This window comes from Streptococcus sp. Marseille-Q5986, assembly GCF_946902915.1.
In the GTDB taxonomy this organism is placed as follows: domain Bacteria; phylum Bacillota; class Bacilli; order Lactobacillales; family Streptococcaceae; genus Streptococcus.
Map to the genome: position 1 here is coordinate 115343 of NZ_CAMPPY010000004.1, position 97379 is coordinate 212721.

The following is a 97379-nucleotide window of genomic DNA, read 5'->3' on the forward strand; positions in this document are numbered from 1 at the left end:
CTTGGATGTTTGGTCTGTAAAACGTATTAAAGAAGAAGGTGCAGATGCAGTTAAATTCTTGCTTTACTATGATGTAGATAGCTCAGACGAACTCAACCAACAAAAACAAGCCTACATCGAACGTATCGGTTCTGAGTGTGTGGCGGAAGACATTCCATTCTTCCTTGAAATCTTAGCTTACGATGAAAAAATCGCTGACGCAGGTTCTGTAGAATGCGCTAAAGTAAAACCACACAAAGTTATCGGCGCTATGAAAGTCTTCTCAGACCCACGCTTTAACATTGATGTCTTGAAAGTAGAAGTTCCTGTTAACATTAAATATGTTGAAGGCTTCGCTGAAGGTGAAGTGGTTTACACACGTGAAGAAGCAGCAGCCTTCTTCAAAGCACAAGATGAAGCAACGAACTTGCCATACATCTACTTGAGTGCTGGTGTATCAGCTAAACTCTTCCAAGATACTCTTGTATTTGCTCATGAATCAGGTGCAAACTTTAACGGAGTTCTTTGTGGCCGTGCTACATGGGCAGGATCAGTTGAAGCTTACATCAAAGATGGTGAAGCAGCAGCTCGCGAATGGCTTCGTACAACTGGATTTGAAAACATTGATGAGCTCAATAAAGTTCTTCAAACAACAGCGACTTCATGGAAAGAACGTGTGGAAGCATAAAACAGGTATAGAAGACCCCCCTTTTGTTAAGAAGATACTTAAGGTTTTCTAACAAAGAATTCTGAAAATAGAAACTACAACCATAGATGGTGAATACACTCTCTATGGTTTGTTTACTTAAGAGAAATGGATCAAAGGAGAGAAGAATGAAAGCATACACAGAGCGTGTGTTTGGAAATCATGAGCGCAAGAATGTCTTGGCCTATCGATTTGAAACTGACGGTGGCTACCAGCTTGAGGTTATGACTTATGGTGCTACCATCTTGCGCTATGTTACACCTGACAAGGCTGGAAATTTTGCCAATGTGATCTTGGGCTTTGATGATTTTGATAGCTATGTAGGCAATAGTCCCAAGCATGGAGCAAGTGTAGGTCCTGTAGCAGGCCGTATTGCAGGTGCGACCTTTGAGCTCAATGACCAGATCTATAACCTTGAAGTCAACAATGTTAGCAACTGTAACCACAGTGGTTCAACAGGTTGGGATGCGAGCTTGTTTGAATTGGTTGAGGTGAGCGACCATGGCTTGACCCTCTACACAGAGCGTACAGACGGGACAGGAGGATTTCCTGGTAATCTCAAGATTTGGATCAGCTATCACTTGGAAGAAACTGGTGCCTACGAAATTAGCTACAAGGTAACAACTGATCGGGATACGCTGGTCAATCCAACCAACCACAGCTACTTCAACTTGTCTGGTGATTTTATGCAGACAATTGACCGCCATGTCTTCCAGCTAAATACGGAGGGCATTTACCCAATCGCTCCAGACGGTGTGCCAGCAAAAACTCCAGATGCTGATCGCGATGTGGTGAAACACATCTATAATGGTGCTTTGCTGAAGGATATCTTTGCAGAGGACGATGAGCAAATCCAGCTGGTATCTGGTTTGGATCACCCATTTGCTCTTCCCGCCGGTCATGACAATGCTGGTTTCCTTTATGACCAAAATTCAGGTCGCTTCCTACTTTTCAAGACAGAGGCTCCTTGCTTTGTGGTCTACACAGCAAACTTTGTGGATGAGAATGTCATCATAGCTGGTCAGCCAATGGTGCAACACAATGGGATTGCCCTTGAAGCGCAAGCTTTACCAGATGCCATTCATAGTGAACTCAAAGACCAAGTCATTCTTAAAGCCGGTCAAACCTTCACCAGCAAAACCCGTTACGAGCTTGTTGTTAAATAAAAAGAAGAGCTGGTCTCCAGCTCTTTTGAGTTGTCTTCGTTGACATCTATGTCAATGGTGTATAATAGATGTAATATATAAAGTTACAACAAAAGGAGGTACTCTATGGCTTATGCAGATAAAAGCCATATTTACCTAGCAGAGGCTGTTTTAAATGTCAAGGATTTGACGAGTCAAACGGCTTTTTATCATCAGATTATTGGTTTGGAGATTTTATTGTAAACGGAGACAGAAGCAATTTTGGGACTTGGTCGAAAAGCCTTGGCAGATGTCTTGAAACATCTAAGTGACTTGCGGATTCCTCTGGTCGGGGGTGCAGATCATGGATACAGTGAGGCCATTTATCTAGAGGATTTGGAAGGAAATGGCATTGAACTCTACCGTGATAAGCCAGTTTCTTCATGGGATATTCGAGAAGACGACCGCATTATCGGTGTGACCGAAGCCCTTGCGGCACAGGACATCTATGAGTTAGGGGAAAAGGTGGATCCCTTTATCCTGGCTGAAGGGACGAGAATGGGGTATATCCACCTATCGGTCAAGGATAGCCGCGCAGCGAGTCAGTTTTATCAAAAGGTGCTAGGGCTAGAGGATAAATTTAGCATTCCGAGTGCCAGTTGGATAGCGGCTGTTCAGTACTATCACCACCTGGCAGTCAACGAATGGGCTGGAAAAGGTCTGGCTCCGCGTGAGCATGGCCTACTATGTCTTTGAAGTTGAATGCAAGGAGGAACTCTTGAACATCGTTAAGCAAGCACAAGAGCTAGAGGCACCAATCAAGTGGTTAAATTTGAGTGAGTTGAATTTGGTAGATCCAGATGGGATTGTGACCCGCATTCGCTTGGCACAATGAGATGTGAAAAACACATCATAGACATAGAAAAAGGCGGACAAACTCGTATTCTGTTTTTAGAATGCGGACTTGTTCGCTTTTTTATGAAATGATAAAGAGTAAAAGAGCTATAGCTATAACCAGACTGTAAAGGTAATCACCTGTTTTTTGTAGGTGACAAATATTTTACCTCTAAATAGGCTGACGAGATGCTGAGCCATAGAGAGACCAGTTCCGTGTCCAGATATGGTTTGGTTGTTGTGAGAGATCTCTGCACGATAAAAGCGATCAAAGAAACGCTTAATATTAGCTGCTTGTCCATCCTTATAATCATTAGAAATAGTGATGCAAGTTCGTTTGCGTAGTAGGTAATGTTTGCGTTGGAGCATCAAGCGAATCGTTCCAGTGGGATCGCAGTATTTTCGGGCATTGTCAAGAAGGATGCTAAGAAGCTCATAAAATTCTTCTTGGGCTACTTTTTCTACAACGTCTGCTTCAATAGAACTTTCAAATTTTTTATCTTCTTTGGTAAAGAGAGGAGCAAAATCTGAGGCAACCTTTTCAGCGATGACGGAGATATTTTGAGGAGCTAATTTGATATCCTCTTGCTCCTCGAGCCGAGCAAGTCGGATGAGTCTTCCAATCAGGTAGTTGAGTCGTTCCGTCTGTTCTTTAGTGCTAATGCTTCACGGCAAGTAGGATTTTCATAGGTTCTCCTTAGTCTTGATCAGAGCGCTGAATCAAATCACGGATGGTCTGCATGGTCAAGTCACAAGAAGCAAGATCATCGGCACAACGTTTGAGCTCGCGCGTGATTCGTTCAGGATTTTGGATGTTTTTCTTGTATTTCATCTGGTGTTCGAGGCTAGCCCAGGAGTCCATGGCAATTGTGCGCAGTTGAATCTCGATAAAATAGGTACCTTGGTCATTTCCCAGACAGTCTGGGTAGGGAGTGGTCACCTCTAGAATCAGATGATAGGAACGGTAGCCGTTGGGTTTGACCTGACGGATATAGTCTTTCTCTTTGAAAATATGGATGCTTGACATCTGGGGAATATACTCTACGATGCGGTAGATATCATCTGTAAAGCCTGTGATAATTCGAACGCCAATAGCATCTCGTATTTCTTTAAGAGCGGATTGACTTGTGTGAGGAAGGTCCTTGCGTTGGCATTTTTCACGCATGCTTTTTTTGTTTTGATAGGCGATTGTAAGGGCATTAAAAAATTCAACTGCTAGGTGTTCTTGGTGACCGAGTACCATCTCGCTTGGGGCTGCTTCTGGGGAAAGACTCCTAATTTGATGCGGAGTCCACCTTTTTTCATCTTGAACTGATGCATACCATACATCTTGATATCAAGGCTTGGATCGGACATGAGAGTAACAGTATCACCTGCCATAGAAATTTTTGTATCGGCATCCGGAACGACTGGTTTTTCAACATCTAGGCTGATAAAGATTTTTTGATAAGTTGGTTGTTCGTACTCTCCAATCAACTCCATCACTTCCTGTTCACCGTGCACTCCAGCAAATACAAAATGTTCAGGGTGAATTTTAAAAGGAAGTGCTTGGTCACCCATCTTATTTAGTCCTTGGTTGAAGGCGAAGAAATTTCCCAAAGTCAGGTCTTAAGAAAGTTCGTAAAGCATCACAGTTTAGTAAACGTTAATTCGAGAGAGTTGCTATATTTACATGGAACATCCTTTGGGGTGTTCTTTTTTATGCTTGTAAATCAATTTAAGATAGTTTACCTAATGATTAGACGTTTCAATTTTGTTGTCGAGACCTAAGTAGATTTTTGATTGGTAATCAATAAGATGATAGTTAGCTTGATAAAAACTCTTGAGAAAATTACTCTAACGGAATTAAATAAGGAGAAAAATGATATAATAAGAAGAATAAAAAGTTAATGAGGAAATATGATGTCAGAACAGGTACAAAGGCAGGAGTTACATAGAAAGATATGGGCAATTGCGGACGATGTTCGTGGTGCAGTAGATGGTTGGGACTTCAAGCAGTATATTTTGGGAATTCTATTTTATCGCTTTATTAGTGAAAATTTCAAAACCTATATCGAAGGTGGCGATGAATCAATTAACTATGAAGAGATTTCTGAAGATTTAATTACACCTGAAGTTCGAGATGATGCCATTAAAACCAAGGGTTATTTTATTATGCCTTCGCAGTTGTTTTCCAGTGTTGTCAAAACTGCTCGCCAAAATGAGCACTTAAATACAGATTTAAAAGATATCTTTGATGATATTGAGTCTAGTGCGATTGGTTATGCGAGTGAACAGGACATTAAGGGTCTTTTTGATGATGTAGATACCAGAAGTAACAAGTTAGGTAGTACAGTTCCGGAGAGGAATCAGCGCTTGGTTCTGATTCTTGAAGGAATTGCAAGTCTTGATTTTGGGAACTTTGAAGATAACCATATTGATCTCTTTGGGGATGCTTATGAGTATCTAATCTCTAATTATGCGTCTAACGCTGGGAAATCTGGTGGAGAATTTTTTACACCGCAAAGTGTATCGAGACTCTTGGCGCGGATTGTTATGCTGGGTAAGAATGAAAAAAATAAAATCAATAAAATTTACGATCCTGCCTGTGGTTCGGGTTCGTTGCTTCTGCAAGCTAAAAAGCAGTTTAATGAGCACATAATTGAAGATGGATTTTATGGTCAGGAAATTAATATGACCACCTATAATCTAGCTCGGATGAATATGTTTTTACACAATATCAATTATGATAAGTTTAGCATTGAGCGTGGCAATACCTTGCTTGATCCTAAGCATGGAAACGATAAGCCTTTTGATGCTATTGTGTCAAATCCACCCTACTCTATCAAATGGATAGGAATTGATGATCCGACGCTCATCAACGATGACCGCTTTGCACCTTCGGGTGTATTGGCGCCTAAATCTAAGGCTGATTTTGCTTTTATTATGCATAGCTTGTCATACTTGTCAAATAAGGGACGAGCTGTAATCGTAACTTTCCCAGGTATTTTCTATCGTGGAGGTGCTGAGCAAAAGATCCGTCAATATCTAGTAGACAATAACTTTGTTGAAGCGGTTATTCAGCTACCAGACAATCTCTTTTTTGGGACCTCCATTGCGACCTGTATTCTTATTTTGGCAAAGAATAAGCCAACGACGGATATCCTCTTTGTTGATGCAAGTAAGCAGTTTAAGAAAGAAACGAATAATAACGTCTTGACAGAAGAGAATATCGAAAAAATCTTAGCCAGTGTTGAAAAGAAAGAAAATGAAGATTACTTTTCTTGTATGGTGGCACAAGAAAAAGTAGCAGAAGCAGATTATAATCTTTCAGTGTCCACTTATGTAGAAAAAGAAGATACCCGTGAGAAGATTGATATTGATGTGCTCAATAAAGAAATCGCTGAGACTGTTGCCAAAATTGACCACTTGCGTGCAGAGATAGACAAGATTGTAGAGGAGCTGAGCTATGGCAAATGATGTGATTCTCTATAGGACAGATGACGGCGAGTCCGCTATTGAACTTCACTTGGATAATGGAGCAGTCTGGCTGACCCAACAAGAACTAGCTGAGCTCTTTCAAACTTCCAAGCAAAACATTAGTAAACATATCAAGGGGATATTTGAAGATGGAGAATTATCGGAAGAGGCAACTGTCAACTATAAGTTGACAGTTCAAAATGAGGGGAATAGAAGTGTTCAGCGAAATGTTGCCTATTATAACCTCGATATGATTTTGGCGATAGGTTATCGAGTATACTATATTGAAAATAATTTCAAAAAAAGTAAAAAATCCTTGAATTATCTGTTAAAAAATGTATAATGGAATTAATAGGATTGCCTACCTCTCTTGGATGTGACAAGGCGAACAGGTATAAGGAGTGGGCTTATAGACTTCTACTATAAGCTTTTTAATTAAAGTAGAGTGAATGGAATTAAAACATTTTCAAGAATTATTGAATTGTATTAAGTTATTAGAACAGAAAACTATACAATTTCCTGATGCAGGAAAACAGCGAAAATATCGACTGTACTGTATTTCGGATAAGAATGAAAAATTTGAATTGATTATCAATCGAAAAGGTCATTTGAATCAGCAGAACCTCACTTATCAAATGATGTCGCATAGTCTAAAAGGTGTTTTGGTTCGCCTAGATTGCAATGGTGCTCCTCATGGTGATATAGAAACACCGCATATTCATATATTTGATGAAGAACATGATTATGGACGAATTGCTATTGGTTTGGGTGATTTAGAAGTAGACTTAGCAAATGAACTTTTGGATAGTTTGATTTATTTTTTGGACTATACAAATGTGAACTATGATAATGTAGCAATCCCATTTCTATAGCTTAAAAGGAGGTTACTATGGATAGTTTGAAACTGGTTGATGACTATGTGAAGTGGTATCGGGAAAAACTACTTGTAAAGGATTTTGATGGGTACTCTGAAATTGTAACCCCTTATGTAAATCATTTAAATGATCGAGTGCGGTTGTACCTAGAAGAAAAACCAAATGATTTATTAAGAATTTCAGATGATGGTGAAACTTTTAATGAATTGGCTTTGGCAGGTCTTGACATTACGAAAGAAACAAGACAGCGGATTATAACCAGTGTATTAAGGCAGTTTGGATCAAAGTTGGATGAAGATATTGTATATATCGAATGTGAAGCAAAAAATTTTCCAAAAGCGAAACATAAAATGATTGAGACAATTATACGTCTCTATGATTTGTTGAATACTCATCGTTCCAACGTTACAAGTCTCTTTACAGAGGAAGTGCAAGATTATTTTTATGAAAAAGATTTCGGTGGTATGCCAAACGTTCGATTGACAGGATATTCAGGGATTGATTATCAAGTTGATTATGTTTTAGGAGCTAGGAAAAATCGTCCTGAAATTTGGGTTCAAATTGTCAATCGGTTTGATTATAATAGTTTGGCAAGAGTTAACTATATTTACCAAGATATTGCTAGCAATCGAGATATTCAACAAATTTCGAAAAAAATTCTTATTTATAATGATTTGGAAAATAAAGTTGCATCTAAGGCGATTCAAGCATCGAAAGTAAGCGATATACAGTTATTGGCTTGGTCACAGAAAGAAGAATTTTCAGATTTATTAGCTCGGTAGCCTTAAAGTGACTGCTAGGGCTATTTTTATATCAAAGTGAGGAAAAATATGAACATCCTAGAAGAAATCCAAAACTGTCCTGTTGAATGGAAAGAATTGGGGGACAAAAATGTAGCGAAATTATCTCGTGGCAAGGTAATGTCAAAACAGTTCTTAGAAGAAAATAAAGGAGAATATCCAGTATATTCTTCTCAAACAGCTAACAATGGGGAAATTGGAAGAATTTCAAGTTTTGAATACGATGGAGAATATATAACTTGGACAACTGATGGGGCAAACGCTGGAACAGTTTTTTATCGCAAAGGAAAATTTAGTATCACCAATGTCTGTGGATTAGTAGAGATTAATAGTGCCCAACTCCTTACAAAGTTTGTTTATTATTATTTAATGATTTCAACTAAGAAATATGTTTCATCTGGGATGGGGAATCCAAAATTAATGTCAAATGTCATGGGGAAAATCAAAATTCCCATCCCACCCCTAGAAATTCAAGAAAAAATAGTGCAAATACTTGACAAAATGACTGGGTATGTTACAGAATTGACCTCAGAATTGACCTCAGAATTGACCTCGCGTAAGAAGCAATATTCTTTTTATAGAGATAAACTTTTATCATTTGAGGATGAGGTTTATCAGGTTGAGTGGAAGACGCTTGCTGCAGTTTCTGAAAAAACAACTAATATTTCTTGGAATAAAATTGGAGATGATGAAAAATTTAAATATATAGATTTATCATCAGTAGATAGAGTTTCTAATAAGATTATTGAGACTATGTCAATAACTAAATTAACTGCTCCAAGTCGAGCTCAAAAGATTGTCAAGTCAGACGATATTATCTTAGGGACGACAAGGCCAACTTTGAAACGTTTTACTAAAATTACAGATGACTACAATGACCAAATTTGTAGTACAGGATTTTATGTTTTTAGAACAAATGGTGAGGTTTTACCTAACTACGTATATCATATATTTTCATCAAGTGATTTTTATAAATACTTGGAGGAAAATCAGAGTGGGGCAAGTTATCCAGCAATTACTGATGCTTTGGTAAAGAGGTACAAAATCCCAGTCCCTTCCCTCGAAATTCAATCTCGTATTGTTCAAGTTTTAGACAACTTTGATATGGTTTGTCATGACCTCAACATCGGACTACCCAAGGAGATTGAACTACGCCAAAAACAGTATGAATATTTTAGAGAAAAACTCTTGACATTCACCGCCGAAGGCGTGTACACTGAGAGTAGAGTAGAGGAGTGGGACAACTCCGCTATTCTCAAACTTTTACAGTGGGTATTTGGTCCAATTCGAGTGGAGTTAGGGCAAATTTTCAATACCAAGAATGGCTATACCCCTACTAAAACAAATTTAGATAACTGGAGAAACGGTACCATACCGTGGTTCAGAATGGAAGATATTCGTGAAAATGGAGGGATATTATCAGATTCGATCCAACATATTACTGAAGGTGCAGTAAAGGGAGAACTTTTCCCTGAAAATTCTATTATTATTGCTACTTCAGCTACAATAGGATATCATGCATTAGTGACACGGAAATTTTTAGCAAACCAAAGATTTACTTGTTTGTTAGCAAAAGAAGGAATTTCTGGATTGTTCATCCCCAATTTTTTATACTACTACTGTTTTAAACTGGATGAATTCTGTCGTCAAAATACTTTGCAAGGAAACTTTGCTACAGTAGATATGACTAAATTTAAAAAATTTAAGTTCATTATTCCATCTATTAAGAGGCAAAGGGAGATTGTCTCCATTCTTGACAATTTTAACACCCTAACCAACTCTCTTTCTGAGGGTCTTCCAAAAGAAATTGAACTAAGACAGAAACAGTATGAATACTGGAGAGAACAATTGCTAAATTTTGATTTATAGAAAAGAATAGGAAAGGGATATGGCAAAAGCGCTAAGTGATATTGCACAAGAGTTAAAAGATTCGAAACAGAAAGTTCAGCTGATCTACGCCTTTAATGGGACAGGAAAGACCAGACTCTCTAAAGAGTTTGCTAGGTTGTTTCAAGCTGAAGAGGGCGGTCTTACGAGAGATAAGATTCTTTATTATAATGCTTTTACTGAGGACTTGTTCTATTGGGATAATGATCTTGACAGCAATCAAGATTTTAAACTGAAGATTCAGCCAAATTCCTTTATATCTTGGATTATTCAAGAGCAGGGACAGGATCAGAATATTATTTCAAATTTTCAGCATTATACAAATGATAAAATGACACCTTCATTTCTTTTGTCAGATGGTCATATTCTTTTCACTATTCAAAGTGGGGATGGTGAGGATAGACTAAACGAACAAATTAAGTTATCCAAAGGTGAAGAGAGCAATTTTATTTGGTCTATTTTTTATACATTGCTAGAACTAGTTATTAGTGAGCTTGATATACTAGAACCTGATGAACGTAGTACTAGAGAGTTTGATGATTTAGAGTATGTATTTATTGATGACCCGGTTTCATCATTAGATGAAAACCACTTGATAGAAGTTGCATCAAATTTAGGTAAGTTAATTAGAATGAGTAAGTCTGAACTTAAATTTATAATAACAACTCACAATCCTTTATTTTATAACGTCTTATATAATGAGTTAAAAAATATTAAAAGGAATGAGAGGTACAGTAAGGTAGCTATTGACGAAGAAACTGGAGAGAATAGAACCTATATTGACATTCGAAAGGTTCCTGATAGTAGTAGATTTAGATTTGAAAAATTAGAAGATGGATCATATAAGCTGATACCTCAACCGGACGACTCTCCTTTTGCTTATCATAATTTTTTAAGAAAATCATTACATAAAGCTATAGAAGACAATTTGGTTTATAAATATCATTTTAATTTTTTAAGAAATCTTTACGAGAAAACAGCAACTTTCCTGGGTTATCAAAAATGGCAGGAATTATTGCCACGTGATAATGAAGGAAGTTTTAGTAACTATGAGTCAAGGATATTAAATATTTCTAGTCATTCTAAAGTATCAACCGAGGAAGATGAACTAGTAACCCTCCCAGAAACTGCGCTTTTAAAAAACTTGTTACAGCATTTAGAGAGCACTTGCAATTATAAGGAGTAATTATGTCTGAAAGTACATTGACTACAGCTATTGTTGAGTCAGATAATTTTATCATTTTAGAAAAGTATACCAAGCTAGAACAGCCTAGTCAGTATCAGACAGAGGCGGACTTGGAGAAGGAGTTGATTGCTGACTTGTGCCAGCAAGGATACGAGTATCTTGCTGATTTGACGACCCCAGAGGCGCTTTTGGCTAATCTCAAGACCCAGATGGAAGTTCTGAATAATGTGGTTTTTACAGATGCGGAGTGGTTGCGTTTCTTGGATGAGTACCTCAATAAACCCAGTGACAGTTTGATTGATCGTACCAGAAAACTTCATGATAACTATATTTATGATTTTATCTTTGATGATGGGCATATCCAGAATATCTATCTATGGGATAAGAAAAATATTAGTCGAAACAAACTGCAAGTCATTAATCAAATGAAGCAAGTTGGTACCAGTAGCAATCGTTATGATGTAACCTTATTGGTAAATGGATTGCCTCTGGTACAAATTGAGCTTAAAAAACGCGGAGTTGCAATTCGAGAGGCCTTTAATCAGGTGCACAGATATAGTAAAGAAAGTTTCAATGAGGAGACTTCTCTCTTTAAGTACCTTCAGATTTTTATCATCTCAAACGGAACGGATACTCGGTATTTTGCTAATACGACCAAGCGAGATAAGAATTCTTATGAGTTCACCATGAACTGGGCTTTGAAAAATAATAATCCTATTAAGGACTTGAAGGACTTTACAGCAACCTTCTTGAGTCAGCAGACCTTGTTAAATGTCTTGATAAATTATTCTGTCTTTGATACTAATGATACTCTTCTTATCATGCGTCCTTATCAGATTGCGGCAACGGAGAGAATCATCTGGAAGATACGTTCAGCTATTGCTTCAAAAATCAAAAGCGGTCCTGATACAGGTGGCTATATTTGGCATACTACCGGTTCAGGGAAGACCCTGACAAGTTTTAAAGCTGCTAGACTTGCTACTGAGATGGAAGAAGTGGATAAGGTTTTCTTTGTGGTGGACCGCAAGGACTTGGATTATCAGACGATGAAGGAGTACCAGCGATTTTCACCTGAATCAGTCAACGGTTCAAATAGCACTGCAGGTCTCAAACGAAATATTGAGAAGGATGATAATAAAATTGTCGTGACGACCATTCAGAAGCTTAACAACTTTATGAGCAGTGAGAGTCAGCATGAAATTTATCAAAAGCAAGTGGTTTTCATTTTTGATGAATGTCATCGATCACAGTTTGGTGAAGCGCAAAAGCGGCTCAGACAGAAATTTAAGAAATATTGCCAGTTTGGTTTTACGGGCACACCGATTTTACCAGACAAGTATGATGCCTCTGGTAAACTAATTCGAAAGGGAAATGCATTAGGGACAGACACGACCGTATCTGTTTTCGGTCGTGAGTTACATGCCTATGTGCTTACAGATGCGATTCGAGATCAAAAAGTTCTGAAATTCATGGTGGATTATAACGACGTTCGTCCACAGTTTAAGTCAATTGAAAGCGAACAGGACTTAACCAAGTTATCTGCAGCTGAAAATAAAAAAGCGTTGCTTCATCCGATTCGTATCGCTGAAATATCTAGGTATGTCTTAGATCATTTTGAGCAAAAAACGCATCGATTAACTGGTAAAGGTTTCAATGCTATGTTTGCTGTTTCAAGTGTTGATGCAGCAAAAGCCTACTATCAAGAGTTGCAAAATCAGCAAAAAGATTCTGAAAAACCATTGAAGATTGCGACTATCTTTTCCTATGCTGCGAATGAGTCTCAGGTGGCTATTGGTGAAATTGATGATGAGAGCTTTTCACCGGCAGATTTAGCGGATATTAGTAGTAAAGAATTTTTGAGTAGTTGTATAGATGATTATAATCAGTTGTTTGGCACTAATTTTACGATTAACGGTAATGATTTTCAGAATTACTATCGTGATTTGGCTAAACGTGTCAAAAATCGGGAAGTGGATCTCTTAATTGTAGTAGGGATGTTCTTGACTGGTTTTGATGCACCGACTTTAAATACTTTATTTGTGGATAAAAATCTGAGATATCATGGTCTAATCCAAGCTTTTTCACGCACCAATCGAATTTATGATGCTACCAAGTCATTTGGGAATATTGTAACCTTCCGGGATTTAGAGAAGGCTACAACTGATGCTATTAAGCTATTTGGAAAGACTGAGACAGCAGAGGTCTTGCTCGAACGTTCTTATCAAGAGTATATGACAGGCTTTACGGAGGCCGGTGAAGAGCAAAAGGGTTATATGGACGTTGTTCAAGAGTTACAAGAAAAATTTCCGGACCCGCAAGCTATCATCAAAGAGCGTGATAAGAAAGAATTTGTCTCTTTGTTTGGTCAATTTCTTCGTTTAGATAATATCTTACAAAACTACGATGATTTCATGAGTCTACGAGCTTTACAAGAACTTGATATCTTAGATGATAAGGCTGTAGAGGCTTTCAAGGAACGTTTCCATGTGGATGATGAAACTTTGGAGGACTTATCTAGGTTAGATATCCCAAGTACTAGGGAAATTCAAGACTACCGTTCAACCTATAATGACATTAAGTCATGGTATGAGAATGAACGCCGTAATCAGGAAAATAGCGAATCTAAAGTTGATTGGGATTCGATTGTTTTTGAAGTTGAATTACTAAAATCTCAAGAAATCAATCTGGATTATATCTTAGAGCTAATTTTTGAGACTAATAAAAGGGTTTCAGATAAGGATGAACTTGTTTCGGAAATTACTCGGACCATTCGAGCAAGTCTTGGCAATCGAGCTAAGGAAGATCTGATAGTCGCTTTCATCCATGACAGTGATTTAGATAGTTTTGCTGATAAATCAGATATCATTGAACAGTTCTTTATTTTTGCGCAAGGTGAGCAGAAAAGGGAAGCGGATGAGTTGATACAGACTGAGGGATTAAATGAACAAAGTGCTAAGCGCTACATACAAGCTTCGTTGAAGCATGAGTATGCTAGTGAAAATGGGAATGATTTGAATGAAGCTCTGCCGAAAATGAGCCCACTAAATCCACAATATCGTACAAAAAAACAAACCGTTTTTCAAAAAATCAGTCGTTTTGTTGAAAAATTCAAGGGAATTGGTGGAGATATTTAAGAACCATTTGATTGAGTAACGAAATAAATCTGCCTAAACAATAAAAAGTAGCTATCAAATGTGCTTAAGGTGTACTGCACCCCAAAAATTAGACAGAAAAAATCTAACTTTTAGGGTGCGGTACACAACCGGTGGTGTTTTCTTATATATTTATTTCATCGAACTTTTAAGCAAGTCCATGGTACCATTAAAAAGAGTCTCTGTCAAAAATGTTGCGATTGTATTGTTTTTCTCCTCAGTTCATCAATCCCCTACTTGACACTTTGCCATCTTTTGATACAATAGTACAAAATTAGAGGAGGTGGGCTATGATTCAGAAACATGCGATTCCCATTTTAGAGTTTGATGATAATCCTCAGGCGGTCATCATGCCTGATCACGAGGGGTTGGATTTGCACTTGCCCAAGAAGTGTGTCTATGCGTTTTTAGGTGAGGAAATTGACCGCTATGCGAGGGAAGTAGGGGCGGACTGTGTCGGCGAATTCGTTTCTGCCACCAAGACTTATCCGGTCTATGTTGTTAACTACAAGGGCGAGGAAATTTGTCTGGCTCAGGCGCCTGTGGGTTCCGCTCCAGCAGCCCAGTTTATGGATTGGTTGATTGGCTACGGTGTGGAGCAGATGATTTCCACTGGTACCTGTGGTGTACTAGCTGATATAGAGGAGAATGCCTTTCTAGTCCCTGTTTGGGCTTTACGAGATGAAGGAGCCAGCTACCACTATGTGGCACCTTCTCGTTATATGGAAATGCAGCCAGAGGCTATTGCTGCTATTGAGCAAGTTTTGGATGATAGAGGGATTCCCTATGAAGAAGTCATGACTTGGTCCACAGACGGTTTTTACCGAGAAACCACTGAAAAGGTAGCTTATCGTAAGGAAGAAGGCTGTGCTGTTGTGGAGATGGAGTGTGCTGCACTTGCGGCAGTAGCTCAACTGCGTGGTGTTCTTTGGGGAGAATTGTTGTTTACAGCAGACTCTCTAGCAGACTTGGACCAGTACGACAGTCGTGACTGGGGTTCAGAAGCTTTCGATAAGGCCTTGGAACTGAGTTTAGCAAGTGTTCATCTCCTTTAGTTGTGTTGACAAAAGGTTTGCTTTATCATAAAATGCCTAGCTCATACTTTGCGAAAATAGTGCTAAACGAGTTCACCTTGCTCTTGTCGGACGCATGTTGAGGTTGGGAAAAATCTTTAAAATCAGAAAAGCGCATCATATCAGGTGATGAAACACCTTGATACTATGTGTTTTTATTGTGGTAATATCCAGGTAGATATGAAATAAAATCTCAACAAATCGATTAGGTAACTTACATCAATTTCTAGTAATGGTTGAGAAGTTGTAGCCTACTATGTCATTCGAAATGGTGTGTTTCATTTTTTCCTGAAAAGTATAATAGTAGCTTGTGTTAACAGCTCCTGCCTTACAGTCACATCGATCATGAACTCTTGAACGAGGCTTGTTCTTGCCTAGACTATCAATAAAAAGGTGGGTATTTTTTAGACTTGGTGTTAGTGGATTTTGCCTTATCCTATCTAAGTCATTTCGAGCTTTTTATGGTACAATGGAAACATGTTATTCAAATTATCTAAGGAAAAAATAGAGCTAGGCTTATCTCGTTTATCGCCAGCCCGTCGTATTTTTTTGAGTTTTGCCTTGGTCATTTTACTAGGCTCTCTTCTGTTGAGCTTGCCCTTTGTCCAAGTTGAAAGCTCACGAGCAACTTATTTTGATCATCTTTTCACTGCTGTCTCTGCAGTCTGTGTGACAGGTCTCTCAACCCTTCCAGTAGCTCACACCTATAATATCTGGGGCCAAATAATCTGTTTGCTCTTGATTCAGATCGGTGGTCTAGGGCTCATGACCTTTATTGGGGTTTTCTATATCCAGAGCAAGCAAAAGCTTAGTCTTCGTAGCCGTGCAACTATTCAGGATAGTTTTAGCTATGGAGAAACTCGATCTTTGAGAAAGTTTGTCTATTCTATTTTTCTCACGACCTTTTTGGTTGAGAGCTTGGGAGCTATTTTGCTTAGTTTTCGCCTTATTCCTCAACTTGGCTGGGGACGTGGTCTTTTTAGTTCCATTTTTCTAGCGATCTCAGCCTTCTGTAATGCCGGTTTTGATAATTTAGGGAGCACCAGTTTATTTGTTTTTCAGACCGATTTACTGGTCAATCTGGTGATTGCAGGCTTGATTATTACAGGCGGCCTTGGTTTTATGGTCTGGTTTGATTTGGCTGGTCATGTAGGAAGAAAGAAAAAAGGACGTCTGCACTTTCATACGAAGCTTGTACTATTATTGACTATAGGTTTGTTGTTATTTGGAACGGCAACTACTCTCTTTCTTGAGTGGAACAATGCTGGAACGATTGGCAATCTCCCTGTTGCCGATAAGGTTTTAGTTAGCTTCTTTCAAACAGTGACGATGCGAACAGCTGGCTTTTCTACGATAGATTATACTCAGGCTCATCCTGTGACTCTTTTGATTTATATCTTACAGATGTTTCTAGGTGGGGCTCCAGGAGGAACAGCTGGGGGGCTCAAGATTACGACATTTTTTGTCCTCTTGGTCTTTGCACGAAGTGAGCTTCTAGGCTTACCTCATGCCAATGTCGCTCGACGGACGATTGCGCCGCGAACCGTTCAAAAATCCTTTAGTGTCTTTATTATCTTTTTGATGACCTTCTTGCTGGGCTTGATTTTACTAGGGGTGACAGCCAAGGGAAATCCTCCCTTTATCCACCTCATATTTGAAACCATTTCTGCTCTTGGGACAGTCGGAGTGACGGCAAATTTAACTCCAGATTTAGGGAAATTAGCTCTAAGTGTGATTATGGTTCTCATGTTTATCGGACGAATTGGGCCCTTGACCCTGCTGGTCAGTCTAGCAGATTACCATCCAGAAAAGAAAGATATGATTCACTACATGAAAGCAGATATTAGTATTGGTTAAGAAAGGAAAGAGCATGTCAGATCGTACGATTGGAATTTTAGGCTTGGGAATTTTTGGGAGCAGTGTCCTAGCTGCCCTAGCCAAGCAGGATATGAATATTATCGCTATTGATGACCACGCCGAGCGCATCAATCAGTTTGAGCCAGTTTTGGCGCGTGGAGTGATTGGTGACATCACAGATGAAGAATTATTGAGATCAGCAGGGATTGATACCTGCGATACCGTTGTAGTCGCGACAGGTGAAAATCTGGAGTCGAGTGTGCTTGCGGTTATGCACTGTAAGAGTTTGGGGGTGCCGACTGTTATTGCTAAGGTCAAAAGCCAGACTGCTAAGAAAGTGCTAGAAAAGATTGGAGCTGACTCGGTTATCTCGCCAGAGTATGAAATGGGGCAGTCCCTAGCACAGACCATTCTTTTCCATAATAGTGTTGATGTCTTTCAGTTGGATAAAAATGTCTCTATCGTGGAGATGAAAATTCCTCAGTCTTGGGCAGGTCAAAGTCTGAGTGAATTAGATCTCCGTGGCAAATACAATCTGAATATTTTGGGTTTCCGAGAGCAGGAAAATTCCCCATTGGATGTTGAATTTGGACCAGATGACCTCTTGAAGGCAGATACCTATATTTTGGCGGTCATCAACAACCAGTATTTGGATACCCTAGCAGCATTGAATTCGTAAAAGAGGGAGCTTCCCTCTTTTTTGATGCCCAAGATGGTAAAGAGAGACAGAAGCCTTGTATTCTAGTAAAAGTTCTTCAGAAGCTGGACTTTATGGTAAAATAGAAAGAAGTGACAAGAGAGAGTAATACTCAATGAAAATCAAAGATCAAACTAGGAAACTAGCCGCAGGCTGCTCAAAACACTGTTTTGAGGTTGTAGATAAGACTGACGAAGTCAGCTCAAAACAGTGTTTTGAGGTTGCAGATAGAACTGACGAAGTCAGTAACATCTATACGGCAAGGCGACGTTGACGCGGTTTGAAGAGATTTTCGAAGAGTATAAGAAAAAATCAGTCCCCTAAAGGAGCAGATTATGAAGTTATTGTCTATCGCCATTCCTAGCTATAATGCCGCAGCCTATCTTCATTACTACGTGGAGTCGCTAGTGATTGGTGGTGAGCAAGTTGAGATTTTGATTATCAATGACGGGTCTCAGGACCAGACTCAGGAGATAGCTGAGCGTTTAGCCAGCAAGTATCCTAACATCGTTAGAGCCATTTATCAGGAAAATAAGGGCTGTGGCGGTACTGTTAATCGTGGTTTGGCAGAGGCTTCCGGGCGCTATTTTAAAGTAGTTGATAGTGATGATTGGGTGGTTCCTCGTGCTCACCTGAGAATTTTGGAGACCTTGCAGGAATTAGAGAGCGAGGGTCAAGAGGTGGATGCCTTTGTGACTAATTTTGTCTATGAAAAGGAAGGTCAGCCTCGTAAGAAGAGTATGAGTTACGAGTCAGTCTTGCCTGTTCGGCAGATTTTTTGGCTGGGACCAGGTCGGAAATTTCTCAAAAGGCCAGTATATCATGATGCACTCGCTGATTTATCGTACAGATTTGTTGCGAGCGAGCCAGTTCCAACTGCCTGAACATACCTTTTATGTCGATAATCTCTTTGTTTTTACCCCCCTTCAGCAGGTCAAGACCATGTACTATCTGCCTGTCGATTTCTATCGTTATTTGATTGGGCGTGAGAACCAGTTTGTCAATGAGCAAGTGATGATTAAGCGCATTGACCAGCAACTCAAGGTCAACCGACTCTTGGTAGACCAGCTTGATTTATCCCAAGTGAGCCATCCCAAAATGAGAGAATATCTACTGAATCATATTGAGATTACGACGGTGATTTCCAGTGCCCTGCTCAATCGAGCAGGAACAGCAGAGCATCTGGCCAAAAAACGGGAGCTGTGGACCTATATTCAACAGGAAAATCCAGAGGTCTTTCAGGCCATTCGCAAGACCATGTTGAGCCGTTTGACCAAACATTCAGTCTTGCCAGCTCGCAAACTTTCCAATATCGTCTATCAAATCACCAAATCTGTTTATGGATTTAATTGATATAAGTATTTTATAAGAGGGATTTAAGAAAAATTTTAACTTTTTCTTAATCCTTTTTAATTTTAGGAGATTATATTAGAGTCATCAAATAAAGAAAAACTCTAAGGAGAATCCTATGAAATTCAATCCGAATCAAAGATATACTCGTTGGTCTATTCGCCGTCTCAGTGTCGGTGTTGCCTCAGTTGTTGTGGCTAGTGGCTTCTTTGTCCTAGTTGGTCAGCCAAGTTCTGTACGTGCCGATGGGCTCAATCCAAGCCCTGCTCAAGTCTTACCTGAAGGGGAATCGGTAACGAAAGAGGGTGATTTAGCAGAAACTCAGGGAGACACCGTTTTTGCTGAAGCGAAACCTGAGGCCGTTGCTGGAAATACGAACACACTTTCTACACCTACAGAAGGAACTGAAGTGAGCGAGGAAACAAGCCCTTCTCGTCTGGATACACTTTTTGAAAAAGGTGAAGAAGCTCAAGAAAATTCAGAGCTAACAGATGTCTTAAAAGAAGCTGTAGATACAGCTGATGTGGATGGGACACAAGCAAGCCCAGAAGATATTAAAAAAGCTGTCGATGAGGATGTTAAAGACAGTATCGATGTCCCAGCGGGCTACCTAGAACAAGCCAAAGCTTCCGGTCCTTTCTTGGCTGGTGTAAACAAACCGCTTAAATATGAACTTTTCGCAGGCGATGGTATGTTGACTCGTCTCTTGCTCAAAGCATCTGACAAAGCTCCATGGTCAGATAACGGTGCAGCTCAAAACGCGAAAATTCCACCAGTGAAAAATTTACCTGATGGCAAGTATTACTATCAAGTATCTTTGAATGGTAACACCACAGGTAAGCAGGATCAGGATTTATTAGACACCCTTCGTACTAATGGTACAAATACCTATGTAGCTACCCTGACTGTCTATGAAGCAGACGGGGATAAACCAAATTTGAATAAGGTTGTCAAGGAACGTAAAGTCAATATTACCTTGAACGGTCTTGTAACAAGAAGCGATGTTGAATCTGCAGTTAAAAACAACATCAAAGACAGTATCGATGTTCCTGCTGCTTATCTTGAAAAAGCTGAAGGAAAAGGTCCTTTCACTGCCGGTGTAAACCAAGTAATTCCTTATGAACTATTCGCTGGTGATGGTATGTTGACTCGTCTATTACTAAAAGCTTCTGATAAGGCACCATGGTCTGATAATGGTGCAGCTAAAAATCCTGCTTTATCTCCATTAGGAGAAAATGTGAAAACAAAAGGGCAATACTTCTATGAAGTAGACTTAAATGGCAATACTGTTGGTAAACAAGGCCAAGCTTTAATCGATCAACTTCGTGCTAATGGTACTCAGACTTACAATGCTACTGTTAAAGTTTACGGTAATAAGGACGGTAAAGCAGATTTGAGCAACCTCATAGCGAAGAAAGAAGTCACCATTAACATAAACGGTTTAATTTCTAAAGAAACAGTTCAAAAAGTCGTTGTAGATAATGTCAAAGACAGTATTGATGTTCCAGCAGCTTACCTAGAAAAAGCTAAGGGCGAAGGTCCATTCACAGCAGGTGTCAACCATGTGATTCCATACGAACTCTTCGCAGGTGATGGTATGTTGACTCGTCTATTACTAAAAGCTTCTGACAAGGCACCGTGGTCAGATAACGGCGATGCTAAAAACCCAGCCCTATCTCCACTCGGTGAAAACGTGAAGACCAAAGGTCAATACTTCTATCAAGTAGCCTTGGACGGTAACGTAGCTGGTAAAGAAAAACAAGCGCTTATCGACCAGTTCCGAGCAAACGGCACCCAAACCTACAGCGCTACAGTCAATATCTATGGCAACAAAGACGGAAAACCAGACTTGACAAACATCGTAGCAACCAAACGAGTTACTATTAAGATAAACGTTAAAGAAACATCAGACACAGCAAATGACCAGATGGAAAAACCAGGTATGAAGCCTGAAACTCCAGCTCCAGGCACTACAAATAGCATGCCTGCTGACACCATGGCAAGTTCTACCAACACGATGGCAGGTGAAAACAGGGCTGCTTCTGCGAACAAGATGTCTGATACGATGATGTCAGAGGATAAAGCTATGCTACCAAATACTGGTGAAGCTCAAACATCAATGGCAAGTATTGGTTTCCTTGGGCTTGCACTTGCAGGTTTACTCGGTGGTCTAGGTTTGAAAAACAAAAAAGAAGAAAACTAATCAGCTAAGGAAATAAATGATGGATAGTGGGCTGACTAAGATTAGTTTAACAACTCAATCAGCAATCAGGACTTTCTTTCAGCAGCAGATTAAAATCATCGTAAAACAATAAAAATAGTGTTATACTTAAAGCAGTATAGCACTGTTTTTATCAAAGGAGAGACAGATGGGAAAGACAATTTTGCTCGTCGATGACGAGGTAGAAATCACAGATATTCATCAGAGATACTTAATTCAGGCAGGTTATCAGGTCCTGGCAGCCCATGATGGAGTGGAAGCGCTAGAGCTGTTCAAGAAAAAAACGATTGATTTGATTATCACAGATGTCATGATGCCTCGGATGGATGGTTATGATTTAATCAGTGAGGTTCAATACTTATCACCAGAGCAGCCTTTCCTATTTATTACTGCTAAGACTAGTGAACAGGACAAGATTTACGGACTTAGTTTAGGTGCAGATGATTTTATTGCCAAGCCTTTTAGCCCACGTGAGCTGGTTTTGCGGGTTCACAATATTTTGCGTCGCATTCATCGTGGGGGCGAGACAGAGCTGATTTCCCTTGGCAATCTGAAAATGAATCATAGTAGTCATGAAGTTCAAATAGGAGAAGAAATGCTGGATTTGACTGTCAAATCATTTGAATTGCTGTGGATTTTAGCTAGCAATCCAGAGCGAGTTTTCTCTAAGACAGACCTCTATGAAAAAGTCTGGCAAGAAGACTACGTGGATGACACCAATACCTTGAATGTTCATATCCATGCTTTGAGACAGGAGTTGGCTAAATATGCTAGCGCAGAAACGCCCACCATCAAAACCGTTTGGGGCTTGGGCTACAAAATTGAGAAAGCACGGGGTAGTCAATGAAACTAAAAAGTTATATTTTGGTTGGATATATTATTTCAACCCTCTTAACCATTTTGGTTGTTTTTTGGGCTGTTCAAAAAATGCTGATTGCGAAAGGCGAGATTTACTTTTTGCTTGGGATGACCATCGTTGCTAGCCTTGTTGGTGCTGGGATTAGTCTCTTTCTCCTATCGCCGGTCTTTACATCATTGGGGAAACTTAAGGAACATGCCAAGCGAGTAGCGGACAGGGATTTCCCTTCAAATCTGGAAGTTAAAGGGCCTGCAGAATTTCAGCAGTTAGGGCAAGCTTTCAATGAAATGTCCCATGATTTGCAGGCGACCTTTGATTCCTTGGAAGAAAGCGAGCGAGAAAAGGGCTTGATGATTGCCCAGCTGTCGCATGATATCAAGACCCCCATCACTTCAATCCAAGCGACGGTAGAAGGGATTTTGGATGGGGTTATCAAGGAAGGAGAACAAGTCCATTATCTAGTAACCATTGGACGCCAGACTGAAAGACTCAATAAACTAGTTGAAGAGTTGAATTTTTTGACCCTAAATACAGCTAGAAATCAGGTGGAAACGACCAGCAAAGACAGCATTTTTCTAGATCAGCTCTTGATTGAGTGCATGAGTGAATTTCAGTTCTTGATTGAGCAGGAGGAGAGAGATGTCCACTTGCAGGTAATCCCAGAGTCTGCCCGAATTGAAGGAGATTATGCCAAGCTTTCTCGCATTTTGGTTAATCTGGTCAATAACGCTTTTAAATACTCGGCTCCAGGAACCAAGCTGGAGGTGGTAGCTAAGCTGGAGAAGAAGCAGCTTTCAATCAGTGTGACCGATGAAGGACAGGGCATTGCTCCAGAGGACTTGGAGAATATTTTCAAACGCCTTTACCGTGTCGAAACTTCGCGTAATATGAAAACAGGTGGTTATGGCTTAGGCCTTGCGATTGCGCGTGAATTGGCCCATCAATTAGGTGGGGAAATCACAGTTAGCAGCCAGTACGGCATCGGAAGCACCTTTACCCTCCTTCTTAACCTTTCTGGCAGTGAAAATAAAGCCTAACCCCCCTTTACAAATCCAGCTATTCATGGTAGAATGGATTTTGTGTGAAATATCAGCAAGAAAGCATGAAGCTCGTCAACAGATGTCTTCTGATAAGTAACCTTGGCTGTTTAGGCGAAGGGCATCTGCACGAATCAGGGCTTTCTAAGTGACTATTTCCACCGAAATATTATTTATATCAGGAGGACATTTACATGTCACGTTATACAGGACCATCTTGGAAACAAGCTCGTCGCCTTGGCCTTTCACTTACAGGTACAGGTAAAGAATTGGCACGTCGTAACTACGTACCAGGACAACACGGGCCAAACAACCGTTCTAAATTGTCAGAATACGGTTTGCAATTGGCTGAAAAACAAAAACTTCGTTTCACTTACGGTGTAGGTGAAAAACAATTCCGTAACTTGTTCGTACAAGCTGCAAAAATCAAAGGCGGAATCCTAGGTTTCAACTTCATGCTTCTTTTGGAACGTCGTTTGGATAACGTTGTTTACCGTCTTGGTCTTGCGACTACTCGTCGTCAAGCTCGTCAATTCGTAAACCACGGTCACATTCTTGTTGACGGAAAACGCGTTGATATCCCATCATACCGCGTAACTCCAGGTCAAGTGATCTCAGTTCGTGAAAAATCATTGAAAGTTCCAGCTATCCTTGAAGCAGTAGAAGCTACTCTTGGACGTCCAGCATTCGTATCATTCGACGCTGAAAAATTGGAAGGTTCATTGACTCGCTTGCCAGAACGCGACGAAATCAACCCAGAAATCAACGAAGCACTTGTCGTTGAATTCTACAACAAAATGTTGTAATATTTTATTGAATAAGATAGGCTGTAAAGCCTTGAAACTAAGCACTTTAGACCTCTATCCTAGAGTGCTTTTTTTGATTTTACTACCCTTTTAGTTACCCATAACTAATTTTAGGGTCTCTTTTAACCCTTTAAGAGGGTAGCAAAAAACCCCATCGCTGGAACGGTGGGGCTTTTTTAGTTACATATGCCAGAAGCATTGTTTTCCCTTTATGTTTTCATTCTAACACATAATCCTCGATATTGCAGGCCTTTATTTTTTATATTTCCTTAGAGTGTGATTGTGGCTTGAGGCCATTTTACTGAAATTAGAACCCGTGTCCTCAAGTTCTATTTTACAGGTTAAATGATGAAAAAATTATTTTACATATTATGTATATACAGGTAAAAAAGACGATATTGATTAACTAAAGTGCAGTAGAGTCCTAAAATTACCTGAATCAAATCAGTTTGATAAAAAATATTGTAGGATAAGTAGAGTTTGAATTGAAATATAAGTAGTTAACAAAAAGAAAAAACGCTTGAAATGCGTTTTTCTTCTATATTGATTCGTATTGAATGCTTATTTCACTTCTGTAAACACAACGTGTTTGCGAAGTTTTGGTGAGTATTTCTTTAATTGAAGACGGTCTGGAGTGTTACGTTTGTTTTTAGAAGTAAGGTACAAGCGTTCACCAGATTCTTTGTGTTCAAGTGTAATATTTACGCGCATGGTATCTCCCTTCTATTATTCAGCTGATGCAGCTTTAGCGATTTTACGTCCTTTGTAGTATCCTTTAAGTGATACACGGTGAGAACGTGAGTAATCTCCAGTAGTTTCGTCAAAGTTTACAGATGGAGCTGTTACTTTGTAGTGTGTACGACGTTTGTTTTTCTTCGCTTTTGAAGTGCGACGTGCAGGTACTGCCATTTTGATTTCTCCTTTAGGTATTTATATTCGATTCAATCTACTGATTTTCATCAACCATACTAGGATAACACATTTTTTTTGTAAAGTAAAGTTACTTGACAAAAAAAGATGAAAAAATTCTCCTGTCCGACCGAGCAGACAGGAGAAGGTGTTAAATATCAATCTCAAATGGTTCGTCAATGGTTTCTGATACGTATTTTCCGTCTTTCTTCCGTTGTTTGACACATTCTGTGAGGAGATACTCGATTTGCCCATTGACTGAACGAAAGTCGTCTTCTGCCCATGATGCGAGTGCAGCGTATAACTTTGTTGAGAGTCGAAGGGGGATCTGCTTTTTTTTAGATTCAGCCATTTTTAGTAAAGACTTCCTGTGTTGACAATTGGTTGTGCATCATGATTGCCACAGAGAACGACTAGGAGATTTGAAACCATGGCAGCTTTTCGTTCTTCATCAAGCTCTACCAATTCCCCTTCATTGAGACGTTCTAGTGCCATTTCAACCATTCCTACAGCACCGTCTACAATCATCTTCCGTGCATCAATAATGGCAGATGCTTGTTGACGTTGAAGCATGACAGCAGCAATTTCTGGAGCGTAAGCTAGGTAAGTAATACGTGCTTCAAGGATTTCCAAGCCAGCATCCTCAACACGACTTTGGATTTCTTCACGAATACGGTTAGCTACAATTTCACTAGAGCCACGGAGACTCCCTTCATCTGCTTGTCCATCACCTGTAGTATCTACATTGGGAGACACATCGTAAGGGTAGATGCGGACAATATTACGGAGGGCGCTATCACATTGCAATGAAAGATATTCTTTGTAGTTATCAACGTTGAAGACTGCCTTAGCAGTATCGACAACTCTCCAAGTTACCGCGATACCGATTTCTACAGGATTTCCTAGACAATCATTGATTTTTTGGCGAGAATTGTTCAAGGTCATAACCTTGAGGGAAATCTGTTTCTTGCCAATTTCAATATTTACATCATTGCCATTTGATGATTTCATCCCTGAAAAAGGAGATTTTGTGCTAACGTCACCACTTTGTCCAAGTCGAGTGTGGTTTGCAGGGTTAACTGCTACGCTGAAGGGATTGACAAAGTAAAAACCAGGTTCTTTGATGGTACCTGTATAGTTACCAAAAAGGGTCAAAACCAGAGCTTCCTGAGGTTTGACAACTTTTAAACCAGCATGAGCTAGGCCTGCAATTAAGCTTAATAAAAGTCCGATAATAATTCCAAAAATGTTTTCCGAACCAGCACCCATTATAAATATAAAGACACCAAGTACGAGTGTCAACTCAATGAGAATCAATGCGAATACACCATTTGGTTTTGAATTGATGAGTTTTTCAGTCATAAGAATGACCTCCTATTGTTTGATATCTAAATGATATCACTTTAATTTATAAAGTCAATAGAAAGTTGAAGAATAATCACTAAAAAGTTTCAGCCCAATACTTACTTGTAGGAGGTGAGATTATATTGGGCTGAAATACTCTTTTATTCTTATAACTTTTACACTATAATTGTAGTTAGAAAGGAAGAGAAATGTTCGATTATAGAGCACTAGTTATTTTGATGACTTTGATAGATCATTGTGAGCTATCATTATATGAATTATCTGTTAAGGTGAGCTTACCTATAAAGGAAGTCAAAGAAGGAATAGATTATTTAGTGCCTTATCTAGCTAATAAAGGGATAGTGCTGGATAAAAAACAAGGTCGCTATAGTTTATCAAATCGTACGAAGCAGTCTTTGACAGATATTATTAAGTCGGATGAATTGGTTTTACCAAAGTCGACACGCTTAGCATTAATCTATCTTTATACTTTTTGCCGATTAGATTTTATATCGAATAATCATTACCAAGACTTTTTGAAAGTAAGTAAGAATACAACTTTATCTGATATTCAATCATTAAGAAAGAGTATGTTAGATAATGATTTGGAGCTAGGGTACAGTAGAGCAAAAGGTTATACTTTACATGGTTCAGAGTGGAATAAGCACCGTTTAGCTTTTCAAATGGTTAGTGAGTTGCTGGAATCCTCCATAGGGATTTGGGGTTTGGATTATGTTTTATCTAGTTGGGGCTATTCATTAACTTATGATTTGATTGATCAGGTGGTTAAAGATTATTATGAAAAGCTGCAGATAGTACCTATTGTGAATCAATTAAAAGTTTGCCTTTTCGGTTTAGTATTCATTCTGTGTAGGTATCAAAGGGATGTTGAAAGAGTATGTCTTTCAGAGACATTAGTATCTCCTGTTATTCAAGATATAACCACTATTTTATTGGATACAGTGGTTGATTTGGGAATTATAGATACGGTGTTTTCTGAGGATGATTATCGCTATATCACAGTTTTATTATCAAGTTGCTTTGAAGGTGAAGTAGATGTTGCTCCGGTTTACTTTAATCAATTAACAGAGGCTATTATAAGTAGAATGGAAGATATTTCTTTGTTACATTTTAAACAAAGGGAAGGATTGAGAGAAAATCTTCGCCGCCACCTTATACCGGCTTACTATAGATTAAAGTTCGGCCTACCTAGTTCAAATGAATATGTATTGCATGTTAAAGAACATTATCCTGATTTATTTGAATTAGTCAAAGATTCTTTGATGCCCTTGATGGACGCTATTGACAATCCCATACCTGATAGTGAAACAGCATATTTTGTTATCCATTTCGGAGGTTATTTAAAGAAAGCAGATACTTTGCCTCAAAAATGGTATAAAGCAGCAATCATTTGTCCTAATGGTGTTAGTTCTTCATTGATGTTAAAAGAGAATCTATTAGCATTATTTCCTCAAATTGAGTTTATAGGAACCTCAAAGATTGATGATTTACAGGTGAAAGCTAGTAGTGACTATGATATGGTTTTTTCTACCATAAAGGTGGAGACAGAAAAGCCAAATTATCTAGTTTCGGTTATGATGACTGAAGAGCAAGCAATACAACTAGTAGAACTAGTGTTAAAAGATTTTCCGAATTTAGAGTATGGAGATTTTGAGATTGAACAAATCCTGAATATTGTCAAAAGATATGGAATTATTACACAAGAATTGGAATTAAGATTGGCGTTAAAGAATTATCTTTATCAAAAAAATGATAGAAAGGAAATTGTACCAGTGCTAGAACAACTTATTACCAAAGAAACCTATCAGGTTAGTTCGCAAAAATTAGGATGGAAGGAGGCGATTCGTTTAGCAGCTAAACCGCTTTTGGATCAACATAAGGTAACTGAGAACTATCCTGAGGCAATGATTCGAAAAGTAGAAGAGTTTGGGCCTTTTATTAATTTAGGGAAGGGAGTAGCAATTCCTCACGCTCGGCCAGATGAAGGTGTGAATGAAATAGGAATGTCAATGTTAGTTTTGGAAGAACCGATTTATTTATTGGACAATCCAGAACAAGAGGTAAGATTGTTGATTTGTATTGCAGCCATTGATAATGAGAGTCATTTAAAGGCTTTGTCACATTTAACAACAATTTTAAGAGATAAAAATCATGTTCAAACTTTAATATCATCAAAAAACTATGATGACATTAAAATGATAATTAAACAGGAGGATTAGATAATGTTAAAAATTGGTACAGCTTGTGGTTCAGGATTAGGTTCAAGTTTTATGGTACAGATGAATATTGAATCTGTATTGAGTGATTTGAATGTTTCGGATGTAGAAGTTGAACATTATGATTTAGGTGGAGCAGATCCAAATGCAGCTGATATTTGGATTGTTGGTCGTGATCTAGCTGATTCAGCTAGTCATCTTGGAGATGTTCGTATCTTAAATAGTATTATTGATATGGACGAACTACGAGAATTAATTACTAAAATTTGTGAAGAAAAAGGACTTATATAGGAGGCTAGCGTCATGATGAAGTTCATATTGGATATTGTTAGTACACCAGCTATTTTAGTAGCTTTAATTGCAATCTTAGGATTAGTTCTTCAGAAGAAGAAATTACCTGATATTATTAAAGGTGGAATTAAGACCTTTGTTGGTTTCTTAGTTGTATCTGGTGGTGCAGGAATTGTACAAAATTCTTTGAATCCATTTGGTACCATGTTTGAACATGCTTTTCATTTATCTGGCGTTGTGCCGAATAATGAAGCAATTGTAGCTGTAGCTTTAACAACATATGGCTCAGCTACTGCAATGATTATGTTTGCAGGCATGGTGTTCAATATCTTAATCGCTCGTTTTACTCGATTTAAATATATCTTTTTAACAGGGCACCACACTCTATATATGGCGTGTATGATTGCGGTCATTTTATCAGTTGCTGGCTTTACTAGCTTGCCTCTTATCTTACTAGGAGGATTAGCACTCGGTATTATTATGAGTATTTCCCCAGCATTTGTGCAAAAATATATGGTTCAATTAACTGGAAATGACAAGGTGGCTTTAGGTCATTTCAGTTCTTTGGGATATTGGTTGAGTGGTTTTACTGGTAGCCTTATCGGTGACAAATCAAAATCAACAGAGGACATTAAATTTCCAAAGAGTTTAGCTTTTTTACGTGATAGCACTGTTAGTATTACTTTATCCATGGCAGTTATTTACATTATTGTAGCTATCTTTGCAGGGTCAGAATATATAGAAAAAGAAATCAGTAGTGGTACAAGTGGTCTAGTTTATGCTTTACAATTAGCAGGTCAATTTGCAGCAGGGGTATTTGTTATTTTAGCAGGTGTTCGCCTTATTTTGGGTGAAATTGTTCCAGCCTTTAAAGGTATTTCAGAGCGTCTTGTACCTAATTCAAAACCTGCTTTGGATTGTCCGATTGTTTATACTTATGCACCCAATGCAGTTCTAATTGGATTTATCTCTAGTTTTGTTGGTGGTTTAGTAAGTATGGCAATTATGATTGCTTCAGGAACGGTTGTTATCTTACCAGGTGTTGTGCCTCATTTCTTCTGTGGAGCGACTGCAGGTGTCATTGGGAATGCATCTGGTGGTGTTCGTGGAGCCACTATTGGAGCATTTTTACAAGGTATTTTAATCAGTTTTCTTCCAGTCTTTTTAATGCCAGTTTTGGGAGGACTTGGTTTCCAAGGATCAACTTTCTCAGATGCAGATTTTGGTCTATCAGGAATTATTTTAGGAATGTTGAATCAATTTGGCTCACAAGCAGGCATTGTTATTGGTATTGTTCTTATTCTAGCAGTTATGTTTGGAGTATCCTTTATTAAAAAGCCATCTGCAAAGGAGGAATAAGTGATGATTTTAAGTGAAAATAGAGAAGATGAGTTAAGAAAATTTGCAACAAAAATCCGATTAAATACTCTTAGAACATTGAATCATCTTGGATTCGGCCATTATGGAGGGAGTCTATCTATAGTAGAAGTTTTAGCAGTGCTTTATGGTGAAATAATGCCGATGACTCCAGAAATATTTGCATCACGAGATAGAGATTATTTTGTTTTATCCAAGGGACATGCTGGACCAGCTTTGTACAGCACACTCTATTTGAATGGTTTCTTTGACAAAGAATTCTTATATTCTTTAAATACAAATGGAACCAAATTACCGTCTCATCCTGATAGAAATCTAACGCCGGGCATAGATATGACAACTGGCTCTTTAGGACAGGGAATTAGTGTTGCAACCGGACTTGCATATGGTCAGAGAATAAGAAAAAGTCTCTTTTATACCTATGCTATTGTTGGAGATGGTGAGTTAAATGAGGGACAATGTTGGGAGGCTATACAGTTTGCTTCTCATCAACAGTTGTCTAATTTAATTGTATTTGTAGACGATAACAAAAAACAATTAGATGGTTTTACAAAGGATATTTGTAATCCAGGTGATTTTGTAGAAAAATTCTCAGCATTTGGATTTGAATCCATTAGGGTCAATGGTTCAGATATTAGAGAAATTTATGAAGGGATTATCCAATTAAAACAGTCAAATAATTCCTCCCCTAAGTGTATTGTATTAGACACTATTAAAGGTCAAGGAGTTCGAGAGCTGGAAGAAATGAAATCCAATCATCATCTTCGCCCTACTGTAGAGGAGAGACAAATGTTAACTTCAGTTGTAGAAAGATTAAGTCAGGAATTGGAGGAAACAGAATGATGAGAAGTACAAAAGAATTACGACATGTGTATAAAGATTTCCTTCTAGAGACTAACCAAAGTTATTCTGATATAGTAGTTTTAGAAGCCGATTTGTCAAGTTCGATGGTTACTAATAATCTTGAAAAGGACTTTGGAGACCGTTATGTGAATGTTGGAATTATGGAAGCAGAAATGGTCGGGCTTGCAGCAGGGTTGTCTATTCAGGGGTTTAGACCTTATCTTCATACATTTGGCCCTTTTGCCTCACGAAGGGTATTTGATCAATTATTTATTTCTCTTGGATACGCACAATTGGATGCTACTGTGATTGGCTCAGATGCAGGAGTAACGGCAGAGATGAATGGTGGAACACATATGCCATTTGAAGACATTGGATTGTTACGTTTAATTCCTAAATCGATTATTTTTGAAGCAACTGATGATATCCAATTTCGTGAAATCTTGAACCAGACATTAGAATTAAAAGGACTAAAATATATTCGAACAATTAGAAAAGCTCCAGAGGCTGTATATCAAGGTGGAGAAGATTTCTCTAAAGGCTACATTGAGTTAAGACACGGTGAAGATATTGTAATAGTTGCTTCTGGCATAATGGTTGCTCCAAGTATTCGAGTTGCGGATGAACTGTCTAAATTAGGTTATTCAGTAGGTGTGATAGATTTATTTAGAATCAAACCGATACCAGAACAGATCAAAACAATGTTAAGTGGAAAAACTATATTTACTGTAGAAAACCACAATCAGATAGGTGGAATTGGCAGTGCTTTATGTGAATTATTCTCTGATGATGGAATAACAAAAATTCATCGGATGGGTGTTCAAGAAAGATTCGGTCAAGTAGGGAAAATGGATTATCTTCTTAATGAGTATGGTTTGAGTGAATCGAATATAAAAGAGAAAGTTTTAGAGTTTTATAATGCAAGATAGATGTTAAATACACTTATCTGAAAGAATTTCTGTAAAAATTACATTACGTTATTTAAAGCAAGTGGATTAAAAAGCATATTCTGGTCATCAGAAAGTGCCCTGATCCGCTTTGTTGTTTTTAATTTTAAATGTTCATATGCATATAGAATTTTCTGAAAATTCAAGATTCTTTTGTTCTTCATGCGAAAATTGTGCTATAATAGTAAAAACTGAAATGGGAGGGATAAGATGACTGAATTAGATAAACGTCACCGCAGTAGCATTTATGATAGCATGGTTAAATCACCTAACCGTGCCATGCTTCGTGCGACTGGTATGACAGATAAGGACTTTGAAACACCGATTGTGGGAGTGATTTCGACTTGGGCGGAAAATACACCATGTAACATTCACTTGTATGATTTTGGGAAATTAGCTAAAGAGGGTGTCAAATCGGCAGGTGCTTGGCCTGTACAGTTTGGGACTATTACTGTAGCGGACGGGATTGCCATGGGAACGCCTGGTATGCGTTTTTCTTTGACATCTCGTGATATTATTGCGGACTCAATCGAGGCGGCTATGGGTGGCCACAACGTAGATGCCTTCGTTGCTATCGGTGGCTGTGACAAGAACATGCCTGGTTCTATGATTGCCATTGCCAATATGGATATTCCAGCTATTTTCGCTTATGGTGGAACCATTGCACCGGGAAATCTTGATGGCAAAGATATTGACTTGGTTTCTGTTTTTGAGGGTATCGGAAAATGGAACCACGGTGACATGACAGCTGAGGACGTAAAACGTCTTGAATGTAATGCTTGCCCTGGGCCTGGTGGTTGTGGTGGTATGTACACTGCTAATACCATGGCGACTGCTATCGAAGTTCTAGGGATGAGTTTGCCAGGGTCATCCTCTCACCCAGCTGAATCAGCTGATAAGAAAGAAGATATCGAAGCAGCAGGACGTGCTGTTGTTAAGATGCTGGAGCTTGGTCTCAAGCCATCAGATATCTTGACTCGTGAAGCCTTTGAAGATGCTATCACTGTAACTATGGCTCTCGGTGGTTCTACAAACGCCACTCTTCACTTGCTTGCCATTGCCCATGCTGCCAATGTTGACTTGTCACTTGAGGACTTCAATACGATCCAAGAGCGTGTGCCTCACTTGGCAGACTTGAAACCTTCTGGTCAGTATGTCTTCCAAGACCTCTACGAAGTTGGTGGTGTTCCTGCGGTTATGAAGTACTTGTTGGCGAATGGTTTCCTTCATGGAGACCGCATTACATGTACTGGTAAGACTGTTGCTGAGAACTTAGCTGACTTTGCAGACCTTACACCAGGTCAAAAAGTTATTATGCCACTTGAAAATCCAAAACGTGCGGACGGTCCGCTTATCATCTTGAACGGGAACCTTGCCCCTGACGGTGCGGTTGCCAAGGTATCAGGTGTGAAAGTGCGTCGTCACGTTGGTCCAGCTAAGGTCTTTGACTCAGAAGAAGATGCGATTCAGGCCGTTCTGACAGATGAAATCGTTGATGGCGATGTAGTCGTTGTTCGTTTCGTTGGGCCTAAGGGTGGTCCTGGTATGCCTGAGATGCTGTCACTTTCATCGATGATCGTTGGTAAAGGTCAAGGAGACAAGGTTGCCCTCTTGACGGATGGCCGTTTCTCTGGTGGTACTTATGGTCTGGTTGTTGGACATATCGCTCCTGAAGCTCAGGATGGTGGACCGATTGCCTACCTCCGTACAGGCGATATCGTTACGGTTGACCAAGATACCAAAGAAATTTCCATGGCAGTATCCGAAGAAGAACTTGAAAAACGCAAGGCAGAAACAACCTTGCCACCACTTTATAGCCGTGGTGTCCTCGGTAAATACGCCCACATCGTATCATCTGCTTCACGCGGAGCCGTGACAGACTTCTGGAATATGGACAAGTCAGGTAAAAAATAAACTTAAAAAGCAAGCCAATCTCGGCTTGCTTCTTTTCATCTCCAAAAGTAATTTGCCTGCTTATACTCAATAAAAATCGAAGAGCAAACTAGAAAGCTAGGCGCAGGTTGCTCAAAACACTGTTTTGAGGTTGTGGATAGAACTGACGAAGTCAGTAACCGTACTACGACAAGCCGACGCTGACGTGGTTTGAAGAGTATTAACGAGGTGGCAGTCCAAGGGCAATTCGGCCGTAGCGACTGATTCGTGTGATTTTCCAAGCAGGCGACCAGGTAACTTCAACCTTGACATCTTCGATACCCTCGATTTGTTTCAGACCTGCGACGATTTCGATAGGCAGGCTTTCGGCGCAATCACAGGCAGTATCGGTGAAGGTCATGACAATCTTGCAGAGACCCGTATCATCCAGATTGACTTCATAAATCAATCCTAGATTGTACACATCCAATTCCACATCTGTATCAAAAACCTTCGCTAGTTTTTCGATAATTTGGTCTTGTAAGGCCAAAGCACGGTCATTGATTTTGATATCGTCTCTCATAGCAGTCCCTCCACCTGATAAATATCCTCTATTTTCTCATAATTCTGACAATTTAGCAAGTTTTTGATGAATTTCTGAAAAGACTCTTTCGAGATTTTCTTCTCTTACTGTTTTAATCCCTCTATTTATGGTAAAATGAGACTATTAAGTTTAAAGAGGATTCCCTATGAAATTACAAAAACCAAAAGGAACGCAGGATATCTTGCCTGCTGAGTCTGCTAAGTGGCAGTACGTTGAGGGCTTTGCTCGTGAAATTTTCAAGCGCTATAACTACGCAGAAGTGCGCACGCCTATTTTTGAGCATTACGAGGTTATCAGTCGCTCTGTCGGGGACACAACCGATATCGTAACCAAGGAAATGTATGATTTCTATGATAAGGGTGACCGCCATATTACCCTCCGTCCAGAAGGAACTGCGCCAGTTGTTCGTTCCTATGTGGAAAATAAACTCTTTGCCCCAGAAGTGCAAAAGCCAAGTAAATTCTACTACATGGGACCTATGTTTCGTTATGAGCGTCCACAGGCAGGGCGCTTGCGCCAGTTCCACCAGATTGGTGTTGAGTGTTTTGGCTCTAGCAATCCAGCGACCGATGTGGAAACAATCGCTATGGCAGCCCATTTCTTGAAAGAAATAGGTATCCAAGGTGTCAAATTGTACCTCAACACTCTTGGAAATCCTGAGAGCCGTGCAGCCTACCGTCAGGCCTTAATTGACTATTTGACACCACTCAAGGAGACTTTGTCTAAGGATAGCCAACGTCGTTTAGAGGAAAATCCTCTTCGTGTCTTGGACTCTAAGGAAAAAGAAGATAAGGTGGCTGTAGAGAATGCACCTTCTATCTTGGACTTCCTTGATGAAGAAAGCCAAGCTCATTTTGATGCTGTGCGTCAGATGTTGGAAAATCTTGGAGTAGACTATATCATCGATACTAATATGGTGCGTGGTCTGGACTACTACAACCACACCATTTTCGAATTTATCACTGAGATTGAGGGCAATGACTTGACGGTCTGTGCAGGTGGTCGCTACGATGGACTGGTTTCTTACTTTGGTGGTCCTGAAACTGCTGGATTTGGTTTTGGACTTGGTGTAGAGCGCCTGCTTCTCATTCTTGAAAAGCAAGGTGTGGTCCTCCCTATCGAAAACACCCTGGATATCTATATCGCAGTCTTGGGTGAAGGAGCAAATGTCAAGGCCTTGGAATTGGTACAAGCCCTTCGCCAACAAGGGTTCAAAGCAGAGCGTGATTACCTCAACCGTAAACTCAAAGCTCAGTTCAAGTCAGCCGATGTCTTTGCGGCTAAGACCCTCATCACGCTAGGAGAGAGCGAAGTCGAAAGCGGACAAGTGACGGTTAAGAACAACCAAACACGAGAAGAAGTGCAAGTGTCCCTTGAGACCATCAGCCAAAACTTCTCAGAAATCTTTGAAAAATTAGGCTTTTATACTCAATGAAAATCAAAAAGCAAACTAGGAAGCTAGCTGCAGGCTGTACTTGAGTACGGCAAGGTGAAGCGGACGTGGTTTGAAGAGATTTTCGAAGAGTATTAATGATAGATAAACTGGTCAGGAATTTATTCCTGACCTTTTTCTTTTTCAAAATGACAAAAATCATAAACTTTTTGACAAATATGTTTGTCAAAAAGAAAAAGATGTGTTACAATGTAAGCAAGTTAAGAAATAGGAGGGAGCCACATGTGGGTATGGATTTTGTTTCCTTTTCTCGTCTTGATTTATATGAGTCAATCTAAGAAAATCAAGCGGTTAGAGAAGAGGTTAAAGGTAATCGAAAGAAAAGAGAAAGGAAATATAGAAATGTCAAGAATTTTAAAAGAATTGATTGGGAAAAACCAACAATCGTTGGACAATTATTTGGCACAGACAACTGGGAAGTTGTGGATGTTGATGAGGAGTGGGACAAGCTACGTCGTGTTGATAAAAAGGGCAAAGAAAAATTCAAGTTGCAATGTATTGAGGATATCCAAACCGTTGAATTTGACGGAGAGTAGGTGTGTAACATGCAACTAAAAAATCGTCTAAAAGAGCTTCGGGCTCGCGATGACCTCAATCAAACCGAACTGGCCAAGTTAGCAGGGGTTTCCAGACAGACCATCAGTCTATTAGAACGAGACGAATACACCCCGTCCATTGTGATCGCCTTGAAAATATCTCAGATTTTCAACGAAACAGTCGAATCGGTATTTCGCTTGGAGGAGGACGAGTGATGAACAAGTATAAAGTGATCTATTATGTAGTTGCCATAGCTTTATTAGTCAGCGTATTTCTACTGATTGGGATGGACTTAGGCTGGTTTAATCCTTATCAAAGTGACCAATTTATTTGGGTCTACTTTGCTCTCATCCCAGTAATTGACTGGCTTGAAAAGAAATCCAAAAACCTAGCAAGTGAAAAAGGAGAATGAATATGAAAAAGAAACGTGGATTGTTATTTTTGATGCCTGTTGTCTTGGGAGCTTTCTGGGGCATGTTTGTAGGGATGTTTAAGGCACGTGCTGAATCCCACGCAATTATTTTAGATGTAAAAGTATTGATACCATGGATATCAGCTATTTGTTTAGTGTTAGGTTTCATTAGCATTCTTTTGACATTCAATTTCTTAAAGAAAAGCAGAAAATTTCACTCTTTGTATCAAGAGGAAATGGATGATAATCTGAATGAAAGCTATTATGTGCAAATGTATCGTAATCTTGAGTTTGGAACCATTGCATTTAATATTACAGGTGTAGCGATTTTATTGTCTCTCTTCATTTCAGGAAGTGAAGTAATGATACTAAATGTAAGTCATCTAACCTTATCTCTTTCTTTTTTGACATTAGTGATGATTTTCAGTGCTCAAAAATATCTATATAAAACCATTGGAATCGTTCGTCAGTTTGATTTGGCATTTTTCTCTACACCAAAGGATGTCTTAGAGTACGTAAATTCTTATGATGAAGGGGAGCGTCAGGCTAATTTGGAACAGAGTTTTCGAATTTTATTCCAATTAAATCAGTATGTCTTGCCAGGTCTCTACTTTCTGATTGATATCTTTTCTTTATTGACAGGAGAGATTCAGTTACTAGCTTTCTTGCTTGTCGGAGCTATCCATGTTTATATCAATGTGATGCAGTTACCCATGGTAAAACGTTATTTTAAATAAAGGAGTTATCTATGAAACTACTTAAAAACCTTGGCTGGTTTTTTCTAGCTGTTCTATCCTTTTTCTTTGGCTATGGTATGGTTCAGAGTATGGCGCTGTCAGCTCTTGGACTAGGGGCTTCGATCTTTGGAGTTTTGCCACTCTATATCGCCCTGTCAGGGGTCTATGTTTATGGAGTTTACAGATGGTATCAGACAGAAAAGGTTAGCATGCAGACAACGGCTTTTAATCGTTATATTTGGTTGCCAACCCTGGTTTTGCTAGTGGCGATTACAGCCCAGTTCTTTTTACCAGATGATCCATCGGTCAATCAACAAATTGTATCTCAACTGACAATCGCTCAGCCTGTCTTTGGTTTCTTTATGGTAGTGGTCTTTGCTCCTCTGACGGAAGAATTCATCTTTAGAGGAATGCTGGCGCGTTATCTCTTTCCTAAACAGAACAACAGCAAACAGACAGCTCTATTTCTCCTCGTATCAAGTGTGCTTTTTGCCTTGATTCATTTTCCAGGGACTTTGCAACAGTTTTTAGTCTATGTTAGTCTGGGATTGAGTTTGGGTCTGGCTTATGTGAGCCGAAAAGGTCTTCTTTACAGCATTTCTCTCCACGCTTTGAATAATTTAATCGGCTTTTTGATGATACTCATGCTATAATAGAGTCAGGAGGTCACATGAAACGAGTAATTTTATTAGCAGTGATACAGGCGGTCGTTCTCTTCTTTATTATTGGGGCACTTGCCTATGCCTTTAAAGGCGATTTCTTTTACAACTATCTAGCAGTCGTTTTTGCCCCTATTGCAGGTGTCTTGCGTTTTGCTTCGGCTTATGCGACGGAGATTGTTCTACCTAAAAAGGCAGCTGAGATTGCTGAAAAGCGTAAAAAAGGTTAAAAATCATATTTAGGGAATCCGATGACGTTTTCATCGGATTTTTTGCCTGTTCGTTTTGATTTCTAAAGACAATTAAACTTTTCTGCTGATTTTCATGAAGTGCCTGCGCTTTTATGGTAAAATAGTAACAGAATAAAAGAGGAGAGAAAACATGAAACGTAGTATGTATGCTGGTCGTGTTCGTGAGAAACACATCGGACAAGAAATGACCTTGAAAGGATGGGTTGGCCGTCGTCGTGACTTGGGTGGTTTGATCTTTATTGACCTTCGTGACCGTGAAGGGATCATGCAGTTGGTTATTAACCCTGAAAAAGTCTCTGCAGAGGTTATGGTAACAGCTGAAAGCCTTCGTAGCGAATTTGTTATCGAGGTGACTGGTCAAGTCGTTGCGCGTGAGCAAGCTAATGATAAGTTGCCAACTGGCGCGGTTGAGTTGAACGTGGCAGCTTTGACGGTGCTTAATACAGCTAAAACAACGCCTTTTGAGATTAAGGATGGTATTGAGGCCAATGACGATACACGTTTGCGTTACCGTTACCTTGACCTTCGTCGTCCAGAAATGTTGGAAAATCTTAAACTTCGTGCTAAGGTGACTCACTCTATCCGTAATTACTTGGATGAGTTGGAATTTATCGACGTGGAGACGCCATTCCTTTCTAAGTCAACGCCAGAAGGGGCGCGTGACTATTTGGTGCCATCTCGTGTCAATAAGGGGCATTTCTATGCTCTTCCTCAAAGTCCACAAATCACGAAACAACTCTTGATGAATGCTGGTTTTGACCGTTATTATCAAATCGTTAAATGTTTCCGTGACGAGGACTTGCGTGGTGACCGTCAGCCTGAGTTTACCCAGGTCGATTTGGAAACATCTTTCCTTACTGAGCAAGAAATCCAAGATATCACAGAAGGCTTGATTGTGCGCGTGATGAAAGAAACCAAAGGCATCGACGTGACACTTCCATTCCCTCGTATGAAGTATGACGATGCTATGGCTCTTTACGGTTCTGATAAGCCTGATACGCGCTTTGACATGTTGCTTCAGGACTTGACAGAAGTGGTCAAGGGTGTTGATTTCAAAGTCTTCTCAGAAGCACCTGCTGTGAAAGCCATTGTGGTTAAAGGAGTTGCGGACAACTATTCACGTAAAGATATCGACAAGATGACGGAAGTAGCCAAACAATACGGTGCCAAAGGTCTTGCTTGGGTCAAGGTTGCGGATGGAGAATTAAACGGACCAGTTGCCAAGTTCTTGACTGGCATTCAAGCAGACTTGACAACAGCGCTTGCTCTTGAAGATAAGGACTTGGTTCTCTTTGTGGCGGATACGCTTGAAGTGGCGAATGCAACACTAGGCGCCCTTCGTGGACGTATTGCTAAAGAGCTTGGGCTGATTGATAACGATAAATTCAATTTCCTTTGGGTGGTTGACTGGCCGATGTTTGAATGGTCTGAAGAAGAAGGCCGCTACATGAGCGCCCACCATCCATTTACCCTTCCACAGGAAGAAACAGCTCACGAATTAGAAGGTGATTTGGCTAAGGTTCGTGCCATTGCCTACGATATCGTTTTGAACGGTTATGAGCTTGGTGGTGGTAGCCTTCGTATCAACCAAAAAGACCTTCAAGAACGCATGTTTAAGGCTCTTGGTTTCTCAGCTGAAGAAACAAATGACCAGTTTGGCTTCCTTCTTGAAGCCATGGACTATGGTTTCCCACCACACGGTGGCTTGGCTATCGGTCTTGACCGTTTTGTCATGTTGCTTGCAGGAGAAGAAAATATCCGTGAAGTCATTGCCTTTCCTAAGAACAACAAGGCAACTGACCCAATGACACAAGCTCCATCAACAGTCGCTCTCAAACAACTAGAGGAACTCAGCTTACAAGTAGAAGAAGATGAAACAAGCAAAACGAATTAAGCGGTGGCGCTATTATCTGCGCCGCTTTGCTTATCAGATAAAAATCTTACGAGTTTTACAAAGTATCTCTCGGGAAAAATATGATGAAAAGATTTCGGCCTCTCTGGTCTATGGATTTTTGTCAGCAGTAGCAGTCAATTTCTTTTTCCAACCAGGGCATGTTTATTCGAGTGGTGCGACAGGTCTGGCACAGATTATCTCTGCCTTGAGTCATCACTGGTTTGGGTTTCATATTCCGATTTCGCTGACCTTCTACGCTATTAATTTTCCTTTGATGGTCTTGGCCTGGTATCAGATTGGCCATAAGTTCACTGTCTTTACCTTTATCACGGTGTCCATGAGTTCCTTCTTTATCCAGTTTATCCCTGTGGCAACCTTGACGGAGGACCCTATTATCAATGCCCTTTTCGGTGGTGTTGTCATGGGCTTGGGGATTGGTTTTGCACTCCGTAACAATATTTCTAGCGGTGGTACAGATATCGTCAGTCTGACCATTAGAAAGAAGACAGGTAAGAATGTCGGTAGCATTTCTTTCTTGGTAAATGGGATGATTATGCTGATAGCAGGTTTGACCTTTACGCCCTCTATTCTATGATTACCATCTTTGTCTCTAGCCGTGTGACAGATGCAGTCTTTACCAAGCAAAAACGCATGCAGGCTATGATTGTGACCAATCATCCAGACAAGGTAATTGAGAAAATCCATAAAAAATTGCACCGCGGAGCAACCATGATCCACGATGCAGAAGGAACCTATAATCATGAGAGAAAAGCAGTCTTGATTACGGTTATCACACGAGCAGAGTTTAATGATTTTAAACACATCATGAAACAGGTCGATCCGGCAGCCTTTGTCTCTGTATCCGAAAATGTCCACATACTAGGACGATTCGTAGAAACAGACAATTAATAATACTCAAAAGACCAGCCTTGGGGCTGGTCTTTATTTTTCGATAATTTTGTGTCCAATCAACTGGCGGTAACAAATCTGTTTATTGTTTTTAGCATCGTTGATGATCTGGAGAATGGTTTCAAAGGAAACGCGCCCAAGTTCCAGGATATTGATATCCACATAAGCTACAAGGTCAAGTCGAGGATTGATAGAGTCGAAACTCAAGACAGGAACCTTTAGCTGATGCTTACTGATGTAGTCACAAACTCCTTCGGCTAGGAGACTATCGGTTGTGATAATGGCATCAATTTGTGGATCGTGCTTGAATAATCGCTTGCTAAATTTATAGCCCTTTTCTTCCAGAAATTCGTCTGCAAAGTAGATGCGATTGTTGTCAGTGGTAAGTTTGTAATGTTTAAGAGCCTGTTCATAGCCTGTTAAACGGTCTTTGGTCACGAAGAGCTTTTTGCTTCCTCCGATAAAGGCAATGCGTTTGCAGCCTTTTTTGATGAAATATTCAGTCGCATCAAAGCCGGCTTGAACATTATCGTTGTCGACAAGGGGGATGAAAGGTGAAGTGGATTTTCCGAGAATGAGGAAAGGGAACTGCTCATCTGCTACTAACTTAACCAAAGGGTCCTCTTCTTGGGCGTAGAGAAAAATCAAACCATCTACACGCTTACCAAAGACCATCTGGGAAATAGCCTTGAGCCGTTCTTTTGCATCTTTCCCCGTTGCAATCTGAATAGCATAGTGGTTCTCAGATGCCACTTGGGCGATCCCCCGTAGGACAGATGGGAAGAAGGGATTTTGGTAAAAGGCATCTGAGTCGTCAGGGAGCACTAGGCCGATAACTTGAGTATAGCTACTTACCAAGCTACGAGCATTGAGATTGGGATGGTAGTTGAGCTCCTTCATCGCCTTGCGAACTCGTTTTTTGGTTTCATCACTAATCGTTGATTTGTTTTGAATGACGCGGGTAACAGTTGAAGGTGAGACCCCTGCTGCCTTGGCCACGTCTTTAATCGTAACGGGCATAAAAATCTCCTATTTATGATAATTTGAATCACGGAAATGTGTCTTGTAAAAAATGGTGACCAGATAAAGAACAAAAAGAATGTTTTGTACAGTGACAAGGGTTGACATATTTTGACCAAAAAGTCCCAAAATAAGCGTGATCAGAGTTGGTAATCCTAAACAGTTCAAGATAAAATGATAGCACTCTTTAAAGGTTCTAAATGAAAAGAGGCGTGATTTTTTAGTGATATAAAGGAGAAAGCTAGCCCCAAGAGAGACAATGAAGAAATTCAATCCAAAGAGGAAGCTTGCACCAAGAACTAGAAAGAGACTGATATAGGATCGGTTTTGTTGGTACCAATCTTTAGAAATATCCTGGGTTAAACTTTCCTTACTCTGGAAACTCTTCGTTTGAATCGCGTGGTAGCGAATACGAGTCAGTTCCTTGCTTTCCTTGCTGATGACCAGTTCTTCAGTATCAAAGTGAAGTTGTAGGTCCTTTGGCAATTCCTTATTCTGGCTTGGACCGATCAGAAGAGAAGGCTGCTGATTCTTAGTACCTGGGTAGTTCAGCTTTCCATCTACGATTTGTGCATTCTCTGACAAATCCATGATCGCTTCATCTGTCAGCGGTGTGTAAACATTATCGATAAAGGCTTCTAATGGATAAGTCTCCTGTGAGCTGTTTTGAATGGCAATTGGAACCATAGACAAGCTAATGAGGAAAATGCTAGTAAAGAGAAGCTGAAACCAGTTAAGTTCGAAACGTTTTGATAGGGGCTTACGAAATCCCCAGATACTAGTAAAATACGAGAATGGATATGGGAGCATAGGCATCTTTCTAAAAGTATTTTCTATATGAGTATTATTATATAGTAAAATGTGCTTTATTTCAAGTCTAGGAGACAAATTGCTTGTCGCAAAGATGTTATTTACAGTCACAAGCTCCAAAATGAAAAAGGGTGGCGGGGATATATTATCCCTTATCGCCACCACTTGTAAGTCCTGAAACAAAGTTTTTTTGTAGGAAAAAGAAGAGAATACAGATTGGAAGGGCGATGAGGATAGCACCTGCTGAGAAGTAGGCGATCTTCATGTTTTTCACATTGCTAACGAAGGTTTGGAGACCTACGGCAACAGTAAAGTATTCTTTCTCACGAAGCAAGAAACTAGAGAGGATGTAGTCTCCAAAAGGTCCCATGAAGGCCCAGAGAGCTTGTACGGCAACCATTGGGCGAACAAGTGGAAGAACAATTTGCCAGAAGCGGCGGAAGTGTCCTGCACCGTCTAGTTTTGCAGATTCGTCTAGAGACATTGGCACTGTATCGAAGTAGCCTTTCATGAGCCAAGCATTCATTGGGATACCACCACCAACGTAGAGGAAGATGAGGAACCAGCTGTGGTTAAGGGCGTTCAACATAAGTGCCATAACGAAGAAGGCTGTCAAAGCGGCCATGGTTGGCACCATTTGGATAATCAAGAAGAAGACCAAACTTTGTTTACGAGCCAAGAAGTTGTAACGGCTGTAGGCATAACCAGCAAGTACGATGATACTTGTTTGAACAACCATGGTAATCAAGGCGATAATCAAAGTATTGAGGTACCAAGTACCGTACAAGGTTTCAGTGAAGAGGCCTTTAAAGTTATCAAAATTGAGGTCGATATTAGTATCTAGTTTAAAGGCTGAGACGTTACCTGCTTTAAAGGCTGACATGATGGTAATCAAAAGTGGATAGATAATCACGATTGATAGGCCAATTAAGTAGAGGTAAGTAAGAGTTTGAGTCAGTCTACGTTTGAGTTTAATTGAGTTATTCATCTTAGACATCCTCCATATCAAATGCGTGTAGTTTCTTGAATGCGATCATAGAGATTGAGATGACAATGATAGAGATAATCAAGGTAACAGCTGCCGCCATTGAGTATTGAGGAGATGTACCTGTTGTCAAACGGTAGATCCATGAGATCAAGATATCGGTTGAACCAGCTCCACCTCCGACACTACCAGGTCCTCCACCATTGAAGAGGTACATGATAGAGAAGTTGTTAAAGTTGAAGGTGTATTGGCTAATCAAAGTAGGTGCTGCAACAGCCAAGATCATTGGGAAAGTGATGTTGCGGAATTTTTGCCAAGCATTAGCACCGTCAATATAAGCTGCTTCGTAAAGGTCGTTAGGAATAGATTGTAAGATACCTAAAGTCAAAACGTAGATGTATGGGAATCCAAGCCAACCTTGCATCATAATCAAGGCAACCTTTGTCCAAGTAGGGTCTGTTTTCCAAGGAATAAGAGCCCCATCAAGGAAAGGAAGGAATTTAGCAAAGATCGGCAAGACTTGAGTGTTGATAGCACCGACACTATCATTAAACATGTTTGAGAATGTCAAGATAGTGATGAAGGCTGGGACAGCCCAAGGAAGAAGGAAAATAACACCAAAGATACGTTTTCCTTTGATAAATGGTTGGTTAGCAATGATAGCTGTGAAGATACCAATCACGATCTGCAAAGTTGAGGCAGATAAAGCCCAGATGATAGTCCAAGAAAGAACAGAACCAAAGGCTGAACGGAAGGTACTCAAGCTCCAAATGTTTGTAAAGTTTGTCAAACCAACCCAGTCCAACAATTTGTTTGGTGGCAAGTGTTGGAAGTCGTAGTTGGTAAAGGCAATCATCAAGGTTACGATAACTGGGAAGATAATCGCAAAAGTCATTGCAATATAAGATGGAATGATCAAGAGGTAAGGGAAGCCATTTTCATAGATTCCTTTGATCATTTCTTTAAAGGTAAGTGCTACTGGAATACCATTGTTAATGTGTTTAGCAGTTGTATGTGCATCTTTAATATTTGAGAAATAAAAGAGTACATAAACGACTACAAAGATTAAATGGAAGGCACCACGAATCAGCATAAAGAGGGAATTGTCACGACCGGTTTTCTCACCAAGTGTAATCAAATTGCTCAATTCGGGGCTTGCAAGTGTTAGAAAATACAGAACAAATAAAACGGTAACACCAAGGAGAATAAATCCTTTGGCTTTTTGTTTGTTATAAATTTGTCCTAAACCAGGAATGATTGACAGCAAGGCTGCGTTGCGAGGCTGTTGTTTTTCCATGATTCTCCTTTCATAGGATAGAGATAAAACTCGGATGCAATCGTAAGATATGTGCATATAATAGGTGTATCTATAAATAGAAAACGGTTGCAAGGTTTTTTAAAAAAATTTTAAAAATTTTTAAAGGCTTGGAAGTGGAGATGATTCCCCTTAATAGGAAGAAAATATCCTAAACGCTGATTTTCTTATTTTGTGAAAACCAAGGGAAACGATTGTGTTAATTTAGCCCGATTTTCAGAAAATATAGCAAATGTTCGGAACGAATTATCTTAAATCAAAAAATCTTTAAAAATTTTTTCGCTCATTTCATAAAATATCAGTGGGAATAAGTTTTAGTTAGACAAAAATAATTCAAAAAAATTTTAAAAACGCTTGCATTTATTCTTGAAATACGCTATACTTAATTGATTAAACGCAAACGTTTGCGTCTTAATTGCGCAACGTTTTATAACAAACACATGAGGTGCTATTATGAAAAAACGTCAAAGTGGTGTGTTGATGCACATCTCTTCTCTACCAGGAGCATACGGGATAGGATCATTTGGTCAGACTGCCTATGGTTTCGTTGATTTCTTGGTTCGTACGAAGCAACGTTACTGGCAAATCCTCCCTCTTGGGACAACAAGTTATGGAGATTCTCCATACCAATCATTCTCAGCCTTTGCTGGAAATACGCATTTTATCGACCTTGATATCTTGGTAGAGCAAGGCTTGCTCGAAGCTAGTGACCTTGAAGGTGTTGACTTTGGTAGCGATGCATCTGAAGTTGACTATGCGAAGATTTATTACGCACGTCGTCCGCTTTTAGAAAAAGCAGTTAAACGCTTCTTGGAAGCGGGTGATGTCAAAGATTTTGAGAAGTTTGCTCAAGACAACCAATCATGGCTCGAACTCTTTGCTGAGTATATGGCTATCAAAGAGCATTTTGACAATCTTGCTTGGACAGAATGGCCAGATGCAGATGCTCGTGCGCGTAAAGCTTCAGCGCTTGAAAGCTACCGTGAGAAATTGGCAGACAAGTTGGTTTACCACCGTGTGACTCAATACTTCTTCTTCCAACAATGGTTGAAATTGAAAGCCTACGCTAACGACAACTACATCGAAATCGTTGGGGACATGCCTATCTACGTTGCGGAAGATTCAAGCGACATGTGGGCAAATCCACATCTCTTCAAGACAGATGCCACTGGTAAAGCAACCTGCATCGCAGGATGCCCACCAGATGAGTTTTCTGCCACTGGTCAGCTTTGGGGGAACCCAATCTACGACTGGGAAGCAATGGACAAAGATGGCTACAAATGGTGGATTGAACGCTTGCGCGAAAGCTTCAAGATCTACGATATCGTTCGTATCGACCACTTTCGCGGTTTCGAATCTTACTGGGAAATTCCTGCTGGTTCTGATACAGCAGCACCTGGTAAATGGGTAAAAGGTCCAGGGTACAAACTCTTCGCAGCCGTTAAGGAAGAGCTTGGTGAACTAAACATCATCGCAGAAGACCTTGGTTTCATGACAGATGAAGTGATCGACTTACGTGAACGTACTGGTTTCCCAGGAATGAAGATTCTTCAATTCGCCTTCAATCCAGAAGATGAAAGTATCGATAGTCCACACTTGGCACCTGCTAACTCTGTTATGTACACAGGAACACACGATAATAACACGGTCCTTGGTTGGTACCGTAACGAGATCGATGATGCGACTCGTGAGTACATGGCTCGCTACACGAACCGTAAAGAATACGAAACAGTGCCACACGCGATGCTTCGTACAGTCTTTTCATCAGTTAGCTTCATGGCAATTGCAACTATGCAAGATTTGCTAGAATTGGATGAGACAGCTCGTATGAACTTCCCATCTACCCTTGGTGGAAACTGGTCTTGGCGTATGACTGAAGATCAATTGACACCAGCTGTCGAGGAAGGTTTGCTTGACTTGACAACAATCTATCGCCGAATCAATGAAAATTTGGTAGAATTAAAGAAATAATACAATATCAGGAGACACCTTAAACATGTTATCACTACAAGAATTTGTACAAAATCGTTACAATAAAACCATTGCAGAATGTAGCAATGAAGAGCTTTACCTTGCTCTTCTTAACTACAGCAAGCTTGCTAGCAGCCAAAAACCAGTTAACACTGGTAAGAAAAAAGTTTACTACATCTCAGCTGAGTTCTTGATCGGTAAACTCTTGTCAAACAACTTGATTAACCTCGGTCTTTATGACGATGTGAAGAAAGAACTTGCTGCTGCAGGTAAAGACTTGATCGAAGTTGAAGAAGTTGAATTGGAACCATCTCTTGGTAATGGTGGTTTGGGACGTTTGGCTGCCTGCTTTATCGACTCAATCGCTACTCTTGGTTTGAACGGTGACGGTGTTGGTCTTAACTACCACTTTGGTCTTTTCCAACAAGTTCTTAAAAACAACCAACAAGAAACAATTCCAAATGCATGGTTGACAGAGCAAAACTGGTTGGTTCGCTCAAGTCGTAGCTACCAAGTACCATTTGCAGACTTTACTTTGACATCAACTCTTTATGATATTGATGTTACTGGTTATGAGACAGCAACTAAAAACCGCTTGCGTTTGTTTGACTTGGATTCAGTTGATTCTTCTATTATTAAAGATGGTATCAACTTTGACAAGACAGATATCGCTCGCAACTTGACTCTTTTCCTTTACCCAGATGATAGTGACCGTCAAGGTGAATTGCTCCGTATCTTCCAACAATACTTCATGGTTTCAAATGGTGCGCAATTGATCATTGACGAAGCAATCGAAAAAGGAAGCAACTTGCATGACCTTGCTGACTACGCAGTTGTCCAAATCAACGATACTCACCCATCAATGGTTATCCCTGAATTGATCCGTCTTTTGACTGCACGTGGTATCGAGCTTGACGAAGCAATCTCAATCGTTCGTAGCATGACTGCCTACACTAACCATACAATCCTTGCTGAAGCCCTTGAAAAATGGCCTCTTGAATTCTTGCAAGAAGTGGTTCCTCACTTGGTACCAATCATCGAAGAATTGGACCGTCGTGTGAAAGCAGAATACAAAGATCCAGCTGTTCAAATTATCGACGAGAGTGGACGTGTTCACATGGCTCACATGGATATCCACTACGGATACAGCGTTAACGGGGTAGCGGCACTCCACACTGAAATCTTGAAGAACTCTGAATTGAAAGCCTTCTACGACCTTTACCCAGAAAAATTCAACAACAAAACAAACGGTATCACTTTCCGTCGTTGGCTTATGCATGCTAACCCAAGACTTTCTCACTACTTGGATGAGATTATTGGAGAAGGTTGGCACCATGAAGCAGATGAGCTTGAAAAACTCTTGTCTTACGAAGACAAAGCAGCTGTCAAAGAAAAATTGGAAAGTATCAAGGCTCACAACAAACGTAAATTGGCTCGTCACTTGAAAGAACACCAAGGTGTGGAAATCAATACAAACTCTATCTTTGATATCCAAATCAAACGTCTTCACGAGTACAAACGCCAACAAATGAACGCTTTGTACGTGATCCACAAATACCTTGACATCAAAGCTGGTAACATCCCTGCTCGCCCAATCACAATCTTATTTGGTGGTAAAGCAGCTCCAGCCTACACAATCGCTCAAGACATCATCCACTTGATTCTTTGCATGTCAGAAGTTATTGCTAACGATCCAGCAGTAGCTCCACACTTGCAAGTAGTTATGGTTGAAAACTACAACGTTACTGCAGCAAGCTTCCTTATCCCAGCATGTGATATCTCAGAACAAATCTCACTTGCTTCTAAAGAAGCTTCAGGTACTGGTAACATGAAATTCATGTTGAACGGAGCTTTGACTCTTGGTACTATGGACGGAGCTAACGTGGAGATCGCTGAGTTGGTTGGTGATGAAAACATCTACATCTTTGGTGAAGATTCAGAAACTGTTATCGACCTTTACGCAAAAGCAGCTTACAAATCAAGCGAATTCTACGCTCGTGAAGCTATCAAACCATTGGTTGACTTCATCGTTAGCGATGCAGTTCTTGCAGTAGGTAAGAAAGAACGCTTGGAACGTCTTTACAACGAATTGATCAACAAAGACTGGTTCATGACTCTCCTTGACTTGGAAGACTACATCAAAGTCAAAGAGCAAATGCTTGCTGACTACGAAGACCGTGACGCATGGTTGGATAAAGTCATCGTTAACATTTCTAAAGCAGGATTCTTCTCATCTGACCGTACAATCGCTCAGTACAACGAAGATATCTGGCGCTTGAACTAAGATATAAATTTATACTAATACATTTTGTAAAAAAGCGAGTTTCGATTGAAATTCGCTTTTTTAAATGCTGTGGATTTGGATCAATCTTGTCTAAAAATAGGGAAATCCTAGATATAGTGAAGGCATAACACTTTCTTTCTGTCTCATGCTTCTTCTTAATAGATTACCTCATCTTTATTGTATTCGCTTACATAAAGTATTATAATATGATTGTAGGGAAGAAGGTGTTTTTATGTGGAAAAAATATTTTTCAAAATATAGATGGACTGATTTATGTTGGACACTATTTGTGATTTTGGCATCCCTCTTGACGGGTAACCGTACTCTTTTTTCACTTACCCATCAAGAGATCTCTTATCATGGGTGCTATTTGGGGATTACATTTGCCTCATTTCACTTATTATTCATTGATAAATTTGTCATTTCGAATCGAAAATAAATGGAGAGGTTAAAATTTTTTCCACTTTTCGGATAGACAGTTGAAAAATCGCGATTTAAACCTACACCTCAAGAAGAGGTGCGGGTTTTGTAGTATCTGAAAGATTTGTTTACCGTACTTTCCCAACCAGAATCTCTGCTTCAATGGTAATCTCTGTCAGTTGATTCCAATCAATCTTGGTTTGATCAACGTGAAAGAGTAAGGGTGTCATGGCAAGTAAAGCTAGGCGTTGATCTGCTGTGATAGGTTTTGTTAAGGAAACAATCTGACTAGATTGGATGCTGAAATGTTCCTGGAAATGTTCTTTGATATCTTGATTAGAATAGTCCTTCTTTGTCAGTTGGTCTTGCACCATTTGACGGATTTCTTTGAGATGATTTTCAGTCGGGATGACCTTAATCAAGATACCATCTTTGGATAAAACGCGACGGAATTCCCCATAGTTGGCAGGCGAGAAGATATCAAGCAGGCTATCCATGCTGGCGTCTTTTATAGGAAGGCGAGCTAAGTCACCAACAAACCAGTTGACCGCCCAGTTGGGTTCGCTCTTGGCAGCGATTTGAACGGAATCTTTGGAAATATCAAAGGCGTAAAAGGTTTTGTCAGAGTGACTTTCTTGGAGTTTGCGAGAGTAGAAACCTTCGCCGCAACCGACATCCAAGATAGTTTTGGCAGTTTCTAGTCTTGCAAGCAGGTCTGAGATGGTTTCTAAGATAGTCTGATAAAAGCCAGCCTCTAGGATTTGTTGGCGGTTTTGAAAGTTTTCTTTGTCGTAGTTGGCAGATTGCTTAATTTGAGGTGCCAGATTGGCATAGCCAAATTTAGCCAAGTCAAAAGAATGGTGATTATTGCATTTGAGACTGCTCTCTACCAGAGTCAGATTTTCTTGGCAGATAGGACAGGCAAAGGCAGTCGCAGAAGCGAAGCGCTGAAGTTTGGGTTTGAGATTTGTATTCATAGTTTAAGTGTATCAAAAGAGGCAAATGAAAGCAACTTTAGGAATAAGTAGATGGGAGATTCAGTAGAAATAAAACTAATTCTCCAATTTATAGAATGAAATTGCTTTTATATCTAAATTGCTATATTTTGACTTGGGCATCATTCCACACTTCAATATAACGCCTAAACCCTTGATATTACTGAGTTTTTAAAAAATCACATTTGAATAGATATCATTAAAAGTTCTTAAAAAGTCTTAAAAAGTCCACAAAAAAAGCCCCACAAAAGGGCAATAAATGACGAGTTCAGCAGGCAAGAAACTAGCACGGTCAAACGTGCTTTTTTTATTGTTGGCTGCTGATAGGTATATTATACCATGAAGTACGTACTTTATGACGTTATACCTGTAATTCTTCTCTGATTGCTTTCTGTAATAGCTGACTGAAATTGATTTTATTTTCTTTACCAACTTCAACCAACCAACTAGGGAGGGTTACAGTCTTGTTAACAATCTTAGAACGTTCGCGCTCTCTGACCAGTTCTGTATCTACTGAGATAGCTTGCAGAATATCCTTATCACTGCCAAGCTGACTAGCCAAAGCCTTGAAACTTGAAGGTTCTGGAAACTCTTTGCCTTCATCTTCAAACATGATTGTATAGATTTCTAGCACCTCACGGGCCTTATAAATTGCCTCGTTCAAGGTCTCTGCTTCACTTATTGCCCCTTGAAAATCAGGGAATGTGATTGTATAACCGCCGTTTTCTTTATCCACTTCAAATAGTGCCAAGTAAGTGTATTTCATAATTTGATAATAACCAATGACCGCCCCAATATAGGGGAGGGAGTTTTTTACTCCCCTTCCAATACTTTCAAAATCTTGCCAAGTGTTCCAGGTCTATAATCGTTTTCTTTTGGTTTAGGTATCGTTACCGTTCTTCCGTCTGGATGTTTCCAAACTTCATGCGAACCTTTACCAAAAGCTGTTTTGATAAAACCTTTTTTCTTAGCAAGTTTTTTTAGTTCTCTTTCGGTCATCGGTTTCTCCTTTCCGTATCTTTAATTATATTATACACTTGTTTAAAACATTCGTCAATACATAACGCGTATTTTTCACACTTGTTTTCACAACCTCACAAAAGCCCCTAGTTTGCTCTCTAAGGGTTTGTAGTTTATCCGTGGTGTTTTAGTTGTCCAGTACGAAACAAAGCAAAATAGGGGGCGAATATGAAGCCAACGCCTACTTATATGCTTCTAGCTCTCCGTTCTGGTGGATTCTCGCAAAGTTTAAGACGGCTATCTGTTTATATCGGTGGTAACTAGTAAAACTAGTACCTGCCATCTCTACGCATTCACTCATTGTTTTCTTTCTCATGTAACAATAATGGATAATAAAGTATTTTCTGGCTCGCTTGTTCTCTATCTTATTGATATCATGGACAAATGTTTCTAGACTCTCTCTAATTGCTTTTTCATGCTTACTAGTCAAATTCCACTGATCAGGTAGGACAAGTTTCCAAGCCTCTTCATCTATTGTAACTTGGTTTTCACTTCCTGCCATCCTCTGGAATCTCAGAAAGTAAGTCATCCGCTTTCTGACGTTCATCATCGTTTTAAACTTATCCAACTCCATTAGTTCGTTCTTTCTGACGTTTATAGTATCGTTTCTTTTGGGTCAATATCTTGTCTTTTTTCTTTTGGTAACGCTCCGCGTCTTTCTTTTTATTACATAGCTTACAAACTTTTGAGAAACCTTTCTTGTCTGAATGCTTTCTATAAAAGTTTTCGCTAGATAATTCTTTGGTCTCATGACACTTGGAGCATTTTCTAGTTAAAGTGGTTTCATTCAATCCTATTTACTCCTTTTTGTCTTTCTCGCTCGCGAGAAAAAATGTACAGTGACGGCGTGAAGCTCGCGAGCGCCTAGTGGGAGGGGGATACCCCCCTATACTTAAGCTAGGACTTACTTCACACATATCTGTTATTTTTTCGAGTTTTAAATATTTTTTTATTTTTCTTTTTTACAAAAAAATTTTAATTCTTTCATTAAGACTTCAAGCTCTATACCTAGTCCAGTCCCTGGAGTGTGGCAAGTTCCTGTTACCTATGACAGTAGCATTAGCTGATCTATCGTCAGCGTAAAGCTTGTCAGACTTTTGTCTGTTGCATTGCCAATGGGCTAGTTGCAGATTCTCTATTGATGATGGATGACCACCTTTTGATACTGGAACCACATGATCTATCACAGGACTTAGTGGGTGAGGGTACTTCAATGATTTATCGACGGGGAGCCCACAAATCCCACAAGTATTTTTTGTTTTGAGAATAATATTTTTATTCCTTTCAAAAGCAACTCGGTGAGGACCACTCCGGTCGGTCTGTCCTTGGGGTATTCATCTAGGGAGGGCCCTTTCTTTTATGTGGGTGGGGTGACCTCTACTCTCAGCTGTGAGTTCCTTATACATTTATATTTCTATTGAAGATTTTATTGTTTTTTATTGTAGTTTAAAATAAATTTATACGCTTCAAACTCCTTAAAGCAATTCATTGCATCACGAAGATTTTCGCCTCTGATTTCGTAGGAATGAAAATTAAATCCTGTAGTGCCTTTAGTGGTAAAGTTTGTTTGTAAATCATGGATTGTGTTCTCAGCTTCATTTCTTAAGTTATTGTATTCTGTATAAAGATCTTCAAGTTCTTTAAGAAGACTACTAGCATTTTTAAAGAATCTATCATCTTCTTTTTTCATAAAATCACGGATTTCATCCTCAATACTTTGCGTCTGTTCTTTAGAAAAATAATTCTTATTTTCAATGCTACTGAGACGATTTTTGTACATTTCTCGTTTTTTATTTAATACGGAAATCTTTTCTTCAATTTTGGTGTAAGATTCAGCATCCAGGTTGGCTTCAGCAGCAGCCAATTTTTCATACTGTGAACTAATTTCAGATTCGATTATTGGTAAATGATCACTGATTTCAGCTAATTCTTCCGCTTGTTTGTTCCGTACTTCTTCTAGTTTCTTTTTATTTTTTTCAATTACATTCATTTTCTTCTCCAATTTTTTGTTAAGTATTTTTTGTATTCATCGTTGATTTGTTTTGTCTCGTTTCTTATCCTTGGTTTTTCTAACATTTTTACCTCATTTCACTACTGTTATATTTAACATATCTTCTATTCTGTTAAATTCAAGCCGTTTTCTCAATCCCTTTTGTATCAAGGGGATAGGTCTATTTTGCGTTTTTTAATTTACATTTTTTCATTATGTTAAATACACATGAATTTTATAGCTAAAATAACCTCCAAAAATCAAATCCAATCACTGAAAAATAATCAGTTTCAAAAAGGTAGTCATTTTTGGGCATCTAGTGACTACCACCTCCGCCTTACAGTCCCAAGGGTTTACAAAGAGCGTAGTCAGGTAGTCACCTTGCTCCCAAAAAAAATAAATAATAAACACCTTAACTCTATTTACTCTACACACTTTATAAATAATATAAAATAACTACTTTTTTATATAAAAGTCAATCATATCAAGGGTTTAGGGGGGTAGTCAGTAAAATCTTAAAAACTACCCTTTTTCTAAATCCTTTTTGTTCAAAGGCTTTAGCTATCATCTGAAAAGTAGTCATTTTTTGAGTTAGTGACTACCCTAACTACCTTTTATGTTTTGAGTAACCAGGTTTAACGCTTTTTCCAAATTTCAAAGATCGTTTGTGTTCCCATCCCTCTTTATTTTGCATATACTTTTTAACCTTTGCTTTATCCTTTGGTGGTGCTTTGTCGGTTAGATAGACTTCTTGGAAAAATAGGTTTATAGTCATCTTGTCACGTTCTACCAATTCGCCATATTTATCTGTATCAAGTTCCGCCGTTCCACCTTTACTATTTCTAAAATAGCCCTCGTTCATCATGTCATAAATATAGTAATACCTGGTTCTATCTGTAACTGGGTAATGGTACATGTTTTTTGGAAAAGGTAAAGCCAAATAACGATCCAAATCCTCAAGAGTTTCATCAGCAAATTTGTACCTACTTCTTACCTCATTTACCAGGTTCTCCTGTTCTTCTGTCAGGGTCAAAGACTTGTTAGACTTCCAAGCTACCACCATAGCACCCCAAAAGGCTCTACGGTCTTTTTCCGTCCACTTCCTGCCCTTATAGGCGGTGTCCTTGTGGACTTCTGCAACCAGAAAGCGCCTTTCTCCTGTCAGGTCGTTTAAATAATCATGGTCATTGGTTGCCCTCACGATGATAAAACTCTTAGGTAGTCGCCTGTCGCTTGAGGCGTAAGGCGGCCTAAACTCCATCTTGGCTTCTGTGATGAATTTCTTCAATTCTGAAAAACTAGCCTTTTTACTGGCCACCATCTCATCATCAAATACACACCAGTTTCTCACCATTCTAGCCTTGTCATCTTTATCTGTAAATGTTTCAACCGTTGTAAAATACTTGTGAGTAAAAAGCCCCTCAAAAAATTGGGTTTTTCCTACTCCCTGCCGTCCGGTCAAGTCCAGCACAAAATCAAACTTGATAGAGGGGTCAAACACCTTAGCAACTGCCCCACGGAAAAACAAATCTATGATAATACGGTTATATTCGTCATCCTTGATATTGAGATAATGCCTTAAAATATCAAAGGGATCACGCTGATTCACTAACTCTTTATACTCGCTTTCGCAAGATTCCAGATAGTCTTTTAAAGGGTTGTAACTGTGTTCTCCAGCTACCACTTCCAAGATATCAGCGATATCTCCTTTTTTATAATCCATCTTGTACTTAGTAGCAATATAAGCCCTAATCTCTCTGATAATCAGGTCATCGATTGCACCGCTCAAGGTTCTACCGTTTAGCTTCATTGGTCTAGTCACGTCAATTTCATAAGTAAAGACGTTGTACTGTATCGCCCCTTTTAGCTTGCTATCTCCATTCAAAATCTTCTTGAGATTGTCCAAGTTGACCGCAAAGCCATCCCCTCTTGCTTTTTTGGTCAAGTTTAGGCTATTGTGTTCCTCGTCGGTCTCCCTTGCTTGGGTCAAGTTCACCACTTCAGGCGGTGCTTGTTGTTGATTCTCTTCGATGATCTTACTTACAATTTCCTCACTATTCAAAAGCCACCTCCTTATAGAATGTTGTCGCTACTTCTAGGAAATAGCTGGCTAGGTCTTTCCGTTTGATGATTGCAGAAAACAAGTCCACCAACTGACCAAAACTGTAGCCATTCACAAATAGCAAGCGGACAAAGAGTGAAGTCTCATGTCTGGTATAAATGCCGTTACAAATCAGGTCAAAAATCCAGCCTTTCAACTCCATTCCAAGCCCCTGCCGTTGCTCAGTCAATTTGTTCACCTCTAAATCCTTCAAGATCATCAGTAATTCAGGACTAGCCAAACCTATTTCCAAATCTCTGGTCAATTCCCAGCCCTCTACTTGCTCGCTTTCGTCTTTAACTGCCATATACAAGCCTTTGTAGTGAAAAGCCGTCAACCCCTCGCCTATCGGCTCAAAGTAGATAAATTTGTAGTGATTTCCATTCTTCCATACTTGAGTAGGGCTAGACTTGAGAAAGCCAAACAAAGGCAATTTGTCAGCGGATAGAATTAACTCAAGCCTCCTCATTCTTCCACCCCCAGAAACTTCCAGATGTCAGTTACTAAATAATAAATCATTCTGGAACCTTCGTCTGGCGGTTGATAGCGTCTCAAGCCTTGCCTTTCCCACTTGCTCAGCGTGTTGTCACTAATTTTTAATTCCTCTTTGAGTTCGGTTCTACTTATTAGCTTGGTCAATCTTGGCGGTACTTTCTCATGCGCTTCCAGGTATCTTTCCACTACCTCCAGAATGCCATGCGTCAAATCATGCTCACTTTCTCGGCTTAAGCTAAACATATCCGCCCACCTCCTTCAAGGTTTCTTTGTAGCTTTCTAGGTCACTATTCATCAACACCGCTAGGCGTTTGCTCTCCTCCTGTACTTGATTATAAAAAGCCTTAGCCCCATCTAGTAGCTCACCTTTATTGGCTGGTATAAAGTAGCCACTAAAAACGCCACATCTAACCCCCACAATAGGGATGTTATGCTTGACTACTAGGCGCTTGATGATGTCACGTACTGTTCTTTCTGTTAGCTTGGTTGTCAGGCTGATTTCTGCCCCTGTTATGGAGTTCTCAGCACCTACCTTGATTAGTCTTAATACTCGTTTGTCATTCTCTGATAGACTCATTCAGTTCCTCCCTTCTGGTTTTATTTGAAAAGGTTATTTGTCCACTCAGTACGCCGTAAATTATAGCTTTCTGCTCTTTTAAAATCACATCAATAGTTTTATAAATAACCTCCCTTGTTTCATTGTCCAAAAGTTCCCCAGCTAGTATCCTTTTAGTTGCTGCTAAACGTGCTACATCGTCCATACACATAGCTAGAAAAATCTCTTTAGTAAAATAAGGTTCATCTGGTATTTTTTCAATATCGGGGTATAAATTCATTGTGTAACTCATTCCATCCCTCCCCATACGTTGACGCCTGCATGCTGGATATATCGCCCATAATCAGGGTTTAAATCCTCGCTAGGTGTTTCTATCGTCTGTTGGTTTTCTCGCTCTATTTGGGCGCTTTTTTTGCGGTCTCGGTGGTTTAGATAAAGCAGTAAGCCAATCAATACCACGATTAAGATAACAGCCTGTGTATTACTTATATCTAGTTCATTCATTTTAATAACCCTCTTTCTTTCAAATCCTTGATAATTAGGCTACGTAGATAATCCCAAATATTACCAGTATTATCTGTTGCTAGTTTATTCGGATCTGTAAAACTCCTAACAGCTTTATTCAAATAGTTAAATAATAACCAATTCGGGCGCTCCTTGCCTAAACGAATAGAATTATCCGCCATCAGTTCATCATGTTTTTTCAACTCACCTAGTAAGTTGCTGATGTTTGCATCTAAAAATGTTTCATGTTCCGCTTCCTGTTGTTTATAGGTTTTAGTCAGTTGATGAAATTCAATCCATAACCCAGTCATTGTCTCCCTACAATCTTCGGCAATCTCTGTCGCTCCGTGGTGTTTCTTTGATAAATGCCATTCTGACAAAATATCTAGCTTATTTTCTACGATTGCTAATTGTTTTTCAAATTTGTTGAAATATTCATCCATTTTTTCTTTACCTTCTATGTCTTTTACTATACAGTTTTTCAAAACCTTTTCTAATTGCTTGCCTGCTCTTCGGTTTTCTTAGTTTTTCTTCATTTCGTTTACGGCTTTATCTGCTAGCCGTTGCCATTGTTTTCTAAATTCTAGTTCATCTATCCGCCCATGCAGAAAGTCGCTCAGGGCGTAAGTGGCACGGCTGTAGAATTGCTTGGCTCTATCATAATTTGTCATTCTTTTGCCTCATTTACTGCTTTTACTACCTTTTCTCTTAGTTTTGTAAATTCCTCAAGAAATTCATCTTGAGTTATAACTCCACGATTAAAAGTTATAATCAAGGCGCTTGCTCTTTTTGTGTATTGTTCCATCCCTAGCTCTCCATCATGTCATAAAGTAGGGCGTAGTGTTTATCTGGTATTCTGTCCAAGGCTTTCAAGCCGTCATGTTCTGCTTTTTGTCTGGTTTCCGCCTTGACCGTGCTATCAAAGGCGATAGAAAAGGCGTTTAGCATTGCCTTATAGCGGTCTACGCTCTTCAAATAGCGCCCACGGTCTGATAATTCCTTGTCTTCCAATTCCTCTTTTACCGTACCGTCCAAGAGTTCAAACTTAGTGTAAACTCCTTTTTCTACTTTAAAACCTAGTCGCTTGTTTTGTCTGAGATTGTAGAGATTAACCTTACAACTGTCTAAGTTGCGATAACCTAATACTCCAGCGATTTCTTCTAAGTTTTTGCCCTCTAATTCAGGCAATTTTTCAGCAATATCTTTAAATTTTACTACTTGATGTTGTTTTCCCATTGTATACCTCATTTTTTGGGTACGCAAAAAGCGCACTCTATTTCTGTGTTTGACAAATAAGAGTACGCATGATAAGATATTTACGTACCTCATTCGTGGGGGATGCAATAGTGTAGATCCAAACTTTGGTCGGGGAGGGTCTACGCTATTTTTTTAATTCTTGATAGACTTTTTCCAGTCCAATCATCAAAATATCTGTTTGAGTTTTTCCAGTTTTTTGAACACAATAATCAAGCATTGCTACTTGTTCCTCTGTCATTCTCAATCTTTTACTTTGATTTTTGGGATTTGAGGTAGGTCTACCAATCTTTTTAGATGTGGTCATTTCGTCCTCCTTTCTGTATCCACAAATGTATTATATAAATTGTGGATACAAATGTCAACCCCTAAACCGAAAAAAATTTAAAATCTTCCCAGCGTACCTTATTTTATTTTCAATGTACTAGCGGAAACCGCTGTATTATGCTATAATCAAGGTATAAATCTTTACTAAAACCTCTTTGATAATAGCTTGCCTGCTTTGTTAAATTCGTTTTAGTCATAGTGTGAAAGGCTTTGCGGTGTGGTTATTGCTAAGCCTTTTTTTGTTGCTCTCACACGCTTCTTTGGCGTGTTTTTTTATTTCTGAATGCCATAGCCTTGATTTCCTGATAACTCATATTCAAGCCAATCATGGCTATTACCATATCCTCAAATGCCTGGTATTGCTCCAGCTCGTCACTTGTCAAGCTATCGATGCCATTGTAGCCCCCACGTTCTTCCCTTAACTGCTTAGCGTTCCTGTCAGTTACTGCCTTCAGTAGTAGGTTGTTCATGGTGCTATGCGCGTGCTTGGGTGCTTGTTCCCAGTTCTCAATACTGTCATGCAAGGTTTTTCTTTTTGGCTTTTCTAGCGCCCTCTGCATACGAAACTTAGAAAGTTCCTCACGCATTTCAAAGAATGCTTTGACTAGGTTCTTCTTAAACTCTTTTACGGGTTCTGTATTTCGTAAGTAAGTGATTAACAAAGTAGCTTGTTGCTCGTTCAAAATATAATCTCGTACATTTTGCCCACTCTCTGAAGGTGAAATTTTAAATTGCACCTTTCCGAAGCTCTCAAAGTCCTCGCGGTGCTTATTCAGCAAGATCTTCAAATGTCTGTGCTTAATTTCAGCGCATTCAGCAACGATGCTGCTTAGTGTATACGGCGCTTTTTTGCCGTCCATGTAGACTAGTTCCATTGGGTTACTCCTTTCTAGTTGTGTCGCTTCTTAAGCGACTTTCTTGGTAAAAAAATTTCGCTAATCGATAACTCGAAAAAAGTACTTAGCGCAAACATTTCATCCAACGTAAAAGCCTTTTCTCCGCGTTCTTTTTGCCCATAAGAAGTAACTGATATTTTTAAATAATCAGCTAATTCTTGCTGAGAAATACCTTGTTTTTTGCGTAAAATCAACAGTTTTTCCTGCAATAACTTTTCCCTCCTTTTTTAGTTTTTATAAGTCGCTTATCAGGCGACAAAACTATATTATCGCTTTTTAGGCGACTTGTCAACAGTTTTTTTGCTAAAAATTAAAAAAAGTTGCTTTTTAAGTGACTTTTTTGTTATAATAAAAATACGAAAGGAGGGGATAACATGGACAATCTCGCTCAACACGTTGGAGAAAAGATAAAATTTTTTAGAAAAGAGAACGGCTGGACTCAATCTGTACTAGCTGAAAAAATGTCAACCAGTAAACAAACAATAAGTAAATACGAAAAGGGTATTATAAAGGTTAATCAAGACACAATTTTCAAACTTGCTGATATTTTCGGCGTGTCTATAGATAGCTTTTTTCCTCCTATCATTGAAGAAATACCTACCACTTCCCCGGTTCAAGCCATCTATGATCAACTAACTCCACCAAGGCAAGGGAAAGCCTTGGCTTATCTTGAAAAGCAACTGCTGGAGCAGAAAAACGAAAACATAGTATCAGAAAACATTATCAGTCTGGACGACTACAGACAAACTACTTACCGTCGTGTTACTGGGGTTGTCTCTGCTGGTAGTGGCTCAATGCAGGACGACGATTTGGATATGGAGGTTTCATTCTATGAGGATGAAATACCAGACGACTATGACGCTATCGCTTATGTCGTCGGCAACTCTATGGAGCCAAAGATAAAAAATGGCGACTATCTTTTTATAAAGAACACCCCACAGGTTGACTATAACACCATCGGTATCTTTCAAGTAGACGGCGCTAACTACGTCAAGAAACTGCGTCAAGGGTATTTAGAAAGCCTTAACCCTGAATGTGCTGATATACAACTAGACGAAAGCAACGATATTCGCACCATCGGCGAAGTCGTGAGTATATACAGGGATAATTAAAAAAACTCCCTCACCTCAAACAAGCCCATATAAGCCCCATATTCGCCGTGTTTCCTATTATGGTACATTTTACCGTCTGACTACTTAAAATCGAAAATAAGGGGGTTCTCGTAGCTCCTCGCATGGTATAAACTCAAAATCTTTTCTAATTGCTTGCCTGCTGATGGAAAAGGAGTAAAACCATGAAAATAACAGAATACACCAAAAAAGACGGTTCTACAGTCTATCGCTCTAGCGTCTATCTTGGTATCGATACCGTAACGAGCAAGAAAGTCAAGACGACTATTTCAGGGCGAACCAAGAGAGAACTTAAAAGCAAAGCGCTGCAAGCTCAAATAGACTTTGAAAAAAACGGCTCTACAGTATATAAAGCAGTTGAGATAAAGACTTACGCCGAACTGGTGGAGAATTGGCTGGAAACCTACTGCCATACGGTAAAAAAGGCAACCCTTACAATAATCAAGAGTAGACTAAAAAACTATCTACTTCCAGCCTTTGGAGACTACAAACTAGATAAGCTAACACCCCCAGTTATTCAAAAGCAAGTTAATCAATGGGCAAAAGAGTACAATCAACTAGGCAAAGGTTACCAAGAATATCCGCAACTTAACTCGCTAAATAAACGCATACTTAAATACGCCGTATCCTTGCAAGTCATCCCTTTTAATCCTGCCCGTGATATCATCGTTCCACGGCGTAAGGCAAAAGAAGGGCAAAAACTAAAATATCTGGATGATGATAACTTAAAAAAATTCTTAAATTACCTGGAGCAGTTGCCTAATACTTACAAAAATTTCTACGATACGGTGCTATATAAGACGCTTCTAGCGACTGGTTTGCGCATTCGTGAATGTTTAGCCCTCAAATGGTCTGATATTAACTTACAAAACGGTACACTAGACGTAAATAAGACTCTAAACTGTGAAAAAGAAGTCACTACCCCTAAAACAGAATCAAGCGTTAGAATGATTGACTTGGATAATAAAACGGTACTCATGCTACGGCTCTACAAAGCAAGACAATCCCAAGTAGGTAGAGAAATAGGCTTGACTTATGAAAAAGTATTTTCTAATTGCTTCGATGAATATAGAGACGCTAGGGCGCTTAGGTCAAGACTTGAGAAACATTTAAAACTTTCTGACTGCCCTCGTTTAACGTTCCACGCTTTCCGCCACACTCACGCTAGCATCTTGCTCAATGCTGGACTGCCTTACAAAGAAATACAAACACGGCTCGGCCATGCAAAACTTTCTATGACCATGGATATTTATAGCCACCTATCCAAAGACAACAAGAAAAATGCTACTTCATTTTATGAAAAAGCCATTGAAAAGATAAAAAGTTCCTAAAAAGTCCACAAATTTTATAAATCGGCTATAAATCAAATCACAAATGCCGCTATACTAGGGAATTTACCCCCTAGACTTGAAATAAAGCACATTTCACTATATAATAAAGATAAGGAGGAAATAAGTATGTTAAAAGAAGTACTAACCGTTGCAAAAGTTGCGAAAAAATCATCACTCTTTTTGGGTGGTGTCGCATTTGGTACCCTTGGTTTGAAAATCTTAGCGAGTAAGGAAGCTAAAAAAGGTTATTCTAAAGCCTTGGCTAAGGCTTACAAGTTGAAAGACGGGCTAGATGCATCTGTTTCTGTTGTGAAACAACATGGAGACGATGTCTTGCAAGATGCTAAATATTTGTACGAGCAAGAGAAAAAAGAAGAGCAATTAGATAGCCTTATAGGAGAATAATATGTCTTTTAAAGTGCTACATAGAGGATACCAACATATCCGACTATCATCTTCTTTTTCACTCACCTTGGATATTCAAGACTATCTTCGTTCCTTGGCGCGAGATGAAAAGGGGATTGAGTCTATCCAGTTTTACATGGATCAACAGCACTTTACTCTACGCATAAAAGAAGGCTTTTCTGTATTAGATAATGCAGAAGCCTTTTTAAAAAGAATTGATAAAGGGAAAGTTTCTGAGTTGATGGCTCTTCCTGTTCGTAGAGAAGAGAGTGCTTATTCTATCGTTTCAGGTGCAGCGATTAAGCGCGTGCTTTTTCGTAGTCTGGTGCCGTCTCCTATTCGCTATATATGGACTTGTTATCAGGCTTTGGGTTATATCAGAGAAGCCTATCAAACACTAGTGCGTAAGGAATTAACGATGGAAGTCTTGGACTGTTCGGCTATTTTATTGTCTTTGTTTATGAACCAATCCAAGACTGCTAGCAACATCATGTTTATGCTTGATTTGGGGAATCATTTAGATCAGTGGTCCTTGAAAAAAACTGCAACAGATTTAGAACAAAGCCTTCTTGCAAAAGAGAGCGATGTATTCCTAGTACAGGGCGATACGGTTGTTAGTATCAAGAGTTCCGATGTTCAAATAGGAGATGTTTTGGTTCTATCTCAAGGAAATGAAATTCTGTTTGATGGACAAGTAGTTTCAGGTTTAGGTATGGTCAACGAAAGTTCCTTGACGGGAGAGAGTTTTCCAGTTGAAAAAAGAGAGTCTGATTTGGTTTGTGCAAATACAGTATTAGAAACTGGAGAGTTGCGCATTCGTGTGACCGATAATCAGATGAACAGCCGTATTTTACAGCTGATTGAGTTAATGAAGAAATCTGAAGAAAACAAGAAAACGAAACAACGCTATTTCATCAAGATGGCAGATAAGGTCGTCAAATATAATTTCTTAGGGGCTGGGCTAACTTACCTATTGACAGGTTCTTTTTCTAAGGCTATTTCTTTCCTATTGGTCGATTTCTCCTGCGCTTTGAAAATCTCTACTCCTGTAGCTTATTTGACAGCTATCAAGGAGGGGTTGAACCGTGAAATGGTGATTAAGGATGGAGATGTTCTGGAGAAATACCTGGAAGTTGACACTTTCTTGTTTGATAAGACAGGAACAATCACAACTAGTTATCCTATAGTTGAAAAGGTGTTACCTTTTGGGGATTATAGCGAGGAAGATATTCTCAGAATCAGTGCCTGTCTTGAGGAACACATTTATCATCCTATTGCTAATGCCATTGTCAAGCAAGCTGAGATAGAGGGAATTGAACATGAGGAAATGCATGGGAAACTCCAATATATCGCAAGTAAGGGGATCAAATCCCATATAGATGGCCAACCAGTTCTTATTGGGAATTATGTCTTGATGCAGGATGAGTGGATTCATATTAGTTTGGAACAACATGCTTTGATTGAAGAGTACAAGAATCACTACAATCTCTTGTTCTTGGCTTATCAGAATGAATTGATTGGAATGTTCTGCATCCATACTCCTTTGAGAAAAGAAGCAAAAGCAGCCTTGGAGAAACTTAAGGAACAAGGGAAAAAATTGATTCTGGCAACAGGGGATACCCTAGTTAGGACAGAGGAATTAGTCAAAGATTTGCCCTTTGATCAGGTCTATATAGACTTGAAACCTGATGGGAAATTTGAGTTAGTAGAGGAACTGCAGAAAGAAGGTCATACTATTTTGATGGTTGGAGATGGGTTGAATGACTCAGCGGCTCTAACCCTATCAGATATCGGTGTAGTGATGAATGAGAGCGCAGATATTTCTAAGCAGATGAGTGATATCTTATTGTTAGATAATCGCTTGGATTTCTTCCAAGAGTTGGATTCGCTATCATCATCTTTGCAAATACTCATCAAGAAGAATATTCAAGATACCATTGTCGTAAATAGTAGTTTGATTGGCTTTGGCTTATTTAATTGGCTCAGTCCCTCAAATCTCTCTATCTTACATAATCTAACAACCTTGCGCATTGTCCTGCGTAGCCTGTATATTAAAAATAGATAGATGAGAGTTATTAACAGCAAAAAGGAGTTACCTTTCTCGAGGTTAACTCCTTTGTTTATAGATAAATGTTGAACAGTTTAGTAAGTTAATACAAAGTATTTTTTCTTACCACGACGGATAACAGTCAGTTCGTTTTCTAACTTATCTGCGTCATTCAAGACATAGTCAAGGTCTTGAATGCGGTCGCCGTTTACGTAGATAGCTCCGTTTTGGACGTCTTCACGGGCTTGGCGTTTTGAGTTAACTACACCAGATGACACCAGCAGTTCCACGATATTGTGGTTCTCGTCTGCTTGCACTTGGTAGTTTGGCACTCCACGAAGTCCTTGTTTGAGCTCTTTAACAGAAAGATTTTTGATGTTTCCTGCAAAGAGTTGCTCAGTGATGTTAAGGGCTTCTTTGTAGGCTTCTTTACCGTGGACAAGAGTCACGACTTCACGAGCCAAGACTTTTTGAGCCAAGCGTTCATGTGGAGCTGCTTCAAATTGTTTGCGGATGTCTTCAATCTCGTCCAGTGACAAGAAGGTAAAGATCTTCAAGAAGCGAACAGCGTCAGCATCCATCACGTTCATCCAGAATTGGTACATTTCGTATGGAGAAGTCTTTTTGGGGTTAAGCCAAACAGCGTTTCCTTCTGATTTACCAAATTTCTTACCAGTTGCATCTGTAATCAATGGAACAGTGATAACGTGGCCAGTCTTGTCAGCCTTACGACGAAGCAATTCGGTACCAGCTGTCATATTTCCCCATTGGTCAGAACCACCGATTTGAAGCGTTACGCTGTGGTCTTGGTTAAGGACGAAGAAGTCGTAACCTTGCATGATTTGGTAGGCAAATTCTGTGTAAGAAATCCCGGTTTCAATCCGTTTTTTAACAGACTCTTTGTTCATCATGTAGTTGACAGTGAAGTATTTTCCGACATCACGAAGGAAGTCAATGAAGCTGATGCTGCCAAACCAGTCGTAGTTGTTGACCATGACAGCTTTATTTTCCCCATTTTCAAAGTCAAGAAAACGAGAAAGTTGTCCTTGGATAGACTTGACCCAGCCGTCTACTGTGTCTTTTGTTTGGAGACTACGCTCAGCATCTTTGAAGGACGGATCTCCGATGAGACCTGTAGCACCGCCAACAAGCGCATAAGGTTTGTGACCTGCTAATTGCAAACGACGACTTGTCAGGATTGCGACAAGGTGGCCTAAGTGAAGGCTGTCAGCAGTTGGATCGTAGCCAGTATAATAAGAAACTTGACCTTCTTCTAGGGCTTTACGCAAAGCTTCTTCATCAGTCGTTTGAAAAATCAAACCACGCTCTTTTAGCTCATCAAAAATGTGCATGTGTCTTTTCTCCTTTTTAAAATTATTGTTTCTAACTATTGTATCACAAACTTGGGCAATAGCCTAGTAGAATAAGGAAGAAAGTGGCTATTTTATTGATACGGTAACTTCTCAAAGTAACTTCCACTTTCCTGACCGAAGTGGAAATTCGTCTAAAACGGATTTTTATGGTGGAATTAAGTGTGAGACGTTTGAGTTAGAAATGAGGCCTACTCTGACCAAACAGAAACACCTTACCCTTTCAGACCGTAATGATATCCAACTAGGCTTAGAGCGCTCAAAACTATTGGACAATCCATTCTAAAAGACCTGACCACTGTTTCTAAAGAAGTCAAACGAAATAGACAAGGCCGAGAGTCTACGTGTGATAACCTTCCTTGCACTTTACTCGATAAAGTTCCCTCTGTCTGTAATGATTGCCCTAAAAGAAGACAAAATTGCGGATTTAAAAAAATCTTCTACCTTGCTAAACAAGTTCAAAAGCAATACGAACAAACTCTTGTCGAGGCTCGTGAAGGAACTCCTCTCAATTCTCAGACTTTCTGGGACTCCGAAAAGGCTACCTATCTATCGCTCCTATTGACCTAGCCAGAGCCGTTAAATTCAAAGAAAGACGGAAAAATAGGCTACCTTCCATCCCTAAAGAAGCTAAAAAACCGTTCCTCTGAGGATTTTCAAATCTATTTAGCCCTGAATCAACTAGACTCATGGCTGGAAATGGACACGGTTATGGGCAGAATGGGAGGTAAAATCCTAGTCACCTTCAATCTTTCCTTCTGTAACTTTATCTTCGCTAGGCTGCTGGAGAATAAAACTGCCCTTGCGGTTACCAAACACCTCATGATATTAAGAACACTCTTCACCAAGCGAACAAAGACTTTTTCCAACTCTTTCCCGTCATTCTTACCGATAATGGTGGAGAGTTTGCCAGGGGCGATGATATCGAAATGGATGTTCGAGGAGAAAGTAAACTTTTCTTTTGTGACCCTAATCGCTCTGACCAGAAAGGGAGAATTGAGAACATTCACACGCTGATTCGCGACATTCTACCTAAAGGAACTTCTTTTGACAACTTCATTCAAGAGGACATCCATCTCCTCTGTTCGCATGTCAACAGTGTCAAACGCGCTGCTTTGAATGGAGAGTCAGCCTATGAACTCTTTGCCTTTACTTACGGAGAAGGGATTCCTAAGCTTCTCGGCATTTCTAAAATACCTGCAGAAGACGGCTGTCAATCTTCTAAATTGCTTCAACAGTGGTTCTAAAAACGAACCTTCAACCCCATTCAAACGTCTCACTCTAAGAATCTGTATTCACAAAAAATGTTAAACTAAAGATATGATACGAAAAACATATGATACCGATTTAACCGATCAAGAATGGGCTAAACTTGAACCCTATTTCTCCCAACATCGCACCTATAAGTGGTCTAAACGAGAACTCGTGAACGCCACCTTGTATATCACTAAAACAGGTTGCAAATGGCGCATGCTCCCTCATGATTTCCCTCCTTCCCTAACTGTCTGGAGTTTCTTTCGTCGTGCCAGAGAGAGCGGTTTGTGGGACACCATTTTGACGGAACTGGTTAAAAAAAGCGACTGAAAGCTGGTAGAGCAGCCCCTCCAACCTATGCTATCATTGATTCTCAAAGCGTGAAAACAACAGATGCTGCAGAGGAACGTGGGATTGATGGCGGTAAGAAAGTCAAAGGGAGGAAGCGCCACATCCTTGTGGATACTATGGGAAATCTTCTTGATGTGGTGGTTCATGCAGCTCATTTGCACGACACAAAATCAGGCTTTTTAGTGGCTCGCAAAGTGATGCTACAATTCCCAACCATCAAGACTTTTTCAGCCGATGCTGGTTATCGTAAAAGCTCTGAGGAGATGATGGTGAAGGAGTTTGGTTGCCCAGTAGGTATTTCTGAAAAAATCAAGGCCAGCTGGCAAATCATCCCCAAACCTTGGGTTGTTGAGCGAACTTTTTCTTGGTTGAATCACTCTCGAAGATTAGCTAAGGATGTTGAAAAATCCGTATCGTCAGAGCTTGCTTTTGTCAAACTTTCACACATTAATCGGCTTTTAAAGGCTCTATCATTTTGTGAATACAGGTTCTGAATCAGCTCCTCAAAAGGGACTGTATATGAATGAAGGCTATCAGCACTTAAAAAATAAAGAATGCCAGGCGCTTTTATCTCCCCAAGGTAGACAGATTTTCGCTCAACGCAAGATTGTCTTTGGACAGATAAAGGCTTGTTTGGGGTACAAGAGAGGTAATCTGAGAGGGATGCGTCAAGTGAGAATTGACATGGGATTGGTACTTATGGCAAATAAGCTCCTAAAATACAATAAGAGAACGACTTAAAATGAAAAAGCTAGAGTTCTGCAATTGGAAATCTCTAGCTTTTTTGTGGTTGAGAACTATTTTGTCCTAGGTTCAGTTTACTTTACTTCATTTTATCTGAGTGTAACATACTGTTGGGCAATCTCGCTGATGCGGTCAAAGTTGCCTTGGGAAGCGAGTTTATTGAGTTCGCCACCAATTCCAACGGCGTCTGCACCAGCAGCGAACCATTGAGGGATGTTGTTTAGACCGACTCCTCCGGTTACCATTACGGAAACTTGTGGGATCGGTGCCTTGACTGCAGAAATATATGCTGGACTGAGAGCACTACCTGGGAAGAGTTTGATGATTTCACTACCGGCTTCAAGTGCAGTCGTGATCTCTGTGAGGGTAATACAGCCTGGAATGTACGGTGTGCTGTAGAGATTGCACATTTTCGCAGTTTCAGCATGGAAAGATGGAGAAACAACGTAATTTGCTCCGGCTAGAATGGCATCTCTAGCAGTTACGGCATCAAGCACAGTACCTGCACCGATACAAACACTCTGTTCGTCCTGATACAAGTCTACAAGTTCCTTGATGATTTGTCCTGCATACTGATTGGTATAGGCGATTTCAATAGCTTTGATACCGCCCTTGATACAAGCAATCGAGGCTTGCAGTCCTTCTTCCTTTGTATTTCCTCGAATGACAGCGACAATTTTCTGTTTTTTTAGTTCAATAATCGTATCTGATTTAGTCATGTAATTCTCCTAACGAATGATATCTTGTGCACTTGCCAGTAAATTTTCAATACTAGTTGCGGAAGTGGAGAGATGGTCTCCTGGAAGAGTGCATTTGAGAGTTGCGCTCGCAACTGCAAAGTCAATGGTAGTTTTTAGGGAGGAATGATGGAGTAGTTGGTAAAGGGCACCAGATATAAAGGCATCCCCGCTACCAACTCGTTGATAGACTGCAGTTTTTAGTTGGACGGACTCTTCAAATCCTTCTCCCAGAGCATAGGCCTGATAGACATTTTTGTCTTGTTCATCACTAGAGCGGAGGGTATGGAAAATGGCCTTGAAACCATAGGCTTCTTTTAAAAGTTGCATGCGATTTTCCACCTCTTTTAGGCTGGCTCTGTCTCTTGGGAACATTTCTAGATTTTGGTCATCAATCATGAGAGGATCAATACCAAAGCAATAGTCAGCGAAACGTGCAAACTTAGAAAATTCATACTTGGCTTCTAGGACTGAAATCATCTTTGTTCTCAGATTGAGATCCATTGAAACGATAATCCCTCGGCGCTTGGCTTCTTCCAAGAGTAGGAGAAGGAGCGTACGGACCTCTTGACCGATAGCTACGGTGATTCCACTGAAATGAAAATGGCTAATCCCCTGAAAGAGAGAATCCATATCGAGCATGTTTGGCCGAATCTGGCTGATACTTGTATGCTTACGATCGTAGAAAACTTCACTTTGACGACAACCAAAGCCGTTCTCCAAATAGTAGAGGCCGATTCGATCGCCAAGCCGACAGATTGAACTGGTATCGATTTGGTGCTGTTTCAAGAATGTGAGAAAACGATCTCCCATCTCGTTGGCAGGGAGTGCGCTAAAGACTTTCGTTGAGATACCCAGGGCTTGCAAATTACAAGCGATGTTAATTTCTGATCCGCCAAAATAAGTCGAACTGGCAACATGATCGCCGATACTGGTGGCATCTAATGGTGAGATTCGAATTAATGGTTCGCCAAACAGTAATATTTTCGTCATCCATTAGTTCCTTTCTGGTTTAGAATAGCTTTACTTGGCTAATACTTCTTTCAAATAAGCAGCGACTTCGTCATCTTGGCAGTTTTCAAAGAAGTATTCTTGGAAGTATTTGCCAGAGATGGTGTCTTTGAGGAAGTCTTGGTCGATTGTTTTAAGGATGGTCATCAAATCATTGTGGGTGATTTGTTTCACCTCGTTCAAGATACGAGCGTTGCGTTGTTCAGGGATTACACGTTCTCTTGGGTAGCCACCGCCCATTTCTTCAGCAAATAAGCGTTCAAACATCAATTTGAGGGTCAGTTCTGCCCCCCAACCAAATCCTTTGGCATAAGGGATAGACAAGGCGTTACCACCATTGATTTGAGAATAAAGGTAAGCGTCAGTTGGGTCCACTGCTAGACCACAGACAACGCCAGGGAAACTGTTCAAAGCAAGCATAGCCCCTACACCTGTACCACAGCCGGTAACAACAAAGTCAACTGCATTTGTATTTAAAAGGATGGCAGCCATTAGTCCGTTTTGTACGTATGTTAATGGATTTTCACCTTCTTCACCACGCATACCATAGTTAAATAATTGGTAGTCTTTTTTATCTGTTGCTTCTTTCAGACTATCGTAAATAATGTGATTCTTGCTAGCTTGACTATTTTCATTGATTAATGCGATTTTCATAAGATCCTCTTTCTATTTTTACTCAGGCTGTTTTCCGATGTAGGCTAAGATACCACCATCTACATATAGGATGTGGCCATTGACAAAATCGCTGGCATCACTAGCGAGAAAGACAGCAGGCCCCATCAAATCTTCAGGATTTCCCCAACGTGCAGCAGGTGTTTTTGCAATGATGAACTGGTCAAATGGGTGGCGAGAACCATCTTCTTGCAACTCACGAAGAGGTGCTGTTTGAGGAGTGGCAATATAACCCGGTCCAATTCCGTTACATTGGATATTGGCTCCACCGTATTCAGACGCAATGTTGCGGGTCAACATTTTCAAGCCCCCTTTAGCGGCAGCATAAGCGCTAACCGTTTCACGTCCCAGTTCGCTCATCATCGAACAAATATTGATAATCTTTCCATGCCCTTTCCTTATCATAGAAGGAATAACTGCCTTTGAAACGATAAATGGTGCGTTTAAGTCAATATCGATGACCTTACGGAAATCAGCGGCGCTCATTTCGCACATTGGAACTCGGCGGATAATACCAGCGTTATTAACGAGGATGTCAATGACCCCAACTTCTTGTTCGATTTGCTTGACCATGGCTTGGATACCGTCCTCGTCTGTCACGTCACAGACATACCCATGGGCTTCGATGCCAACTTCACGATAAGCTTCAATCCCTTTATTGACCAGATCTTGATTGATATCGTTAAAGACAATAGTAGCGCCGGCTTCAGCGTAGGATTTGGCAATAGCAAATCCAATTCCATAAGAAGCGCCGGTGATGAGAGCAATTTTTCCTTTTAAAGAAAACTGCTCAATTGAGAATGATGTATTTGTCATTTGATACTTCCTTTCAAATTTGTTAAGACTTCTCTATAATCAAATTATATTCTAGTAAACCGGTTTTGTCAATAATTGAGTATTTTGATTTCTAAAAATTTTTATTTCCATAAAAAAACAGAAGATTTTGAAATTTCTGTCTATTTATAACAGTTAAACAAGCAATGAAAGCGCTAATATTTTTTTAAAAAACTATTGACAAGATAAAAATAAAGGATTACAATATGAAATGTAAAGTAAACCGGTAAACTTAAACAAAGAAAGGAGAAAAGATGAAAATTGTACTTGTAGGGCATGGACATTTTGCCACAGGGATTTATAGTTCTTTACAATTGATTGCAGGCAATCAAGAAAATGTGGAGTCGATTGACTTTGTGGAAGGAATGTCAGCAGATGAACTCAAGCAAAAAATCTTACTTGCAATTTCAAATGAAGAAGAAGTTTTAATCCTAAGTGATCTCTTGGGAGGATCGCCATTCAAGGTTTCTTCTACCATAATGGGAGAAAATCCAGCCAAAACAATGAATGTTCTCTCAGGTTTGAACTTAGCCATGTTAATGGAAGCAGTCTTTGCTAGAATGGCTCATAGCTTTGATGAGGTTGTTAATAAATCAGTAGCGGCGGCCCAGGGCGGAGTCGTAAATGGTAAAAAATTGTTTTCAACGGATGCAGAGGCAGAGGAAGAAGATTTCGAATCGGGTATTTAAAGGGTAAAAGAATGATAAAAAAGGTTACGATTGAAGAAATAAAATCGCCTGAGCGCTTCTTAGAAGTACCACTTCTGACGAAAGAAGAAGTCGGCCAGGCAATTGATAAGGTTATTCGGCAGTTAGAACTCAACCTTGACTATTTCAAGGACGATTTCCCGACGCCAGCTACCTTTGATGATGTCTATCCAATCATGGATAACACGGAATGGACTAATGGTTTCTGGACGGGAGAACTGTGGTTGGCTTATGAATACAGTCAACAGGATGCATTTAAAAACATCGCTCATAAAAATGTTCTTTCTTTCCTGGATCGTGTCAATAAGAGAGTAGAATTGGATCACCATGATCTCGGCTTCTTGTACACACCATCTTGTATGGCTGAATATAAGATAAATGGAGATGGGGAGGCTAGAGAAGCAGCCTTGAAAGCTGCAGATAAGTTGATTGAACGCTATCAAGAAAAAGGTGGCTTTATTCAAGCTTGGGGAGACTTGGGCAAGAAAGAGCATTACCGTTTGATTATCGACTGCTTGCTCAACATCCAGCTCTTGTTCTTTGCTTATCAAGAAACAGGCAATCAAAAATACTACGATATTGCAGAAAATCATTTCTATGCTTCAGCTAATAATGTAATCCGTGATGACGCTTCGTCCTTCCACACCTTCTATTTTAATCCTGAGACAGGTCAACCCCTTAAAGGTGTAACGAGACAAGGGTATAGTGATGATTCATGCTGGGCACGTGGTCAATCATGGGGAGTCTATGGTATTCCTTTGACTTATCGTCACCTGAAAGACGAGTCCTGCTTTGACTTGTTTAAGGGTGTAACCAATTATTTCTTGAATCGTCTGCCAAAAGATTATGTTTCTTATTGGGATTTGATTTTTAATGATGGTAGTGATCAATCACGAGATTCTTCAGCAACAGCTATCGCCGTCTGTGGGATTCATGAAATGCTAAAACATCTCCCAGAGGTGGATGCTGACAAAGATATTTATAAACATGCTATGCATGCCATGCTTCGTTCTTTGATCGAACATTATGCAAATGATCAATTTACCCCTGGTGGGACAAGTCTCCTCCACGGTGTGTACTCATGGCATTCAGGTAAAGGAGTGGATGAAGGCAATATCTGGGGTGACTACTATTACCTAGAAGCGCTTATCCGTTTCTACAAAGACTGGAATCTATATTGGTAGGAGGAGAAATATGACGACGCCAAATATTATTATGACCCGTATCGATGAACGTTTAATTCACGGGCAAGGACAACTTTGGGTAAAATACCTGGGGTGTAATACAGTTATTGTTGCTAATGACGAAGTGAGCACAGATAAGATGCAACAAACTCTGATGAAAACAGTTGTGCCGGACTCAGTTGCCATGCGTTTCTTCCCTTTGCAAAAGGTGATTGATATTATCCACAAGGCGAATCCCGCGCAAACAATCTTTATCGTTGTGAAGGATGTAAAAGATGCTTTAACCTTGGTAGAAGGTGGTGTTCCAATTAAAGAAATCAATATTGGGAACATTCACAATGCCCCTGGTAAAGAGCAAGTAACACGCTCTATCTTCCTGGGTGAAGAGGACAAGGCAGCCCTCAAGGAATTGAACCAAACTTATCAAGTAACATTTAATACGAAAACAACTCCAACAGGAAACGATGGAGCTGTTGAAGTCAACATTATGGACTATATTTAAAAGAGGAGATCGTTATGTCGATTAATGTATTTCAAGCGATTTTAATTGGATTATGGACAGCTTTCTGTTTTAGTGGAATGCTGTTAGGAATTTACACCAATAGATGTATTGTTCTGTCATTTGGTGTCGGAATTATTCTAGGTGATCTGCCTACTGCTCTTGCAATGGGAGCTATTGGTGAATTGGCTTATATGGGATTCGGTGTTGGTGCTGGAGGTACTGTTCCACCAAACCCAATCGGACCTGGTATCTTTGGTACCTTGATGGCTATCACTAGTGCTGGTAAAGTCAGTCCAGAAGCGGCTCTTGCCCTCTCTACTCCGATTGCTGTGGCGATTCAATTCTTACAAACTTTTGCCTACACTGTACGTGCTGGTGCGCCTGAAACAGCGATGAAGCACTTGAAAAACCATAATTTGAAGAAATTCAAGTTCACTCTAAATGCAACAATTTGGTTGTTTGCCTTTATTGGATTTACCTTAGGTTGCTTGGGTGCCCTTTCAATGGATACCTTGTTGAAACTCGTAGACTACATTCCACCAGTATTGCTTACAGGTTTGACAGTTGCTGGTAAAATGCTCCCAGCTATCGGTTTTGCGATGATCTTGTCAGTGATGGCTAAGAAAGAGTTGATTCCGTTTGTCTTGTTGGGATATGTTTGTGCAGCTTATCTAAACATCCCAACAATTGGTATTGCAATTGTAGGTACTATCTTTGCTTTGATTGAATTTTATAACAAGCCAAAAACAGCGGATCATGTGGTAGAGGAGGAAGCACACGATGACTGGATCTAACAAATTAACAAAACGTGATTATCTTAAAACGTCTTTGCGGGCATTCTTTTGTCAAAATGGATTTAACTATAGTAACTATCAAGGGTTGGGATATGCCAATGTAATGTATCCTGCTTTGAAAAAACACTATGGAGGGGATCAGGAAGGTTTCTACCAAGCCTTGGAAGAAAACTGTGAATTCTATAATACCAATCCACACTTCCTGCCTTTTATTACCAGTTTGCACCTTGTAATGTTGGAAAATGACCGACCAGCAAAAGAAACACGTAACATCAAGATGGCCTTGATGGGACCATTAGCAGGTATTGGGGATTCTCTTTCTCAATTCTGTTTAGCTCCATTGTTCTCAACCATCGCAGCTTCTTTTGCTCAAGAAGGCTTGGTTGTCGGTCCAATCTTGTTCTTCCTTGCGATGAATACGATTTTGACAGCGATTAAATTGTCAACTGGTCTCTATGGATACAAACTAGGAACAACTGTGATTGATAAACTGAGCGAACAGATGGCAACGATTTCTCGTATTGCTAATATTATCGGTGTAACCGTAATTGCTGGTTTGGCAGCGACATCTGTGAAGATTATGGTGCCAATCACCTTTGCTGCAGGGGAAGTTAAAGCAGATGCCAAACAAAGTATCGTCAGTATTCAGGGAATGCTTGATAAGGTTGCTCCAGCTCTTCTACCAGCCCTATTTACACTTTTAGTTTACTACTTGATCAAAGAAAAGAAATGGACAACATATAAACTCGTTATTTTAACAGTTATCATCGGAATTATCGGAAGCTGGCTTAAGATTCTAGCTTAATGGATACAACATTGTTTTATGGAATAGTGATTGTCTTGGCAGTGAGCCCCCTTTTACTGTCAAGCTTTCATTCTATTCGTCAGCAAAAGTTGCTTCGCAAACAGATGGAGCAACGACAAGAGTATTTAGCTTCTTTAACGTCTGGTGATGAAGTGTTGTTATTGTCTGGAATTCATGGAAAAATCATTTCTATCAAAGATGACTTGGTCTCCTTGCAGATTGCAAAAGGAGTCGTCATCTATGTAGAAAAGGAAAGTGTAATGGGAAAGACAAAAGAACTGCTTTTTAAGTAGTTCTTTTTCTGGTAAAAGATAATGAAAGAAGAAAGAAGACAATTTTTTGAAAGAATTGATGGGGACCAATGTCGTGACTATATCTTGTCGCACTGTTCAAAAGACTATGAGAAAGTCAAGCGTTCCTTTGAACGCTTGATGGACAATCGTTTTATGTTTGATAGTCCTTGGGATATGGAGCCTTGTTCAAAAATCCATCAAATCCAGCCGATGGTATGGAATCAAGTATTTGAAGATGATCCAGAATGGGCTTATATGCTCAATCGACAAGAATATCTCTTGCAGTTTATGATAGGGTATCTGGTAGAAGGAGATAAGGGTTATATCCAAAAGTGCAAGTTCTTTCTATTTGATTGGATTGAGCAGGTGAGAGAATTTTCTCCTCAATCCTTGATGACTAGAACCTTGGATACGGGTATTCGTTCCTTTACTTGGTTGAAACTACTCTTGCTCCTCTTGAAATTTGACTTGCTAGAGGAGAAAGAACTAGAGAAAATTTTGGTCAGTCTAGAAAAGCAGATTGACTTTATGAGAAGCCACTATCGCGCCAAGTACACCCTTAGTAACTGGGGAATTTTACAAACGATTCCGATACTTGCAATCTATCATTTCTTTTCAGATAAGATGGACCTAGAAGAAGCTTACCATTTTGCTTCAAAGGAGTTGAAAAAGCAGATCGAGACGCAGATTTTAGAGGATGGAAGCCAGTTTGAACAGTCGATTCTCTATCATGTAGAGGTTTATAAAGCCCTGCTAGACTTGTGTCTCTTGCTTCCAGACTTGCAAGATAGCTTTCAAGAGCTGCTGACAAATATGGCGACTTATATTCAAATGATGACAGGTTTAGATGGACGGACCTTGGCTTTTGGTGATAGCGATTCTACAGAAACGACAGAAATTTTGAGCCTGTCTGCTGTGGTTTTGAACAAGGAAGACCTTCTTAACGGTCTGGAGGTTAAAGTCGATTTGCTTAGCCTCTTGTTCCTGGGGCGAGAAAAGGTCAAGCGACTGCAGGAATTTGAAAAGAGAGCTTGGCAGCCTAAGTCCATGATCTTTGAAGACTCTGGACATGTCTGCATTAAGGATGAACATCGTTATCTATTTTTCAAAAACGGTCCGCTGGGAAGTGCCCATAGCCATAGTGACGAGAATAGTTTTTGCTTACAGTATCAAGGCCAACCGATTTTCATAGATACTGGGCGTTATTCTTATCGTGAGATAGATGAACGTTATCTCTTAAAGAGTGCTTGGAGTCATTCGACCTGCATTGTAGATGGGAAAGCTCCGGAAAGAATCACGGGATCCTGGGAATATGAATACTATCCTCACTCCCTGTTTTGTCACCATAAAGAAAGGGAGGGAGTGCATTATATTGAGGGAGCTTATTGGTCAGCAGAACCTGATTTGCCCTATCTTCACAGGAGAAAAATCCTCATGTTGGCAGAGGATGTGTGGCTCTTGGTAGATGACATCAGGTGTCAAGGTCGGCATGAGGCGTTGACTCAGTTTATCCTTGACAAGGATGTGGCCTATCAAGATGGGAAAATCAATCAGTTAAAACTATGGAGTGAAGTTGATTTTGATTTGGAAGATACCATTATTTCTCCTAAATACAATGAGCTTGAAAAAAGTAGCAAACTCACGAAACACCAATTCTTTGAGAATCAGATGCTGGATTATACCATCATTGCACATGAGGGTTTTGAAATCACCCGTCATTCTGTCTACCAGACAGACGGTCATGAAGTAGAAAATGCTCTGGCTTTTGAAGTGAAAAATGACGAAACAGACAAACTGATTCTGTTATTAAGCGAGGATATTTGTATAGGTGAAAAATTATGCCTCGTTGGCGGAACAAAAATGCGTGGAAAATGTCTAGTATATGATAAAATAAATGAGAGAATGATTCGCTTGCAGTGCTAGAAATAGGCTTTTTGAACAGCGGATACGTTATAATAAGTATTAGTAGGAGAGGTTTTAGATTGGAGAAGAAACTGACCATAAAAGACATTGCAGAAATGGCTCAGACCTCAAAAACAACCGTGTCATTTTACCTAAACGGGAAATATGAAAAAATGTCCCAAGGAACACGTGAAAAGATTGAAAAAGTTATTCATGAAACAAATTATAAACCGAGTATTGTTGCGCGTAGCTTAAACTCCAAACGAACAAAATTAATTGGTGTTTTGATCGGTGACATTACCAACAGTTTCTCAAACCAAATTGTTAAGGGAATTGAGGATATCGCCAGCCAGAATGGCTACCAGGTAATGATAGGAAATAGTAATTACAGCCAAGAGAGTGAGGATAGATATATTGAAAGCATGCTTCTCTTGGGAGTAGACGGCTTTATTATTCAGCCAACCTCTAATTTCCGAAAATATTCTCGTATCATCGATGAGAAAAAGAAGAAAATGGTCTTTTTTGATAGTCAGCTCTATGAACACCGGACTAGCTGGGTCAAAACCAATAACTATGATGCCGTTTATGACATGACCCAGTCCTGTATCGAAAAAGGTTATGAGCATTTTCTCTTGATTACAGCGGATACGAGTCGCTTGAGTACTCGGATTGAGCGGGCAAGTGGTTTTGTGGATGCTTTAACAGATGCTAATATGTGCCACGCCAGTCTAACCATTGAAGATAAGCATACGAATTTGGAACAAATTAAGGAATTTTTACAAAAAGAAATCAATCCCGATGAAAAAACTCTGGTATTTGTCCCTAACTGTTGGGCCCTACCTCTAGTCTTTACCGTTATCAAAGAGTTGAATTATAACTTGCCACAAGTTGGCTTGATTGGTTTTGACAACACGGAGTGGACTTGTTTTTCTTCTCCAAGTGTTTCGACGTTGGTTCAGCCCGCCTTTGAAGAAGGACAACAGGCTACAAAGATTTTGATTGACCAGATTGAAGGCCGCAATCAAGAAGAAAGGCAACAAGTCTTGGATTGTAGTGTGAGTTGGAAAGAGTCGACTTTCTAAGATGAAAGGGAAATGACTTGCAACCTCTGTTAAGAAATAAAAGAATCCCATCTAGCATGAGCTGGATGGGATTCTTTGTCTATAAAATGAGAAATTATGGGAGTAGTCTCCTAAATCAACTGTTTTTGATCTACTTCTTTAACTACTTGATAAAAGTTATAGAAGTAGGCCAAACTTGAGATGATGGTTACGACTAGGAATATTAGAAATTTCCATTGGACAGGGTTGGTTAAAAGTTGTGGAAAGGATATGAGGAAAAAGAAGAGGGCGGCGTTGAGGACAGGTATCCGTTTTGATTGCATTTTCTCAAGTCCCTTATTTAGCGCAGGAAGAAAGAGGAGTAGGAGTATTAAAACAGTATGTGAAACAGCTCCTGAAATAAGGGCGAAGGAAAGGAAAATACTGATAAAAACATGACTGATCAGTAGTCTAGCTAGTGATTTCATAAGGCACCTCCTAGTCGTCTTCTTGGTCTTTCTTTGCCTTTCGAATGCGAAGAGAGACGACAATTTGCATCATCAGTCCAAAAAAGAACGCTCCCAGTATAGTTTTTAAAATATGTTTTGAATTCAGAAGAGAACTGATGAAATTTGGATTTTCACTTGTTAGAGTATCGATGAGTGGCACTATAAAAAATATCGCTATGCCATAGATCAGACCGGCTCTTAGACCCGGAAAATGTAGCTGTTTACTTTCTTTTTGGCTTAACATTTCGGGATCAATAGCTGTGATGCCCGTTTTCTTGGTTTGGGAGACCACATAGAGGGCAGCCATCATCGAAATGCCAAACACCACGAGAGGATAGCCGATAGCGACAATTTGCGGGTATTTATAAGCAAGGATAAAGGGAATGAGATTGCCAAATGTCATCAGATAAAAGAGGACAATAAAGACCTGATTCCCGATACGATCGGCTTCGCGCCGTTTGTGTTCGTCAAGGGGACCAGAAATGCCGTATGTGCGTTTGATGAGTTTTTCAGTGAGAGTTTCTTTTTTCATTTGTTTGCTCCTTTTTAAAAATCGTCTTCCCAAAAGAGACTGTTAAGGTCAGTTTGGAGGCTGCGGGCGAGATTGAGACAGAGTTCCAAGGTTGGATTGTACTTGTCATTTTCAATCATGTTGATGGTCTGTCTCGAGACACCGATATCTTTGGCGAGTTCGAGCTGGGAAATGCCCAGTTCCTTGCGGAATTCTTTAACACGATTCATAGGATCTCCTTTCTGATATGTCGTATATATTTGACTATATTATATTCTTTTGAGGGTAGAGTGTCAAGTATATATGACATATTTTTGTGAATTTTTTCGAAGAAACTTAGCCTTGTCTGACAAGTGCAAGCTGGTCGGATTTGTGGTAAAATAGATAGGATATGACAAAAGAATTTCATCATGTAACGGTCTTGCTTCATGAAACGATTGATATGCTTGACGTAAAACCTGACGGTATCTACGTTGATGCGACTTTGGGTGGAGCAGGCCATAGCGAATATTTATTAAGTAAATTGAGCGAAAAAGGGCATCTTTATGCCTTTGACCAGGACCAAAATGCTATTGACAATGCGCAAAAACGGTTGGCACCCTATATCGAAAAGGGGATGGTAACCTTTATCAAGGATAACTTCCGTCATTTGCAGGCACGTTTGCAGGAGGCTGGTGTCCAGGAAATTGATGGAATTTGTTATGACTTGGGAGTGTCCAGTCCTCAGCTAGATCAGCGTGAACGTGGCTTTTCTTATAAAAAGGATGCGCCACTGGATATGCGGATGAATCAGGAAGCTAGTCTGACGGCCTATGAGGTGGTGAATCATTATGACTATCATGACTTGGTTCGGATCTTTTTCAAGTATGGTGAGGATAAATTCTCTAAACAAATTGCCCGTAAGATTGAGCAAGCGCGTGAGGTGAAATCAATTGAGACAACGACGGAGTTGGCAGAGATTATTAAGTCTGCCAAGCCTGCCAAGGAGCTCAAGAAAAAGGGACACCCTGCCAAGCAGATTTTCCAGGCTATCCGAATCGAAGTCAATGATGAGCTGGGTGCGGCAGATGAATCCATCCAGCAGGCTATGGATATGTTGGATCTGGATGGTAGAATTTCAGTGATTACCTTTCATTCCTTAGAAGACCGCTTGACCAAGCAATTATTCAAGGAAGCTTCAACAGTGGAAGTTCCCAAAGGCTTGCCCTTCATTCCAGATGAACTTAAGCCTAAGGTGGAATTGGTATCCCGTAAGCCAATCTTGCCAAGTGCCGAAGAGCTAGAAGCCAACAACCGTTCGCATTCAGCCAAGTTGCGCGTGGCTAGAAAAATTCACAAGTAAGAGGAAAAACATGGCAGAAAGAATCGAAAAAACAAGCCAGTTATTGCAAACGAAGTTTAAAGGTTTTTCACGTGTGGAAAAGGCCTTCTATGTTTCGATTGCTGCAACAATGATTATTCTGGCAGTTAGCGTTGTGTTTATGCAGACCAAGCTATTACAAGTTCAGAATGAATTGACCAAGGTCAATGCTCAAATCGAAGAAAAGAAAACCGAGCTAGACGATGCCAAGCAAGAGGTCAATGAATTGATTCGTTCAGAACGTTTGAAAGAAATTGCAAACTCAAAGGATTTGCAGCTGAATAACGAAAATATCCGAGCAACGGAGTAAGAAATGAAACAGTGGAAAGAAAAAATCATCCGTTATGCCGTTCGTAATCGTAAATCTCCAGAAGAAAACCGCAGAAGAGTAGGGAAAAGCCTGAGTTTATTGGCTGTCATACTCTTCGCTGTCTTTTTGGTCAACTTTGCGGTCATTATCGGAACGGGTAAAAAATTTGGTAAGGACTTGGTTCAAGAAGCCAAAAAGGTTCACCAAACAACTAAGATGATTCCAGCCAAGCGTGGGACCATCTACGATCGTAATGGTACGCCTATTGCTGAGGATGCGACTTCGTATAATATCTATGCCGTTATTGACAAGACCTATAAGTCAGCAACAGGTAAAATCCTCTATGTAGAGGATTCTCAATTTAATAAGGTAGCTGAAATTTTCCATAAGTATCTGGATATGGAGGAGTCCTATGTCAAAGAACAGCTTTCTCAGCCAGCTCTAAAACAGGTATCCTTTGGTACCAAGGGAAATGGGATTACCTATGCCAATATGATGGCTATTAAAAATGACCTCAAAACTGCTGGCGTTGAGGGAGTTGACTTTACAACCAGCCCTAACCGTAGTTATCCCAATGGACAGTTTGCTTCTTCCTTTATCGGTTTAGCGCAACTTCATGAAAATGAGGATGCTACCAAGAGCTTGATTGGAACATCTGGTTTGGAGAGTTCTTTAAATAGCATTCTGGCGGGTACAGATGGGATTATCACCTATGAGAAGGATCGTCTGGGAAACATCGTTCCGGGTACCGATCAAGCTTCCCAACAAACGGTAGATGGAAAGGATGTGTACACAACCCTTTCTAGTCCCTTACAATCCTTTATGGAAACGCAGATGGATGCCTTCCAGGAAAAGGTAAAAGGCAAGTATATGACGGCTACCTTGGTCAGCGCTAAAACAGGGGAAATCCTGGCTACAACCCAACGACCGACCTTTAACGCAGATACCAAGGATGGCATCACAAAAGACTTTGTCTGGCGTGATATCCTTTATCAAAGTAACTACGAGCCAGGATCGACCATGAAGGTGATGATGTTGGCCTCAGCTATTGATAACAATACCTTCCCTGGTGGGGAATACTTTAACAGTAGTGAATTGAAAATAGCAGATGCGACCATTCGAGACTGGGACGTCAATGAAGGATTGACCAGTGGTGGCACCATGACCTTCTCTCAAGGATTTGCCCACTCAAGTAATATCGGGATGACCTTGCTTGAGCAAAAGATGGGAGATGCAACCTGGCTGGACTACCTTAACCGCTTTAAGTTTGGGGTACCGACCCGTTTTGGTCTGACAGATGAGTACACAGGTCAATTACCCGCGGATAACATTGTCAATATCGCCATGAGTTCATTTGGACAAGGGATTTCTGTTACCCAGACCCAGATGCTTCGTGCCTTTACAGCCATTGCCAACGATGGGGTTATGTTGGAGCCGAAATTTATCAGTGCCCTCTATGATCCAAATGACCAGTCTGTTCGTAAGTCTCAAAAGGAAATCGTCGGAAATCCTGTGTCAAAAGCGGCAGCTTCCTCTACTCGGGATTACATGGTCATGGTCGGGACAGATCCTGTCTATGGTACCATGTACAACCACAGTACAGGAAAACCAAATGTCAATGTTCCGGGACAGAATGTTGCTCTGAAATCAGGGACTGCTCAGATTGCCGATGAGAAGAATGGAGGTTACCTGACAGGTGAAACCAACTATATCTTCTCTGTTGTGTCGATGCATCCTGCAGAAAATCCTGACTTTATCCTCTATGTAACGGTGCAACAGCCAGAGCATTATTCGGGTGTTCAGCTGGGAGAGTTTGCCAACCCGATCCTTGAGCGAGCTTCTGCTATGAAAGAATCCCTCAATCTTCAGTCAACTGCTAAGAACTTGGATCAGGTCAGCAAGACGACAAGCTATGCTATGCCGGCTACCAAGGACTTTACTCCGGGATACCTAGCAGAGGAATTGCGCCGTAACCTTGTCCAACCAATCGTTATCGGAACAGGAAACAAGATTAAGGATCTCTCGGTTTCTGAAGGAGATAATTTGGAAGCCAATCAGCAAATCTTGATCCTGTCAGATAAGGTCGAAGAAATGCCTGATATGTACGGCTGGACAGATGACAATGTGCAAACATTTGCCAAATGGCTGAATATAGAAGTCGAGTGGGAAGGTAGTGGCAAAACGGTCAAGAAACAAAGTGTCCGTGCCAATACAACCCTCAAAGACATTAAAAAAATGAAAATAACTTTAGGAGATTAAGATGATTAGTTCCATTAGTGCTGGAGTTCTAGCCTTTCTATTGACCTTGATAGGTATTCCAGCCTTTATCCGATTTTATCGCAAAGCACAGATTACGGGTCAGCAGATGCACGAGGATGTTAAGCAACACCAAGCTAAAGCTGGGACTCCAACCATGGGAGGTCTTGTCTTCATGAACGTTGCAGTAGTAGTGAGCTTCCTTGTCGCTCTCTTTACCCAACAATTGACCAACAATGTAGGCATGATTTTGTTTATCTTGGTTTTGTATGGTTTGGTAGGCTTTTTGGATGATTTTCTCAAGGTCTTTCGTAAGATTAACGAAGGCTTAAATCCCAAGCAAAAACTTGCTCTCCAGCTCCTTGGAGGAGTGATTTTCTACCTCTTTTATGAGCGTGGTGGCGACATGCTTTCAGTCTTTGGCTATCAAGTACATCTGGGTATTTTCTATATTTTCTTTGCCCTTTTCTGGCTAGTTGGCTTTTCAAATGCGGTGAATCTGACTGACGGGATCGACGGCCTAGCAAGTATTTCAGTAGTGATTAGCTTGTCAGCCTACTGTGTGATTGCTTATATGCAAAATCAACTGGATATTCTTCTTGTGATTCTTGCCATGATTGGTAGTTTGCTAGGTTTCTTCGTCTTTAACCACAAACCTGCCAAGGTCTTTATGGGAGATGCGGGAAGTTTGGCTCTTGGTGGAATGCTGGCAGCAATCTCTATGGCGCTCCACCAAGAATGGACCCTTTTGCTGATTGGGATTATCTATGTCTTTGAGACAAGCTCTGTTATGATGCAAGTTACCTACTTCAAATTTAGTGGTGGGAAGCGTATTTTCCGTATGACACCTGTGCATCATCATTTTGAGCTTGGAGGATTCTCAGGCAAGGGCAATCCTTGGAGCGAGTGGAAAGTTGACTTCTTCTTTTGGGGAGTTGGGCTTCTAGCAAGTCTCTTGACCTTAGCCTTTTTATACCTACTGTAAAACTAACTTTTGAATACAAAATTGGCTCTTTTCTACTATTTGTCAAGTATAACAAGAGCTTTAAGTAAAAAAGAGATAAGACAGTAGCTATTCTGAGGTTACTGTCTTATTTTTACCACTTATTGCTCCATGCTAAAAAACACCTCATCTGGTATTTTTGAAACAAGGTGTTATAATAATACGGCATAGACAGCCTTATCGATTTTGGGTCAGAGAGTAATCGTAAAGTTTGTTATGCGTAATGAGGTAATACATTGTTCGAATGAGACGATGTATAGAGGCAATCGCATGTGGCTTGGTTGAAGCTATTGTTGCTTGTCTTTTTCGTTTCTCATAAAAGTCGGCGATATGGCAGGGATTGGTATGACGAGCTGAAGCGATGTTATGAATGGACTTGAACAAGATTTTTTTGGCAGAGGGATTCCCTCGTTTAGTAATGTGTTCCTTGGCTTGGCGAGAAAGTTCCCAGATTCATAGTGTCTCAGGTCAATGCCAATGAAAGCGTTGCTTTGATTGGTAGACTGAAAGCGACGAATATCTCCCAATTCGCCAATGATAGATGTCGCTGTGGTTTCTGCGATGCCAGAAATTGAACGTAAGATGTCATACTCTGGTAAAGGCTGAGCTAGAGCGACCATGTCATCTAAGACAAGCTGTCTGCGTTCAGAAAGACGAAGCAATTTTTGAGCATAGAAACGAAGCTCTTCCAGCATTGGAGAGATTTTCTTGACCGCACAAAAAGATTGTTTAGCGAGTTTTATAAGTTTATCAGTCAGGTAAGCAATAGGCTTTTCAGGGATTCGTTTGGAGGTAGATTGACGGACGATTTTCCACAATTCACTTTGAGATAGGCTTACTACAAACTCTTTGCATGGAAAAGCCATCACTAAATTCCAATATGGCTCTCCAGTTGGTGTGGATAAGAGATTTTCCAATTCAGGAAAGGTGACTTGTAAGACCTTGTGTAGACGGTTTTTAGCTCGAACAATGATTTTGATAGAAAGGACTTAAATCACGCAGGTGTTGATGCACGTAAGTTTGTTTACGATTGTGCACAAGCTGAGAATGAGCCAACTTTTCAGCGTCAATTTTGTCTGTTTTACGAACTCGCAGACTGTCCAATTGCTTCTTAGCTTCCAGAGGATTCAGCTGTGTATAAGCGTAGTCGTATTCCTCAAGAAAGGCTCGAAGACGCCTAGAATAGACAAATATAATCTCAGGGTTATGAACAGTTTTCAAGTCGTTCAAAAGACGATTGAAGCTAATGGGGTCATTGAGCCTAGTGTAGCCATGACTCTTCTCACCGTTGACTAAAATTGCCACTTCAGAACTTGCCTTACTCACATCAATCCCAAATACTGTAGGCATGATATTACCTCTTTTGTCTTGAATAATTCCGTGTTTTAGTGATTTTATTTTCAATACGCGACGTCTAGCACCAAAGAGCCCTACGACTTTACAAGACACCTTTACTTTAACATAAAGAAAAAGTAGTGAGTACTCTCTCCCGTCGGAGATTTTCTCACTACTAATCTTAGAATGTTTGTCAACTGTAGTGGGTTGAAGTCAGCTAAGAACGAGAAAGAACCTAAGACAAACTAGTTCTCAACCACAAAAAGCTAGAGATTTCCAATTGCAGAACTCTAGCTTTTTCATTTTAAGTCGTTCTCTTATTGTATTTTAGGAGCTTATTTGCCATAAGTACCAATCCCATGTCAATTCTCACTTGACGCATCCCTCTCAGATTACCTCTCTTGTACCCCAAACAAGCCTTTATCTGTCCAAAGACAGGTTCCACATCAATCTTGCGTTGAGCGAAAATCTGTCTACCTTGGGGAGATAAAAGCGCCTGGCATTCTTTATTTTTTAAGTGCTGATAGCCTTCATTCATATACAGTCCCTTTTGAGGAGCTGATTCAGATTCATCAGCGTAGTAAACCTTGATTTCCTCTTGAAAGTCCGTCTCTGTTTTCTGATGTTTGATAGGGCGAAAACGATAACACCAGCCATCAGGATGTGTGTAGCTATCCTCCTTGCCATTATAGTACCAATTCCCTAAGTTTCTAGCTGACTGTGTATACCTTCTCTTTTGTTCCTTATCAAACATGGCATATTTCATCAGATGGTTCACCTCCTTTTCATCTAAACGAAGGAGGTTCTCTTCACTTCCATATCCAGCATCTGCGACAACTGTCTTTAGGTCATGTGGATAGGTTTCAAGTAAGGGGAGAAGAGTCTTGGTATCTGTATCTGTTTTGGAAAAGCTGTTGCGACCTACAAAAGTTTCTTGATCCTTCTCCTATTTTTCAGCACGTACTGAAAAATCATCTTTGACTTTAGGCAAGATTTTCTTGAGTTTCCGACCTTTGGTTTTACGCTCATCTTTTCCTTTAAGGAGTGTCTCCTCCATGTCTTGGCAATTCTTCTTCAAGGACGTGAGAGAGTTCAATCAACTGCCCTGAGGAGATAGGCTCTTGTGTCTCTAGTTCGATAGCTTGATGGATAAGAGGAATGATTTCTTCTTGACAATAAATCTGGATCTGTTCTTGCAGTTTGACGGAAAACTTGTCCGTTGCTTTTTTGGGGATAAGAGACTATTGTCCTAGGTTCTAGGCGCTCCACTAGGCAAAAGATTTTTCTAATTACTCTCTAAATTCTACATGGATAAATAAGGTGGGTTAGACTAATTTCTGTGCAGTAAAGATAATTGGAGTTAAGGGAAAACAAGAACCTCAGAAGTGTTCACCTGTTGTGAATTCTCTGAGGTTCTTTGCATTCTAGTTTCCATATTTCTGGTAAAAATCGACCTTGACCTGGATAAAGGTTTCGGCTTCGCGTAGTAGTTGCAGGAGGGTAGCACGGGTTTCAAACTCCTCACGTGTTTTAGGGAGACTCCGATTGCGGAAGACTTGCAGATAGCGTTCAATGTCATCAAGTAGGCCATGAGCAGGATTGGTCTGACTTAGCTGGGCAGCAATCTTCGAAAAGAGCTGGGCCAAAATCAAACTCTCGCTTGCGGCCAGATGACAGGTATTGATCTGCTGGGCCATATTTCGCAGGATACGACTTTGTCTCTGTCTCATCTCAAAGTAGTGGATGTGGTAGTCCGTCTGGTGAAAGAGGTGGTCCGAGTGATCCAAATAAACCAGTTTGAGAGCTTCATCGAGGAGGTTGTCTAATTCATCAACAAGTTGGGCTTGATTGCGTCCGTCTCCTCTTGACAGATAGTATTTAAAACGAAGCAGGATGTCTTTTAACTTTTCTTCGACCTGAAGATGGTAGCTTTGGATGGCTTTCTCGCGAGAGGGCATGTAAAGGTTGACCAATAGAGCAAAGCTTGTCCCGATGAGAAAGAGGAGCACTTCATTAAGCAAGAGCTCTGGGGAAGTAGACTCCCGTACCAAGAGATGACCGACCAAGACACTGCTAGGGGTGATACCGATTTCCCAGCCCATTTTGTAAGAAAGAGGGACATAGAGAGCCAGATAGAGGCCCAGACTCCAGATGTGAAAGCCCGTCAGCTGAAAGGCTAGAACACCGATAGCGAGCGCTAGGAGCATGGAAAAGAGGCGGTTACGTGCTAATTTTAGCGTGCTTCTGCGCGTGTCGGAGAGGCTTAATAGGGCGATAATTCCAGCTGAAACTGCTGATGATAAATCTAAAAAATAAGCGAGAAAACAAGCGAGACAGGTCGCTAAGATCAGTTTTGTCGTACGTTGAGTGAGGGACATGAAAATTTCCTAAACTAATAGAATCAAGTGTTTAACGAGGAATCAGAGACTAGGGACGAATTTTTCGGTTTGTAGCATACTCGGCAACCGCTGTAAAGAGAACATCTGTTGAAGAGTTCAGGGCTGTTTCGCAGGAGTCTTGAACGACCCCAATCACAAATCCGACTCCGACAACCTGCATAGCCAAGTCGTTGGAAATCCCAAAGAGGCTACAAGCGACAGGAATGAGGAGAAGCGATCCCCCAGCAATTCCAGATGCCCCGCAGGCAGAAATGGCAGCCACTACACTGAGCACAAATGCTGTCCCAAAGTCTACCGAGATTCCGAGTGTATTGACAGCAGCCAGAGTCAGGATGTTAATGGTAACGGCAGCGCCGGCCATATTGATGGTCGAACCAAGGGGGATGGAGACAGAGTAGGTATCAGGATTCAGCCCCAAGTCTTGGCAGAGTTTCATATTGACAGGGATATTGGCAGCAGAGCTACGAGTGAAGAAGGCTGTAATACCACTGACGCGTAGGCATTTCAAAACAAGGGGATAGGGATTTTTCCTCATAAAGAGAAAGGCGATGAGTGGGTTGACGATGAGAGCAACAAAAGCCATGGTAGTAATCAAAAGTCCTAGGAGGACACCGTAGTTTGCCAGACTGGCAATGCCCTTGTCTGAGATGGTCTTAAACACCAAGCCTAAAATTCCAAAGGGAGCTAGGTTGATAATCCACTCGACAATTTTAGAGGTGACATCCGCCATGGTTCTCAGTAATTCTTTACTGTGTTTACTTGCCTCTCTCATAGCTAAGCCAAAGATGACTGCCCAAGAGAGAATCCCGATATAGTTGGCTTCAACAATAGCATTTAAGGGATTGTCCACCAGTTTGAGCAAGAGGTTGCTGAGGACTTGACCGATACCGTCAGGAGCAGCAACTTCTGTATTTGCGCTGGTCAGAGTGATTTGTACAGGCAGTAAGAAACTAGCTAGAACGGCCACCAATGCAGCAGCAAAGGTTCCGAGCAAGTATAGGAAAATAACTGTCTTCATATTGGTGTTTTGCCCCTTTTGGTGTTGAGAAAGGGCATTGGCAACAAGGGCAAAAACTAGAATAGGAGCGATGGCTTTCAGTCCGCCTACAAAGAGGTCTCCAAGCAGACCAATTCCTGTAAGGTTTGGGAAGAGCATCCCCAATGTAGCTCCAAAAATCATTCCAATAAGGATTCGTTTGATGAGGCTTGCCTTTGTCCAGGCTCTAATGATTCGTTTCATAGCAGTCTCCTTTAAAATGTATTGTTTATAATTATAGTATAAATATGCTATAGAGGCAAGTGATATTTTGAAAATAGAGATGATAATTGAATAATTATGAAAGAAAAGAGAAGGACGATTTTATGGTATAATAGGAAAAAGGAGTTTTATATGCAAGATTTTTTTCAACGCTATTTTGATAAACTTGATTTAACAACCATCTTAGAGAATCTCTTGACCAAGGTGATTTCTCTTTTGATTTTGTTTCTGCTATTTTATATAGCTAAAAAGATGCTTCACGCTACTGTCCGAAAGATTGTCAAGCCCTCACTTAAATTTTCAAATCGAGATGCAGGAAGACAAAAGACCATTTCTCGTTTGCTGGAGAATGTCTTTAACTACATTCTTTATTTCTTTTTGATCTACTGCATCCTGTCTATTTTAGGATTGCCAGTTTCTAGCCTCCTTGCCGGTGCGGGGATTGCTGGTGTAGCCATTGGTATGGGAGCACAAGGTTTTCTATCTGATGTTATTAATGGTTTTTTTATCCTCTTTGAACGCCAGCTTGATGTGGGTGATGAAGTGGTTCTGACAAATGGACCGATTACCGTCTCTGGAAAGGTCGTTAGTGTAGGAATCCGTACAACACAACTGCGAGGTGACGATCAAGCCCTTCACTTTGTTCCTAACCGCAATATTACCGTTGTTAGTAATTTATCCCGTACTGAATAGTCCGACTATTTTAGCAGATTTGTGGTACAATAGAAGGAGTTTGGTAAAGGAGAGAGTATGCTATTTGTAGAGAAAAAATTAGGTCACGATTGTACTTGGATAGACCTTGATGTGGACAAGATTAAAAATATGGAAGATCTTTCTGACATCTATGGATTGGACAAGGAAACCATCGAGTATGCTCTGGATAGAAATGAACGAGCCCACATGGATTATAACCGTGAAACGGAGACGGTAACCTTTATTTATAATGTTCTCGATTTAGAAAAAGACAAAGAATACTATGAAGCGATTCCGATGACCTTTATCGTTGAAAAACAACGGCTGATTACTATCAGCAATCACAAGAATACTTATGTGATTAAACGCATGGCAATCTACCTTGAAAGCCATGAAATTATTTCAATCTACAAATTTCTTTTTGCCAGTTTAGAGATTATTAGCAATGCTTATTATCCCGTGATTGAAGAGATGGATAAAAGTAAGGATGAAATCAGTGCACTTCTTCGTCAAAAAACAACTAAAAAAAATCTTTTCGCCCTCTCTGACTTGGAAACTGGTATGGTTTACCTGACAGCTGCCGCTAAACAAAATCGTCTCCTCTTGGAACACATTCAAGGGCATGCTCTTTATCGCAATCTTAATGAGGTAGAAAGAGAGCAGTTTGACGATGCTATGATTGAAGCTCATCAGTTGGTTTCAATGACAGATTTGATATCTCAAGTTTTGCAACAACTCTCAGCCTCTTACAACAACATCCTAAATAATAATCTGAATGATAATTTGACAACTTTGACAATTATCTCAGTCTTGCTAGCTATCCTTGCGGTTATTACAGGATTCTTCGGAATGAATGTTCCCTTACCGTTTACAGATGAACCAAATGCTTGGATTTATATTTTGATAGCTAGTCTCATTTTATGGGCAGTCTTAGCTCAATGTTTAAAGAAAATTGCTAGAAATTAAAAAAGGAGCTAGAATGGCGATTGAAAACTATATGCCAGATTTTGCTGTGGAAGCAGTCTATGATCTGACAGTCCCAAGCCTGCAGGCGCAGGGAATCAAGGCTGTTTTGGTCGATTTGGACAATACCCTCATTGCTTGGAACAACCCTGATGGGACGCCAGAGATGAAGCAATGGCTACATGACCTTCGGGACGCGGGTATTCGCATCATCGTGGTCTCAAACAACACCAAAAAACGGGTTCAACGCGCAGTTGAGAAATTTGGGATTGACTACGTTTATTGGGCCTTGAAGCCTTTCACTTTTGGGATTGACCGTGCCATGAAGGAATTTCACTATGAAAAAAATGAAGTGGTCATGGTCGGCGACCAACTCATGACGGATATTCGCGCAGCCCATCGTGCGGGTATTCGCTCGATCTTAGTCAAACCCTTGGTCCAACATGACTCGATTAAAACGCAGATTAACCGGGCTCGCGAGCGCCGTGTCATGCGAAAAATCACTGAAAAGTATGGATCGATTACATATAAAAAAGGAATTTAACTATGGAAGAAATTCTCTGTATTGGTTGTGGAGCAACCATTCAGACGACAGACAAGGCTGGCCTTGGATTTACCCCCCAGTCAGCACTCGAAAAAGGTTTGGAGACTGGTGAAGTTTATTGCCAACGCTGTTTCCGTCTCCGCCATTACAATGAAATCACAGATGTCCAGTTGACGGATGATGATTTCCTCAAGCTCTTGCATGAGGTGGGAGACAGTGATGCCTTGGTGCTCAATGTCATTGATATTTTTGACTTTAATGGCTCTGTCATCCCAGGCTTGCCACGTTTTGTATCGGGCAATGATGTCCTTTTGGTCGGAAATAAAAAAGATATTCTACCAAAGTCAGTTAAACCAGGCAAGATTAGCCAGTGGCTGATGGAGCGCGCCCACGAAGAAGGACTTCGTCCAGTCGATGTTGTCCTGACTTCGGCTCAGAATAAGCATGCCATTAAGGAAGTCATTGACAAGATTGAACACTACCGCAAGGGACGCGATGTCTTTGTGGTTGGGGTGACCAACGTTGGAAAATCAACTCTTATCAATGCCATTATCCAAGAAATCACGGGTGACCAAAATGTCATCACGACTTCGCGTTTCCCAGGGACAACCTTGGACAAGATTGAGATTCCGCTTGACGACGGATCTTATATCTACGATACACCGGGGATCATCCACCGTCACCAGATGGCCCACTACTTGACGGCTAAAAACCTCAAGTATGTCAGCCCTAAAAAGGAAATCAAGCCCAAAACCTATCAACTCAATCCTGAGCAAACCCTGTTTTTAGGTGGCCTAGGACGATTTGACTTCATTGCAGGTGAGAAGCAAGGTTTCACAGCTTTCTTTGGCAATGAGCTCAAACTCCACCGTACCAAGCTTGAAGGCGCTAGTGCCTTTTATGACAAGCACCTTGGAACCTTCCTCACCCCACCAAATAGCAAGGAAAAAGAAGATTTTCCAAAACTAGTCGAGCATGTCTTTACCATTAAGGACAAGACAGATCTGGTCATCTCAGGCCTAGGCTGGGTCCGCGTAACAGGCACTTCCAAAGTCGCCGTCTGGGCACCAGAAGGCGTCGCCGTCGTCACACGAAAAGCCATTATTTAAAATAAAATCACTGAGCGAACAAAGTGAGCTCATAAAAAGATAGTTATTGCCGTGGTGTGATTGCCAATCGTTAGATTGGCAAGGGGCGCAATTGAGACCAAGGCTCAATTGTGAGGTCAGGAAATCCATTTTTCAAAGATGAGATCTTTGGAAAATTAGTTCCGACCGTCCCCCACCACCTAAAATAACTATCAAAAAAACAAGGAAGAAATTATGTCATTAACATCAAAACAACGTGCCTTCCTCAACAGCCAGGCACATACCCTCAAACCCATCATCCAAATCGGGAAAAATGGACTCAACGACCAAATAAAAACCAGCGTCCGTCAGGCTCTTGATGCCCGCGAATTGATCAAGGTTACTCTCTTACAAAACACAGATGAAAACATCCACGAAGTAGCTGAAATCTTGGAAAAAGAAATCGGTGTGGATACTGTCCAAAAAATCGGACGCATCTTGATCTTGTTTAAACAATCCAGCAAGAAAGAAAATCGCAAGATTTCTAAAAAAGTAAAAGAAATTTAACCACCATACTCCAAACAACTGTTTTTACAGAGAAATAAAGGAGACTAGCCTATGGCAATCGAATTATTGACTCCCTTTAGCAAGGTAGAGTTGGAGCCAGAAATCAAGGAGAAAAAACGAAAACAAGTCGGGATTTTAGGGGGAAATTTTAACCCTGTTCACAATGCCCATCTTATCGTTGCGGACCAAGTACGGCAACAGTTGGGACTGGATCAAGTTCTGCTTATGCCTGAGTACCAACCTCCCCATGTAGATAAAAAGGAAACCATCCCCGAGCACCATCGTCTCAAGATGCTTGAGTTAGCGATTGAGGGGATTGAAGGCCTAGCCATTGAAACAATCGAGTTAGAGCGCAAGGGCATTTCCTACACCTACGACACCATGAAGATTTTGACCGAGCAACATCCAGACACGGATTATTATTTCATTATTGGGGCTGATATGGTGGACTATCTGCCTAAATGGTACCGAATTGATGAGCTAGTCGACATGGTTCAGTTTGTAGGGGTTCAGCGTCCGCGCTACAAGGCAGGGACTTCCTATCCCGTTATCTGGGTGGATGTGCCCCTCATGGACATCTCGTCCAGCATGGTGCGTGACTTCATTGCTCAAGGTCGGAAGCCCAACTTTCTCCTACCTCAGCCAGTGCTAGACTACATCGAGAAGGAGGGGCTCTACTGATGGCCTATCAAGACTATATCAACTGCTCTCGCGAGGCTTTGTTGGAAAAAATGGCAGAGCTTCTACCTGAAAAACGTTTAACTCATTGCTTGGGTGTGGAACGTGCAGCCATAGAACTGGCCCAGCGATTCGGTGTGGATACTGAGAGAGCAGGTCTAGCAGGTCTTCTTCATGACTATGCTAAAAAGCAGTCAGATCAGGAATTTCTGGTTTTGATTGACCGTTATCAACTAGCCCCTGACCTCAAAAACTGGGGCAATAATGTCTGGCATGGCATGGTTGGCATCTACAAGATTCAGGAAGATTTGGATTTGCATGATTCAGAAATCCTGCGAGCTATTGAAATCCATACAGTCGGTGCTGGTCAGATGACAGACCTAGATAAAGTTGTCTACGTCGCAGATTATATCGAGCACAATCGTGCCTTTCCAGGAGTGGATGTGGCGCGTGAAATTGCAAGTTTGTCACTTAATAAGGCAGTGGCCTACGAAACAGCTCGTACCGTGGAGCATCTAGCTCATAAGGGATTCCCCATCTATCCCCAAACCCTTGAAACCTATAACGCCTTTGTGCACTATTTGAAAGAGGACTAAATGAACGAAAAAGAATTACTAGAACTAGTCGTGAAAGCGGCTGATGAGAAACGTGCGGAGGATGTCCTCGCACTTGACGTACAAGATTTGACCAGCGTGACGGACTACTTTGTCATCACTAGCTCGATGAATAGCCGTCAGTTGGACGCTATCGCTGATAATATCCGTGAAAAAGTAGCTGAAGCAGGCTTTAAAGGTAGCCATATCGAAGGCGATGTAGCTGGAGGTTGGGTATTACTGGACCTCGGCGCTATCGTTGTGCATATCTTCTCAGAAGAAATGCGTGCCCACTATAACCTAGAAAAACTATGGCATGAGGCAGAGTCGGTAGATTTATCTGAAACTCTGACCTAGAAGATGACTTGAACTTCGGATGGGAATTGCTTTGAAATTCGACAATGTATTGAGATTATTCTTGTTTTCTGAGTGAGAAGTGAGAAATTACCTAGACTTTCCGTTGTGATAAAACTTCTTGAAACGATAATGTTTCAAGAAGTCGGTAGTTTTGAGAGTAAAACAGTTCGGGGAACTGTTTTAGCCTGAGTTTAGAGATGAAAAACGAAGGGCTCAAAACTAAGTCTTGGAACTTCGAAGAAGGTCGCAGACGTCCGAAATCACCTAAGGAAAGTCTTAAAAAGACTTTGTCTTCAATCGAACTCAGTTGCAGTCAACTGGGTTTTATTTGCTTATTTTAGAAAAAAAGGATAGAAAGGTAAGGGGTGCTGTGTTTGGTTCATTTCAAAACCGAACACGAGCTAAAAGCTGCGAGAAAAAGAATACTTCCTTTGTGTTTTATGATAGGGCAGAAAATTTCCTATTTTCTCCGTGCTTTTAGCGCTCTTTGTATCTTAGAAAGGATTTGAACCCGTCCTGTAATCGTCGGAAAATAGATAGCCTTCCTTGGAGCTCGGCTCCATCGTCAAGCTCCTAATTTTCATTCCGACTACGGGCGGACTTGGTATCATGATTATGGCAACTTATGAAACCTTTGCGGCTGTTTACGATGCTGTGATGGATGATAGTTTATACGATAAATGGACGGATTTTTCTCTGCGTCATTTGCCTAAGACCAAGGAGAGAAAGAAGCTTTTGGAACTGGCTTGTGGAACAGGCATTCAGTCTGTGCGCTTTTCTAAAGCTGGTTTTGATGTGACAGGACTTGACTTGAGTGCGGATATGTTGAAGATTGCGGAGAAGAGAGCGGCTGCAGCCAAGCAAAAGATTGATTTTATTGAAGGCAATATGCTGGATTTGTCCAAGGCAGGTCGATACGATTTTGTTACGTGTTACTCGGATTCAATCTGCTACATGCAGGATGAGGTGGAAGTAGGGAACGTCTTTAAGGAAGTGTATAATGCCCTCAACGAAGATGGAGTATTTATCTTTGATGTACATTCGACCTACCAGACGGACGAGGTCTTTCCAGGCTATTCTTACCATGAAAATGCGGAAGATTTTGCCATGCTCTGGGATACCTACGAAGATGCGGCGTCTCACGCCATCGTCCATGAGCTGACTTTCTTTATCAAGGAGGCGGACGGTTCCTTTAGTCGCTACGATGAAGTGCATGAGGAGCGGACTTATGAGATTCTGACCTATGATATTTTGCTGGAACAGGCCGGTTTCAAGTCCTTCAAACTTTATGCGGATTTTGAGGACAAGGAGCCAACAGAAACCAGCACCCGTTGGTTTTTTGTCGCGCAGAAGTAAGAGATGTAGTTTATAATGGTTTGGATGTTTTCGGGATATTTTTTATTTTATTTAGTGAAATTTTATTATAAAACATGGAATATGAAACAAATTAGTGTTTTTTTAAATTCAATAAAGAAAAATTTAAAGGAACTGTATTCAAGCGACTGGGAATTTTTTAGTAATCAGTCATTGTCAGTAAAAATAATCAAAATTTTATTGCTTGTGCTAGGAGTGATAATTGTATTCAACAGTTATAGACGATACGATAATTTACACTGTTTCACAATACGTTGAAATTTAGAGCTTTAAAGCGAGAGCAAAGTTGACTTTTTACATCGTTTTAC

The 97379-nt window shown here is 40.2% G+C and carries 100 protein-coding genes and 9 pseudogenes (1 of these 109 cut by a window edge); 66 read left to right on the forward strand and 43 right to left on the reverse strand.

Annotated features, from left to right (window positions below):
* The 3 genes and pseudogenes from lacD to OVN21_RS07385 form a co-directional block, all read left to right on the forward strand.
* Nucleotides 1-667 carry the 3' portion of a tagatose-bisphosphate aldolase gene (lacD, locus tag OVN21_RS07375; protein WP_267247914.1) on the forward strand. It extends 329 nt beyond the left edge of the window, so 667 of the gene's 996 nt are visible here — the last part of the coding sequence; its start codon lies beyond the left edge, outside the window; its stop codon occupies nt 665-667.
* A 146-nt stretch (nt 668-813) separates the two neighbouring features.
* Complete coding sequence (locus OVN21_RS07380; RefSeq protein WP_267247915.1) at nt 814-1851, forward strand: aldose epimerase family protein; 1038 nt, start codon at nt 814-816, stop codon at nt 1849-1851.
* Between the two features lie 105 nt (nt 1852-1956).
* Nucleotides 1957-2704, forward strand: a pseudogene (locus OVN21_RS07385) (VOC family protein).
* A gap of 113 nt (nt 2705-2817) precedes the next feature.
* Here OVN21_RS07385 and OVN21_RS07390 read toward each other — a convergent pair.
* The 3 genes and pseudogenes from OVN21_RS07390 to OVN21_RS07400 all read right to left on the reverse strand — a co-directional run bounded on the left by OVN21_RS07390 (nt 2818) and on the right by OVN21_RS07400 (nt 4263).
* On the reverse strand, nt 2818-3366 hold the full coding sequence (locus OVN21_RS07390) for a HAMP domain-containing sensor histidine kinase (RefSeq protein WP_323744044.1): 549 nt from the start codon (nt 3364-3366) through the stop codon (nt 2818-2820).
* A 34-nt stretch (nt 3367-3400) separates the two neighbouring features.
* A pseudogene (locus OVN21_RS07395) lies at nt 3401-3877 on the reverse strand (GTP pyrophosphokinase); the annotation flags it as partial.
* Nucleotides 3878-3918: 41 nt separating this feature from the next.
* Nucleotides 3919-4263, reverse strand: coding sequence for a hypothetical protein (locus OVN21_RS07400; RefSeq protein ID WP_267247917.1), 345 nt, complete (start codon nt 4261-4263; stop codon nt 3919-3921).
* Between the two features lie 342 nt (nt 4264-4605).
* Between OVN21_RS07400 and OVN21_RS07405 the strand changes: the two genes are divergently transcribed.
* The 16 genes and pseudogenes from OVN21_RS07405 to rpsD all read left to right on the forward strand — a co-directional run bounded on the left by OVN21_RS07405 (nt 4606) and on the right by rpsD (nt 23962).
* Complete coding sequence (locus OVN21_RS07405) at nt 4606-6162, forward strand: type I restriction-modification system subunit M (protein ID WP_267247997.1); 1557 nt, start codon at nt 4606-4608, stop codon at nt 6160-6162.
* A pseudogene (rhuM, locus tag OVN21_RS07410) lies at nt 6152-6439 on the forward strand (RhuM family protein); the annotation flags it as partial. The gene OVN21_RS07405 and the pseudogene rhuM, both read left to right, overlap by 11 nt.
* A gap of 172 nt (nt 6440-6611) precedes the next feature.
* Nucleotides 6612-7034 (forward strand): DUF6978 family protein, encoded by a 423-nt coding sequence (locus tag OVN21_RS07415; RefSeq protein WP_267247918.1) that lies wholly within the window; start codon nt 6612-6614, stop codon nt 7032-7034.
* Between the two features lie 17 nt (nt 7035-7051).
* Entirely contained in the window at nt 7052-7819 is a 768-nt protein-coding gene (locus OVN21_RS07420) for a DUF1828 domain-containing protein (RefSeq protein WP_267247919.1), read from the forward strand.
* Nucleotides 7820-7867: 48 nt separating this feature from the next.
* On the forward strand, nt 7868-9706 hold the full coding sequence (locus OVN21_RS07425) for a restriction endonuclease subunit S (RefSeq protein WP_267247920.1): 1839 nt from the start codon (nt 7868-7870) through the stop codon (nt 9704-9706).
* Nucleotides 9707-9725: 19 nt separating this feature from the next.
* On the forward strand, nt 9726-10910 hold the full coding sequence (locus OVN21_RS07430; protein ID WP_267247921.1) for an AAA family ATPase: 1185 nt from the start codon (nt 9726-9728) through the stop codon (nt 10908-10910).
* A gap of 2 nt (nt 10911-10912) precedes the next feature.
* On the forward strand, nt 10913-14044 hold the full coding sequence (locus OVN21_RS07435) for a type I restriction endonuclease subunit R (RefSeq protein WP_267247922.1): 3132 nt from the start codon (nt 10913-10915) through the stop codon (nt 14042-14044).
* Nucleotides 14045-14352: 308 nt separating this feature from the next.
* A complete protein-coding gene (locus tag OVN21_RS07440; RefSeq protein WP_267247923.1) occupies nt 14353-15117 on the forward strand; it encodes a nucleoside phosphorylase in 765 nt (254 codons plus the stop codon).
* Between the two features lie 495 nt (nt 15118-15612).
* Nucleotides 15613-16992, forward strand: a complete 1380-nt coding sequence (locus tag OVN21_RS07445) for a TrkH family potassium uptake protein (RefSeq protein ID WP_267247924.1) — start codon at nt 15613-15615, stop codon at nt 16990-16992.
* A 13-nt stretch (nt 16993-17005) separates the two neighbouring features.
* Nucleotides 17006-17671, forward strand: a complete 666-nt coding sequence (locus OVN21_RS07450; protein WP_267247925.1) for a potassium channel family protein — start codon at nt 17006-17008, stop codon at nt 17669-17671.
* Between the two features lie 353 nt (nt 17672-18024).
* A pseudogene (locus tag OVN21_RS07455) lies at nt 18025-18562 on the forward strand (glycosyltransferase family 2 protein); the annotation flags it as partial.
* 69 nt (nt 18563-18631) lie between these two features.
* Complete coding sequence (locus OVN21_RS07460) at nt 18632-19042, forward strand: glycosyl transferase family 2 (protein ID WP_267247998.1); 411 nt, start codon at nt 18632-18634, stop codon at nt 19040-19042.
* A gap of 115 nt (nt 19043-19157) precedes the next feature.
* A complete protein-coding gene (locus tag OVN21_RS07465) occupies nt 19158-21242 on the forward strand; it encodes a PavB family fibronectin-binding SSURE repeat adhesin (protein WP_267247926.1) in 2085 nt (694 codons plus the stop codon).
* Nucleotides 21243-21408: 166 nt separating this feature from the next.
* Nucleotides 21409-22107, forward strand: a complete 699-nt coding sequence (locus OVN21_RS07470) for a response regulator transcription factor (protein WP_267247927.1) — start codon at nt 21409-21411, stop codon at nt 22105-22107.
* Nucleotides 22104-23156 (forward strand): sensor histidine kinase, encoded by a 1053-nt coding sequence (locus OVN21_RS07475; RefSeq protein WP_267247928.1) that lies wholly within the window; start codon nt 22104-22106, stop codon nt 23154-23156. The genes OVN21_RS07470 and OVN21_RS07475 overlap by 4 nt, the downstream gene beginning before the upstream one ends.
* 194 nt (nt 23157-23350) lie before the next feature.
* On the forward strand, nt 23351-23962 hold the full coding sequence (gene rpsD, locus OVN21_RS07480; protein ID WP_267247929.1) for a 30S ribosomal protein S4: 612 nt from the start codon (nt 23351-23353) through the stop codon (nt 23960-23962).
* A 561-nt stretch (nt 23963-24523) separates the two neighbouring features.
* On the opposite strand, the gene rpmG is transcribed toward rpsD, so the two are convergent.
* The 4 genes from rpmG to OVN21_RS07500 all read right to left on the reverse strand — a co-directional run bounded on the left by rpmG (nt 24524) and on the right by OVN21_RS07500 (nt 26233).
* A complete protein-coding gene (gene rpmG / locus OVN21_RS07485; RefSeq protein WP_001265622.1) occupies nt 24524-24673 on the reverse strand; it encodes a 50S ribosomal protein L33 in 150 nt (49 codons plus the stop codon).
* Between the two features lie 15 nt (nt 24674-24688).
* A complete protein-coding gene (gene rpmF / locus OVN21_RS07490) occupies nt 24689-24871 on the reverse strand; it encodes a 50S ribosomal protein L32 (protein WP_000290417.1) in 183 nt (60 codons plus the stop codon).
* A 151-nt stretch (nt 24872-25022) separates the two neighbouring features.
* Nucleotides 25023-25223, reverse strand: a complete 201-nt coding sequence (locus OVN21_RS07495; protein WP_061439906.1) for a hypothetical protein — start codon at nt 25221-25223, stop codon at nt 25023-25025.
* Nucleotides 25224-25225: 2 nt separating this feature from the next.
* Nucleotides 25226-26233 (reverse strand): SPFH domain-containing protein, encoded by a 1008-nt coding sequence (locus tag OVN21_RS07500; RefSeq protein WP_138336870.1) that lies wholly within the window; start codon nt 26231-26233, stop codon nt 25226-25228.
* 191 nt (nt 26234-26424) lie between these two features.
* On the opposite strand from OVN21_RS07500, the gene OVN21_RS07505 reads away from it, so the two are divergent.
* From OVN21_RS07505 to ilvD, 6 genes are all read left to right on the forward strand, one after another.
* Nucleotides 26425-28455: a BglG family transcription antiterminator gene (locus OVN21_RS07505; protein ID WP_267247930.1), complete on the forward strand. Its 2031-nt coding sequence runs from the start codon at nt 26425-26427 to the stop codon at nt 28453-28455.
* Between the two features lie 3 nt (nt 28456-28458).
* Nucleotides 28459-28743, forward strand: coding sequence for a PTS sugar transporter subunit IIB (locus OVN21_RS07510; protein ID WP_000912474.1), 285 nt, complete (start codon nt 28459-28461; stop codon nt 28741-28743).
* 12 nt (nt 28744-28755) lie between these two features.
* Nucleotides 28756-30102 (forward strand): PTS ascorbate transporter subunit IIC, encoded by a 1347-nt coding sequence (locus tag OVN21_RS07515; RefSeq protein WP_138024850.1) that lies wholly within the window; start codon nt 28756-28758, stop codon nt 30100-30102.
* A 3-nt stretch (nt 30103-30105) separates the two neighbouring features.
* The gene (locus OVN21_RS07520) at nt 30106-30963 is read left to right on the forward strand and encodes a transketolase (RefSeq protein WP_267247932.1); all 858 of its coding nucleotides are present in this window, start codon (nt 30106-30108) and stop codon (nt 30961-30963) included.
* A complete protein-coding gene (locus OVN21_RS07525) occupies nt 30960-31892 on the forward strand; it encodes a transketolase family protein (RefSeq protein ID WP_267247933.1) in 933 nt (310 codons plus the stop codon). The genes OVN21_RS07520 and OVN21_RS07525 overlap by 4 nt, the downstream gene beginning before the upstream one ends.
* Before the next feature lie 228 nt (nt 31893-32120).
* Nucleotides 32121-33824 (forward strand): dihydroxy-acid dehydratase, encoded by a 1704-nt coding sequence (gene ilvD / locus OVN21_RS07530; protein WP_267247934.1) that lies wholly within the window; start codon nt 32121-32123, stop codon nt 33822-33824.
* A 199-nt stretch (nt 33825-34023) separates the two neighbouring features.
* Here ilvD and OVN21_RS07535 read toward each other — a convergent pair whose 3' ends face one another.
* Nucleotides 34024-34365, reverse strand: coding sequence for a metal-sulfur cluster assembly factor (locus tag OVN21_RS07535; protein WP_267247935.1), 342 nt, complete (start codon nt 34363-34365; stop codon nt 34024-34026).
* Between the two features lie 166 nt (nt 34366-34531).
* Here OVN21_RS07535 and hisS point away from each other — a divergent pair, with 166 nt between their 5' ends.
* The 9 genes and pseudogenes from hisS (at nt 34532) to OVN21_RS07580 (ending at nt 41238) form a co-directional block, all read left to right on the forward strand.
* Complete coding sequence (gene hisS, locus OVN21_RS07540) at nt 34532-35821, forward strand: histidine--tRNA ligase (RefSeq protein WP_267247936.1); 1290 nt, start codon at nt 34532-34534, stop codon at nt 35819-35821.
* A gap of 240 nt (nt 35822-36061) precedes the next feature.
* Nucleotides 36062-36375 (forward strand): annotated as a pseudogene (locus OVN21_RS07545) (hypothetical protein).
* A gap of 9 nt (nt 36376-36384) precedes the next feature.
* Entirely contained in the window at nt 36385-36591 is a 207-nt protein-coding gene (locus OVN21_RS07550) for a helix-turn-helix transcriptional regulator (RefSeq protein ID WP_267247999.1), read from the forward strand.
* Nucleotides 36591-36788 (forward strand): hypothetical protein, encoded by a 198-nt coding sequence (locus tag OVN21_RS07555; protein ID WP_267247937.1) that lies wholly within the window; start codon nt 36591-36593, stop codon nt 36786-36788. The genes OVN21_RS07550 and OVN21_RS07555 overlap by 1 nt, the downstream gene beginning before the upstream one ends.
* A 2-nt stretch (nt 36789-36790) precedes the next feature.
* The gene (locus OVN21_RS07560) at nt 36791-37525 is read left to right on the forward strand and encodes a DUF3169 family protein (protein WP_267247938.1); all 735 of its coding nucleotides are present in this window, start codon (nt 36791-36793) and stop codon (nt 37523-37525) included.
* Nucleotides 37526-37536: 11 nt separating this feature from the next.
* Nucleotides 37537-38178 carry a CPBP family intramembrane glutamic endopeptidase gene (locus OVN21_RS07565; RefSeq protein ID WP_267247939.1) on the forward strand — a complete coding sequence of 214 codons (642 nt, stop codon included), beginning with the start codon at nt 37537-37539 and terminating at the stop codon, nt 38176-38178.
* Between the two features lie 17 nt (nt 38179-38195).
* Nucleotides 38196-38414 (forward strand): hypothetical protein, encoded by a 219-nt coding sequence (locus OVN21_RS07570; RefSeq protein WP_000832176.1) that lies wholly within the window; start codon nt 38196-38198, stop codon nt 38412-38414.
* Between the two features lie 151 nt (nt 38415-38565).
* Nucleotides 38566-40329, forward strand: a complete 1764-nt coding sequence (gene aspS, locus OVN21_RS07575) for an aspartate--tRNA ligase (protein WP_267247940.1) — start codon at nt 38566-38568, stop codon at nt 40327-40329.
* A pseudogene (locus tag OVN21_RS07580) lies at nt 40307-41238 on the forward strand (YitT family protein). The gene aspS and the pseudogene OVN21_RS07580 overlap by 23 nt, the downstream one beginning before the upstream one ends.
* Before the next feature lie 33 nt (nt 41239-41271).
* On the opposite strand, the gene OVN21_RS07585 reads toward OVN21_RS07580, so the two are convergent.
* The 4 genes from OVN21_RS07585 to OVN21_RS07600 form a co-directional block, all read right to left on the reverse strand.
* The gene (locus OVN21_RS07585; protein WP_267247941.1) at nt 41272-42258 is read right to left on the reverse strand and encodes a LacI family DNA-binding transcriptional regulator; all 987 of its coding nucleotides are present in this window, start codon (nt 42256-42258) and stop codon (nt 41272-41274) included.
* Nucleotides 42259-42267: 9 nt separating this feature from the next.
* Nucleotides 42268-43068, reverse strand: coding sequence for a DUF1189 domain-containing protein (locus OVN21_RS07590; protein WP_267247942.1), 801 nt, complete (start codon nt 43066-43068; stop codon nt 42268-42270).
* 145 nt (nt 43069-43213) lie between these two features.
* The gene (locus tag OVN21_RS07595; RefSeq protein WP_001065648.1) at nt 43214-44056 is read right to left on the reverse strand and encodes a sugar ABC transporter permease; all 843 of its coding nucleotides are present in this window, start codon (nt 44054-44056) and stop codon (nt 43214-43216) included.
* Between the two features lies 1 nt (nt 44057).
* Nucleotides 44058-45350: a sugar ABC transporter permease gene (locus tag OVN21_RS07600; RefSeq protein ID WP_267247943.1), complete on the reverse strand. Its 1293-nt coding sequence runs from the start codon at nt 45348-45350 to the stop codon at nt 44058-44060.
* A gap of 471 nt (nt 45351-45821) precedes the next feature.
* Between OVN21_RS07600 and malQ the strand changes: the two genes are divergently transcribed.
* From malQ to OVN21_RS07615, 3 genes are all read left to right on the forward strand, one after another.
* Complete coding sequence (gene malQ / locus OVN21_RS07605) at nt 45822-47339, forward strand: 4-alpha-glucanotransferase (protein WP_267247944.1); 1518 nt, start codon at nt 45822-45824, stop codon at nt 47337-47339.
* Between the two features lie 25 nt (nt 47340-47364).
* Nucleotides 47365-49623 (forward strand): glycogen/starch/alpha-glucan family phosphorylase, encoded by a 2259-nt coding sequence (gene glgP / locus OVN21_RS07610; RefSeq protein WP_267247945.1) that lies wholly within the window; start codon nt 47365-47367, stop codon nt 49621-49623.
* Nucleotides 49624-49855: 232 nt separating this feature from the next.
* Nucleotides 49856-50062, forward strand: a complete 207-nt coding sequence (locus OVN21_RS07615; protein WP_267247946.1) for a hypothetical protein — start codon at nt 49856-49858, stop codon at nt 50060-50062.
* 109 nt (nt 50063-50171) lie between these two features.
* Here the strand turns inward: OVN21_RS07615 and OVN21_RS07620 are convergent, their stop codons facing one another.
* From OVN21_RS07620 to OVN21_RS07710, 19 genes are all read right to left on the reverse strand, one after another.
* A complete protein-coding gene (locus tag OVN21_RS07620) occupies nt 50172-51020 on the reverse strand; it encodes a putative RNA methyltransferase (RefSeq protein WP_267247947.1) in 849 nt (282 codons plus the stop codon).
* Between the two features lie 379 nt (nt 51021-51399).
* A complete protein-coding gene (locus OVN21_RS07625; RefSeq protein WP_267247948.1) occupies nt 51400-51804 on the reverse strand; it encodes a type II toxin-antitoxin system HicB family antitoxin in 405 nt (134 codons plus the stop codon).
* Between the two features lie 47 nt (nt 51805-51851).
* Entirely contained in the window at nt 51852-52037 is a 186-nt protein-coding gene (locus tag OVN21_RS07630; RefSeq protein WP_023935892.1) for a type II toxin-antitoxin system HicA family toxin, read from the reverse strand.
* Between the two features lie 202 nt (nt 52038-52239).
* On the reverse strand, nt 52240-52632 hold the full coding sequence (locus tag OVN21_RS07635) for a transcriptional regulator (protein WP_323744039.1): 393 nt from the start codon (nt 52630-52632) through the stop codon (nt 52240-52242).
* Nucleotides 52633-53053: 421 nt separating this feature from the next.
* On the reverse strand, nt 53054-53392 hold the full coding sequence (locus OVN21_RS07640; RefSeq protein ID WP_267248000.1) for an HNH endonuclease: 339 nt from the start codon (nt 53390-53392) through the stop codon (nt 53054-53056).
* Nucleotides 53393-53484: 92 nt separating this feature from the next.
* On the reverse strand, nt 53485-54048 hold the full coding sequence (locus OVN21_RS07645) for a hypothetical protein (RefSeq protein WP_267247950.1): 564 nt from the start codon (nt 54046-54048) through the stop codon (nt 53485-53487).
* A 607-nt stretch (nt 54049-54655) separates the two neighbouring features.
* Nucleotides 54656-56110, reverse strand: coding sequence for a virulence-associated E family protein (locus OVN21_RS07650; protein WP_267247951.1), 1455 nt, complete (start codon nt 56108-56110; stop codon nt 54656-54658).
* Entirely contained in the window at nt 56103-56618 is a 516-nt protein-coding gene (locus tag OVN21_RS07655) for a hypothetical protein (protein ID WP_267247952.1), read from the reverse strand. The genes OVN21_RS07650 and OVN21_RS07655 overlap by 8 nt, the downstream gene beginning before the upstream one ends.
* Nucleotides 56615-56887, reverse strand: a complete 273-nt coding sequence (locus OVN21_RS07660; protein WP_267247953.1) for a hypothetical protein — start codon at nt 56885-56887, stop codon at nt 56615-56617. Before OVN21_RS07660 ends, OVN21_RS07655 begins: the two co-directional genes overlap by 4 nt.
* Nucleotides 56880-57221, reverse strand: a complete 342-nt coding sequence (locus OVN21_RS07665; protein WP_156011852.1) for a DNA-binding protein — start codon at nt 57219-57221, stop codon at nt 56880-56882. The genes OVN21_RS07660 and OVN21_RS07665 overlap by 8 nt, the downstream gene beginning before the upstream one ends.
* Nucleotides 57202-57492 (reverse strand): hypothetical protein, encoded by a 291-nt coding sequence (locus tag OVN21_RS07670; protein ID WP_267247954.1) that lies wholly within the window; start codon nt 57490-57492, stop codon nt 57202-57204. Before OVN21_RS07670 ends, OVN21_RS07665 begins: the two co-directional genes overlap by 20 nt.
* Nucleotides 57489-57704, reverse strand: a complete 216-nt coding sequence (locus OVN21_RS07675; protein WP_267247955.1) for a hypothetical protein — start codon at nt 57702-57704, stop codon at nt 57489-57491. The genes OVN21_RS07670 and OVN21_RS07675 overlap by 4 nt, the downstream gene beginning before the upstream one ends.
* On the reverse strand, nt 57701-58147 hold the full coding sequence (locus tag OVN21_RS07680; protein WP_267247956.1) for a hypothetical protein: 447 nt from the start codon (nt 58145-58147) through the stop codon (nt 57701-57703). Before OVN21_RS07680 ends, OVN21_RS07675 begins: the two co-directional genes overlap by 4 nt.
* Before the next feature lie 78 nt (nt 58148-58225).
* The gene (locus tag OVN21_RS07685) at nt 58226-58375 is read right to left on the reverse strand and encodes a hypothetical protein (RefSeq protein ID WP_267247957.1); all 150 of its coding nucleotides are present in this window, start codon (nt 58373-58375) and stop codon (nt 58226-58228) included.
* The gene (locus OVN21_RS07690) at nt 58372-58509 is read right to left on the reverse strand and encodes a hypothetical protein (RefSeq protein WP_267247958.1); all 138 of its coding nucleotides are present in this window, start codon (nt 58507-58509) and stop codon (nt 58372-58374) included. Before OVN21_RS07690 ends, OVN21_RS07685 begins: the two co-directional genes overlap by 4 nt.
* Before the next feature lie 2 nt (nt 58510-58511).
* Complete coding sequence (locus tag OVN21_RS07695) at nt 58512-58940, reverse strand: hypothetical protein (RefSeq protein ID WP_267247959.1); 429 nt, start codon at nt 58938-58940, stop codon at nt 58512-58514.
* A 145-nt stretch (nt 58941-59085) separates the two neighbouring features.
* Nucleotides 59086-59265: a hypothetical protein gene (locus OVN21_RS07700; RefSeq protein ID WP_267247960.1), complete on the reverse strand. Its 180-nt coding sequence runs from the start codon at nt 59263-59265 to the stop codon at nt 59086-59088.
* A 268-nt stretch (nt 59266-59533) separates the two neighbouring features.
* Entirely contained in the window at nt 59534-60160 is a 627-nt protein-coding gene (locus OVN21_RS07705) for a Rha family transcriptional regulator (protein WP_267247961.1), read from the reverse strand.
* Nucleotides 60161-60174: 14 nt separating this feature from the next.
* Entirely contained in the window at nt 60175-60390 is a 216-nt protein-coding gene (locus tag OVN21_RS07710; protein ID WP_054430827.1) for a helix-turn-helix transcriptional regulator, read from the reverse strand.
* Between the two features lie 165 nt (nt 60391-60555).
* On the opposite strand from OVN21_RS07710, the gene OVN21_RS07715 reads away from it, so the two are divergent.
* The 4 genes from OVN21_RS07715 (at nt 60556) to OVN21_RS07730 (ending at nt 65112) form a co-directional block, all read left to right on the forward strand.
* Nucleotides 60556-61293, forward strand: coding sequence for a helix-turn-helix domain-containing protein (locus OVN21_RS07715; RefSeq protein ID WP_267247962.1), 738 nt, complete (start codon nt 60556-60558; stop codon nt 61291-61293).
* Nucleotides 61294-61475: 182 nt separating this feature from the next.
* The gene (locus OVN21_RS07720; protein WP_267247963.1) at nt 61476-62642 is read left to right on the forward strand and encodes a tyrosine-type recombinase/integrase; all 1167 of its coding nucleotides are present in this window, start codon (nt 61476-61478) and stop codon (nt 62640-62642) included.
* A gap of 126 nt (nt 62643-62768) precedes the next feature.
* Nucleotides 62769-63047, forward strand: coding sequence for a DUF6110 family protein (locus OVN21_RS07725; protein ID WP_000910910.1), 279 nt, complete (start codon nt 62769-62771; stop codon nt 63045-63047).
* A gap of 1 nt (nt 63048) precedes the next feature.
* Nucleotides 63049-65112 carry a heavy metal translocating P-type ATPase gene (locus OVN21_RS07730; protein WP_267247964.1) on the forward strand — a complete coding sequence of 688 codons (2064 nt, stop codon included), beginning with the start codon at nt 63049-63051 and terminating at the stop codon, nt 65110-65112.
* Between the two features lie 77 nt (nt 65113-65189).
* On the opposite strand, the gene tyrS is transcribed toward OVN21_RS07730, so the two are convergent.
* Complete coding sequence (gene tyrS / locus OVN21_RS07735; protein ID WP_267247965.1) at nt 65190-66446, reverse strand: tyrosine--tRNA ligase; 1257 nt, start codon at nt 66444-66446, stop codon at nt 65190-65192.
* A 214-nt stretch (nt 66447-66660) separates the two neighbouring features.
* Between tyrS and OVN21_RS07740 the strand changes: the two are divergent.
* The 4 genes and pseudogenes from OVN21_RS07740 to OVN21_RS07755 all read left to right on the forward strand — a co-directional run bounded on the left by OVN21_RS07740 (nt 66661) and on the right by OVN21_RS07755 (nt 68810).
* Nucleotides 66661-67711, forward strand: a pseudogene (locus OVN21_RS07740) (transposase).
* 73 nt (nt 67712-67784) lie between these two features.
* Nucleotides 67785-68048 carry a transposase gene (locus tag OVN21_RS07745; protein WP_267246841.1) on the forward strand — a complete coding sequence of 88 codons (264 nt, stop codon included), beginning with the start codon at nt 67785-67787 and terminating at the stop codon, nt 68046-68048.
* Nucleotides 68049-68083: 35 nt separating this feature from the next.
* Complete coding sequence (locus tag OVN21_RS07750) at nt 68084-68563, forward strand: transposase (RefSeq protein WP_267247281.1); 480 nt, start codon at nt 68084-68086, stop codon at nt 68561-68563.
* Nucleotides 68547-68810 (forward strand): transposase, encoded by a 264-nt coding sequence (locus OVN21_RS07755; protein WP_267247966.1) that lies wholly within the window; start codon nt 68547-68549, stop codon nt 68808-68810. The genes OVN21_RS07750 and OVN21_RS07755 overlap by 17 nt, the downstream gene beginning before the upstream one ends.
* A gap of 92 nt (nt 68811-68902) precedes the next feature.
* Here the strand turns inward: OVN21_RS07755 and OVN21_RS07760 are convergent, their stop codons facing one another.
* From OVN21_RS07760 to OVN21_RS07775, 4 genes are read right to left on the reverse strand one after another with little or no spacing between them, the layout of a single operon-like run.
* Nucleotides 68903-69532 (reverse strand): bifunctional 4-hydroxy-2-oxoglutarate aldolase/2-dehydro-3-deoxy-phosphogluconate aldolase, encoded by a 630-nt coding sequence (locus tag OVN21_RS07760; protein ID WP_267247967.1) that lies wholly within the window; start codon nt 69530-69532, stop codon nt 68903-68905.
* Nucleotides 69533-69541: 9 nt separating this feature from the next.
* Nucleotides 69542-70543: a sugar kinase gene (locus OVN21_RS07765; RefSeq protein WP_267247968.1), complete on the reverse strand. Its 1002-nt coding sequence runs from the start codon at nt 70541-70543 to the stop codon at nt 69542-69544.
* 30 nt (nt 70544-70573) lie between these two features.
* Nucleotides 70574-71215, reverse strand: coding sequence for an RpiB/LacA/LacB family sugar-phosphate isomerase (locus OVN21_RS07770; RefSeq protein WP_267247969.1), 642 nt, complete (start codon nt 71213-71215; stop codon nt 70574-70576).
* 18 nt (nt 71216-71233) lie between these two features.
* Nucleotides 71234-72049 (reverse strand): gluconate 5-dehydrogenase, encoded by an 816-nt coding sequence (locus tag OVN21_RS07775; RefSeq protein ID WP_267247970.1) that lies wholly within the window; start codon nt 72047-72049, stop codon nt 71234-71236.
* Between the two features lie 272 nt (nt 72050-72321).
* Between OVN21_RS07775 and OVN21_RS07780 the strand changes: the two genes are divergently transcribed.
* From OVN21_RS07780 to OVN21_RS07815, 8 genes are read left to right on the forward strand one after another with little or no spacing between them, the layout of a single operon-like run.
* The gene (locus OVN21_RS07780) at nt 72322-72756 is read left to right on the forward strand and encodes a PTS sugar transporter subunit IIA (RefSeq protein ID WP_267247971.1); all 435 of its coding nucleotides are present in this window, start codon (nt 72322-72324) and stop codon (nt 72754-72756) included.
* 11 nt (nt 72757-72767) lie between these two features.
* Nucleotides 72768-73958, forward strand: a complete 1191-nt coding sequence (locus tag OVN21_RS07785; protein ID WP_267247972.1) for a glycoside hydrolase family 88 protein — start codon at nt 72768-72770, stop codon at nt 73956-73958.
* A 10-nt stretch (nt 73959-73968) separates the two neighbouring features.
* On the forward strand, nt 73969-74460 hold the full coding sequence (locus OVN21_RS07790) for a PTS sugar transporter subunit IIB (protein WP_000211084.1): 492 nt from the start codon (nt 73969-73971) through the stop codon (nt 74458-74460).
* A gap of 14 nt (nt 74461-74474) precedes the next feature.
* On the forward strand, nt 74475-75254 hold the full coding sequence (locus tag OVN21_RS07795; protein WP_000026610.1) for a PTS mannose/fructose/sorbose/N-acetylgalactosamine transporter subunit IIC: 780 nt from the start codon (nt 74475-74477) through the stop codon (nt 75252-75254).
* Nucleotides 75241-76059, forward strand: coding sequence for a PTS system mannose/fructose/sorbose family transporter subunit IID (locus tag OVN21_RS07800; RefSeq protein WP_267247973.1), 819 nt, complete (start codon nt 75241-75243; stop codon nt 76057-76059). Before OVN21_RS07795 ends, OVN21_RS07800 begins: the two co-directional genes overlap by 14 nt.
* Nucleotides 76059-76352, forward strand: a complete 294-nt coding sequence (locus OVN21_RS07805; RefSeq protein ID WP_000381737.1) for a preprotein translocase subunit YajC — start codon at nt 76059-76061, stop codon at nt 76350-76352. Before OVN21_RS07800 ends, OVN21_RS07805 begins: the two co-directional genes overlap by 1 nt.
* A gap of 21 nt (nt 76353-76373) precedes the next feature.
* Entirely contained in the window at nt 76374-78275 is a 1902-nt protein-coding gene (locus OVN21_RS07810) for an alginate lyase family protein (protein WP_267247974.1), read from the forward strand.
* Between the two features lie 59 nt (nt 78276-78334).
* Entirely contained in the window at nt 78335-79336 is a 1002-nt protein-coding gene (locus OVN21_RS07815) for a LacI family DNA-binding transcriptional regulator (protein WP_267247975.1), read from the forward strand.
* A gap of 110 nt (nt 79337-79446) precedes the next feature.
* Here the strand turns inward: OVN21_RS07815 and OVN21_RS07820 are convergent, their stop codons facing one another.
* From OVN21_RS07820 to OVN21_RS07830, 3 genes are read right to left on the reverse strand one after another with little or no spacing between them, the layout of a single operon-like run.
* A complete protein-coding gene (locus OVN21_RS07820; RefSeq protein ID WP_267247976.1) occupies nt 79447-79782 on the reverse strand; it encodes a hypothetical protein in 336 nt (111 codons plus the stop codon).
* 10 nt (nt 79783-79792) lie between these two features.
* Nucleotides 79793-80335: a DUF3278 domain-containing protein gene (locus tag OVN21_RS07825; protein ID WP_267247977.1), complete on the reverse strand. Its 543-nt coding sequence runs from the start codon at nt 80333-80335 to the stop codon at nt 79793-79795.
* Nucleotides 80336-80349: 14 nt separating this feature from the next.
* Nucleotides 80350-80544: a helix-turn-helix transcriptional regulator gene (locus tag OVN21_RS07830; protein ID WP_001082470.1), complete on the reverse strand. Its 195-nt coding sequence runs from the start codon at nt 80542-80544 to the stop codon at nt 80350-80352.
* Nucleotides 80545-80705: 161 nt separating this feature from the next.
* Here OVN21_RS07830 and rsmH point away from each other — a divergent pair, with 161 nt between their 5' ends.
* From rsmH to mraY, 4 genes are read left to right on the forward strand one after another with little or no spacing between them, the layout of a single operon-like run.
* Nucleotides 80706-81656: a 16S rRNA (cytosine(1402)-N(4))-methyltransferase RsmH gene (gene rsmH / locus OVN21_RS07835; RefSeq protein ID WP_267247978.1), complete on the forward strand. Its 951-nt coding sequence runs from the start codon at nt 80706-80708 to the stop codon at nt 81654-81656.
* A 10-nt stretch (nt 81657-81666) separates the two neighbouring features.
* On the forward strand, nt 81667-81984 hold the full coding sequence (ftsL, locus tag OVN21_RS07840; protein ID WP_195217259.1) for a cell division protein FtsL: 318 nt from the start codon (nt 81667-81669) through the stop codon (nt 81982-81984).
* 3 nt (nt 81985-81987) lie between these two features.
* Nucleotides 81988-84243 carry a penicillin-binding protein PBP2X gene (pbp2X, locus tag OVN21_RS07845; RefSeq protein WP_267247979.1) on the forward strand — a complete coding sequence of 752 codons (2256 nt, stop codon included), beginning with the start codon at nt 81988-81990 and terminating at the stop codon, nt 84241-84243.
* Between the two features lies 1 nt (nt 84244).
* A complete protein-coding gene (gene mraY, locus OVN21_RS07850) occupies nt 84245-85225 on the forward strand; it encodes a phospho-N-acetylmuramoyl-pentapeptide-transferase (RefSeq protein WP_267247980.1) in 981 nt (326 codons plus the stop codon).
* A gap of 195 nt (nt 85226-85420) precedes the next feature.
* Here mraY and OVN21_RS07855 read toward each other — a convergent pair.
* The 4 genes and pseudogenes from OVN21_RS07855 to sstT form a co-directional block, all read right to left on the reverse strand.
* Nucleotides 85421-86593, reverse strand: a pseudogene (locus tag OVN21_RS07855) (IS110 family transposase).
* Between the two features lie 289 nt (nt 86594-86882).
* Nucleotides 86883-87413: pseudogene (locus OVN21_RS07860) on the reverse strand (transposase); the annotation flags it as partial.
* Nucleotides 87414-88002: 589 nt separating this feature from the next.
* On the reverse strand, nt 88003-88956 hold the full coding sequence (locus OVN21_RS07865) for an aromatic acid exporter family protein (protein WP_267247981.1): 954 nt from the start codon (nt 88954-88956) through the stop codon (nt 88003-88005).
* Between the two features lie 49 nt (nt 88957-89005).
* On the reverse strand, nt 89006-90217 hold the full coding sequence (gene sstT / locus OVN21_RS07870) for a serine/threonine transporter SstT (protein ID WP_267247982.1): 1212 nt from the start codon (nt 90215-90217) through the stop codon (nt 89006-89008).
* A gap of 150 nt (nt 90218-90367) precedes the next feature.
* On the opposite strand from sstT, the gene OVN21_RS07875 reads away from it, so the two are divergent.
* The 9 genes from OVN21_RS07875 to OVN21_RS07915 all read left to right on the forward strand — a co-directional run bounded on the left by OVN21_RS07875 (nt 90368) and on the right by OVN21_RS07915 (nt 97053).
* A complete protein-coding gene (locus tag OVN21_RS07875) occupies nt 90368-90928 on the forward strand; it encodes a mechanosensitive ion channel family protein (protein WP_001150568.1) in 561 nt (186 codons plus the stop codon).
* 57 nt (nt 90929-90985) lie between these two features.
* A complete protein-coding gene (locus tag OVN21_RS07880; protein WP_267247983.1) occupies nt 90986-91894 on the forward strand; it encodes a magnesium transporter CorA family protein in 909 nt (302 codons plus the stop codon).
* Between the two features lie 13 nt (nt 91895-91907).
* Nucleotides 91908-92435, forward strand: a complete 528-nt coding sequence (locus OVN21_RS07885) for a YqeG family HAD IIIA-type phosphatase (RefSeq protein ID WP_267247984.1) — start codon at nt 91908-91910, stop codon at nt 92433-92435.
* A gap of 2 nt (nt 92436-92437) precedes the next feature.
* The gene (gene yqeH / locus OVN21_RS07890) at nt 92438-93544 is read left to right on the forward strand and encodes a ribosome biogenesis GTPase YqeH (protein WP_267247985.1); all 1107 of its coding nucleotides are present in this window, start codon (nt 92438-92440) and stop codon (nt 93542-93544) included.
* 213 nt (nt 93545-93757) lie between these two features.
* Nucleotides 93758-94069 carry a ribosome assembly RNA-binding protein YhbY gene (yhbY, locus tag OVN21_RS07895; RefSeq protein WP_267247986.1) on the forward strand — a complete coding sequence of 104 codons (312 nt, stop codon included), beginning with the start codon at nt 93758-93760 and terminating at the stop codon, nt 94067-94069.
* Nucleotides 94070-94120: 51 nt separating this feature from the next.
* Complete coding sequence (locus OVN21_RS07900) at nt 94121-94750, forward strand: nicotinate-nucleotide adenylyltransferase (RefSeq protein WP_267247987.1); 630 nt, start codon at nt 94121-94123, stop codon at nt 94748-94750.
* Nucleotides 94750-95343 (forward strand): bis(5'-nucleosyl)-tetraphosphatase (symmetrical) YqeK, encoded by a 594-nt coding sequence (yqeK, locus tag OVN21_RS07905; protein ID WP_267247989.1) that lies wholly within the window; start codon nt 94750-94752, stop codon nt 95341-95343. The genes OVN21_RS07900 and yqeK overlap by 1 nt, the downstream gene beginning before the upstream one ends.
* A complete protein-coding gene (rsfS, locus tag OVN21_RS07910; protein WP_267247990.1) occupies nt 95344-95697 on the forward strand; it encodes a ribosome silencing factor in 354 nt (117 codons plus the stop codon).
* Between the two features lie 615 nt (nt 95698-96312).
* A complete protein-coding gene (locus OVN21_RS07915; protein WP_323744045.1) occupies nt 96313-97053 on the forward strand; it encodes a class I SAM-dependent methyltransferase in 741 nt (246 codons plus the stop codon).
* The last annotated feature ends 326 nt before the right edge of the window (nt 97054-97379 follow it).

Bases quoted from the DNA above. Each gene is read 5' to 3' on its own strand.
- OVN21_RS07380 (WP_267247915.1), top strand. From the start codon at position 814: ATGAAAGCATACACAGAGCGTGTGTTTGGAAATCATGAGCGCAAGAAT.
- OVN21_RS07400 (WP_267247917.1), bottom strand. From the start codon at position 4,263: ATGGGTGACCAAGCACTTCCTTTTAAAATTCACCCTGAACATTTTGTA.
- OVN21_RS07405 (WP_267247997.1), top strand. From the start codon at position 4,606: ATGTCAGAACAGGTACAAAGGCAGGAGTTACATAGAAAGATATGGGCA.
- OVN21_RS07415 (WP_267247918.1), top strand. From the start codon at position 6,612: ATGGAATTAAAACATTTTCAAGAATTATTGAATTGTATTAAGTTATTA.
- OVN21_RS07420 (WP_267247919.1), top strand. From the start codon at position 7,052: ATGGATAGTTTGAAACTGGTTGATGACTATGTGAAGTGGTATCGGGAA.
- OVN21_RS07425 (WP_267247920.1), top strand. From the start codon at position 7,868: ATGAACATCCTAGAAGAAATCCAAAACTGTCCTGTTGAATGGAAAGAA.
- OVN21_RS07430 (WP_267247921.1), top strand. From the start codon at position 9,726: ATGGCAAAAGCGCTAAGTGATATTGCACAAGAGTTAAAAGATTCGAAA.
- OVN21_RS07435 (WP_267247922.1), top strand. From the start codon at position 10,913: ATGTCTGAAAGTACATTGACTACAGCTATTGTTGAGTCAGATAATTTT.
- OVN21_RS07440 (WP_267247923.1), top strand. From the start codon at position 14,353: ATGATTCAGAAACATGCGATTCCCATTTTAGAGTTTGATGATAATCCT.
- OVN21_RS07445 (WP_267247924.1), top strand. From the start codon at position 15,613: ATGTTATTCAAATTATCTAAGGAAAAAATAGAGCTAGGCTTATCTCGT.
- OVN21_RS07450 (WP_267247925.1), top strand. From the start codon at position 17,006: ATGTCAGATCGTACGATTGGAATTTTAGGCTTGGGAATTTTTGGGAGC.
- OVN21_RS07460 (WP_267247998.1), top strand. From the start codon at position 18,632: ATGTACTATCTGCCTGTCGATTTCTATCGTTATTTGATTGGGCGTGAG.
- OVN21_RS07465 (WP_267247926.1), top strand. From the start codon at position 19,158: ATGAAATTCAATCCGAATCAAAGATATACTCGTTGGTCTATTCGCCGT.
- OVN21_RS07470 (WP_267247927.1), top strand. From the start codon at position 21,409: ATGGGAAAGACAATTTTGCTCGTCGATGACGAGGTAGAAATCACAGAT.
- OVN21_RS07475 (WP_267247928.1), top strand. From the start codon at position 22,104: ATGAAACTAAAAAGTTATATTTTGGTTGGATATATTATTTCAACCCTC.
- rpsD (WP_267247929.1), top strand. From the start codon at position 23,351: ATGTCACGTTATACAGGACCATCTTGGAAACAAGCTCGTCGCCTTGGC.
- rpmG (WP_001265622.1), bottom strand. From the start codon at position 24,673: ATGCGCGTAAATATTACACTTGAACACAAAGAATCTGGTGAACGCTTG.
- rpmF (WP_000290417.1), bottom strand. From the start codon at position 24,871: ATGGCAGTACCTGCACGTCGCACTTCAAAAGCGAAGAAAAACAAACGT.
- OVN21_RS07495 (WP_061439906.1), bottom strand. From the start codon at position 25,223: ATGGCTGAATCTAAAAAAAAGCAGATCCCCCTTCGACTCTCAACAAAG.
- OVN21_RS07500 (WP_138336870.1), bottom strand. From the start codon at position 26,233: ATGACTGAAAAACTCATCAATTCAAAACCAAATGGTGTATTCGCATTG.
- OVN21_RS07505 (WP_267247930.1), top strand. From the start codon at position 26,425: ATGTTCGATTATAGAGCACTAGTTATTTTGATGACTTTGATAGATCAT.
- OVN21_RS07510 (WP_000912474.1), top strand. From the start codon at position 28,459: ATGTTAAAAATTGGTACAGCTTGTGGTTCAGGATTAGGTTCAAGTTTT.
- OVN21_RS07515 (WP_138024850.1), top strand. From the start codon at position 28,756: ATGATGAAGTTCATATTGGATATTGTTAGTACACCAGCTATTTTAGTA.
- OVN21_RS07520 (WP_267247932.1), top strand. From the start codon at position 30,106: ATGATTTTAAGTGAAAATAGAGAAGATGAGTTAAGAAAATTTGCAACA.
- OVN21_RS07525 (WP_267247933.1), top strand. From the start codon at position 30,960: ATGATGAGAAGTACAAAAGAATTACGACATGTGTATAAAGATTTCCTT.
- ilvD (WP_267247934.1), top strand. From the start codon at position 32,121: ATGACTGAATTAGATAAACGTCACCGCAGTAGCATTTATGATAGCATG.
- OVN21_RS07535 (WP_267247935.1), bottom strand. From the start codon at position 34,365: ATGAGAGACGATATCAAAATCAATGACCGTGCTTTGGCCTTACAAGAC.
- hisS (WP_267247936.1), top strand. From the start codon at position 34,532: ATGAAATTACAAAAACCAAAAGGAACGCAGGATATCTTGCCTGCTGAG.
- OVN21_RS07550 (WP_267247999.1), top strand. From the start codon at position 36,385: ATGCAACTAAAAAATCGTCTAAAAGAGCTTCGGGCTCGCGATGACCTC.
- OVN21_RS07555 (WP_267247937.1), top strand. From the start codon at position 36,591: ATGAACAAGTATAAAGTGATCTATTATGTAGTTGCCATAGCTTTATTA.
- OVN21_RS07560 (WP_267247938.1), top strand. From the start codon at position 36,791: ATGAAAAAGAAACGTGGATTGTTATTTTTGATGCCTGTTGTCTTGGGA.
- OVN21_RS07565 (WP_267247939.1), top strand. From the start codon at position 37,537: ATGAAACTACTTAAAAACCTTGGCTGGTTTTTTCTAGCTGTTCTATCC.
- OVN21_RS07570 (WP_000832176.1), top strand. From the start codon at position 38,196: ATGAAACGAGTAATTTTATTAGCAGTGATACAGGCGGTCGTTCTCTTC.
- aspS (WP_267247940.1), top strand. From the start codon at position 38,566: ATGAAACGTAGTATGTATGCTGGTCGTGTTCGTGAGAAACACATCGGA.
- OVN21_RS07585 (WP_267247941.1), bottom strand. From the start codon at position 42,258: ATGCCCGTTACGATTAAAGACGTGGCCAAGGCAGCAGGGGTCTCACCT.
- OVN21_RS07590 (WP_267247942.1), bottom strand. From the start codon at position 43,068: ATGCTCCCATATCCATTCTCGTATTTTACTAGTATCTGGGGATTTCGT.
- OVN21_RS07595 (WP_001065648.1), bottom strand. From the start codon at position 44,056: ATGAATAACTCAATTAAACTCAAACGTAGACTGACTCAAACTCTTACT.
- OVN21_RS07600 (WP_267247943.1), bottom strand. From the start codon at position 45,350: ATGGAAAAACAACAGCCTCGCAACGCAGCCTTGCTGTCAATCATTCCT.
- malQ (WP_267247944.1), top strand. From the start codon at position 45,822: ATGAAAAAACGTCAAAGTGGTGTGTTGATGCACATCTCTTCTCTACCA.
- glgP (WP_267247945.1), top strand. From the start codon at position 47,365: ATGTTATCACTACAAGAATTTGTACAAAATCGTTACAATAAAACCATT.
- OVN21_RS07615 (WP_267247946.1), top strand. From the start codon at position 49,856: ATGTGGAAAAAATATTTTTCAAAATATAGATGGACTGATTTATGTTGG.
- OVN21_RS07620 (WP_267247947.1), bottom strand. From the start codon at position 51,020: ATGAATACAAATCTCAAACCCAAACTTCAGCGCTTCGCTTCTGCGACT.
- OVN21_RS07625 (WP_267247948.1), bottom strand. From the start codon at position 51,804: ATGAAATACACTTACTTGGCACTATTTGAAGTGGATAAAGAAAACGGC.
- OVN21_RS07630 (WP_023935892.1), bottom strand. From the start codon at position 52,037: ATGACCGAAAGAGAACTAAAAAAACTTGCTAAGAAAAAAGGTTTTATC.
- OVN21_RS07635 (WP_323744039.1), bottom strand. From the start codon at position 52,632: ATGGAGTTGGATAAGTTTAAAACGATGATGAACGTCAGAAAGCGGATG.
- OVN21_RS07645 (WP_267247950.1), bottom strand. From the start codon at position 54,048: ATGAATGTAATTGAAAAAAATAAAAAGAAACTAGAAGAAGTACGGAAC.
- OVN21_RS07655 (WP_267247952.1), bottom strand. From the start codon at position 56,618: ATGAGGAGGCTTGAGTTAATTCTATCCGCTGACAAATTGCCTTTGTTT.
- OVN21_RS07660 (WP_267247953.1), bottom strand. From the start codon at position 56,887: ATGTTTAGCTTAAGCCGAGAAAGTGAGCATGATTTGACGCATGGCATT.
- OVN21_RS07665 (WP_156011852.1), bottom strand. From the start codon at position 57,221: ATGAGTCTATCAGAGAATGACAAACGAGTATTAAGACTAATCAAGGTA.
- OVN21_RS07670 (WP_267247954.1), bottom strand. From the start codon at position 57,492: ATGAGTTACACAATGAATTTATACCCCGATATTGAAAAAATACCAGAT.
- OVN21_RS07675 (WP_267247955.1), bottom strand. From the start codon at position 57,704: ATGAATGAACTAGATATAAGTAATACACAGGCTGTTATCTTAATCGTG.
- OVN21_RS07680 (WP_267247956.1), bottom strand. From the start codon at position 58,147: ATGGATGAATATTTCAACAAATTTGAAAAACAATTAGCAATCGTAGAA.
- OVN21_RS07685 (WP_267247957.1), bottom strand. From the start codon at position 58,375: ATGACAAATTATGATAGAGCCAAGCAATTCTACAGCCGTGCCACTTAC.
- OVN21_RS07690 (WP_267247958.1), bottom strand. From the start codon at position 58,509: ATGGAACAATACACAAAAAGAGCAAGCGCCTTGATTATAACTTTTAAT.
- OVN21_RS07695 (WP_267247959.1), bottom strand. From the start codon at position 58,940: ATGGGAAAACAACATCAAGTAGTAAAATTTAAAGATATTGCTGAAAAA.
- OVN21_RS07700 (WP_267247960.1), bottom strand. From the start codon at position 59,265: ATGACCACATCTAAAAAGATTGGTAGACCTACCTCAAATCCCAAAAAT.
- OVN21_RS07705 (WP_267247961.1), bottom strand. From the start codon at position 60,160: ATGGAACTAGTCTACATGGACGGCAAAAAAGCGCCGTATACACTAAGC.
- OVN21_RS07715 (WP_267247962.1), top strand. From the start codon at position 60,556: ATGGACAATCTCGCTCAACACGTTGGAGAAAAGATAAAATTTTTTAGA.
- OVN21_RS07720 (WP_267247963.1), top strand. From the start codon at position 61,476: ATGAAAATAACAGAATACACCAAAAAAGACGGTTCTACAGTCTATCGC.
- OVN21_RS07725 (WP_000910910.1), top strand. From the start codon at position 62,769: ATGTTAAAAGAAGTACTAACCGTTGCAAAAGTTGCGAAAAAATCATCA.
- OVN21_RS07730 (WP_267247964.1), top strand. From the start codon at position 63,049: ATGTCTTTTAAAGTGCTACATAGAGGATACCAACATATCCGACTATCA.
- tyrS (WP_267247965.1), bottom strand. From the start codon at position 66,446: ATGCACATTTTTGATGAGCTAAAAGAGCGTGGTTTGATTTTTCAAACG.
- OVN21_RS07745 (WP_267246841.1), top strand. From the start codon at position 67,785: ATGATACGAAAAACATATGATACCGATTTAACCGATCAAGAATGGGCT.
- OVN21_RS07760 (WP_267247967.1), bottom strand. From the start codon at position 69,532: ATGACTAAATCAGATACGATTATTGAACTAAAAAAACAGAAAATTGTC.
- OVN21_RS07765 (WP_267247968.1), bottom strand. From the start codon at position 70,543: ATGACGAAAATATTACTGTTTGGCGAACCATTAATTCGAATCTCACCA.
- OVN21_RS07770 (WP_267247969.1), bottom strand. From the start codon at position 71,215: ATGAAAATCGCATTAATCAATGAAAATAGTCAAGCTAGCAAGAATCAC.
- OVN21_RS07775 (WP_267247970.1), bottom strand. From the start codon at position 72,049: ATGACAAATACATCATTCTCAATTGAGCAGTTTTCTTTAAAAGGAAAA.
- OVN21_RS07780 (WP_267247971.1), top strand. From the start codon at position 72,322: ATGAAAATTGTACTTGTAGGGCATGGACATTTTGCCACAGGGATTTAT.
- OVN21_RS07785 (WP_267247972.1), top strand. From the start codon at position 72,768: ATGATAAAAAAGGTTACGATTGAAGAAATAAAATCGCCTGAGCGCTTC.
- OVN21_RS07790 (WP_000211084.1), top strand. From the start codon at position 73,969: ATGACGACGCCAAATATTATTATGACCCGTATCGATGAACGTTTAATT.
- OVN21_RS07795 (WP_000026610.1), top strand. From the start codon at position 74,475: ATGTCGATTAATGTATTTCAAGCGATTTTAATTGGATTATGGACAGCT.
- OVN21_RS07800 (WP_267247973.1), top strand. From the start codon at position 75,241: ATGACTGGATCTAACAAATTAACAAAACGTGATTATCTTAAAACGTCT.
- OVN21_RS07805 (WP_000381737.1), top strand. From the start codon at position 76,059: ATGGATACAACATTGTTTTATGGAATAGTGATTGTCTTGGCAGTGAGC.
- OVN21_RS07810 (WP_267247974.1), top strand. From the start codon at position 76,374: ATGAAAGAAGAAAGAAGACAATTTTTTGAAAGAATTGATGGGGACCAA.
- OVN21_RS07820 (WP_267247976.1), bottom strand. From the start codon at position 79,782: ATGAAATCACTAGCTAGACTACTGATCAGTCATGTTTTTATCAGTATT.
- OVN21_RS07825 (WP_267247977.1), bottom strand. From the start codon at position 80,335: ATGAAAAAAGAAACTCTCACTGAAAAACTCATCAAACGCACATACGGC.
- OVN21_RS07830 (WP_001082470.1), bottom strand. From the start codon at position 80,544: ATGAATCGTGTTAAAGAATTCCGCAAGGAACTGGGCATTTCCCAGCTC.
- rsmH (WP_267247978.1), top strand. From the start codon at position 80,706: ATGACAAAAGAATTTCATCATGTAACGGTCTTGCTTCATGAAACGATT.
- ftsL (WP_195217259.1), top strand. From the start codon at position 81,667: ATGGCAGAAAGAATCGAAAAAACAAGCCAGTTATTGCAAACGAAGTTT.
- pbp2X (WP_267247979.1), top strand. From the start codon at position 81,988: ATGAAACAGTGGAAAGAAAAAATCATCCGTTATGCCGTTCGTAATCGT.
- mraY (WP_267247980.1), top strand. From the start codon at position 84,245: ATGATTAGTTCCATTAGTGCTGGAGTTCTAGCCTTTCTATTGACCTTG.
- OVN21_RS07865 (WP_267247981.1), bottom strand. From the start codon at position 88,956: ATGTCCCTCACTCAACGTACGACAAAACTGATCTTAGCGACCTGTCTC.
- sstT (WP_267247982.1), bottom strand. From the start codon at position 90,217: ATGAAACGAATCATTAGAGCCTGGACAAAGGCAAGCCTCATCAAACGA.
- OVN21_RS07875 (WP_001150568.1), top strand. From the start codon at position 90,368: ATGCAAGATTTTTTTCAACGCTATTTTGATAAACTTGATTTAACAACC.
- OVN21_RS07880 (WP_267247983.1), top strand. From the start codon at position 90,986: ATGCTATTTGTAGAGAAAAAATTAGGTCACGATTGTACTTGGATAGAC.
- OVN21_RS07885 (WP_267247984.1), top strand. From the start codon at position 91,908: ATGGCGATTGAAAACTATATGCCAGATTTTGCTGTGGAAGCAGTCTAT.
- yqeH (WP_267247985.1), top strand. From the start codon at position 92,438: ATGGAAGAAATTCTCTGTATTGGTTGTGGAGCAACCATTCAGACGACA.
- yhbY (WP_267247986.1), top strand. From the start codon at position 93,758: ATGTCATTAACATCAAAACAACGTGCCTTCCTCAACAGCCAGGCACAT.
- OVN21_RS07900 (WP_267247987.1), top strand. From the start codon at position 94,121: ATGGCAATCGAATTATTGACTCCCTTTAGCAAGGTAGAGTTGGAGCCA.
- yqeK (WP_267247989.1), top strand. From the start codon at position 94,750: ATGGCCTATCAAGACTATATCAACTGCTCTCGCGAGGCTTTGTTGGAA.
- rsfS (WP_267247990.1), top strand. From the start codon at position 95,344: ATGAACGAAAAAGAATTACTAGAACTAGTCGTGAAAGCGGCTGATGAG.
- OVN21_RS07915 (WP_323744045.1), top strand. From the start codon at position 96,313: ATGGCAACTTATGAAACCTTTGCGGCTGTTTACGATGCTGTGATGGAT.